Annotated in this window: 96 protein-coding genes, 1 other RNA gene and 3 pseudogenes (2 of these 100 cut by a window edge); 35 read left to right on the plus strand and 65 right to left on the minus strand. The window is 34.1% G+C overall.

What is annotated here, in order from left to right; genetic code table 11:
• The 5 genes from CLV33_RS09400 to typA all read right to left on the minus strand — a co-directional run.
• Positions 1 to 429: the start of an O-antigen translocase gene (locus CLV33_RS09400; protein ID WP_042241870.1), read on the minus strand. 879 nt of this gene lie to the left of the window's left edge; the window shows 429 of its 1,308 coding nt (coding positions 1–429); it begins with the start codon at positions 427 to 429; its stop codon lies off the left edge, out of view.
• A 111-nt stretch (positions 430 to 540) separates the two neighbouring features.
• A complete protein-coding gene (locus CLV33_RS09405) occupies positions 541 to 2,028 on the minus strand; it encodes a hypothetical protein (protein ID WP_105473695.1) in 1,488 nt (495 codons plus the stop codon).
• Complete coding sequence (locus CLV33_RS09410) at positions 2,021 to 3,409, minus strand: nodulation protein NoeA (protein WP_105473696.1); 1,389 nt, start codon at positions 3,407 to 3,409, stop codon at positions 2,021 to 2,023. The genes CLV33_RS09405 and CLV33_RS09410 overlap by 8 nt, the downstream gene beginning before the upstream one ends.
• Positions 3,399 to 3,608: a hypothetical protein gene (locus tag CLV33_RS09415; RefSeq protein WP_042241855.1), complete on the minus strand. Its 210-nt coding sequence runs from the start codon at positions 3,606 to 3,608 to the stop codon at positions 3,399 to 3,401. The genes CLV33_RS09410 and CLV33_RS09415 overlap by 11 nt, the downstream gene beginning before the upstream one ends.
• 321 nt (positions 3,609 to 3,929) lie before the next feature.
• The gene (gene typA / locus CLV33_RS09425; RefSeq protein ID WP_193744434.1) at positions 3,930 to 5,729 is read right to left on the minus strand and encodes a translational GTPase TypA; all 1,800 of its coding nucleotides are present in this window, start codon (positions 5,727 to 5,729) and stop codon (positions 3,930 to 3,932) included.
• A 159-nt stretch (positions 5,730 to 5,888) separates the two neighbouring features.
• On the opposite strand from typA, the gene CLV33_RS09430 reads away from it, so the two are divergent.
• The gene (locus CLV33_RS09430; protein WP_105473697.1) at positions 5,889 to 6,248 is read left to right on the plus strand and encodes a hypothetical protein; all 360 of its coding nucleotides are present in this window, start codon (positions 5,889 to 5,891) and stop codon (positions 6,246 to 6,248) included.
• A 196-nt stretch (positions 6,249 to 6,444) separates the two neighbouring features.
• Positions 6,445 to 7,263: a 3-deoxy-8-phosphooctulonate synthase gene (kdsA, locus tag CLV33_RS09435; RefSeq protein WP_105473698.1), complete on the plus strand. Its 819-nt coding sequence runs from the start codon at positions 6,445 to 6,447 to the stop codon at positions 7,261 to 7,263.
• Here the strand turns inward: kdsA and CLV33_RS09440 are convergent.
• Positions 7,250 to 7,630 (minus strand): DUF1801 domain-containing protein, encoded by a 381-nt coding sequence (locus CLV33_RS09440; RefSeq protein ID WP_105473699.1) that lies wholly within the window; start codon positions 7,628 to 7,630, stop codon positions 7,250 to 7,252. The two genes, kdsA and CLV33_RS09440, sit on opposite strands and share 14 nt — an antisense overlap.
• Before the next feature lie 90 nt (positions 7,631 to 7,720).
• Here CLV33_RS09440 and CLV33_RS09445 point away from each other — a divergent pair, with 90 nt between their 5' ends.
• From CLV33_RS09445 to CLV33_RS09465, 4 genes are all read left to right on the plus strand, one after another.
• Positions 7,721 to 8,332: a hypothetical protein gene (locus tag CLV33_RS09445; protein ID WP_105473700.1), complete on the plus strand. Its 612-nt coding sequence runs from the start codon at positions 7,721 to 7,723 to the stop codon at positions 8,330 to 8,332.
• A 273-nt stretch (positions 8,333 to 8,605) separates the two neighbouring features.
• Complete coding sequence (locus CLV33_RS09450; RefSeq protein ID WP_042241845.1) at positions 8,606 to 8,899, plus strand: winged helix-turn-helix domain-containing protein; 294 nt, start codon at positions 8,606 to 8,608, stop codon at positions 8,897 to 8,899.
• A gap of 54 nt (positions 8,900 to 8,953) precedes the next feature.
• A complete protein-coding gene (gene creD / locus CLV33_RS09455; RefSeq protein WP_105473701.1) occupies positions 8,954 to 10,324 on the plus strand; it encodes a cell envelope integrity protein CreD in 1,371 nt (456 codons plus the stop codon).
• Between the two features lie 494 nt (positions 10,325 to 10,818).
• Positions 10,819 to 11,202 carry a ribosomal maturation YjgA family protein gene (locus CLV33_RS09465; RefSeq protein ID WP_105473703.1) on the plus strand — a complete coding sequence of 128 codons (384 nt, stop codon included), beginning with the start codon at positions 10,819 to 10,821 and terminating at the stop codon, positions 11,200 to 11,202.
• A 163-nt stretch (positions 11,203 to 11,365) separates the two neighbouring features.
• Here CLV33_RS09465 and CLV33_RS09470 read toward each other — a convergent pair whose 3' ends face one another.
• Positions 11,366 to 12,574 carry an NAD(P)-dependent oxidoreductase gene (locus CLV33_RS09470; RefSeq protein ID WP_105473704.1) on the minus strand — a complete coding sequence of 403 codons (1,209 nt, stop codon included), beginning with the start codon at positions 12,572 to 12,574 and terminating at the stop codon, positions 11,366 to 11,368.
• Positions 12,575 to 12,825: 251 nt separating this feature from the next.
• Here CLV33_RS09470 and ssrA point away from each other — a divergent pair.
• Positions 12,826 to 13,221: a transfer-messenger RNA gene (gene ssrA / locus CLV33_RS09475) on the plus strand.
• Between the two features lie 259 nt (positions 13,222 to 13,480).
• Positions 13,481 to 14,719 carry a site-specific integrase gene (locus CLV33_RS09480; protein ID WP_105473705.1) on the plus strand — a complete coding sequence of 413 codons (1,239 nt, stop codon included), beginning with the start codon at positions 13,481 to 13,483 and terminating at the stop codon, positions 14,717 to 14,719.
• A gap of 429 nt (positions 14,720 to 15,148) precedes the next feature.
• On the opposite strand, the gene CLV33_RS09485 is transcribed toward CLV33_RS09480, so the two are convergent.
• The 16 genes from CLV33_RS09485 to CLV33_RS09560 all read right to left on the minus strand — a co-directional run bounded on the left by CLV33_RS09485 (position 15,149) and on the right by CLV33_RS09560 (position 44,649).
• Complete coding sequence (locus tag CLV33_RS09485) at positions 15,149 to 15,604, minus strand: BfmA/BtgA family mobilization protein (protein ID WP_211297555.1); 456 nt, start codon at positions 15,602 to 15,604, stop codon at positions 15,149 to 15,151.
• Between the two features lie 513 nt (positions 15,605 to 16,117).
• Positions 16,118 to 17,902: a T9SS type A sorting domain-containing protein gene (locus CLV33_RS09490; protein WP_105473706.1), complete on the minus strand. Its 1,785-nt coding sequence runs from the start codon at positions 17,900 to 17,902 to the stop codon at positions 16,118 to 16,120.
• 159 nt (positions 17,903 to 18,061) lie between these two features.
• On the minus strand, positions 18,062 to 18,892 hold the full coding sequence (locus CLV33_RS09495; RefSeq protein ID WP_105473707.1) for a T9SS type A sorting domain-containing protein: 831 nt from the start codon (positions 18,890 to 18,892) through the stop codon (positions 18,062 to 18,064).
• A 120-nt stretch (positions 18,893 to 19,012) separates the two neighbouring features.
• Entirely contained in the window at positions 19,013 to 21,808 is a 2,796-nt protein-coding gene (locus tag CLV33_RS09500; RefSeq protein WP_105473708.1) for a sugar-binding domain-containing protein, read from the minus strand.
• A 19-nt stretch (positions 21,809 to 21,827) separates the two neighbouring features.
• Positions 21,828 to 23,717, minus strand: coding sequence for a sulfatase family protein (locus tag CLV33_RS09505; protein WP_105473709.1), 1,890 nt, complete (start codon positions 23,715 to 23,717; stop codon positions 21,828 to 21,830).
• A 15-nt stretch (positions 23,718 to 23,732) separates the two neighbouring features.
• Positions 23,733 to 25,241, minus strand: coding sequence for a sulfatase family protein (locus tag CLV33_RS09510; protein WP_244906413.1), 1,509 nt, complete (start codon positions 25,239 to 25,241; stop codon positions 23,733 to 23,735).
• Between the two features lie 6 nt (positions 25,242 to 25,247).
• Complete coding sequence (locus tag CLV33_RS09515; RefSeq protein WP_105473711.1) at positions 25,248 to 28,553, minus strand: DUF5107 domain-containing protein; 3,306 nt, start codon at positions 28,551 to 28,553, stop codon at positions 25,248 to 25,250.
• Between the two features lie 35 nt (positions 28,554 to 28,588).
• Entirely contained in the window at positions 28,589 to 31,345 is a 2,757-nt protein-coding gene (locus tag CLV33_RS09520; protein ID WP_105473712.1) for a sugar-binding domain-containing protein, read from the minus strand.
• Between the two features lie 97 nt (positions 31,346 to 31,442).
• Complete coding sequence (locus CLV33_RS09525) at positions 31,443 to 32,198, minus strand: SGNH/GDSL hydrolase family protein (RefSeq protein WP_105473713.1); 756 nt, start codon at positions 32,196 to 32,198, stop codon at positions 31,443 to 31,445.
• A 2-nt stretch (positions 32,199 to 32,200) separates the two neighbouring features.
• Positions 32,201 to 33,601 (minus strand): sugar porter family MFS transporter, encoded by a 1,401-nt coding sequence (locus tag CLV33_RS09530; RefSeq protein ID WP_105473714.1) that lies wholly within the window; start codon positions 33,599 to 33,601, stop codon positions 32,201 to 32,203.
• A 32-nt stretch (positions 33,602 to 33,633) separates the two neighbouring features.
• Positions 33,634 to 35,241 carry a sulfatase gene (locus CLV33_RS09535; protein WP_105473715.1) on the minus strand — a complete coding sequence of 536 codons (1,608 nt, stop codon included), beginning with the start codon at positions 35,239 to 35,241 and terminating at the stop codon, positions 33,634 to 33,636.
• Between the two features lie 7 nt (positions 35,242 to 35,248).
• Positions 35,249 to 36,814 carry a glycoside hydrolase gene (locus tag CLV33_RS09540; protein ID WP_105473716.1) on the minus strand — a complete coding sequence of 522 codons (1,566 nt, stop codon included), beginning with the start codon at positions 36,812 to 36,814 and terminating at the stop codon, positions 35,249 to 35,251.
• Between the two features lie 122 nt (positions 36,815 to 36,936).
• On the minus strand, positions 36,937 to 38,571 hold the full coding sequence (locus tag CLV33_RS09545) for a glycoside hydrolase (protein WP_170064001.1): 1,635 nt from the start codon (positions 38,569 to 38,571) through the stop codon (positions 36,937 to 36,939).
• 20 nt (positions 38,572 to 38,591) lie between these two features.
• Positions 38,592 to 40,172, minus strand: a complete 1,581-nt coding sequence (locus CLV33_RS09550; protein WP_105473718.1) for a RagB/SusD family nutrient uptake outer membrane protein — start codon at positions 40,170 to 40,172, stop codon at positions 38,592 to 38,594.
• 6 nt (positions 40,173 to 40,178) lie between these two features.
• Positions 40,179 to 43,199, minus strand: coding sequence for a SusC/RagA family TonB-linked outer membrane protein (locus CLV33_RS09555; RefSeq protein ID WP_105473719.1), 3,021 nt, complete (start codon positions 43,197 to 43,199; stop codon positions 40,179 to 40,181).
• Positions 43,200 to 43,236: 37 nt separating this feature from the next.
• Positions 43,237 to 44,649 carry a hypothetical protein gene (locus CLV33_RS09560; protein WP_105473720.1) on the minus strand — a complete coding sequence of 471 codons (1,413 nt, stop codon included), beginning with the start codon at positions 44,647 to 44,649 and terminating at the stop codon, positions 43,237 to 43,239.
• Positions 44,650 to 45,036: 387 nt separating this feature from the next.
• On the opposite strand from CLV33_RS09560, the gene CLV33_RS09565 reads away from it, so the two are divergent.
• On the plus strand, positions 45,037 to 45,924 hold the full coding sequence (locus tag CLV33_RS09565; protein WP_105473721.1) for an AraC family transcriptional regulator: 888 nt from the start codon (positions 45,037 to 45,039) through the stop codon (positions 45,922 to 45,924).
• Between the two features lie 956 nt (positions 45,925 to 46,880).
• Here the strand turns inward: CLV33_RS09565 and CLV33_RS09570 are convergent.
• Entirely contained in the window at positions 46,881 to 47,474 is a 594-nt protein-coding gene (locus CLV33_RS09570; protein ID WP_394340404.1) for an insulinase family protein, read from the minus strand.
• A gap of 34 nt (positions 47,475 to 47,508) precedes the next feature.
• On the opposite strand from CLV33_RS09570, the pseudogene CLV33_RS09575 reads away from it, so the two are divergent.
• The 4 genes and pseudogenes from CLV33_RS09575 to CLV33_RS09590 all read left to right on the plus strand — a co-directional run.
• Positions 47,509 to 47,742 (plus strand): annotated as a pseudogene (locus CLV33_RS09575) (hypothetical protein); the annotation flags it as partial.
• A gap of 704 nt (positions 47,743 to 48,446) precedes the next feature.
• Positions 48,447 to 48,953, plus strand: a complete 507-nt coding sequence (locus CLV33_RS09580; protein WP_105473722.1) for a lipocalin family protein — start codon at positions 48,447 to 48,449, stop codon at positions 48,951 to 48,953.
• A gap of 24 nt (positions 48,954 to 48,977) precedes the next feature.
• Entirely contained in the window at positions 48,978 to 49,646 is a 669-nt protein-coding gene (locus CLV33_RS09585) for an OmpA family protein (protein ID WP_105473723.1), read from the plus strand.
• Positions 49,647 to 49,825: 179 nt separating this feature from the next.
• A complete protein-coding gene (locus CLV33_RS09590; protein WP_105473724.1) occupies positions 49,826 to 50,629 on the plus strand; it encodes a copper resistance protein NlpE N-terminal domain-containing protein in 804 nt (267 codons plus the stop codon).
• Positions 50,630 to 50,901: 272 nt separating this feature from the next.
• Here CLV33_RS09590 and CLV33_RS09595 read toward each other — a convergent pair whose 3' ends face one another.
• The 3 genes from CLV33_RS09595 to CLV33_RS09605 all read right to left on the minus strand — a co-directional run bounded on the left by CLV33_RS09595 (position 50,902) and on the right by CLV33_RS09605 (position 54,609).
• The gene (locus CLV33_RS09595) at positions 50,902 to 52,626 is read right to left on the minus strand and encodes a hypothetical protein (protein ID WP_105473725.1); all 1,725 of its coding nucleotides are present in this window, start codon (positions 52,624 to 52,626) and stop codon (positions 50,902 to 50,904) included.
• A 177-nt stretch (positions 52,627 to 52,803) separates the two neighbouring features.
• Positions 52,804 to 53,472, minus strand: coding sequence for a bifunctional 4-hydroxy-2-oxoglutarate aldolase/2-dehydro-3-deoxy-phosphogluconate aldolase (locus CLV33_RS09600; RefSeq protein ID WP_105473726.1), 669 nt, complete (start codon positions 53,470 to 53,472; stop codon positions 52,804 to 52,806).
• 90 nt (positions 53,473 to 53,562) lie between these two features.
• On the minus strand, positions 53,563 to 54,609 hold the full coding sequence (locus CLV33_RS09605) for a sugar kinase (protein WP_045371115.1): 1,047 nt from the start codon (positions 54,607 to 54,609) through the stop codon (positions 53,563 to 53,565).
• A 246-nt stretch (positions 54,610 to 54,855) separates the two neighbouring features.
• Here CLV33_RS09605 and CLV33_RS09610 point away from each other — a divergent pair, with 246 nt between their 5' ends.
• Positions 54,856 to 55,902, plus strand: coding sequence for a LacI family DNA-binding transcriptional regulator (locus tag CLV33_RS09610; RefSeq protein WP_105473727.1), 1,047 nt, complete (start codon positions 54,856 to 54,858; stop codon positions 55,900 to 55,902).
• 46 nt (positions 55,903 to 55,948) lie between these two features.
• On the opposite strand, the gene CLV33_RS09615 is transcribed toward CLV33_RS09610, so the two are convergent.
• From CLV33_RS09615 to CLV33_RS09635, 5 genes are all read right to left on the minus strand, one after another.
• Positions 55,949 to 56,278, minus strand: coding sequence for a hypothetical protein (locus CLV33_RS09615; RefSeq protein ID WP_105473728.1), 330 nt, complete (start codon positions 56,276 to 56,278; stop codon positions 55,949 to 55,951).
• 168 nt (positions 56,279 to 56,446) lie between these two features.
• Positions 56,447 to 56,836, minus strand: coding sequence for a rhodanese-like domain-containing protein (locus tag CLV33_RS09620; protein ID WP_105473897.1), 390 nt, complete (start codon positions 56,834 to 56,836; stop codon positions 56,447 to 56,449).
• A 7-nt stretch (positions 56,837 to 56,843) separates the two neighbouring features.
• Entirely contained in the window at positions 56,844 to 57,161 is a 318-nt protein-coding gene (locus tag CLV33_RS09625; protein WP_042241821.1) for a rhodanese-like domain-containing protein, read from the minus strand.
• Positions 57,162 to 57,261: 100 nt separating this feature from the next.
• The gene (locus CLV33_RS09630) at positions 57,262 to 57,879 is read right to left on the minus strand and encodes a thioredoxin family protein (RefSeq protein ID WP_105473729.1); all 618 of its coding nucleotides are present in this window, start codon (positions 57,877 to 57,879) and stop codon (positions 57,262 to 57,264) included.
• Between the two features lie 6 nt (positions 57,880 to 57,885).
• Complete coding sequence (locus tag CLV33_RS09635; protein ID WP_042241815.1) at positions 57,886 to 58,419, minus strand: TlpA family protein disulfide reductase; 534 nt, start codon at positions 58,417 to 58,419, stop codon at positions 57,886 to 57,888.
• A 506-nt stretch (positions 58,420 to 58,925) separates the two neighbouring features.
• On the opposite strand from CLV33_RS09635, the gene CLV33_RS09640 reads away from it, so the two are divergent.
• From CLV33_RS09640 to CLV33_RS09680, 10 genes and pseudogenes are all read left to right on the plus strand, one after another.
• Complete coding sequence (locus CLV33_RS09640; RefSeq protein WP_105473730.1) at positions 58,926 to 59,222, plus strand: GIY-YIG nuclease family protein; 297 nt, start codon at positions 58,926 to 58,928, stop codon at positions 59,220 to 59,222.
• A gap of 43 nt (positions 59,223 to 59,265) precedes the next feature.
• Positions 59,266 to 60,672, plus strand: coding sequence for an anthranilate synthase component I family protein (locus tag CLV33_RS09645; RefSeq protein WP_105473731.1), 1,407 nt, complete (start codon positions 59,266 to 59,268; stop codon positions 60,670 to 60,672).
• Between the two features lie 401 nt (positions 60,673 to 61,073).
• Positions 61,074 to 61,643, plus strand: a complete 570-nt coding sequence (locus CLV33_RS09650; RefSeq protein ID WP_105473732.1) for an anthranilate synthase component II — start codon at positions 61,074 to 61,076, stop codon at positions 61,641 to 61,643.
• 104 nt (positions 61,644 to 61,747) lie between these two features.
• Positions 61,748 to 62,740, plus strand: a complete 993-nt coding sequence (gene trpD, locus CLV33_RS09655) for an anthranilate phosphoribosyltransferase (RefSeq protein ID WP_105473733.1) — start codon at positions 61,748 to 61,750, stop codon at positions 62,738 to 62,740.
• A gap of 55 nt (positions 62,741 to 62,795) precedes the next feature.
• Entirely contained in the window at positions 62,796 to 63,575 is a 780-nt protein-coding gene (gene trpC, locus CLV33_RS09660) for an indole-3-glycerol phosphate synthase TrpC (RefSeq protein ID WP_105473734.1), read from the plus strand.
• Between the two features lie 149 nt (positions 63,576 to 63,724).
• A pseudogene (locus tag CLV33_RS17805) lies at positions 63,725 to 64,312 on the plus strand (phosphoribosylanthranilate isomerase); the annotation flags it as partial.
• A gap of 33 nt (positions 64,313 to 64,345) precedes the next feature.
• A complete protein-coding gene (trpB, locus tag CLV33_RS17810) occupies positions 64,346 to 65,527 on the plus strand; it encodes a tryptophan synthase subunit beta (protein ID WP_045371143.1) in 1,182 nt (393 codons plus the stop codon).
• Between the two features lie 372 nt (positions 65,528 to 65,899).
• Positions 65,900 to 66,664: a tryptophan synthase subunit alpha gene (gene trpA, locus CLV33_RS09670; RefSeq protein WP_105473735.1), complete on the plus strand. Its 765-nt coding sequence runs from the start codon at positions 65,900 to 65,902 to the stop codon at positions 66,662 to 66,664.
• Positions 66,665 to 66,668: 4 nt separating this feature from the next.
• On the plus strand, positions 66,669 to 66,884 hold the full coding sequence (locus CLV33_RS09675) for a hypothetical protein (RefSeq protein ID WP_105473899.1): 216 nt from the start codon (positions 66,669 to 66,671) through the stop codon (positions 66,882 to 66,884).
• 142 nt (positions 66,885 to 67,026) lie between these two features.
• On the plus strand, positions 67,027 to 67,326 hold the full coding sequence (locus CLV33_RS09680) for an EF-hand domain-containing protein (RefSeq protein ID WP_105473736.1): 300 nt from the start codon (positions 67,027 to 67,029) through the stop codon (positions 67,324 to 67,326).
• Between the two features lie 68 nt (positions 67,327 to 67,394).
• Here the strand turns inward: CLV33_RS09680 and CLV33_RS09685 are convergent, their stop codons facing one another.
• From CLV33_RS09685 to CLV33_RS09700, 4 genes and pseudogenes are all read right to left on the minus strand, one after another.
• A complete protein-coding gene (locus CLV33_RS09685) occupies positions 67,395 to 67,622 on the minus strand; it encodes a VF530 family protein (protein WP_211297556.1) in 228 nt (75 codons plus the stop codon).
• Positions 67,622 to 67,837, minus strand: coding sequence for a DUF6500 family protein (locus tag CLV33_RS09690; protein ID WP_105473738.1), 216 nt, complete (start codon positions 67,835 to 67,837; stop codon positions 67,622 to 67,624). Before CLV33_RS09690 ends, CLV33_RS09685 begins: the two co-directional genes overlap by 1 nt.
• A gap of 5 nt (positions 67,838 to 67,842) precedes the next feature.
• Complete coding sequence (locus CLV33_RS09695; protein WP_105473739.1) at positions 67,843 to 69,123, minus strand: DEAD/DEAH box helicase; 1,281 nt, start codon at positions 69,121 to 69,123, stop codon at positions 67,843 to 67,845.
• A 123-nt stretch (positions 69,124 to 69,246) separates the two neighbouring features.
• Positions 69,247 to 69,936 (minus strand): annotated as a pseudogene (locus CLV33_RS09700) (uracil-DNA glycosylase family protein).
• Between the two features lie 92 nt (positions 69,937 to 70,028).
• Between CLV33_RS09700 and CLV33_RS09705 the strand changes: the two are divergent.
• Entirely contained in the window at positions 70,029 to 70,163 is a 135-nt protein-coding gene (locus CLV33_RS09705) for a 30S ribosomal protein THX (RefSeq protein WP_081956190.1), read from the plus strand.
• Here CLV33_RS09705 and CLV33_RS09710 read toward each other — a convergent pair whose 3' ends face one another.
• Positions 70,164 to 70,886, minus strand: a complete 723-nt coding sequence (locus CLV33_RS09710) for a hypothetical protein (RefSeq protein WP_105473740.1) — start codon at positions 70,884 to 70,886, stop codon at positions 70,164 to 70,166. It lies immediately after the preceding gene.
• 182 nt (positions 70,887 to 71,068) lie between these two features.
• Here CLV33_RS09710 and CLV33_RS17530 point away from each other — a divergent pair, with 182 nt between their 5' ends.
• On the plus strand, positions 71,069 to 71,212 hold the full coding sequence (locus tag CLV33_RS17530) for a hypothetical protein (RefSeq protein WP_170064002.1): 144 nt from the start codon (positions 71,069 to 71,071) through the stop codon (positions 71,210 to 71,212).
• A 62-nt stretch (positions 71,213 to 71,274) separates the two neighbouring features.
• Here the strand turns inward: CLV33_RS17530 and CLV33_RS09715 are convergent, their stop codons facing one another.
• Complete coding sequence (locus CLV33_RS09715) at positions 71,275 to 71,892, minus strand: class I SAM-dependent methyltransferase (protein ID WP_105473741.1); 618 nt, start codon at positions 71,890 to 71,892, stop codon at positions 71,275 to 71,277.
• A gap of 22 nt (positions 71,893 to 71,914) precedes the next feature.
• A complete protein-coding gene (gene yaaA / locus CLV33_RS09720) occupies positions 71,915 to 72,673 on the minus strand; it encodes a peroxide stress protein YaaA (protein ID WP_105473742.1) in 759 nt (252 codons plus the stop codon).
• A gap of 167 nt (positions 72,674 to 72,840) precedes the next feature.
• Between yaaA and CLV33_RS09725 the strand changes: the two genes are divergently transcribed.
• Positions 72,841 to 73,458, plus strand: a complete 618-nt coding sequence (locus tag CLV33_RS09725; RefSeq protein ID WP_105473743.1) for a hypothetical protein — start codon at positions 72,841 to 72,843, stop codon at positions 73,456 to 73,458.
• A gap of 168 nt (positions 73,459 to 73,626) precedes the next feature.
• Here the strand turns inward: CLV33_RS09725 and CLV33_RS09730 are convergent, their stop codons facing one another.
• Positions 73,627 to 74,577: a tetratricopeptide repeat protein gene (locus CLV33_RS09730; protein ID WP_105473900.1), complete on the minus strand. Its 951-nt coding sequence runs from the start codon at positions 74,575 to 74,577 to the stop codon at positions 73,627 to 73,629.
• A gap of 212 nt (positions 74,578 to 74,789) precedes the next feature.
• On the opposite strand from CLV33_RS09730, the gene CLV33_RS09735 reads away from it, so the two are divergent.
• The 3 genes from CLV33_RS09735 to CLV33_RS09745 are packed head-to-tail and all read left to right on the plus strand — an operon-like array spanning position 74,790 to position 82,877.
• Positions 74,790 to 80,894, plus strand: coding sequence for an alpha-2-macroglobulin family protein (locus CLV33_RS09735; RefSeq protein ID WP_105473744.1), 6,105 nt, complete (start codon positions 74,790 to 74,792; stop codon positions 80,892 to 80,894).
• Positions 80,895 to 80,943: 49 nt separating this feature from the next.
• A complete protein-coding gene (locus CLV33_RS09740; RefSeq protein WP_105473745.1) occupies positions 80,944 to 81,462 on the plus strand; it encodes a hypothetical protein in 519 nt (172 codons plus the stop codon).
• On the plus strand, positions 81,459 to 82,877 hold the full coding sequence (locus tag CLV33_RS09745; protein ID WP_105473746.1) for a M64 family metallopeptidase: 1,419 nt from the start codon (positions 81,459 to 81,461) through the stop codon (positions 82,875 to 82,877). The genes CLV33_RS09740 and CLV33_RS09745 overlap by 4 nt, the downstream gene beginning before the upstream one ends.
• Positions 82,878 to 83,157: 280 nt before the next feature.
• Here CLV33_RS09745 and CLV33_RS09750 read toward each other — a convergent pair whose 3' ends face one another.
• Positions 83,158 to 83,877, minus strand: coding sequence for an SDR family oxidoreductase (locus tag CLV33_RS09750; protein WP_211297557.1), 720 nt, complete (start codon positions 83,875 to 83,877; stop codon positions 83,158 to 83,160).
• Positions 83,878 to 83,965: 88 nt separating this feature from the next.
• Positions 83,966 to 84,490, minus strand: coding sequence for a DUF4136 domain-containing protein (locus CLV33_RS09755; protein ID WP_105473747.1), 525 nt, complete (start codon positions 84,488 to 84,490; stop codon positions 83,966 to 83,968).
• Between the two features lie 62 nt (positions 84,491 to 84,552).
• Here CLV33_RS09755 and CLV33_RS09760 point away from each other — a divergent pair, with 62 nt between their 5' ends.
• Entirely contained in the window at positions 84,553 to 85,662 is a 1,110-nt protein-coding gene (locus CLV33_RS09760) for an alpha/beta hydrolase family protein (RefSeq protein ID WP_170064003.1), read from the plus strand.
• A 268-nt stretch (positions 85,663 to 85,930) separates the two neighbouring features.
• Here CLV33_RS09760 and queA read toward each other — a convergent pair whose 3' ends face one another.
• The 8 genes from queA to rsgA form a co-directional block, all read right to left on the minus strand.
• Positions 85,931 to 86,980, minus strand: a complete 1,050-nt coding sequence (gene queA, locus CLV33_RS09765) for a tRNA preQ1(34) S-adenosylmethionine ribosyltransferase-isomerase QueA (RefSeq protein ID WP_105473749.1) — start codon at positions 86,978 to 86,980, stop codon at positions 85,931 to 85,933.
• An 80-nt stretch (positions 86,981 to 87,060) separates the two neighbouring features.
• Positions 87,061 to 88,287, minus strand: coding sequence for a 3-phosphoshikimate 1-carboxyvinyltransferase (locus tag CLV33_RS09770; RefSeq protein WP_105473750.1), 1,227 nt, complete (start codon positions 88,285 to 88,287; stop codon positions 87,061 to 87,063).
• A gap of 43 nt (positions 88,288 to 88,330) precedes the next feature.
• Positions 88,331 to 88,657 (minus strand): nucleotide pyrophosphohydrolase, encoded by a 327-nt coding sequence (locus CLV33_RS09775; protein WP_105473751.1) that lies wholly within the window; start codon positions 88,655 to 88,657, stop codon positions 88,331 to 88,333.
• On the minus strand, positions 88,657 to 90,594 hold the full coding sequence (locus CLV33_RS09780; RefSeq protein ID WP_105473752.1) for a DUF3857 and transglutaminase domain-containing protein: 1,938 nt from the start codon (positions 90,592 to 90,594) through the stop codon (positions 88,657 to 88,659). Before CLV33_RS09780 ends, CLV33_RS09775 begins: the two co-directional genes overlap by 1 nt.
• Positions 90,595 to 90,599: 5 nt before the next feature.
• Positions 90,600 to 92,501, minus strand: a complete 1,902-nt coding sequence (locus CLV33_RS09785; RefSeq protein ID WP_105473753.1) for a DUF3857 domain-containing transglutaminase family protein — start codon at positions 92,499 to 92,501, stop codon at positions 90,600 to 90,602.
• 148 nt (positions 92,502 to 92,649) lie between these two features.
• A complete protein-coding gene (locus tag CLV33_RS09790; protein ID WP_105473754.1) occupies positions 92,650 to 93,105 on the minus strand; it encodes a metal-dependent hydrolase in 456 nt (151 codons plus the stop codon).
• Position 93,106: 1 nt separating this feature from the next.
• The gene (gene dtd, locus CLV33_RS09795) at positions 93,107 to 93,559 is read right to left on the minus strand and encodes a D-aminoacyl-tRNA deacylase (protein WP_105473755.1); all 453 of its coding nucleotides are present in this window, start codon (positions 93,557 to 93,559) and stop codon (positions 93,107 to 93,109) included.
• Positions 93,560 to 93,662: 103 nt separating this feature from the next.
• Entirely contained in the window at positions 93,663 to 94,610 is a 948-nt protein-coding gene (gene rsgA, locus CLV33_RS09800) for a ribosome small subunit-dependent GTPase A (RefSeq protein ID WP_042241761.1), read from the minus strand.
• Between the two features lie 234 nt (positions 94,611 to 94,844).
• Between rsgA and CLV33_RS09805 the strand changes: the two genes are divergently transcribed.
• Positions 94,845 to 95,297, plus strand: coding sequence for a hypothetical protein (locus CLV33_RS09805; protein ID WP_042241757.1), 453 nt, complete (start codon positions 94,845 to 94,847; stop codon positions 95,295 to 95,297).
• A 64-nt stretch (positions 95,298 to 95,361) separates the two neighbouring features.
• Here the strand turns inward: CLV33_RS09805 and CLV33_RS09810 are convergent, their stop codons facing one another.
• The 4 genes from CLV33_RS09810 to CLV33_RS09825 all read right to left on the minus strand — a co-directional run bounded on the left by CLV33_RS09810 (position 95,362) and on the right by CLV33_RS09825 (position 99,472).
• On the minus strand, positions 95,362 to 96,444 hold the full coding sequence (locus tag CLV33_RS09810) for a bifunctional 3-deoxy-7-phosphoheptulonate synthase/chorismate mutase type II (RefSeq protein ID WP_042241754.1): 1,083 nt from the start codon (positions 96,442 to 96,444) through the stop codon (positions 95,362 to 95,364).
• A 91-nt stretch (positions 96,445 to 96,535) separates the two neighbouring features.
• Positions 96,536 to 97,387, minus strand: coding sequence for a prephenate dehydrogenase (locus CLV33_RS09815; protein ID WP_042241751.1), 852 nt, complete (start codon positions 97,385 to 97,387; stop codon positions 96,536 to 96,538).
• 115 nt (positions 97,388 to 97,502) lie between these two features.
• The gene (locus tag CLV33_RS09820; protein WP_105473756.1) at positions 97,503 to 98,648 is read right to left on the minus strand and encodes a pyridoxal phosphate-dependent aminotransferase; all 1,146 of its coding nucleotides are present in this window, start codon (positions 98,646 to 98,648) and stop codon (positions 97,503 to 97,505) included.
• Positions 98,645 to 99,472 (minus strand): prephenate dehydratase, encoded by an 828-nt coding sequence (locus tag CLV33_RS09825; RefSeq protein ID WP_042241746.1) that lies wholly within the window; start codon positions 99,470 to 99,472, stop codon positions 98,645 to 98,647. Before CLV33_RS09825 ends, CLV33_RS09820 begins: the two co-directional genes overlap by 4 nt.
• A gap of 281 nt (positions 99,473 to 99,753) precedes the next feature.
• On the opposite strand from CLV33_RS09825, the gene gldA reads away from it, so the two are divergent.
• From gldA to CLV33_RS09840, 3 genes are all read left to right on the plus strand, one after another.
• Complete coding sequence (gene gldA, locus CLV33_RS09830) at positions 99,754 to 100,644, plus strand: gliding motility-associated ABC transporter ATP-binding subunit GldA (protein ID WP_105473757.1); 891 nt, start codon at positions 99,754 to 99,756, stop codon at positions 100,642 to 100,644.
• Between the two features lie 192 nt (positions 100,645 to 100,836).
• Positions 100,837 to 102,927 carry a phosphate acetyltransferase gene (gene pta, locus CLV33_RS09835; RefSeq protein ID WP_105473758.1) on the plus strand — a complete coding sequence of 697 codons (2,091 nt, stop codon included), beginning with the start codon at positions 100,837 to 100,839 and terminating at the stop codon, positions 102,925 to 102,927.
• 1 nt (position 102,928) lies between these two features.
• The gene (locus tag CLV33_RS09840; protein WP_105473759.1) at positions 102,929 to 104,131 is read left to right on the plus strand and encodes an acetate/propionate family kinase; all 1,203 of its coding nucleotides are present in this window, start codon (positions 102,929 to 102,931) and stop codon (positions 104,129 to 104,131) included.
• Here CLV33_RS09840 and CLV33_RS09845 read toward each other — a convergent pair.
• From CLV33_RS09845 to cobA, 11 genes are all read right to left on the minus strand, one after another.
• Positions 104,102 to 104,848: a head GIN domain-containing protein gene (locus CLV33_RS09845; RefSeq protein ID WP_105473760.1), complete on the minus strand. Its 747-nt coding sequence runs from the start codon at positions 104,846 to 104,848 to the stop codon at positions 104,102 to 104,104. The genes CLV33_RS09840 and CLV33_RS09845 overlap by 30 nt on opposite strands.
• Complete coding sequence (locus CLV33_RS09850) at positions 104,845 to 105,942, minus strand: acyloxyacyl hydrolase (protein ID WP_105473761.1); 1,098 nt, start codon at positions 105,940 to 105,942, stop codon at positions 104,845 to 104,847. The genes CLV33_RS09845 and CLV33_RS09850 overlap by 4 nt, the downstream gene beginning before the upstream one ends.
• A gap of 34 nt (positions 105,943 to 105,976) precedes the next feature.
• Complete coding sequence (gene metF, locus CLV33_RS09855) at positions 105,977 to 106,933, minus strand: methylenetetrahydrofolate reductase [NAD(P)H] (protein ID WP_105473762.1); 957 nt, start codon at positions 106,931 to 106,933, stop codon at positions 105,977 to 105,979.
• A 227-nt stretch (positions 106,934 to 107,160) separates the two neighbouring features.
• Positions 107,161 to 109,833 carry a methionine synthase gene (metH, locus tag CLV33_RS09860; protein WP_105473763.1) on the minus strand — a complete coding sequence of 891 codons (2,673 nt, stop codon included), beginning with the start codon at positions 109,831 to 109,833 and terminating at the stop codon, positions 107,161 to 107,163.
• Between the two features lie 52 nt (positions 109,834 to 109,885).
• Positions 109,886 to 110,164 carry an antibiotic biosynthesis monooxygenase family protein gene (locus CLV33_RS09865; RefSeq protein WP_105473764.1) on the minus strand — a complete coding sequence of 93 codons (279 nt, stop codon included), beginning with the start codon at positions 110,162 to 110,164 and terminating at the stop codon, positions 109,886 to 109,888.
• 4 nt (positions 110,165 to 110,168) lie between these two features.
• Positions 110,169 to 111,188, minus strand: coding sequence for a homocysteine S-methyltransferase family protein (locus tag CLV33_RS09870; RefSeq protein WP_105473765.1), 1,020 nt, complete (start codon positions 111,186 to 111,188; stop codon positions 110,169 to 110,171).
• 51 nt (positions 111,189 to 111,239) lie between these two features.
• The gene (gene cysM / locus CLV33_RS09875; protein WP_105473766.1) at positions 111,240 to 112,130 is read right to left on the minus strand and encodes a cysteine synthase CysM; all 891 of its coding nucleotides are present in this window, start codon (positions 112,128 to 112,130) and stop codon (positions 111,240 to 111,242) included.
• Positions 112,114 to 112,857 (minus strand): serine O-acetyltransferase EpsC, encoded by a 744-nt coding sequence (epsC, locus tag CLV33_RS09880; RefSeq protein ID WP_105473767.1) that lies wholly within the window; start codon positions 112,855 to 112,857, stop codon positions 112,114 to 112,116. The genes cysM and epsC overlap by 17 nt, the downstream gene beginning before the upstream one ends.
• Positions 112,858 to 113,213: 356 nt before the next feature.
• Positions 113,214 to 114,266, minus strand: coding sequence for an NAD(P)/FAD-dependent oxidoreductase (locus tag CLV33_RS09885; RefSeq protein WP_105473768.1), 1,053 nt, complete (start codon positions 114,264 to 114,266; stop codon positions 113,214 to 113,216).
• A gap of 1 nt (position 114,267) precedes the next feature.
• Positions 114,268 to 114,909: a precorrin-2 dehydrogenase/sirohydrochlorin ferrochelatase family protein gene (locus tag CLV33_RS09890; protein ID WP_105473769.1), complete on the minus strand. Its 642-nt coding sequence runs from the start codon at positions 114,907 to 114,909 to the stop codon at positions 114,268 to 114,270.
• Positions 114,910 to 114,918: 9 nt separating this feature from the next.
• On the minus strand, positions 114,919 to 115,343 hold the 3' portion of the coding sequence (gene cobA / locus CLV33_RS09895; protein WP_105473770.1) for a uroporphyrinogen-III C-methyltransferase. The gene runs 385 nt beyond the window's last position; the window shows 425 of its 810 coding nt (coding positions 386–810); the start codon falls outside the window, past its right edge; it ends in the stop codon at positions 114,919 to 114,921.

The following is a 115,343-nucleotide window of genomic DNA, read 5'->3' on the forward strand; positions in this document are numbered from 1 at the left end:
GTTTAGCGCATAAAACGGTAGTACAATGGCAAAAATCTTTATAATGTATACGTAATCGTTATAGGTGGGAAAAATAAGTTCGTTAATAACATCTGCTTTAAAGTAACAGATAAACGACACAAGAATTGTTGTTATAAAACCAGCATAATAAACCGTAGATAAGGTTTTACTTAGTTTTACTAAATCGTCTTTAAAATCGTTAACATACCTAACAACGCCTTTGTAAAAACCCAAGGTTGCTAAGGTTTGCGCAGAAGCAACAAAATTTCTTAAATTTCCAACAAGGGCTAACCCTTCGGCGCCAATCATTACTGCAATGGCCTTTGATGTTAACAAGCCAGCAATAACTCTTGTAAAAACAGCTGCGGTTTTTAAAGAAGCAGCCTTTACTAATACTTTACTGTTAATATAACGTATTAATTTTTTCAAAAGTTAAGATTTGTTGCAATTATAAACTAAAAAACTACTTATATAGTATAGTTATTTAGATTTCAAATATACAAAATGATTTATGCCAATATTAATAAACCAAACTTAAGATTATTCAGCATTATACTTATTAAATACTATTTCGCCTTTATCATTTATATATTCGTAAACGCCAATAGGGGCGTTATTTTTTATAATAGCATAACTTTTATCGTCCTGTAGATAATTCAAATATGCTTTATCTTCACTTAAATAAGAAAATAATATTCTAAATAGGTTAACTGGTGTTTTTAATTTAGCATCAAAATATGGTACATCATTAGGCCACCTTATAGCTAAAGCTGAAGTGTAAATAGAGTTAATTAGCGCTTCATCAGTTTGTTTGGTTCTACTTTGCATACTATATTTTAAACCAACGTACCCACCGTGATCAGCCATAATTACAATTAAACTATTTTTATCTTTTTCTTTAATAATAGTAATAACTTCCTTTAAGGTTTTGTTAGCTTTTTCCAGTTCAGACAAATAAAATTCTCGCTCCTTTTTAATGCCCATGGATTGCTCCTCTAGAACAGATACATGACTAGGTCTCATGATACTAATAAAGAAAAAATTTGACGTATTCTTATTTTTGTTTATCGCCACATTTAACTCTTGAACAACGCTTTTTTCAATTTCGAAACCCCTCGCTAAATAAGATATTTCACTAAATTTAATATTGCAGTAGTCGTAATGTAATTTGGGTCTGTTAACCAACAAATAAGGACGCTCTAGTAAGAGAAAACTTTTATAATTATTTTTTTTAATTATAGAAAGCACTGGGTTATCTCCAGCTATTATTTCTCGTGTATTTCGAAGCTCGTTACCATGCAATGAATTGCCATAATAATGATGCTTCATAGCAAATAAAGAGCTATTAGAGCTTAGTGTAGACACATAATTACTTCGAAAATTATTATATAGTTTAAAACCATTTTCTCTTAAAAACGATTCAAATATGTTATTATCAAAATTGTAGGGTGCGCTTTTTAATTTTGAAAAATTAGCATAACCATCTGTCTGAACAATATAAATATTCGGTTTTTTCTTAAACAAAACATTTTCAATACCGTCTGGTTGTTTCATCCATTGAGAAGAGTAAGTTATTTCTTTATAAACATCTGGCACTAATTTCAATAGAACAAAACAAGCCAATAAATATTGAAATACAATTATTTTTTTTATGTGCTTATAAAAAACAATAGCTATTAGAATAGCTATTACAACTGCTATTAGTAAAATATTACTTTTAAAACCATAAGTTGACACAACTATGTAAACACTAAAAGCACCTAAATTAAGGATTGGGATTATATACTTAAGATACTTTTTGTATCTACCACTTTTTTTTAAAAGTGTACTTATTAAGTAAAAAACCACTATAGGCAAAAGGATATAGCAAAATACAAAGAAGCCTAACTGCTCCCAAGAATTCACCAATGTAAAGTTAGAATTATAATAGTATAATAATGGGTACAAACCAGATGCAAGTGCTGCAATTACAGGGTATTCTTTTTCACTCTCAAGAAATGTTAATATTTGAGATCTTATCTTAAACATCAGCTATTCTTTTTAATAAAAACATAACTCTTTCTGTACCTTCTATTTCTTGCTTTTCCAATATTTGAAAGTATGCTGCAAAAGCCATTTCAAAATTCTCTATTGTATAAAAACTAAAATGATCCTTAAATTCTGCTTTTGAATTTAGCAAACGCTGTACCCATGAGTCATTTTTCTTTGGAAATTCAATAATTAAACATTTAGAAAACGACGAAAAAAACTGAGCCGACATAGAAAATGTAACATTTCCAGACAACGTGATATGGTGAATTAAGGCTAAGGCCAATGTAACATCTGGATTAAAAACCTTAATTCGCTCTAGAAAAGAGCTTCGTTCTTTATTATTAAATCCTATCGCTGCCGATGGATTTAATACATCCAAAACGAAAGGTGTTATATGTGTCTCCTTATTTTTCTTTACTTGTAAATAATTATAATCTACCGCATTATTATCCAAATCACAAACTAAACTCTGTTTTAATTCATAACTAATTCCCCTTATAAAAGTGCCATCATTCCCACCAATATCAATAATAGTATCTGGTTTTAATTTGGATATCCATTTATCAATAACATTGGCTTTTAAATCAAAAGCTCTATCAGAGTAGTTTATTTTGTTATAGTAATTACCCCATTCTGTATATTCCTTTAGTTTTAGTTTTTTAATAAAATCATATAAACTCTTTATAATTTTTAACTGACCGCTTTTTGATAATGGTTTTACTTTGGTGTTCCCTTTGTAATCCTCACTATGTCTATCTTCAAATTTTGCAAGTAAATGAACATTTGTGTATATAGTTGGATTTAATTTAGACCTAAAGGGCAACATAGATGATAGCATCTTAATAGGGATACCATCTATATATTCACTCAATAATTTTAGTGATTGTGCTCCATGATATCGTGCTAAGAGCAATGGAGCTAAAAAATGTGAAATAAACTGTTTGTACCCACGCCAAGGGTAATTGTCCTTATAAAAATCGAAAGAAAGTGTATCTATAAAAATAGCTGCACCCTTATAAAATGTAATATTAAATGCAGATGCATCTTTCAACGAATACCCATGCTCTAAACTAAACTTTTGAAGTTTAAGAGTTAATAAAGCCGCCTCTTTATATTGATTAAAACTCCATTCGTATGGATATGTTATAAATGGAATATATTCAGGTTTAACTACAATTTCAGATTCTGAAACAGATAGTTCTTCATGATGTATTAATAGTTTATTTGCAAATAGCTTTTTATAAAACCCAGAATCCCTAAGAGCATAGTACTGCTTAAAATAAACTGGCTTTATAACACGCTTAATACTATTGTTATCTAAAAAAACGTAACCCGAAGGATCCCTAAATGAAGATGGATGAGCTTTTTTAAGAGTCACTAGAGTTTTTATTTTCTAAATCACGATTTTCAATATCTATATCATCAAACACATCATTTTCATCGTTTTTAATCAAACCTAAAAAGGATTTTATTTTAAACATTAAATTTTTTGAAAATAATACTACACCTGCAACTGCTGCAACAATTGCTTGAACAATCATAGCACCAATACTCGGATCGAAATATAACAAATACATGATTAATTGTTTTTAGTAAATATAAGAACTCTATTTTTTCTTACGTACCAAATAATAGAGATTAACAAAAAAAATGGCCATATTAGCAATAATTATGGGTAGCCCTATTCTTAGTGTTGGCATTAAAAAGCCATATATAATAAACAATATACACCCTAGCATATTAAACATTCGCAATGTTTTTATTGTTTTCATTGCAAAAGATACTAGTACCATAAACGATGCAAGATAGCCTATATACTCAGTGAATGTAAGTCCAAATAATTCCATTTTGGGCGAATATTAATCAATAACAAACTAGTTTTAAAACTATATATTAGTTTAAACAGATTTATTACGCTTACGTTCAACCTCTGTTAAATAAATTTTTCTTAGGCGTAGGTTGTTTGGTGTTACTTCTACATATTCATCTTTCTGAATATATTCAAGTGCTTCTTCTAACGAAAATTTTATGGCAGGCACAATTTTAGCTTTATCATCGGCGCCTGCAGAACGTACATTACTTAATTTTTTGGTTTTGGTTACATTCACCGTCATATCATCACCTCTAGAATTCTCACCAATTACTTGTCCTTCGTAAATGTCTTCCCCTGGATCTATAAAAAACTTACCGCGTTCTTGCAATTTATCTATTGAATACGGAATTGCTGTACCATTTTCCATGGATACTAAACTTCCGTTTTGACGTTCTGGTATACCACCCTTTAATGGTTGGTATTCTTTAAAACGGTGTGCCATAATGGCTTCTCCAGCAGTGGCGGTTAACAATTGGTTACGTAAGCCAATAATCCCTCTAGACGGAATGATAAATTCGCATACCATACGCTCGCCCTTAGCTTCCATACTTAGCATTTCTCCTTTTCTCATGGTTACCATTTCTATGGCCTTACCCGAAACGTGTTCTGGTAAATCAATCGTCATTTCTTCAACAGGCTCGCATTTTACACCATCAATTTCTTTAATAATTACCTGAGGTTGACCAATTTGAAGCTCGTACCCTTCGCGACGCATAGTTTCTATTAATACAGATAAATGCAATACACCACGGCCAAATACCATAAATTTATCGGCACTATCGGTTTCTTCAACTCTTAACGCAAGATTTTTTTCTAGCTCTTTGGTTAAACGCTCTTTTATATGTCTAGACGTTACATATTTTCCATCTTTTCCAAAGAAAGGCGAATCGTTAATAGTAAACAACATACTCATTGTGGGCTCATCAATAGCAATAGTTTTAAGGCCTTCGGGGTTTTCCCAATCGGCAACAGTATCACCAATTTCAAAACCTTCTAAACCAACAATGGCACAAATATCGCCAGTTTGTACTTCATCTACCTTTTTACGACCTAACCCTTCAAACGTATGTAATTCCTTAATTCTCGATTTTACTATAGAGCCATCTCTCTTTACTAAAGATATGTTCTGACCAACTTTTAACGTGCCTCTTGTTAATCTTCCAATAGCAATTCGTCCTGTAAACGACGAAAAATCTAACGATGTAATAAGCATTTGTGTTGTTCCTTCTTCAATTTTTGGTGAAGGTATATGCGCTATTACCATATCTAATAAAGGCTCAATGTTTTCTGTTTCGTTTTTCCAATCCTCACTCATCCAATTGTTCTTGGCAGAACCATACACCGTTGGAAAATCTAACTGCCACTCTTCTGCTCCTAATTCAAACATTAAATCGAACACCTTTTCATGTACCTCATCGGGCGTGCAATTTTCTTTATCTACTTTATTTATTACTACACATGGTTTTAAACCCAAATTAATAGCTTTTTGTAATACAAAACGTGTTTGTGGCATTGGCCCCTCAAAGGCATCAACTAATAACAATACGCCATCAGCCATATTTAAAACACGCTCTACTTCTCCCCCAAAATCGGCGTGACCAGGCGTGTCTATTATATTAATTTTTGTGTCCTTGTATATTACAGAAACGTTCTTAGAGGTTATGGTTATACCTCTTTCGCGTTCTAAGTCATTATTATCTAAAATTAAATCACCTGTATTTTCGTTTTCACGAAATAGTTGGCAATGGTACATAATTTTATCAACCAAAGTAGTCTTACCGTGGTCTACGTGAGCAATTATAGCAATGTTTTTTATATTGTTCATAATGAGTGCCTTATTTTAAGCGTGCAAATGTACTGCTTATTTTATTATTAAGTTAAAAATATGTTATAATTAAAAGTCCAAATAATATGGCATATCCCTTTTCGTTATCTTTACTAAGCTATACCATCCCAAACTCTCAAATCCTTAAAATACAGAATTATGTCTCTAATTAGCAAATACTCTAAGTATTTACCCTACCTATACTTTATTGCTATTACAATATATTGGTTTACAAGCGTTAATAAAAGTCAAGGCTTAACTGCATACCCCATTTTACTCTTTGCTATCCCTTTTTTGTGGCAACTCATTAAACCTAATAAAAATTTAAACTTTACTTTGGGCATAACCTTTGTTTGCTTATCGTCGTATATGATTTTAGCTTACATTTCAGAAATGCTAAATTTAATATCTATTTCTAGCGCTACAAAACAGCTAATGCTGTATGGTGGCGTATTCTTTATTCTAAACTTTTTTATGGCACTTTGGATTATAAAGAATAGCCTAAATAAAAGATTTTAAAATTTTGGCGTTCCCACGCTAAGGCGTGGTCAGGCTTTCCGTTACAAGTCCTCGCTCGTCCCTCGCTGTGGGCTTTCCTCTGCAATCCTTAACGCGGGCATGTTTGCAAATAACATAAAACACCTCAAAGGGCAGTGTAAATTTGCAAAAAACATTAAAACTCCTTTTTGTAACTTTACAGCCTAAATTTTTATAAATGCAACTTTCCGAAATTCCTAAAATAAAACACACCAACTCCAACAACTTTTTTTTATTATGTGGCCCTTGCGCCATAGAAGGCGAAGATATGGCTCTTCGCATTGCTGAAAAAGTGGTTTCTATAACTAGTAAATTAGAAATTCCTTATGTGTTTAAAGGCAGTTTTAAAAAGGCCAACCGCAGTAGAATAGACAGTTTTACTGGTATTGGAGACGAAAAAGCTTTAAAAATTCTAAGAAAGGTATCCGAAACTTTTGATGTACCAACAGTAACGGATATTCATGAAGTTTCTGATGCCCAAAAAGCTGCCGAATATGTTGATGTTCTGCAAATTCCAGCTTTTTTAGTAAGACAAACCGATTTGGTAGTTGCTGCAGCCGAAACTGGCAAAGTGGTAAATTTAAAAAAAGGACAATTTATGAGTCCTGAAGCCATGAAACACGCTGTACAAAAAGTTAAAGATGCAGGTAGCGAAAAAGCTTGGATCACCGACAGAGGTACGATGTTTGGTTACCAAGATATGATTGTAGATTTTCGAGGTATCCCAACAATGAGACAATTTGCACCTGTAATATTAGATGTTACACACTCTTTACAACAGCCTAACCAATCGGCAGGGGTTACTGGTGGACGTCCGGATATGATTGAAACTATAGCGCGTGCTGGTGTAGTAAATAATGTTAACGGTTTATTTATTGAAACACATTTCGATCCTGCAAATGCGAAAAGTGATGGTGCAAACATGTTACATTTAGATAATTTGGAAGGCTTGCTAACAAGATTGGTTGCTATTAGAAAATTAGTTACTTCCTTTTAGGTTTTAAAATTAACTTAAACGGATTGGTATTAATTTCCAGCTGTTTTTTAAGAACATATACAACCACCTCATCATTAATATCTTCAACACACTTGTAGCGTAGAGAGCGTATCGATTTTCTATTGGCATCCACAAAATACTCGGTATAGTGTTCCATATGTTCAAAATGCCAAAACGCTAAATCCACATAATCTTTAGATTGATTAAGGAAGCAAATAGGAATACCATTACTGTAAAAAAATGGAATGCGCCATTTATATAGCAATTCACAATCTGGAACAACAGCCTCAATAATAGCCTGCAATTGTAGCAATATAGTTTTATAAGGCTCTTGTTGCTTTAGGATATAAGCTTCCGCAGGATTCATGCTAACATTTTAATTTTTATAAAATTAACAAAAATTTATTCTCACAAATTAAATAAAATTTATTTACTTTGTATTTCAAAGTACTTTTATATGGAATCCAAAGATTATCTAAAAGACATTAGCGAGATTAAAAATATGATGCATAAATCCTCTCGCTTTATTTCATTAAGTGGTTTATCAGGCATTTTAGCTGGAGTTTATGCCTTAATAGGTGCTGCTATAGCTTACGTGCTGGTAACAGATTACAGTTACGGCGTACTAAAACTTGACGGTTACATATTTAGGCTATGCCTGTTTACCTTATTTATGGTAGCACTATTAAGTGTACTTACAGGTATATATTTAACCACGCGCAAAGCAAAAAAACACGGTGCTAAAATTTGGGATGCCACTTCTAAGCGATTGGTTTTTAATTTTTTAATTCCCCTTGTAGTTGGCGGACTTTACATTTTAATCATTTTAAGTCAGGGTAAATACGGGCAATCTGGTGGATTAATGCTTATTTTTTACGGATTAGCATTGGTAAATGCATCAAAATATAGCATAGGCGATATTAGGTATTTGGGTTATATTCAAATCATTCTGGGATTAATTGGCTCTTGGAAACCTGGTTACGGTTTTTGGCTTTGGGTGTTAGGTTTTGGCATTATGCATATTGTATATGGCACTTGGATGCATTTTAAATATGATGTGAAAAAGTAAGCAGCGTTCAGTTGCAGTATTCAGTAATTTTGAATTCAATTAATTTGTCATTTTTTAGTTTGGAAACTATCATATTTTATTTACTTGCAGCTTTATTCTACTTAGTAGTTTTTGGTATTCCATTATTATTAAGTTTTACAATCTATAAACTAATAAAAAACTATGCTTCAAATAGATGGTTTAGATTATTAGCATTAATTCCAATAGCTTGTTTTGGTTATTGGATAATATTTTATAACTAAAAATAGATTCCCGCCTTCGCGGGAATAAAATATGAGTATTATAAACAACATAAATAAACTATTCGATCATCGTATTAGACTGGGCATTATGTCTGTTCTTATGGTAAACGAATATGCCGATTTTAATATGTTGAAAGACCTCTTAGGAGCTACCGATGGCAATTTAGCAAGCCACACCAAAGCCTTGGAAAATGCGGAATATATAAAAGTTGAAAAACAATTTATAGGACGAAAACCCAATACCCGCTACTCTACCACGGCATTGGGTCGCGAAGCATTTAAAAAACATATTGACGCACTTGAAAAATTAATTAACAAAATATAATATTTTTTTATCAATCTACTTTGTTTTTCAAAGTACTTTAAAATCAAATAATGCATGGAAACTCAAAACAACAACGCACCCCAAAACAAATTTGGCAATTGGTTAAAAACCTCAATAACAGCAAGAATGCTCATGGTAGGATTTTTGGTAATCATATTACTCGTTCCGCTATCATTCATTAATAGTTTAATAAACGAGCGAGCCTTTAGGCAACAGGATGTGGTAAACGAAATCAACGAAAAATGGGGAAATGATGTACTGGTTTACGGTCCTGTTTTAAAATTACCTTATAAAACCTATACCGAAACCAAAACATTTAACGAAAAAACCAAAACCTATTTTAAAGAAACCCAAACACACATAAATTATGCTTATGTCTTTCCAGAAGAGTTACACGCTCATGTAGATGTAAACTCTAAAACTTTAAAACGAGGCAATTTTGAATCGGCCGTATTTACAACTCAAATGGATTTTTCGGGACATTACGTTCCAGTTCACCTAACTTCAAAAGGCATTAAAACAGAAGACATTATTTGGGATAAAGCATCCATCATCATAAAAACATCAAACTTAAAAGGCATAAAAAGCGAAGTACAAATTAAACTAAGCGATACAACCTATAGTTTTGAAACTAACTTCAACCAAAACAACAACAGCAGCTTAGACGTTTTAGAATCTAGCTTTATAAACGGTGAAACACTATTTACCGATACACCAACAAACTTTACTTTTTCTATAACGTTTAATGGTAGCCGACAAATAGAACTGATCCCCATAGGAAAAACCACTACAATGCAAATGGCATCAAATTGGGCAGACCCTAGTTTTATGGGCAACTATTTACCCAACGACGAAACCAAACAAATTACGAAAGATGGATTTAAAGCCGACTGGAAAGTACTGCACATTAACAGAGCATTTTCGCAACAACATTTAAAAAGTATTCCAAACTTAAATCAATTTGCATTTGGCACCAAGTTTATGGTCATGGTAGACGAATATCAAAAAAGTGAACGTTCTGCCAAATACGGATTCTTAGTAATAGGACTTACATTTCTAATATTTTTCCTTATTCAAACCCTAAGTAAAATACATATTCACCCATTTCAGTATTTAATGATTGGGTTGGCACTTACCATGTTTTACACACTATTAGTGTCCATTTCAGAGCACAGTAACTTTTTAAAAGCATATTTAATAGCAGGAATATCGGTAATTGTTCTTATCACCTTATACTCAAAATCCATTTTAAAAACTATTAAGTTTCCCTTATTTATCGGGGCCTCGTTAAGCGCATTGTATGCGTTTATCTATGTTATTATACAACTAGAAAATTATGCGCTACTTGTAGGCAGTATAGGTTTGTTCCTCATACTCGCCATCGTCATGTTCGTATCTCGAAAAATAGATTGGAACAATGGTTAATGGTATTGGTTAGTGTTTTTTTCAGGGCGCCTGCCACGCTATAAGCGTGGTTTCCCCCGCCCAAAAGCGGGGGTAGCGCTTTACTCAAAGCTCCTAGTTTATATCAATGAATTCGTGAATATAAATATTTCACTACTCGCTCCCTCCTACGTTAGGGAGCTCAAATCCCTAACGCAAAAGACACCTATGAAAAATTTAATTACAACCAGTAAATCCATTGCATTTATGAGCTTTATAATTGGTACTATATTGTTTACTCTAAAGCTATATAACCCATATTTAAGTAAGCTAACTATAATTGGTGCTTTATTTGTAATAGTAGCACTTGCGATTAATTCAATATTACTTTTTGGTTTGGTATTCAAACTCTGTTTTGGAATGCTATTAAAGACGCTAAACCATGAAACAATAATTCAATTAGCAACAACAATAGGTATCGTTTTGGCAAACATCCCCATAGCAATATTGTATTTCTATATTCTAATTGAATCTCTATGAAACTAAAATTCAACAAAACATACGCATTACTAACACTGCTTTTATTTCTAACAGAAGCATGTATCGCAGTCTACTTAAAATCAGGCTTTATTCGTTACACCGTTGGAGATTTTTTAGTTGTAATACTTATTTATAGTTTTTTTAAAATTTTTATTGAAGACAACCACTTTAAAATAGCCGTTTCCGTTTTAGCATTTGCCTTTATTATAGAGTTTTTACAACTCACCAATTATCTAGAGCTATTCAATTTACAGGATAATTATTACGCTAATTTAATTTTAGGAAGCTCATTTCATATCTCAGATTTAGTGGCTTATACTTTAGGAACTATTACCATAATAGCTTTAGAATACAAAATTTACAAACTATGGTTGTCATAAAACACCTCTTTTTGTCCCAATTTAAAACCATAGCGCTAGTATGCTTTTCCATACTATATTGGAGACATTTTCACCGTCCTTTTTCATCCGTTATAGCATTTAGAAACTTGGTTAGTTACCCTTCTTTTTTTTATATGTTTAAGATTTTTGGGGTTCAACATCCCTACTCTAAACCATCCACATAGTCTTGAAGGTAGCTAAAACGTTCCGTAAGTTTTCCGTTTTCGGTAATTTTTGCACGTTGTAAAACACCATCGTTATCGTTATTAAAGAAAGCAGGTAATACATGTTTTAAAAACATCTCCCCAAAACCTTCGCTAGCATCTTGTGGAAGCTCGCATGGGAGATTATCTACTGCCATCACAGTTATGGCGTTATCGTCTTTATAATCCACTTCAGATTCGGTTTCAGGATCGTAACCATAAATGGGGTCTGCAATGGTTGAAGCTTTTAAAGTTGTAGCTACCGGACCATCTACATCGCAGCTTATATCTGCAACTACTTTAATATTAAAATCCGGTGATTTTACGTCTTCTCTAGTATATAAATACGGTGCACCATCGCCATAAAAATGTCCTGCAATGTAAAAATCGGTTACTTTGGCAAAACGCATAAAGTTAGACTCGTACTGTTCCGGGTGATTGAAAAAATCAAACACATCGGTTACTTGTGTCCCGTCTAATCGCTTGTTATAATCTAGCACATCTATTTTACAATACACGGGTGTATCAAAACTCTTATTCAAGTAGTCCTCAACCGAAACGGATTGAATTTGCATTGCATCCAGCATTTCTTGAGCACCACTAGCTACTTTACCACTTCCAGTGAGTAATATTTTAATGTTTGGAACTTCGATGTTATGCAACTCATTAATTAAAGCAGCTTGATTGGGTAAAGGGCCTGCTTTAGGTAGTTGCCATGTATTGTATTTTAAGCCCCAAGCTCTAAATCCGTTATAGGCGCCAACTATACCTGCGTAACGTCCAAAACCTATTAAACGAAATCCTTTTTCGTTAACTATGGTTTCATGGTCGTACAATTCTATATTTTTTTCTAAAATAGCTTGTAACAACTTGCGATTATAAGGTTGCTTTTTTATGGTATGCGAAAAGAAAAAATATGTTTTATTTGGTATAAGAGCGCTAATTGGCACTTCCTTTACGCCAATAAGTACATCACAATCGGACACATCGGTTGAGACTTCAAAACCTAATGCGGTATATGCAGCATCTGGAAATACACGAATATCTGATGATTCTACCTTAAAACTGGCTTGTGGAAATTGTAGTTTTGCTTCTTTTAATTTTGAAGGAGAAAACACCACACGGCGGTCTGGTGGATTTTTGCGTTCTTTAATGATGGCGAATTTCATGTTTAGGCTTTATTTTATTATGGTTGTGCCAATATGTGACATTTATATTTTTGGAATAATTTTTGTTCTAAATTACTTGGATTTGGCATGATTTGCAAAAGATTTTGGTAAATTTGCCATCCGCGTTAGGGATGGAGGCATTTGTTGAAGCTCTTTTTGTGTTGTTGCACCTATGCAACACAAAAAAGCGACTGCCGAGAGCCCGACCCTTTGGGGAACGCCCTAATGCAGATTACTATTGTATTGATAACGGGGTCGACTGGTTTTGACAGCGAGATTAATTAAACGGTAAGCACGTCGTGTAATGGTTTTGAGACACGTAAAAGGCTAGACCAAACTTTAAACGGCGAGAATAACTACGCTTTAGCTGCATAATCTGAATTATAGTAAGATTCGTGCTAGTTCCTACTAGGTAGGAAGGCTAAATGTCTCCAGAAAGCCTTGGTTAGTGGCGTTCTTTTTAGAGGCATCGTAAAAATTAACTAAGATGTGGTAGCGCTTTGATGCCACATCGAGATTTAAAAGCTAAGTTATAAGTAGGTTGTCTTTAGCCAGCTTATAATCGAAAAAACAAGAAAAGACTAAACGTGTAGAACCCCCTTTGGTTACTTGTTTGGACGAGAGTTCGATTCTCTCCGACTCCACTTTTAGAGTATCAAAACTCTTCAAAAACCCTGTAAATTTATGATTTACTGGGTTTTACATTTTATATAATATCATATAATATCATTTAAAATCATCTCCATCGAGACCAATTCGGTTACCCCTTTTGAATTTTACAAATAGGTCTCGCTAAGCACAATATTTTACTGATTTTCAATAGTTTACAATATTTACAACTTAGGTTATTTAATATTAATTTACTACCTTTTTAGTGAATTAGCGAGACCTAAAAACTATATAATTATGAAAACAGACTTTTCTATCCATTTTCACTTAGTCAATTCTAAGATAAATACTAGAGGCTTAGCACCTATTTATCTTCGGCTTACAGTTGACAATAAGCGCACTGAATACAGCATTAGTAGAAGGATTGAGCCAAAATTTTGGAATACTAAATCCCAGAAAGTTATGGGTACAAATCGTGAGGCTGTCGAAATTAATAACCACATTGATAATTTAAAACATAAGCTATATAAAATTCATCAAAGATGCATGGACGAGAATAATTTGATATCTGCCAAGTCTATGATGAATCTTTTAAAAGGTGGTGGAAAGAAAATTAGATTTATTCTTGAAGTATTCAAAGCACATAATGAAAGAACCGATTTATTGGCAGGAAAAGACATTTCTATAAGTACTGCAAAACGATATTGGACTTGTTATGACCATGTGAAACAATTTATTGAAGAAGAATATAAATTGGAAGATTATAAGCTAAAAGATATTGATTATAAGTTTATTATGAAGTTTGAGTTCTTTTTAAAAACGGTTAGGAAATGTAACCACAATTCGTCTTTAAAATATATTAATAACTTCAAAAAAATCATTCGTATCGCTTTAGCAAACCAATGGATGGATGTAGACCCTTTTTACAACTATAAAGTAAAATTTGAAGCTGTAGAAAGAGAATTTTTGACTGCCGAAGAAATAGAAACTTTATACAATAAAGAATTACATTTTGATAGGCTGAAAGTGGTTAGAGATATGTTTGTGTTTTCTTGTTATACAGGTCTTGCCTATTCCGACGTGGAAAAACTTTCAAAATCAGATATTACCATTGGCATTGATGGTAAGCAATGGATAAATATTAAACGCACCAAAACAAATACGCGAAGTAGTATTCCGTTATTACCCATAGCAAAAGAGATTTTAAGTCGTTATGCTTACGATCCAAAAGTTATAAAAAGTGAGCGTTTAATTCCAGTCTTTAGCAATCAAAAATCTAATGCTTATTTAAAAGAAATAGCGATGCTCTGCGGCATCACAAAACCACTAACTACACATTTAGCGCGACATACTTTTGCAACTACTGTAACCTTGACTAATGGAGTACCTATTGAAACCGTTAGTAAAATGCTTGGTCATAAATCATTAAGAACTACACAACATTATGCAAAAATAGTAGACCGTAAAGTTAGCGATGATATGAATATTCTTGAAGAGAAACTGAAAACCCAAAGAAAAGACCAAAAAGAAAACTAATAATATATTAAATTTTAAACCTCAAATTTATAGTGCTTTATACATTCATTAGTTTTGCTATTAAATGATTCATTTTGCGATTTGATAGGAACATACTCAAAATCGATACAACCTCTGAACAAGTAGTGGACAAGTAGTAAACAAGTACTGGTACGTATATATAAACATTAACAAACAAAAGAAAACATTTATAAACTAAGCTAACAAAAAAATTAAAAATTATTTTTCTTTTTAAAAAAATATAAATTAATTATCTGGGTAAAAATGCAATTCAGAATCAAAAATGAGGCTGTTTACAAATGGTTTAATGAACTATCTCCTCATTCTGGATGAACTATCGTTTTAGGTCTTAAAAAATGATTTTAAAGTCCTTAAAATCAATAAAATAATAGTATTCATAGGCACTCTTAGTATTTAATGCTAATTGATTTAATTTGGTGTTTTCTCTCCGTTATTTAAATCTCTGTTGTCTTTTTTAAACTGAAATTCATTTCTTTCTTGAAGTTTCAGTTTAAACTCTTTATTTATTCTTTCTCGTTCTAACTCTTCAAAACTTTTCTCAATTAATATTTTTGGCTTTGGCTCAACATTCATAAAAAGAGATTGCAACATTGCTAAAGTCGGTTTGGTTTGATTCTTTTCTATATTTTTTATGATAGCTATAACCGCATTAATTCTTTTCTTAATTCGATTTTCAGTTTCCATTAGTCCTGGTTTTAAATCATCTTCTGGAGAAAGTTCATTACGCTCAAAAAATTCTACCATTAAAAGTAAAGTCATTGAGTTTGATTTTGAAATTGATTTGGAATATTTTCTAAATTTCTTCACTACAGAACGCTTTATACTCAAGCTTTCAAAACGCTCTTTTTCATATCCTTTATCCATTTTTCCTTTTCTTTTGGTATTGATTTCTATGTGCTTTAATAATTACTAGGTTTATTTGTAGTAAAATGATATAGATAGCGTTTATTTGAATTTCATTCACTTATTCGTATAGCGTCATCGCCATAATCTTTTCGGCAACTGAAATTAAATTTTGAAAGTGTAAGAACTCATAAAGTGAATGAGCAAAGGGTTTTGCAGTTCGTCTCGAGCAGAATTATAAACTTTTTGTAAAAAATGTTGTGGTATCTTTTAATTTGGTGAACGCTTTCTTTTTTCTGATACTGGGTTCAAGGCAGCTAAGTGAAACGCTTTTCTCATAATCAAACTTTTCGTGAAATGTAGAGGAATGGGGTGGAACGATTTATGAAAATTTAATGTAAATGACCATAAAAATACAATTATTACTTATCCTGATTAAGATTGAAACTGATTCCAATAAATACAAACAGATTCAATTTTAATAAATTTTCGAGGTATATGTAAATATTACTTTTTCTTAAAAATTTACCAATATTAATTTACAACAAGAGCTCCTTTAGAGATAAGCTTATTGTTTTCTGAGAGCTTGTAGAAATAAATACCACTCAATAAATTATTCCTTTTAAGAGCAAACTCGCTCCCAACAATATGTTCTAGCCGTTTCACCTCCTTTCCATTAACATCATAAAGGGTTAATATACCATCGTTGATAAAATTTGAAAGTTGAAATATGGTTTCGCCCGAAAATGGAACTGTGTAAATTTTAAGCACTTGGTTTTTAACTAACCCTTCCTGAGATAAAGCTCCTGCAATATCAATAACAAAAGTAGAGATAGAATATGCTGGTGCATTATATGATATGTTTTTACCGTTTAATATTCCTTTTTCAGTAATTGACACAATGGTTTTCTCTGTGGTATCTTCTCCTAAGCCAGAAACACCCCCTGACGTTCTATAGGTTTTAAAATCATTAATAACTGGAAAATTACTTAAATCAAAATTATAAGTTGTAGCAGTATCATAGGGATTAACCACTACTAAAACCACCTCTCCATCGTCTGGACTTAAAGCTGCCAAAGTATTACCATTGTTTGATCTGATAATTTGATATCCTACTTTTATAAAATTAGTCACATTTTTTCGGCAATAGAAACCTCGCGTTTTATTTAAAATTGGTGTATTGTAGGGATTGTTTTCATTCCAGTTGGTTTGGTGCAGCATACCCCATCCATCATCAATAGACATAAGCTGCCAATCGCACCAAACTGTAGATTTTAAATTGCGCATGTCCTCTATTAAGCGATAAGCCATGTCGTAATGCCTTATCCACCAATCTGTTTTACCAGGTGGTAAATTCCAGCCCAAAGGCCCTGTTTCGGTTTGCCAAACAGGTTTGTTTCCGTTGCTTTTGGCAAACGCTGCTAAATTTGCCTTGTCTTGCCATGTCCCACTATAACTATGAGTATTAATTTTGGCTATACCATTATATTCATTAGGATTATTATTTTTAATATCAGTTAGATTAGATAAAGCCCATGTTACTTTAGAATTGTCAGCAGCCGCTATTTTAATATTAGAAATACCATAAGCATTTTTTCTTTGCCATAAACGCCATAACACTTGAGCCTGTGTAGCTGCGTATATGGCAGAACCCTCTTGATTTCCACCTTTTTTCCAATACCCAGATATGGGTTCATTAAAAGGCTCAATGTATTGGATGTTCCAAGATGGATATGAGGTGTTTAAACCTGAAGCCACAGAAGCCAAATAATCGGCAAAATCATCTACAAATTCTGGCTTAAGGTTTTCTGAGGTTCCACTAACATTACCAGCAGAGCACTCCCCATGGGTCATCCACCAAGGCGGCGAATACGATATTAGTTCTGTAATAATATCGTTTTTAGAAGCTCTTAAGGTTGCCAACTTATCCATAACAATAATTTGTCGTAAATCATTCGATAAATTATAAGTACCCCAACCTTCGTTATTATTTTGAAGATTTCTATACCCAGGCATTTTAGCTCCATCCCTTCTAAAATGATCTCCACTTGTACAATTGGGGTTTTCTCCACCTCCAATATTAAATCTGAATACATTAAAATTTAAATCATTGACCGCATAATCAGCCAATTCATCTATCGTTGATTGAGGCATACCTCCGACAAGATTAGCCCACCAAGCTAATGACACGCCCCAACCTTCAACACTTTGATATTTTGTTTCAGGAAATAAAGTAACCGTAGTTTGCCCGTAAAAATCGGTACAGAAATTCGATAGTGTAAGTGTTAATATAAGCTTGACTTTAATAAGTTTTTTCATGGTTAATTTACTTTTTAAATGTACTTCTTATTTATTGATATTATAATTAAACATCTTTAGTAGTAATCCCACTAAAAAAAACAGAAGCACAAAACTTCTGTTTTTTAACTTTTTTAAAAAAAAGCAGTGTACTTTACTCTAATTCAAACTAGTAGAATACTACTGCTTCATTAGTCGTTTAGTAACTGAATTTCCCTTGTCATCAGTAATTCTTACCATGTATAATCCTGAAGACATATTACTTATATCGTAGGTGTTTCTACTTATTTCATTAGCGCTTTTAACGATTGTTTTTCCTAATAAATCGTAAAAAGAAATGTTTGCTATTTTTGTGTTATTATCAGTTTTTATTTGGAATGTAGATTTTACTGGATTAGGAAAAACCGAAATAGAATTTTCAAATTCAAACTTAGTATTACTAAGTGTTGGTGTGCTACTGCTGCTAAAAGTAAATTCATCTACATAACCAAATAAACTTGTATTGTTTAGCACTAAACCAACAGGATCATTTTGAAATCCAATATCGCCATGCATTAAAATAGCATTAACAGTTAAACCCGAAGCACCACCATCCACCTCAAAAACCATATCCTGCCACTCGCCAAAGTTAGTATAGTCATTAGAAGATCTAACTACCACACTACCGTCATTAGAGCTATCAGTTGCATCAAAACGCACACCAAGATCTGGTTGAGCAGGATAGTTTACCAAAACATGTAAGTATCTTTTTTCTCCTGCTGGAACATTGTAAGGCACGGCAAGATCAAAGGCGATAAGCTCATACCATAGCGAAGTAGTTCTTCCTATTCTACCACAATTTGTAGTAGTGTTACCTGTTGTATTTGGATTAGCAACTACTGAAAAAGTTGTTCCGTAACGAACTACCGTTGCTGGAGCACCAGTTTCAAAATCGTTAATCTCAGTTTGCCCAAAAACCGAACAAACGCTACAGAGTACTGCAAAACATAAAAAAGTAATTTTTTTAATCATAATATCTTATTTTAAAATTAGTTATGATTTAAAGATATTAATTAAAACACCTTTTTAAATAGACGATATTTATGATTACATGGACTATAATACTTTTTTACAAACTGATTTTATAAGCTGTTAATTATAAATATCTTTTGTAGAAAAACCATTTTGTTTTTTGTTAAGCTCCAAATCATTTAAACTTTTGATTTTTAATGTTTTAGACGGTGTAAAATTTGTACCCTCCATATACTGCAACAAACTGTGACGCAATTGTCTAGCCACGGGTCTTTTATCTAAATCTGAAGTGATATCTATGGAAGAAAACACTAAATTTCCTTTGCCACATTTCGCTTCAAAAACATTAGCCAAATGGTGGTTCGTTACAAAGTTATCTATAACGCGAACTATAGGTGTTACTTCTAAAGAATCTGTAATTATTGATTTAGAATTTATACATAAATCCCACCATTGCCAATCGGAATGTGTACTGGTTGGAAAACTATTAAACGCAGGGTGATTATCATCTAGTAAAACGCCCATAGTTGCAGGCTGATTAGGAAAATGTACAGGACTCCAAAATACGGGTACAAAACGACCTTCAATACCACTTAATGTTTTAGGGTCGGGGCTTAGCAATACTTTTTTTCCTTCGTTTAACATTTTTAAAGCTGAATCGAAAGAATTAGTTATCTCTATATCTTTTGCAGTAATGCTTACATTTTTAGGATACACCCAAATATGCCAACTGTTTTTATAAGGTGAATCTTGTAATGCCACTTTTATTGTTAACTTTTTGGCCTCATTAGTTACAATGGGAAAATTTATTGTTCCTAAATTGGTGTTGTGCCCTATTTTAAGATTTACATTTTTAATACTTCCGTTTTTAAGGATATGCCCTGATTCGTCAGCTATTTCCCAATCTAAAACCTGATTTGTTTTTGGTTCAAAAAAATTAGCAATTTCAATAGCAGCTTCAAACGTTTCTTCTGTTTCATATACTGCTTTTTCAAAACGAATTAATGGGACAAGTTCACTATTAAATTGTCTGAATTCTTCAGCAGAAATTACACCTTTAGATTCCCAAAATGCATTTAACAAACCTACCAATGCTGTTCCTTGTCCAGGGAAATCCTGAAGCTGTAATAATTGAAACCCATCAAAACTGGGGGTTTTTAAAGCTCTTTCTATTTCTTCCTTATATAATAAAGCGGCTAATTTTCCTGAATTATAAGTGAATTCTGGAGCTAAATCCAAAAGACCTTTTCTCTCTAAATCCTCTTTTACGGCAATAAAATTAAGTGGTTTTAAAACTCCTGTATATTTTTCGATTTCACTCATATCTGGATATACCGAATACTGGCCAATTTCGTGAGAAATTAAAGGTATTTTAATATGTGCGCTACCAGAAGTAAAGTCGGCATTAAAATGAGGAGGTTTACTATTAAAAACTCCTTGTCCTCGAATCCACCCCTTATCCGTCCATTGCGCTACAAAAAAATCATCTTCGGGCTCTGGTCTTGTTCCCATAGGTTGTTGGAACGAAAATGCCGTTGTAGCATATAAATGCCTGTTGTCTTTAGTTTTTAATTCTGCCACCATGTTATTAAGCACTTCAGCACTACCCTGAAGTTCATTGCCCATAGCCATTAACACAAACGATGGATGATTACCATAATCATTAATAATTTTATGCGCTTCAGATCTTAAAAACTCATTAGTTGCAGTATCCTCTCCCACTTTTAAACTCCAATGTGGCAACTCTACTTGATAATAAAAACCTGCCTCATCCGCAGCCTCAAATGCTGCTTTTGGTGGACACCATGAATGGAATCGTAAATGATTTAAGCCATAATTTTTTGCTTGTGCAATTAATTTTGCCCAAGCTTCCTTTTTCATTGGCGGACGACCTGTTAACGGAAAAATAACACACTCTAAATTTCCTCGAAGAAAAATACGTTTACCATTTAATGATAAATTTGCATTGGTATTATTAATAGTTTTAAAACCAAACCTTGAAACTATTTCCCCAGAATTTGTTTGAATTTCAACGTCATAAAGTGCGGGGTTGAACTCATCCCAATACTCCAAATTTTTAGGCTTTTGTATACTAAAACTTATTTTATTTCCTTGAATTTCAGAATTACTAATAGTTTCACTATACAACAAATCGCCTGATATTGATGTAATCTTACACTGTAAAGCTGTAACATTTGGCGTTTTTTGTTCAAAAGAAATTCTTAGGGATTCCCCACCAGAATTTGGATAAATTTGTAAATTTTTTGGAGCATTATCCTCATGAGCATATAATGCAATATCACCTAAAATACCATTCCATTTTATTTGCGTGTGGTTGGTGTATGCATGTGCCATATCTTGATTCACCTTATCGGGATACTTTGTGCCAGCAACATTAATATTTGGAAATTTATTTGAATTATCTACACAAATGGTTAACAAATGTTTACCTGTTGAAATATATGAGGTTAAATCAAAAACATGATTACCCACAAGACTATTGGAAGTACCAACCAATTTTCCATCTATAAAAACTGAAGACTCCCAAATGATACGTTCGAGATTTAGGGTTATGGTTTTAGATGCCCAATCCTTAGGAATATTTACTTCCTTTTGATACCATGCTTTTCCTATATATTGATGCTTTCTTGTAAGATTAGACATTACATAATTATTAATAGCTGGCTTAAGTTGGTTTGGTTTTCCTATGCCTGCTTCGTCTAATGTTGCAGGTAAAGCTATTTTATTACCCTCTATTTTTTTGGAGGCCCATTTCTGATTAAACCCTACTTCTGCAGAGTCTAATTTAACCGTCCACTCTCCAGATAAATCAAGTTTTGTCTCTGTTGCCTTTTCACAACTATTTAAAAAAACGAGTGTGAATAATGTGAGCCATAAAACACTTAATTGTTTCATATTTTTTATTTTAGTTTTACTAGTTTTCTGTTTTACTGGTATTTTCTACTATGTTTAAAATGCCCAAAAAGTCCATGCATCCAGCCTTAACGTTGTAATTCCTATTAGGCATATCATGTACTTTTTTTATAGTCTCTATAAATGGGGCTTTATCATCAACATAAAGCAAATAATTAATGGTCATAAGCGCCAAGTCCATATTATCGCTTTTACAATATTGCTTTAATAATTGAGTAGATTCTTCAGTTTTAAAATTTTCATGAACAATGGCTGCCACTGTAATAGCTACAGGCGGATATTTATCATGTAATGCGACCATCAATTTGTTTTTAAAAGATTCTAAAGTGGTTTTATTTTGACTCATTAAACCTACGGCAGCCCAATATCTTACAATTTCATTTTTACTTTTTAGAAGTTTGATTTGTTCCTTAGCTGTTTTTTTGCTTTTCAAACCAGATAATGAAGCTACATTATATATATCTTGAAATGGATATTTTGCATCATCTAATCGATACAAATAGGGGGTTTGGTTTTTCGAGATCAAACCAATTTCGTATTCTGGTGCAAAAAGTATATCTCGTGCCTGCAAAACCTTTGTATCTAATTGGTTTCTCATTTTCTTTAAAATGGCATTGTATTCTGAATTATACACCAAATTATTAGTTTCCCAAATATCGTTTTCAACATCATAAAGTACTTCGTGAGGTCGTGTTTTAAAGATCTTTTCCTGTAGGGTATTTAGCTTTTTTAGTTTAAAGTCTGAACGCATGTGTTTGGTAATATCTGCTATTTCAATGTAGCGGATATAGCGCATCTCGGGCATAAAGGGCATAAAATTTCTGGAATAAACAAACCTGCCGTCGGTAATTGTTCGCACCAAGTCTGGCCCATTATCTGCACGATCTGAGGACAGCAATAAGTAATCTTTTGGCTGGGAGCGATTTTCACCTATTAAAATGCGTCCGTTAAGATAATCTGGCACTTTTCCACCAGCTAGACTTATCATTGTTGGTGCTAAATCTTCAAAACTAATCAATTCATCAGTAACCGAACCAGCTTCTCCCCAAGGCGATAAATGTTTATACTTTTCAGGAAACCAAACTATAAAAGGCACACGGTATCCCAAATTTATACCATTAGTTTTTCCCCTAGGCATCCCTTCACCATGGTCAGCATAAAAGAAAATAATCGTATTATCTCTTAAGCCATCTTTGTCCAATTTTTCTAATAATTCGCCAATACGGTTATCTGTTAGTTTAATAGAGTTGTAAACCCTAGCAAATTGCTTTCGCATTTCAGGCGTATCGTTGTAAAATGGTGGCATTTCAAAAGCGTCGTCTGCAATTTTATCATCCTCTGGAAGATAATTCCAAACATTTTTAACGTACCAATCAAAAGACATGCTCATTGTTCGGGATTGGTGTGATTCAGCAAAATTAAACACAGAGAAAAATGGTTGTTCTTTTGAACGCCCTCTCCAACTTGCAGTTCTAGAACTTTCGTTCCAAGCTTCTTTTATAAAATCCTTTTCGTTGGCAATATTGTAATCGGTTTTTACATTGTTAGATGTGTAATAGCCCTGTTGCTGTAAATAATCGGGAAAGCCATGAATAAAATCTGGAATTGGGTAATTACTACGGTGGTTTCCCGTGCCCATTTTAAAAGTGGGCACACCTGTAATAATTGTTGACCTACTAGGCGAACACACTGTACCGGTGGAAAATGCATTGGTAAATCTTATACCCTGTTCAGCTAATTTATCAATAACTGGTGTACTTGCATCCTTATTGCCATAGCAACCTATAAACTGCGGTGAGGTGTCCTCGATAGTAATCCATAGAATATTGGGTTTATCTTGTGCATGAACCACAGTAAAAGTCAATAAAAAAAAATATAAAAGGTTTTTCATAAAATATATATCACTCTATTTTAAAATTTTATTTAATTCTTGTTCCATTTTAGCCACTATTACTGGGTAATCTTTATAGACATTAATGGTTTCTGAGGGATCTATTTCTAAATTAAATAGTTGTGGTTTTTTTCTAAATCCTGGATCAACAAACTTATTTTTTATCCAATTAGGAACAACTTCATCTTTTGGTTTTATATATTTCCAGTTATCCATACGCAGTCCGAAGGTAAACGCCTCTTCAAGCATAAGTGTACGTCCGTTTTGTGTTTTTCCTAACCAAGCATCCAAATGGTTTTCACTATCTGGAGCAGTTTCCTTTTGAATATCATTACCTAACAAACTAGCCAAAGACGCATACAAATCTACTTGTGATAACAATGCAGAACTTGTACCAGGTTTTACCTGCTTAGGCCAATGTACAATTGTTGGCACACGCGTACCAGCCTCGTAAATTGAGTATTTACCACCTCGATAAACCCCTCCTGGATTATGATCTCCAACCAATTCTTTGGCGTAATCCAAATAACCATCATCTAAAATAGGGCCATTATCGCTTGAAAATATAATTAGTGTATCTTCTAGGATTTCAGACTTCTGTAATTGCTCTACAATCTGTCCAACACACCAATCCATTTGCGCTATAACATCTCCACGGGGTCCCATGGTACTACTTTCAACAAATTTTATATTAGCTATTCTAGGTTGATGAATGTCATGTAACGAAAAATATAAAAAGAACCTATTGTTTCTGTTTTCCTTTATAAAAGTATTTGCTTTTTCAGTTAGCATGAAAGGAAAATCCTCATCTACCCATAATGCGTCTTTGCCACCACTCATATAACCTATTCTACTTATACCATTTATAATTGCACCTTGATGATAGGGGTCTGTATGCATTTTTAAAAGTTCTGGGTGTTTAAAACCCCATGGATAACCTTCTATACGAGTACCATAACTCACCATTATAGGATCGTTTGGATTTAATCCTACAACTTTTTGATTTTCAAGAAAAACACATGGCACCCTATCTCCTGTTGCTGGAATTAGAAAACTATAATCGAACCCAACTTCTTTTGGACCTGGCGCTACCCTTTTGTTCCAATCTATCTTTCCGCTTCCCAACCCTAAATGCCACTTGCCTACAACCCCTGTTTTATAACCAGCCGATTGTAGCATGGTAGGTAGCGTTTCTATATTAGGGTCAATAATTAGTGGTGCATCCCCTTCTAAGATTTCAGCGTTATTTCTAAACGCATAACTACCCGTTAATAGTGAATAGCGCGACGGCGTACATGTTGATGCACTACTGTGGGCATCTGTAAAATTCAAACCATTTTTAGCCAATTTATCAATATTTGGCGTTTTTACGCCTATGGCTCCATTAACACCAATATCTCCAAACCCAAGATCATCTACATAAATAATTACAATATTTGGTTTTTTATTTTGTGCAGACACGACAAATCCCATAGCCATAAAAACAGCTAACATTAAATATTTAAAATAGACTTTTGAACTCACAATATATTATTTATTAAAAACCTCAACATGCTTTGTATGAATGTGAGCTGGTATGTGGTACAAGTTAGTAGTTAAAACCTTATCAAAAGCTTCAATGGCCTTAGAGTGATTCCCTTTACCCAACTGTCCTAAACCAATTAAAAAATTACAATGGATTTTGTTGATTACATTCAAGTCTTCTTCCCAAATTAATAAATCGGGGAGGGATATAGCAAAATAATCCAGCTTTACATCATCATTAATATGGGTTTTACCATAATTCAATAAATTGTCAAACCGGGTATTTGCTTCTTCAATTTTACCTAATTTTTGCAATGCCAAACCTTGATAAAAAATCTTATCGGGTTGTTGGTCGTTATAGAAAATAGCTGGACTTGGATCGCTTAGCCCCTTAGACGCTTTTTCAAAATAAAACTTTGCATCTATATCATTTCCTAAACCTTCATGAGCACAACCCAACCAATAATCAATATCATTTTCTACGGTACCGTGAAGTTTTCCTTCACCTAAATTATGAGGATAAATTTTTGCTTGCTCCAATAATTCTATAGCTTCATTGTAGCTGTTTAAGTTGATGTGTTTTTTTGCTAGTTCAATATGGCATGTTAAATATTGAAACGGCACTTTGCCCTCGCCGCCTTCCCACGGGTGAAACTGCCTGTTCACCATCAATTCCTTAGCCTTTTCATACTCTCCCTTAATATTGTACAAAGCAGCTCGTTCCAGGTACAGGTCATCTCTTGAATTGGTTAGACTTATATGCTTTTCTAGCAACTCCAAACGGTCGTCAACGGACACGTTCATTTTTTTGTATAATTGATCTAATTCCATGAGCAAGCGTGCGTCAGTACTATCCAGTGAAAATGCTTTTTCCAGATGTTCTCTTGCCAAATCTTTTTGATTGGTTTTATTGTAATACAGTAATGCCAAATTACGATGTGTAATGGCGTGTGCACCATCCAATTTTACGGCAGTTTCCCAGCAGTTTTGAGCTTCATCATATTGCCTTGAAGCATACCAAAAGTTTCCTAAATAGTAAAATGACCTAGCATCTGTTGGGTTTGCTTTACATGCAGCCTGTAGTGCTAAAACCTCCTCTATCTTATTTGGAAAACAATAATCATCAGGCATTAGTGATGCGCTTTTGTAGCAGTCCAAGGCTTTTTCGGTATCGCCCTTTTGGTCAAAGTACCATCCCATGAAATAATATACCATTGGATATACGTTTTCATTGTCTTCAGCATGCGCTTTTAAAAGTGAAATTGCTTCATCAAATTGGCCTGCCATAGCATAATCCAATGAAAACTCAATATAGTTATGGGCGTAATTACGAAGAATCTCCTTAAAGGCTTTTATATCATCTGGATTATTTGTTAAAACATAACGCTCGTATAGTACACCAAAATTAAATTTATCGATTGCTAACGAATCCTCAACCAGCGCTTTGGCTGCTTTAGCTTTACCCAATTTCCTTAGAATAATAACTTTTAAATGTCGTGCTTTATGATTGTGCCAATTTTTAATTAAAGCGCGATCCACTAAATCTAAAGCTTTTACCAAATCACCTCTAAAACAGTCAATTTGTGCTAAATTAAAATAACCTGCATCTTGCCATTGCGCATTCCAGCAGGATTTGAAGAAACTTGCATACGCCTCATCTTTTTTTCCTAAGAAACTAAGAGCTAAACCTTTATTAAAATAAGGCTCTCCATTGTAAGGGTTTGGATTGTGCCTTGTAAGTGTTTCTATTGCAGTTTCAAAATAAGCCAAAGATTTTTCTAACTGCCCTTTTCTTAAATACCAGAGCCCCATAGCGTTGTTATTACGCACGTCTTTTGGCGACCTTTTTAATGCCTCATTGTAATAATCGGTTGGACTAAACGTAGCATGCCTGTACTGTTCTAAGTGTAACCCTTGAAGATATAAATCCTCTACCGTATCGATATCTTTGGGTGCTTTGGCTGCTTTTGCAGGTTCAGGGATTTCTTGTGACAAATTTTTATCAGGCTCCCAAGCCACCAATATACTGCCTGTTTTATCGGTTACTGAAATATGTAAATCCTCGAATGTATTGGAATCTATATCTATTAGTTGTTCAAACCCTTGTTCAGGAGATAGGTTTACGGTGTCTTGGAATAAAGTTTTATCTTTTCCCTTCAAGGTAATAACACTATCATCATAAACAGAAGTAACGTAAACCTTTACCAAAGCTTTTCCATCTTCCATTTCAAGATTTACCAGAGCTTCTTTTGTTGCATTTTTTACCACACCCACATTGTAATAGGGCATAAAATATTGTTTGAAGCTTTTTTCTTCATAAGGATGCATCCAAGAAAAATCTGGTTGGTTATCAGTATAAACTCCACACATTAATTCTATGTATGGTCCATCTTCATCGGTTAGGTTTCTATCCCAAGCTTTACCAAAATCACCACTGCCCCATGTCCATTGTTTTTTTCCAGGTGACACATTGTGGTCTGCAATATGGAGCAATCCGCCCTTAGAATCATTTTCGTAACCGCCAACAAAATCATATTCTGATGTTATGGCCATATAACTTGTTGGTACAGGAATATTTTTATACCTAGAGATGTCTGTCCCAGGTGAATAATCTACCTTATAATATTCTCCCTTTGCGATAGGGAACTCTGATACGTCTCGTTTTCCATGATCAAACACTGCATGTACATCTGGAGGGAATACTGATTGGTAATGATCGTTTACTGCTACCGCTGGGTTTGCCCACCATAAAAAAGTTTGTGGGTGCGGGGTGCGGTTATATAAATGTGCCTTAATTTCCAAATACGACTTATCTGGATGCAATGTAAAACCTGCCATTCCTTTAGTGCGGAACATACGCTCTAACTCGCTTACCCAAACTGTTTTACTGCCATCTTCATTATCTTCAATGTAAAAATCGGTAGGATCGTAAGTACTTGGTCTATGGTGTTGCGGCCAATTAAACTCTATACCTCCAGAAATCCAAGGTCCTGTTAAGCCTACCAAAGCAGGTTTGATGACATGGTTATAATACACAAAATGACGTTCCCTAATTTTGTCATAAGCCATTTGTATTCTGCCCCCCAAAGCTGGCAATACCATGATTTTTATATATTTATTTTCGATAAATATAGCGTCCCATTCTTTATCTATCTTGGTATCGCTAATTTTTTCAATTACTGGATGCGGATATACAGAACCGCTGCTTGCTTGATATACGCGTTTTTCTAAAAAAACAGGGTATTTCTCTGGAGTTCCAACTTCGTAAGTAGGTATTACTACTTTTTCTTTCCAAGCTTTTACAGTCTTCATAATGTCATATTTTAATCTACTATAATGGCAGATGGTTATTTATAATTTAAAAATGCTTTTATCTGTTTTATATCTAATACGGTTTTTGGATTAAAAGCATCACTAGCCATATAGTTTTTTAAACTATAAAGCAATTGTTGCGCCTCTAACCGTTCTTTTATATTTGTATGCAAATCGATACTGGAAAACAATAGTTTCCCGTTTCCAACCCTAGCTTCAAAAATGAGTGCTGTCTTTCTGTTTTCAAACCAATCGTCAACGATTCTAACAATAGGTTTTAAATCCTTCGGTAAATCGTCTAAAATAATAGCGTTTGAGTTACTCATGGCATCCCACCATTGCCAATTGGAGTGATATTCCGTTGGAAATTTTGCTAATGCAGGATGTTCAGGGTTGCATAAAATACCCAAGGTATGCGGTTTTTGCCCTTTTGTCCACGAGGTATTCCAAAAAATACTTGAAAACCCAACACCAATGTCTCCCCCTTTTTTAGAAACGATATCGCCCTTTGTAATATTTAAAAGTAAATTTCCACCTTTTTTAAGGTATGCTATAGCTGCCTCGTCTAATTTATCAATAACTTTAACGGTCTCTTCGTTTTTTATTTTATCTTGTTTATTAGGATAGACCCAAACATCCCAAGAATTTTCAAAGTTTGATACTTCCACACTTAGTGTTAACTTTTGAGGAGTTTTAATATCCTTTAATGGCACGGTTATTTCTCCTAAATCAATACCATTACCTATTGAAATATCCAAAGTTTTAAAAGTTCCTTCATTGATAATACTATCAGTACTAGATAACACCCACTTAGAGCTTACTTTTTTTAATGGTTTCTCTCCATAATGTGCAACTTCAACAGAAGCACGTAAGGTATCTGTACTCCTGAAAATACGCTTTTCTAAACGAGCTAAAGGCACTGTTTCATTACAAAATCTACTAAATGCTTCTGGCGACACATAGCCCTTTTCGTCCCAAAAAGCATCCAGCACACCTACTAGTGCCGTACCTTGACCTGGAAAATCATGTAAATCCAATAATTGGAATCCAGCAAAATCCTTGGTTCTCAATGCTGCCTCAATATCTGCTTTATAACACAAGGTTTGTAATTTCCCTGAAGCCAACAACAAACTATCTGCTAAATGCCCCAGATTATTATGTTCGAGTGATTCCTTAAAAATTTCAAAATTTTTAGGCTTTAAAACACCAGTATATTTAGACATTTCCTTAAAGTTAGGAAATACACACCATTGTCCAGTTTCGTGACTCACGTAGGGCATGGGTGTTTTTTCTATAATATCGCTATAATCAAAAACAGTTTGCGGTGGTTTACTATTAATAATGCTATTTAGGTTTTGATTCCAACCTTGTATTCTTGGTTTAGAATTATTATAATAGTCCATATTATCTAAATACGGCCAACCCGCAGCACTAGTGTATAGTCTTCGATTGTCATAAGATTTAAAATAATTAATAAACTCTCGTAAATAGGCTTTGTGGTTTTCACCATGGGGTTCGTTTCCATAGGCCATCATCACAAAGGACGGATGATTGCCATAGTTATCAATAATAGCTTCAGCCTCTTTGTAAAGCCATTTATCAACAGGAGCTCCATCTCCAATAGTTGCCCATGCCGAGGCTTCTACTTGAAGGTAAACACCCATTTCATCGGCAGCCTTAAAAGCAGCTTCTGGCGGACACCAAGAATGAAAACGCATGTGGTTAAGTCCATGATTTTTAATGATTTTAAATATGCGCTTCCAAGAGCCCACATCGGTTGGTGGATAGCCCGTTAACGGAAATATGGCACACTCTAAAGTACCTCTTAAAAAAACAGGCCTTTCGTTTACGGTAAATACCGTTCCTTTTGCCTTAAAATCTCGCATACCAAAATCGATTTGCTTAGTATCGGTTCCTAAATCAGACTTTAAGGTAATTTGCATTTGGTAAAGATTTGGGTTAAACTCGTCCCATAATTTAGGGTTGTTACCCATATTATACTTTACCACAATTTCATTAGAGTCGCTACTATCAATATTTCTCTTTAAGGTTTTTAGCTTTGTGCCCGATGCTGATTTTTCTGCAACCTCAATTATTAATTCTCCTTTTTGATTTTTTTCTAAAATGTTTTCAATTTGAATGATTGTTTTTACGAACTTATTAGAAACATCTGGACTAAGTTTAACATTGCCTATTGCCATTTTTGAAGTGGCGCTAAGGTATATATCTCCAACAATACCATTCCAATTGGTTTGTGTATTATCAGAAATACTATGTGCATCTAAACCAACGTTAATATCTTTCACCCGATTATCAACACGAATGCTTATGGTATGTTCACCCGTTGTTAGCACATTATTTAAATTATAATTATGAGGTGTAGCCAAACTGTTTTGCATACCAATTTTTTTGCCATCAACCCAAACGGTAGATTCCCAATGTACACGCTCTAGATATAAATTTATACTTTTATCGCTCCAAGATTCTGGGATAACCACGGTTTTTTGATACCATGCAGCGCCTTTATATTCTTTTACTGGCGTTAACCAAAAAGGTACTTTTACATTTCCATTCTGCCTGTATTTCTTCATTTCAGGATCCTTGTACCACAAACTGTCATTCCACATATTCCCTGTCCAATGCGTATTAACTTTTATGTCGTTACCCTTTCCGTTTTCTGCCATAGAAGCCGGTAAAGTTACAGTTCCACTTAGGTTTGAATTGAACCATTTTTCTTTTATACCTTTATCAGTTGAGTCAATTTTAAAACCCCAATCGCCAGATAAATCCATGTGTAAATGGTTACTGTTTTTGCAAGCATTCAAGCTCAAAACAAAACAGCACAAAAGAGATAATATGAAGGTTTTAATATAATTCACTTTTCAAATTTTAAAGTTTTGAATTAGTTACAAAATATTCGAAAATAGCATCTGCAACAAACTGATGCCCTTTTTGGTTAATATGATTATTTTGAGACATATAGCCTATTAATTCTTCTGTTTCAGCCAATTTTTTAAACAGTGCAAAACTATCCACTAACCCTACATTGTACTTTTTTGCCAATGCTCTAATTTGATTACTATACTTTGCAAGTTCTGCATCTTCAGAAGTTATATCTTCATTCAAGTCTGGCGTTGGAGTTAACAAAATAACTTTTGTGCCATATTCCAATGCTTCCTCAATCATTTGTTCCCAAGCAATTTTTGCCCTTTCCAAACCTATGCTTCTGTCGTTTAGCGCATAATCAATAAATAACACATCGGGCTTATGCATCAACACCTCATCTTTAAAGCGCTTTGCACCTTGTTCTGACTGTTCTCCCCCAATAGATGTTGTGATACTATTAACTACAGAGTATGGATAAAAATCATTAATTTTTTTCAATGTTCTAAAAGGATAAGCATTTAAACGATCTACCACGCCTCTGGTGGTATAGCCAGTTGGTACAGAATGCCCATGAAACACTAAATTAATAGTTCGGTTTTTTGGCCATCTTACCTTTAATTCCAATTTAAGCGAATCTAAATAAGAAGGAGCTATGGCTTCTTTAGAATTTGAAGTATTGCTTTCCTGAGCCAAAACCATATTGAAACCAAACAAAGAAATAATTCCAAAAAATAAATATATTCTAACAATTGATTTCATTACTATTTTTCTTTAGTAAACTCTAATTCTATCTCCTCCAAGCTTTTCCCTTTGGTTTCTGGTAATTTGCGTTTTATGAATAAAAAGCCTGCTACACATATAAAACTGTAAACCCAGAATGTTCCTGAAGCACCAAGCGCATCATTTAATAATGGAAACGTAAATGTTAACACAAAAGATGCCACCCAGAGAGAAAACGTAGCGATAGACATGGCCACACCTCTAATTTTATTAGGAAAAATTTCAGATAAAACTACCCATGTAATTGGTGCTAAAGACATAGCGTAAATAGCTATAGCTGTAATAACTAAAAGTAATACGGGCCAGCCTGTAAACTTAAAAAAGTAAGCACCACCCAATATTAAATAAACTATCCCTAGACCGATTGACCCTAACAACATCAATTTTCTACGCCCCCAACTATCAACAGTTCGCATAGCAATTAAGGTAAATATTAAGTTAACACTACCTGTAATTACAATGTTGAACAGCATATCGCCAACACTGTAGCCAGCTGCGGTAAATATTTCTTCAGCATAATTGAAGATGATATTTATACCACACCATTGCTGAAAAACCGCCAATACAATCCCAATGATTAAAATGGGTTTAATTTTGTGATTCTTAAAATCTGAAACATTTACTTTTGATGTACCACTTTCACTAAGAGTTACCTTAATGCCCTTTAATTCCTCTATAGCATAAGCTTCTCCTCCTATTTTTGCTAATACACTTTTTGCAGCAGAATCATTATTTATTTTCACTAAAAATCTTGGACTTTTAGGTACAATAAACATCAAAACAAAAAATAAAACAGCTGGAATAAGTTCTGCCCAAAACATCCATCGCCATCCTGTTTGTCCGTTCCATGAGCTTAGAATCATTTCTGACGAACTATTACCCGGGATGGCCTCGGCTATAAAATAATTAGCGACTTGTGCCGCCAAAATACCAATTACCAGCGTTAATTGATTGATAGCTACAAACTGACCACGGTATTTTGCTGGTGCAATTTCAGCAATATACATAGGCGACAATGTTGAAGCTAACCCTATACCTAAACCACCTATAAGGCGATATATTATAAAAGGTGTGAAACTATCAACATAACCTGTACCAAAAGCCGATATCGTGAATAAGGCAGCCGCTAAAATTAAAGGCAATTTTCTACCAAATCTATCAGCTACAAAACCAGATATTACAGCACCAAAAATACAACCTATTAAAGCACTACTCATAGCCCAACCTTGAAGTGTAGGCTGCGTGCTAATGTCAAAAAACAGTTCGTAAAACGGTTTTGCACCGCCAATAACCACCCAATCGTAGCCAAATAAAAACCCGCCCATAGCAGACACTAAGGCTAAAAAAAGTAAATATGAAAAATTAAATTTTGTATGTTCCATGGTTTGGTTTGTTTGCTTTTAGTACTGCTCTTTTAGTCTTTAGTTAAACTACTGTTGTACCAGTCTTCATTTGGTCTAAAATTTTTACTTAAAAAGTCCATGCGCTGTTTTTCTAGTCTCGGTAACATATTATTTTTTCTGTTTTCACGGAGTTTTATAGATTTAGCTTCATCAAAATTTGGATTTATCTCAGGTACATTAGCATTTGTATTTACTAAATAGGCATCTAATTCCCTTCGTAATTTTCTAGCTAGTTTTAGGTTATTTTGATAAACATTATTTTGCTCACTTGGGTCTTTTTCTAGGTTATACAATTCATCTACACCATTTTCCCAATAATGAATCAATTTCCAAGCACCTTTTCTTATAATACTAACGGGTTCCCCGCCTTGATTTCCATAATGTGGATAATGCCAAAACAAAGCTCTTGTGCTTAAGCTTCCACCTTTTAGTAAAGGCAACAAACTAACCCCATCTATGGTTTGATTTGGTTTACTTTCTATACCAGCCAAATCCAGTAAAGTTGGATAAAAATCAATACCTGAAACTGGATAGTCGATAGTTTTAGGTGTGTTTTTAAGCATGGGTGCTTTGATTAAGTAAGGCTCTCTTATACCGCCTTCCCATTGGTAACCTTTACCACCCCTTAGAGGAATATTGGTAGTTGAAAACGCATCGCCACTAGCTACCCCACCATTATCGGAGGTAAACACAATGATAGTATTTTCTTCCAACCCAAGTTCTTTCAATGTATGTAACACCACACCGACTGCATCATCCATGGATTCTACCAATCCAGCATATACAGGATTATCCTGTACGGTACGAATAGGCAAGATGCGTTCCATTTCAAAACCAGATTCTGGAACACCTAGGGATATTGCCTTATATCTATACTTTTCCCATTTTTGCTGTGTGGTTTCTATGGGACCGTGTACTGCGTAAAAAGATAGATACGCAAAAAATGGTTCTTTTTGGTTTTTTGTAATGAAACTTGCCGTTTCTTTTGCTAATCGCATTGTAAGGTTTTCACCTGGATATTTATAATCAAGTTTAGGGTTATTCCATGGTGCATAATACCCGCCTTTAGGACTACCAACTTCCCAACCGCCAACATTAATATCAAAACCATTATTTTCAGGCGTATTGGGCTCATCTCCAAGATGCCACTTTCCTGCAAAAAATGTTTTATAACCATTTTGTTTTAATGCTTCAGCTATGGTAGTATGTCCATCAGGAATGGCATGTTTATATTCTGGGGGCATAACTTTGGTGTTATGAGCGTTTGTCCAAGTTTTTCCAGTTGTAGCTCCAATCCAATCGGTAATACCGTGTCGCGCTGTACTTTGCCCAGTTAAAAGGCTCGCCCTTGAAGGGCTGCAAACTTGACAAGCTGCATAACCTTGTGTAAACTCAACCCCTGTTTTAGCCAGAGCATCTATATTTGGGGTCTCGTAATAATTGCTACCAGCATAGCTTAAATCGTGCGCTCCTAGATCGTCGGCAAGTATAAATACAATATTTGGTTTTGTATTTAGATGTGTTGCATGTGCATCTTTGTTTTTACAACCGCCCAACAAAGCGGTTGTAAAACAAAGCACTACAACTAAACTAAACAAATAACTATAACTAACTTTCATTTTTCACTTAATATGTACCTGTAAATGTGTTTACAGACCTCGCTTTAATAAGCATATGTTTTTTATCCTTAATTGATATTTTTTGCAAATTTTCTTCTTTTGAAGTTCTATATTGTGCGTTAATAGAATAATTTGAAAGGTCTATTATTTTATCTTTATCTGCGTAATTAATTGCTACAATTACCATTTTTGATGTTTTGCTATCCTCGTAAGCAGATAGCATTACACTATTGTAACGCTCCTTTACGGACTTGTTTTGATTTAAACTAATTTGAACCCGAACCATTCCTGGCCTAACAAAACGCGCATAATTCCCAAAAGCCCATAATAGTTTTGAATCGTTATAATCTCCATTGGTTTTCATAGCATCCAAATTGAATAAATCATCAGATAAACCAGAATCCAAATAAATAAGACCATCCTTAAAATCGGCATTTGTTAAAGCTGTCCACCATTGCCACGAACTGGCATTGGCTAGGGATAAATCGGCGTGAATTAAACGCGCTACGTATAACGCCGTATTCATTCCTAAATCTCTTTTATGCCCACTTCCTATATCATCAGTTTTCTCAAGGATGCAAAATTCACTTTGCCAATAATCGATATTATGATTCTCTAACTTTTTATTTAGCTTTTGACGGATTGCAATTAAACTATCTACAGGCCAAGTAGTGAAATAACTATGACCAGATATGGTTTTTTTAATATGGTCTAAATCTTTTACCGTGCCATTTTTACCGAAAAAATATTCTATTTGGTTACCACGTTTTGGCTTGTTAAAATTTGAGTACAACCATCGTAAGTCAGCAGCTTCCGCTAAAACTATTTTAGTATCTAAATTGCTCGCTTCAATTTCAGTGTTAAGTAACTGAGTTAATTTTACAATATTTTCATTGGTTGCTGGAGTACCTTCTTGGGTTTTCTTTTCCCATTCCCATTGTGGTTCGTTAATTGGGCTTATATAATCAAAATGTATATTTTGTGATTTAAAATATTCCAATACTCTAACCATAAATGCTGCGTAGTCATCATATTTATCTTCCTTTAGATTTAATTCACCACTAACAATATCATCATTATAGCCTTTCCCATTCAAGGTCCAATGTACTGGAGCAGAAATTGAAAATGCCAATAACTTATCCACACCATAGGATTTTGCTTTGTTTAAAAACCATTGTTGCCCTTTTTGTTTGTTCCAATCGTAATTACCTTTTACATCTATAAACGATTCCGCTCTACGCCATTCATTTTTAATACCAGAACCCTCACCCTGCTCAGATGTACCCGAACCTATGTAAAAACGCCAAATTGAAAGCCCTATACCTTTAGGGCTTCCATTAGCATCAACTTCTTTACTGAATAAAAGCTCAGCTATACGTTCTTTTTTTTCCTCTGGCCAATATTCTCCAACAAATTGGCATCGCCATGCATCAGAGGCCCCAAAACCATCTATTGTTTGATAGGTAATATCTCGATCTATGTTTACCTTAAGAACATCTTGCTTTTGAGCATTACATACTAGAATAACACCTACAAATAAAAAACTGATATGAAGGATTTTTCTTTTTAACATTCTTGAAACACTATTTTTTTCGCTGATTTGTAAAACACAGATACAATAGGGCAATAAAATTTTAAGCTCTGCAATATGAAAACATAATTACAGGGAAATTCCACACAACTATCGATTGATTATTATTTAAGTTTTGCTTTTAAGGTTACTATAGATTTTTCAGGTATTGCCACTGCATCATAAGCTATAGAACTCTTTTTTAAATTACTAGATGATGATGTGGTGTACATATCAAAAGTCCCGTCTTCAATCTCAAAGTCTACAGCATAGTTTTCAAAGGAAATATCCCTTTTATCATTTGTATTGTTTACACATACCAAAACTATTTCATTGGCGGTAGTATCCATAAAACCAGAAATCATAAAGTTTTCTACAGAAGTAGCTTCATTGTAATCAGGATCTACAACTTCAAAACGTACCATACCAGGTCTTACAAATCTGCTATAATTACCGAGTGCCCAAAGTGGTTTAACGTCGGTAAAGGTACCATCTGTATGGGATGGACTATTAGAATTTGGCTGGTATAGGATAAGATTAAACCTAAACGGATGATCTCCAAAAGTAGATTGGTTTAAGGCAGTCCAATAACTCCAACCTGTTGCATCTCCAAACACTAAATCTGTATGAATAATTCTACTTAACCAAAGTGCATAATCAATTTCTTCTAAAGTGGAAACATCACGTCCTTGCTGGTATGCAGTACCTAATAAACTATATTCTGTTTGCCAATAATCTAAACCACTTCCGTTTAGTCTAGTACGCAATGATTTACGTTGCCTTAAAGATTCGCTTGTTGTACCATTGCTGAAATAACTATGTCCTGCGATATGATTAGACAAATTTGGTAAATCACCTATATAATTTGGACTAGTTGCATTAAAGAAATCATTTATCTGATTCGTAGTATTTTGCGAACCTTCAAAAAGATAAGTTAACTGACCAGCTTCAGGAATCATGATTTTAGCATTTACACCTTCATCGGTAAACTTTTGACCGATTATTCGAGTTACTGCTGCCACTTCTGAATTTAACGCTTTTGTACCTGACTGACTGACTTCACCAACACTACCAGACCATTCGTATTGTGTTTCATTAAATGGACAAACCACTTCGAAATTATAGCCTTTATTCTCATAGTTTTTCATCACCTCTGCCAAAAATGATGCATAAGCTTCATAGTTACTTTCTGGACAATTAAATCCATTAGGCAATCCTGGTGTTCTAAAAGTATAACCATTTCTTGTCATAAAGTATGGCGGTGTTGTGGCCCAAGCTGTAAATTTTTGTACGCCATATTCTTTTGCTTTAGATAAAAACCATTGTTCGCCAGCTTGCTTTGTCCAGTCGTAAACACCATTTTCATCTAAATAGCATTCCGTTTCCCTAAACCAAGATCCAGACCTAAACCCACTATCAGCTTGATCTGCGGCACCATCACCAATAATTGTTCGCCACATTGACAGTCCTATACCTTCTGGGTTACCCTGCGCATCTGTCTCGGTACTAAAAAGTAGTTTAGCTACTGGCTCTCTAGATGCATCTGGCCATTGACCAACCCATTGGTCTTGAAACCCTCCTGAAGCACCAAAGTGATCAATAGTTTGGAATTTATTGTTTAAATTTAAAACTATTCCTTGTTCTACAGACCCAAATTTAGGATCATTAGGATCGGTAAAATTATCTGTATCACAACTTAACATCAATCCAAATACAATTGCAGGAATAAATAAAGTTTTTATTTGCTTAATATAATTCATTTCTTTTTTTGTTATAAAAATTAATAACCAGGGTTTTGCACAATATTTCCACGAGATAGTTGAATTTCCTCTGGTGGAATTGGCCATAATAAATGTACGTTAGGATCAAAAAAGATGCCTTTTTCTTGTGGTTCACCTAGGTTTGTAGTTTCAAAAGGATCATCACTTTCCTCAGTATTATACTTTACGAATGAACCGTTTGGCCCCATTATTAATGCAATTCTTGGCACACCATTAATTTTTTGCCTTCTAAGATCAAAAAGTCGGTGTTGCTCTAACGCCAACTCTAATCGTCTTTCTTTCCAAATAGCATCCCTAAGAGCTGTACCAGATAACGACATATTCGTTTCTAATTGACCCCTATCTCTAATACGTTTTAATGATAACTTAGCAGTTCCTTCATCCCCATTAAAATAAGCAGCTTCAGCATGCATTAAAATTACATCTGCTAACCTTAAATGAATATATGGTAATGGAAGTTGCCCTCTTTGATATGGCACAGGACGCTTAGCAACTGGCACATAATATTTCCTATTAGTACGGCCAGATTTGTTTTCACTAGGCTTGCCATCAAATTCTGGCACGTCTGGATCACCGTAAACAGGCTCTCCATGCTTAATGATAGTAGAGCGTAAACGAATATTATCACCCTCACTTAAAAAAGCATTTTCCAAATCGCTTGTTGGTGTTCCCCAACCCCAGCCTTGATCTCCACGACTTCCATTTGTGATTGGAAAGTGGTTACCAATTTCAGAAAAAACAGGGTCGTTTATGTAACCAATCTCAAAAATAGACTCTACGCCATAAGGATTATCTACACTGTAAATATTTTCAAATTCCGGCTCTAAACTATATTCTCCAGATACTATTACGTTGTTAGCCATTGCCTGTGCCATGTCCCACTTTTCTTGAGTTAAATACACTTTTGCCAATAAAGATTGTGCCGCACCTTTTGTGGCTCTTCCTGCATCAGTTGCAGCATATTCACTTTTTAATGGTAGTACATTTATAGCTTTTTGCAAATCTGCCTCAATAAGTTCATATACTTCCTCTACAGTTGCTCGTGTCTTATCGTTTATTGCAGGCTCTAATAGTTCTGTATAAGTAGTAACTATGGGAACACCACCAAAACTACGTACTAAATCGAAATAGAAAAAAGCACGTAAAAAACTGGCTTCTCCTAGCAGCCGTTGCTTTAAATCCTCCTCTATTTCAACATCTGGTATTCTCTCAAGAGATATATTTGCCCTTGTTATACCTATGTAATGATTTTCCCAAAACGAATTAAAATATGTAGATCCCGGAAAAACATTATATGCAGCAATACCCGTTATATCTGGTCTTGGCTGTATAGTATTCCCTGACCAATTATCATCTGTTGCCATTTCATTAATTTGACGTGGAAAATTGGCCTGCCACCAGCTTTCGCCATTTATTTTTTTATAAATACCATTTACAAAACTTTCAGCACTTTCAGGCGATGAGAAAAAATCATCCAATTGCTGTCTTCCTTTTAATGGTTGGTCTAAAAACTCTTCTTTATTACAGCTTACATTAAGCAATGCCGTAAAAATGATTAATAATAAAACTAACTTTTTCATGATTTTTTATAGTGTTAAATTAAGTCCTAGTAAATATGTTTTGGTTATTGGATTTCTTGCGTAATCCACACCAAAATCATTAATAACATTTCCTCCTGCTGCCACTTCTGGATCGAAACCAGAATAATTAGTTATGGTGATAAGGTTTTGTCCTGACACATATAGTCTACATTTTTGAAATCCTTTAATATTAAAATTGTAACCTAACTGAACGTTACGAAGCCTTAGATAAGAACCATCTTCAATGAACAAATCTGAAGGACGCAAATAGTTTCCATTTCTGTCTGTTTGTGTAAGTCTAGGAAAACTAGCTCCAGGATTTTCTGGAGACCAAACTTTATTTAAAGTGCCTGCTGCAACGTTTACGTCCTGTATACCAGAATATAAGAATGTTGTAGGATAGTTAAACACATCGTTACCAAATGTACCATACCATTGCATTGAAAAATCGAATTTCTTATAACTTAGGTTTGCTGTAAGTCCACCATAAAAATCGGCAAAAGGATCTCCCATTATTTGTAAATCCTCATCATTTAATTGCCCGTCTTCATTGGTATCAACAAATCGTATGTCCCCTACTTGGGCATTTGGCTGTATAACAGTTCCATCTTCAGAAGTATGAGAATTTAACTCTGTTTGATTTTGAAAAATTCCATCTGTTTTAAACCCATAAAACAAACCAACAGTTTGTCCCACTTCAGTAATTTTAATAAACCTATTTCCCAAATCTTCTCTTTTTTGCCCTAATAGTTGTTCATTACCAGGCGCCAAAGATTTAGCTTTACTCTCATTAGTAGAAACGTTAAGATTTAAACCTAATGTAAAATCTCCCATTTGTTTATTAAAGCCAACTTGAAAATCAAAACCTTCAGATTCAAAACTTCCAACGTTTTGTGCTACTAGACCAGGAACACCTGTATAATTAGGTAATTCTACATTAAATAATAAATCCTCTGATGTTTTTTTATAGTATTCAACAGAAAAATCTAATGCATTATTGAACATACTCATCTCTAAACCAATATTTTGATCGCGTACTGTCTCCCATTGCAAATTGGTGTTACCAAATCTAGACAAGAAGTTAGTAACGACTCTATCTCCACCAAAAACATAATCGCCAGACCCTACTGAGAAGAATTGTCCCTCTCTACTTATATTCTGATTTCCAACTTCACCTACCCCCACTTTTAAACGCATATTATTGATTTTCTCACTTTTGAAAAATTTCTCAGAATCAATATCCCAAGCAAAAGATACACTAGAAAAAATACCAGTTCTATTATCCTTAGGAAATCTAGAAGACTGATCTACCCTTACAGAACCAGTAACAAAATATTTATTATCAAATCCATAGATAGTTCTAAATATACCTGACAAAATATTGTCTGTTGCCTCGTTGCTATTTACCGAAATCCCTTCACCGACAGCGGCGTCTATGTACCACAAATCTGGATTTTCACTATCTGGAACACCCTCTCTAGAACCATTGATATAATTGAAGTGTTGGGAATCATATAAGATCCCTCCCAATACATTAAGATAATGTTTTTCGTTAATGGTTTTAGTAAAGTTTATTGTATTATTTACAACATAGTCTATGTCCTGTCTCGTATTTCTAAAAACCCTATTTACCTCTCTTTGTTGATTGGGGTTTGTAAAATATTCTGGATTGAAAGCATCTGTTCCAGAATTAGATATGTTGAAACCAAACTGCGACGTAAACGTTAATTCTGGTGTAATTTTAAAATCAAGTTGCGTATTTGAGAAAAAACCAAAGAAAAAAGATTCATTAAAACTACGGGCTATACCACCGACCGGATTTGGCACATTATTATTACTAGCTTCATAAATACTGTAAATATTTCTACCTACACGTTCGCTTTGTGGCAAATATACTTCCGTTAATGGATCTATTCTTAGCAAACTGTACAAAGCACTAGGTGTGTTTTCCCAACGCTCTATTCTTGGACTTAAATCTTGTTTTAATTTTATTTTATCAGATATTTTAAAGTCTACATTAAAACGCCCCGTAACTCTTTGGTACCAGCCTTTCGTGTAGTTAGATTGCTGGTCGAAAAAACTTAAACTTCCTGCATAATTAATTTTTTCCGAACCGCCTGACGCTCTAATATTAGCATTAGTAATTGGTGCATAATCCTCTATTACTTCTTCCCACCAATCCGTATCTGTATTGAAATCATCCGCATTGTAAAGAGGGGCGTTTCCATCGTTAGTTCTTCTTAAATTAGTTACAGCAATATATTCATCTGCACCTGCCATTTGAATTTTTTCTAATTGCTGCATACCATAAGATACATCTACATCTATGGTTGTTTTACCTTCCTTACCTCTTTTTGTCGTAATTAAAACTACGCCATTGGATGCTCTAGAGCCGTAAATTGCAGATGCAGATGCATCTTTAAGTATTTGAAAACTTTCTATATCAGCAGGATTTAAAAAGTTTAAAGATGTTCCGCTAGGAAGCATTACCCCATCAATTACAATTAAGGGTTGACTTCCATTGTTTGTAGTAATACCCCGAACCAGTATTTGAGGTGAAGCACCAGGACTTCCCCCAGAAGAAAGTACTTGCACTCCTGCTGCCTTTCCCTGTAAAGCTTCTGCTGGGTTACTGGCTACCATTTTGGTAAGTTCCTCTCCATCTACAGTAGATATAGAACTTGTAATTTTATCTCTTTTAACCGCCCCATAACCTATAACAACAACTTCATCTAATTGCGCATTATCTGTTTGTAACACCAAAGAAATATTTGTTCTGCCTGCTACTTGTATTTCTTGAGTTTTATAGCCTACGTAACTAAATGCTAAAGTTGCATTTGCACCCACATTGATAGAATAGCCGCCATCAAAATCAGACACAGCACCATTAGTGGTATTTTTCTCCAGAATATTTACTCCAGGAATAGGCTGACCCTCTTCATCAGTTATGGTTCCTGTAACTATATTTTGAGCTATTGTTGTAAAACTAATTAGTAATAAGCTCAGTATTAATATTGAATGTTTCATGTAATATTTCTTTAAGTTTGCTTGTTTGTTTAATGCACTATCTACTAATTGCAGAAATTCTATTCAAATGGGTATCGAAAACAAAAGTGTAATCTTTACCTAAAGCAGAATCTGGAAAAATGTAGTTAGTTCCTCCGTTAGGCACAGTGGACTGAGGAGATGTAGGATCATCAATCCTCCAAAACGGTGACCACCCATCTGGATTCGCATTTAGAATAAAACCATTATTACCATCATTATTTGGCTCATCATCAATAGTAACATCTATAGTCCATAAATACGGGTTGTTGCTATCTTGAGTAAACGGTTTTCCCGATCTAAAGTTCCAACACATTAAGCTACCGTCGATATTAGAAGTACATGTAGACGTATCTCCAACAAATATACCAGTGCCAATAATATACACTTGATCAAAAGCAGTATCGTTAGGAGAATATGGTGTTACAATATAGGTTTGATCCCGTAAATCCATTGTAATTTCATAATAACCCATATTTGGCAAAACTATGGGGCTTACCGTAGCATCTGTACCCAATACTAATTTTCCAGAAACGTTTGGGTCTGCACCAAAGGCATAAGGCTCAAAAGATTCTTTTTGAGGTATAAACCGAACCTCTGTATTTGCAGTTGGAGCATAAAATCTAGCTGTAAATACATACCCGTCTTCACCTATTTCCGAACTAGCGGTTGTAGTATAAGGCACTCCAAAAATATCTGAAACTAAACCAGCATTATCAGCGACATCTGTTACATACATTACATCAAATAGTAGCTCGTTAAGAATATTCACATTAACAGTCTGTGAGGCTTCGTTTCCTGAAACATCAGTAGCTGTAACTTTAAAAGAATAGTTACCTGCCGTATCAACATTTATGCTATTAGTGTAAGTGTAGGAAGTTCCCGTAACAGCAAAAACCTCAGTAAGGATACTACTCTCAATTTTGAATTCTGCTAACTCAGCATCCGTTACCGTTATATTAAAATCGACTTCGTTTCCTGACCCAATTAGTATAGTAGCTCCATTTATTGGACTAGTAATTTGTATTTCTGGACTTGCAATATCCTGATCTAAAGTTATGACCACATTCTCAACAGTTGATTTACCTCCAACATTAGTGAATGTAATAGGTATTGTATGCACACTATTTTCTTGCTCATCTTCTGGGACTTTGAATTTGTAAGATAAATTATAGGATTCTGGAAGAGAATCTTTTACTATGGTTTTATCCAAAAACCATGGCTCGTATTTAATATTTACAGATTGAATACCCGCAGGATCGGACACAACACCCGTAAAAGTAAACGTTTGCCCCGGTAGAGAAGAAATCTCCCTTTCTAATGTTTGAACTTCTGGAATGGAATCCACACTTATGGAATCGTCATTATCACAATTAACTATTAATGCAAACACACTAATAATAAGTAATAATTTTACTTTAATTGTTTTCATCTTATTTAGTTTTTAATTTTTAGTTATTTGAGTTTAAGTTGTTGGTCTTTTTTAAGTTATGTTCAATATTTTTAAGTTTTTTTTGATTAATCAATAACACAGAAACATAGATGATTATTCTGTATTTTTCAAGAGCTAATAGACTAGAATTAAGGCTAATTTTTACATTTTTAACAAAATGTGATAGATATTTTACTAATGATTTAACATTTAAACTGCTTTACTACAAAAATAATAGTATAATTTTGAAATATAAATAGACATAAAAACCTAAAACATGGACAATATTACTTAATAAACGAACTGTTCCAAAACAACCTTAAATCTAGGAACTATGATGAAGATATATTTTATATATTCCTACATAATACAATTAATATTATAAAAATGGACTCAATAACAGTAAAAGAAGGATTTCTTGGTCAAAAAATGATTGCATTCCCCAAATCCATCATTAATGTTATGAAAAATAACGACATCACTAAGAAGTTTTACATAAGTGATTTAGGGTACTACCCAATGGCACACAACCATTATCGTTTCAGAAAAAAAGGTGCTGATGAATATATTTTTATTTATTGCACAAAGGGAAAAGGTGAAATTATTTTAAACGACGCTAAGACTGAAATTACCCCTAATCAACTTTTTATAATCCCTAGAAAAGTGAAACATGAATATAAAGCAGACCTCTTAGACCCATGGAGCATTTATTGGTTTCATTTCAATGGTACAATTGCTCCTGAATTGTACAACAGGTATATCACTACAAAATACAATAATTATAGAGATGTATCTTTTTCAAATGACAAAATTGACTTATTTGAAAAAATATTTAATTTATTCAACAAAAACTATCTAGAAAAACAAATAGAATACGCCAATATACTTAGTTTAGGCCTCATAAGTTCGTTTGTATATCATGATTTTGATTCTAGTGCGCAAACCAACCAACACGACACATTGGTAGACCAAGTAAAAAATTTTTTATTAAATAGCCTGGAAACAAATTTTACTCTAAGTGATATTGCTAATAAATTTAATTATTCTAAATCTTACCTACACACTAAGTTCAAAACAGAAACTGGTTATTCAATAATGGTTTTTTTTAATTTAAAAAAAATACAAAAAGCTTGTGAATACCTAAATTACACTGACTTAAGCATCAAGGAAATAAGCTTTAAAACTGGGTTTGATGACCCTTTATACTTTTCAAGATTGTTTAAAAACTTTATGGGAAAATCCCCTAGAAACTATAGGCAAAGTAAAAGGAAATAACTTATTACCCTGTTAATATATCAACACATCGCCACGTCATTTTACTTTAAAAAACTAACTTCAACTAAAACCATCCTCAATGACAAGTGCTAAAACAGAATTAAAGAGGGAATAATTGTACATAACTAAATTTTGAGAAGCATAACAAGCCATTAAAAATCTTTAAAAGTGAGAATTTGGATAGTTTCACTTTATTAAACTCTTTATTCATTTTTTCAGAAAAAAATCATTGATTTTACCGCCTTATAAGGGTTTTTTCAGAAAAAAATGTTACATATACTAATTCCACAAACACTAATTGACTATAAACCAACAACTTGAAAAATGTAACATCGCGAAGCGTGTTACCCTCTTGCTATACATTTTTTTTCGATACATCTTCAAAAAATCCATACTTGAATTTAAGATAATTTACTAATCGAATCAAACACTAGAATCATAAGAATTTAAAAATCTACAATCCCAACTCTTAAATCACATTAACTTAATCCAACATATGATTGCATTATTGTTAAAATCATTTACTTATTATATCTTGAACGTTTTCCTTTTTCTTCTATCTTATTTAGTAGAATTTTCAAAAGAAAATAAATATTAGGTAAAACCCTAGTAGTTCATTAACTCATTTACTTCCCATAGCGCCCTCACTGTTACCTTTTCCAAATTAATAATCCTGAAATTTGAAGCTCATAAAGATTTATAAAAAGCGTGAGGAACGAGCCTGATTATGCAATCTGTTGAGAAACAAATTTCATAGCTTTTAATGGAAAAGTTAATAAGGAAACAACTAAGATGTTATTTCCCACTTTAATATGAATTAAAAATCAATTTGGTGGTTACTAAAAAGAGAGTCTTTAATTTAAAGTTTAAATTAAGTGCTCTAAAGAATCCGCACAAAAGCCTGTAAACTAAAAATCACAGGCTTTTTTTGGTTAATTTTATTTATAAGAATGATTTTATTGCTTAACAAAACTTTCTGGAACTAATATAAATTCTGCATAGTTGCTCATATCAAAGTAAGTATTCGCAGCATCTTGAAACATTTTTGAGTTGATTTTATTAATATCTGCTTTATAATCTAAAATAGATTCAGGACTTATGCCGTATTGGCAGGCATCTTTTAATTTATACATCCAATAGCCGTTTATTTCTATATACTCTTCGGCATTGGCTAATTCTGCTTCCTTGATTTTATTGAGGTCTTCTTTGGTAGCGCCATTGGCTTTGATTTTATTGATTTCCTCAAAAACCTTGTTTATTAATTTTTCTACGTTATCGGGGTCGCAAGGAAACCTAACATTCAATCGACACCAATTGTAAGGCCTATCGGAAGCAAAGCCAGAAACTCGCACACCATAAACACCTGCCATTTTTTCACGCATCTCTTCAGTTAATTTAATTTTTAACAATTTACCTAATAAGTTGAGTTTCTTTTGTTCTTCAAGAGAGAAATCTAGAGTACCCGTAAAACGCATATCCACCTGACTTTTATCGTCAACGCCCTTTACAATAGTTTCCTTTATTTTTCCGTTGGTATAGCGTAATCCAATATCGCTCCAAGCGCTTTAAAACCTACCACCAAAGTGTAAACAAACATTTTTATTGAGCAAACAAGAACGACTAACAAATATTGAAATTGCTGAGTATTTAAACATATCTATAAAAACTGTTGAAGCGCATATTATTAAAGCATTCTCTATTATCCGTAAAAGAGCAGGTAATAAAACCAACAATATTATATTTTTACTTTTTAGAAAAAACAAAGAAATTTTTTATTTGGGTAACTGGATCATCAATATAAGACTCTTCTCATCCTAAGAATTAATCTATATGGTAAACATATTTTGGTATAGTTTGGAATGTTTTGACCTGACCTAAAAATAAAACTGTTAAAGTTTGTTAAATCGAGACCAATTCGGTGACCACTAAAAACAACACCATTTGGAAGCCCTGTAAACATAAGTAAGATGAAATTATGGTCGTTCTCTCCGACTCCACAATAAATCCCTTGAATTAGTAATAAATTCAAGGGTTTTACTTTTTAGTTGACTAAAAAGTTGACAATTTACAGTGTTTTTCTAAAACATTACTCATCCTTCAAGTTAACCTGAACTTAACGGATGTTTTTCATTTAAACCCCTAAAATACAAGTTCACAATAAATGGGTTCTCGCTACAATTTTAGTTCCTCAAATTCACTCGAACGGGCATATTGACATTTTTCTCATTAAAAATGCACAATACGCAAAACCATATAAATAACTACGCCGCAGCAATACCTGTTATTGTTGGAAGTTTAACGCTTGTTCATGGTATTAAATGTAACACCTTGACATACTTTTGTAACACTCGTGCATATGCTTTTTTCAGCTTCTAATAAACTTTGCCGTAGTAATTAATTTTTACAGCAATACCACCATTAAACATGTTTGCATTTCAGTACTACGAACCACACCACAAACGTGGTTTAAAACCATATAAAATAGTCACTATCTAAAAACTTAAATACTAAAAATAATAATTATGAGATCAATACTATCCATACTTTGCATACTAGTTATATTTTCTTGTTCTGGCGCAAAATCTACAACTACCGCTAATAAACCCAATAAAAGAAACTTAAAAGGCACTTGGGAAGTTACCAATATTCGCTTTGTGGGCGAAGAGGGACTATACAAAGCTATGCTTTTTGATAGTGCCGATTCTGCTTGTTTTAAAAACAGCGAATGGGTATTTATACCCAACAACGCTACCGGTAAATTCACATTGAACCAAACAAGCAATTGTAAAGCCATGACCCAGCGTATTATATGGTCCTTCTTTGAATCTGGAGACAGCACCTACGATTTTCAATTTAAACTTGTAGACGAAAAAAACAAGCCCCTAGCAGATAAAAAAACAGGCTATCGCCTAAAAATCACAGAGCTAACGAACTCTGAAATGGAAACTAGACTAAAAACCACATACCAAGGGCAAGCTTTTGATGTTGTGTTAAAGTTTCAAAAAACATCAGACGACATTAATTTATAAACCCTAACCTTAAAAACAAAAATCATGAAAAAACTAATAAGTATACTTTGTATTTGCTCGGTGTTATCGCTTAACTACAACTGCAAAGCCATACAAAACGCCAACAAATCGCAAAAAGGCACTGGCATTGGTGTTGCTGGTGGCGCATTAATTGGCGGACTAATTGGAGGCAACATAAAAGGCGCATTAATTGGCGCTGCAATTGGTGGCGCAGGTGGCGCTATTATTGGAAGACAAATGGATAAACAAGCACAAAAAATAGAAACGGTATTACCGGGTGCGGAAGTAAAGCGTGTGGGCGAGGGTATTCAAGTTATTTTTGATGATAAAAGCGGGGTTACGTTTGCTTTTAACAGTGCAGACCTTACCACGGCATCCCAACAAAATTTAGATAAAATTGCAGAAATATTTTTAGAGTTTCCTGATACCGAGCTTATGTTAGAAGGGCATACCGATAGTGTTGGTGATGAAAATTATAACATGAAGCTCTCTACCAATCGTGCAAATGCGGTTTCTAAATATTTACAGTCTAAAGGTGTAGCAGCCTCTAGAATGAGCGTAAAAGGTTATGGTGAAACTGCGCCACGATTTGACAATGCAACTAAGGAAGGACAAGCAAAAAACAGACGTGTAGAAATTGGTATAGCTGCCAACGAGGACATGATAAACGATGCTAAAGCTCAAAAAAACTAATAATATTTTGAAATTCAAGTGGTTTGTTTTTACATTACAGGAAACATAATTATTTTAGGCTAAACAAATCAGCTTATTAATACTATAGTATCAGTAGAGTTGAATTCAAAACATCAAAATATAACGATTTTAATAATTGGGTGTGCAATAAACACTTTTCTTAATACAACAACTTAACAATGAAAACAAAAATTTATTTATTATCACTTTTATTTTTAGCGTTTAACTGCAAAGACAAAACCGAAACAAAAGATGCTTCTCCTAGCCCAGAATTACAAAACAGCAGTGAAACGGTACCAGATAGCGCCCATAATAGTAGAAACGCTGTAGATTATAATGGTACTTACGAAGGTATTCTACCCTGTGCCGATTGCGAAGGCATAAAAACTACTGTAACACTTTTAGAGGATGGAACTTTTAGCAGAACCATACAGTATTTAGGTAAAGAAAATGAAGGAACAACCAACGAGGGGAAGTTTACATGGAACGATGAAGGCTCTGTAATTACCTTAACTACAAGCCCTAATGAGACACAAATGTATAAGGTTGGTGAAAATATTCTTTTTCATTTAGATAAAGAAGGCAACCGAATAGAGGGAGATTTAGCAGAACGCTACACCCTGAAAAAAGCCTCAGAAAATGAGGCTATAGAAAATAAAAAATGGGTGCTATTTGAACTTTTAGGGAAAGAAATTAATACCGAAGACACCCCTAAACAAGCTTTTATGCTTTTTAATAGTGAGCAATCTAAAGTTTCGGGCAATAATAGCTGTAATTCATTTAGCGGTAGTTACGAACTAAAGGGCAACGGACAAATAGCTTTGGGCAATATAGCCACAACTAAAATGGCTTGTCTCAATATGGAAATTGCTGCAAGTTTTAACGACGTATTAAATAAGATAGATAATTACACGGTTAAAGATGGTGTGCTGCACTTAAACAAGTCGAAAATGGCAACATTGGCAAAATTTAAACTGCAATAATTAGGCTACATCTTTTAACATACTGTTTGACAAACTCAGGTTATTTTAATCTGAGTTTTTTTTATGATCTACTCAGGTATTTTACACCTTACTTTAAATTGTTGAAAGGCTTAAATATAAACCGTTGAACATTTTTAACCATAAAAATAATATATCTGTTCGCGTAATTTTGAGGTTATCAAAATCAAAATATAGTTTTATTGAAGATTCCGAGCGGAGTTAAAAATTTTATCGAGAATTAATGTATAACTAAAATTAAAGCTTTAAATATATTATTCTACACATTTTAGCTTATCCATGAAAAAGGTGTTGTAAGTAATATTTGTTATTTCTTTAGAGCCTTCTGTTCCCCTAAGTAATATAGATTGTATTGGTGATGTTTCTAAACTAGAAATTTTGGCTTTGTTTAAATTTGCTTTAAACAGGAATTCACCACAGTGAATATCCCAAGAATGGTAAAACGAAACTATTTGTCCATTTTCTAAGGTTATTTTAACACTAGAGCGTTGGTTGGGTAAATAACTAGCACACCCTAAGCTCTCCGATAAATTAAAAAATACATTTGTTTTTAAGCCTTGTTTGTAGAGTTCTACAGTTAAATGTTCTGCTATATTGTAAGCATCGGTTCTTATAGTTCTAATATTATAAAACCTATCATATTCATTAATTTGATAATGACAAGAATCTCTAAATTTAAGTGATGCACTAACATCAGCTTTTTGTTTTTGCAAGACTTCCTGAGCTTTCGATGTCTTAGTGTTTTTGTTAATACTTATATCTTCTTCTTGTTTAGATTCTAACAAGCGTTTACTTGCTTCTAATTTAGCAATAGAATCTTTAATTCGCTTAGCCTTTAATTCTTCAACTTGCTTTCTGGCTAACTCTAATTCTCTTGCTAATTTTTGCTTTTCTGCTTCTTTAGCTTTTGCAATAGAATCTAATTTCTTTTTAGCTTCTAGGGCTTCTTGTTTTTGCTGTTCTAAGGCTTTTTTTAATTCTATTTCGCGTTTTGCTTCGGCTGCTTGTATTTCTGCAATGGAATCTTTTTTTCGCTGTGCCGCTAGTGCTGCTATACGTTGCTGCTCCAACTCCTGCTGTTTAGCCAATGCCTTGGCTTCAGCTGCTTGTATTTCTGCAATGGAATCCTTTTTTCGCTGTGCCGCTAGTGCTGCTATACGTTGCTGCTCCAACTCCTGCTGGCGAGCCAATGCCTTGGCTTCGGCTGCTCGTACTTCTGCAATGGAATCCTTTTTTCGCTGTGCGGCTAGTGCTGCTATACGTTGCTGCTCCAACTCCTGTTGTTTAGCCAATGCCTTGGCTTCAGCTGCTCGTACTTCTGCAATGGAATCCTTTTTTCGCTGTGCGGCTAGTGCTGCTAAACGTTGCTGCTCCAACTCCTGTTGTTTAGCCAATGCCTTGGCTTCGGCCGCTTGTATTTTGGAAATAGAGTCTTGTTTACGTTTTAAAGCCATCTCTTCTAAACGCTTAATTTCCAAAGCCTTTAGTTGTGTTTCCTTTTCTAGTTTCGCTATGGAATCTTGTCTTTGTTTTTCCAGAAGTTCTTTTGCGCGTAGTAGGGCTAATGCTTTTTGACGCTTAGCTTCTTCTAGTTTCGCTATGGAATCGCGTTTACGTTTTTCAGTTTGCTCAACAATATCCTGAATTTTTTTCTTTCTATTTTCTTCCTCCGCTATTAGCTTACGCATTTCTCGTTCTTCGTACTCATAGAACAAATCCATCATATCATCATTAATCTCCAAAAAATTATCGCTAACAAAGCCTACAGCTTCTTCATATTGAATTTTATATATGTTTTGTCCTGAATACTCTAAAACGGTACATTTTTGATTGCTTTTGAATTGAGCGACAACCTTAGAATTAGTGTCAACAGTTTGGTGAATATTGCCATTTTCAATAAACTTGGTCTTCACAAGTTCTTCTTGAGAAAAAGACGTATTTATTAATATTAAGAATAGAAAGATTAAATAGTGTTTCACTTTAAGAAATTTGGGGTTCTTTTTGTATGCAAAAATAGTATTTTTAAGACATTTGAATTCTTAAAATTGCGCCTATAATTTCTGCAAAGTATAAAAGTTTTGGAGTCAATACCAAAAAAAAGCTATTAACCACCTTTTTAGGGCGACTAATAGCTTTTTTGTACATAATAATTATTATTACTTTCTAACCTTTTTAACTATAGCTAGTGCATTTTTAACATCTTGCTCTAGTTTAGCATAATCTTTATTTGCAATAATATCTTTAGAGATGAGTTTAGATCCCATACCTACACAAGTTACACCAGCATCAAACCAACCTTTTAAGTTTTCTTCGGTTGGAGATACACCACCGGTAGGCATAATAGAGGTCCATGGTTGTGGGCCTTTAACGCCTTTAACAAATTGAGGTCCGTAAATATCCCCAGGGAATAATTTAACGATTTCGCAACCTAGTTCTTCCGCTCTCGTAATTTCTGTTAAGGTGCCGCAACCTGGAGACCATAATACTTTTTTACGATTGCAAGCAATTGCTATGTCTTCCCTTAAAACAGGTGTTACTATAAAATTTGCGCCTAAGGACATAAATAATGAAGCTTGTCCTGCATCGGTAACAGAGCCAACGCCCATAATCATTCCCGGTAATTCTGCAACTGCATATTTGGTTAATTCCCCAAATACTTCGTGAGCAAAATCGCCACGGGCAGTGAACTCCATTAAACGAGCGCCACCATCGTAACATGCTTTTAGTACCTTTTTACTTAATTCTATATCTTGATTAAAAAACAAAGGAATCATCCCTGTTTCTTTCATTGCTGCTGCAACTTCTAATCTTGAAAATTGTGCCATTTTTTTTAAATGTTTAATTATTTATTCGTTTAATTATTGAACTGCGAAACGACATTAAACGCTTCAACAGTTCAATATTTAAACATTTTTTTATCTAGCTACTCTACCTGAAGCATCACCACCCATTAATTTTTCCACTTCGGAAACAGTCACTAAGTTGGCATCGCCTTTAATTGTATGCTTTAAGCAGGACGCTGCCACAGCAAAATCTAATGCATTTTGGTCGTCTTCTGGATATTTTAACAATCCGTAGATTAATCCACCCATAAATGAATCGCCACCACCTACACGATCTACAATATCAGTAATTTGGTATTGGCGCGTTTGAAATAATGTTGTGCCATCGTACAATACCCCAGCCCAAGTGTTATGAGATGCAGAAATAGAACCTCTTAAAGTGGTAATTACTTTTTTAGCTCTTGGGAATTTTTTCATCATTTGCTCACATACAGATAAAAATGCCTCTGCTTTAACGTTGTGCCCTTCAGTTTGCACACTAATACCTTCTGGTTTAATTCCAAAGTGCATTTCGGCATCCTCTTCATTACCCAATATAATATCGCAATAAGAAGTTAACTCTGTCATTACTGCCTCTCTGTGTGCATCATCACAATATTTCCAGAGTTTAGCACGGTAGTTTAAATCTGTAGAAATGGTTAATCCTTTTGCACTAGCCGCTTTTAAAGCCTCTAAACAAACATCAGCAGAACCCTGAGAAATTGCAGGTGTAATACCTGTCCAGTGGAACCACTCCGCACCATCAAATACTTGATCCCAATCAATCATCCCAGATTTAATCTCAGACATAGCTGAATGTGCACGGTCGTAAACTACTTTAGAACCTCTAGAAACTGCACCTGTTTCTAAAAAGTAAATCCCTAAACGGTCTCCACCCCAAACAATTTTATCTACGCCAACGCCTCTTTTTCGCATTTCCATCATCGCACATTCACCAATATCGTTTTTTGGTAATCGTGTTACGAAATCTACATCTACACCATAATTTGCTAATGATACCGCTACGTTAGATTCTCCTCCGCCGTAAACAACATCAAAGTTATTTGCTTGAGAAAATCTTAAAAATCCTTGAGGAGCTAATCTTAACATGATTTCTCCGAATGTAACTACTTTTGCCATTGTTTTTATTAATTAAAAAATTGATTATTATTAAAATTTTAGTTTTAAAACCCAAAATCGTTCAAACGTTTGAACTAATTAAAACAAACAAATACTACACTTTATCTTTCCTAAAAATATAATTGTGATTTAGTTTGAAAACTCAAACAAACAAAGGATTTCTTATAAAGTTATAGTTGGTTGTTAGTTAAAATTTGAATAAATACACTATATTTGTTCAAACGTTGGAACAAAAGTATATAAAAATTGGGACATAAAAAAAAAACTACGATAAAAGATATTGCTAATGTCTTAGGAATTACTCCTTCTGCTGTCTCTAAAGCTTTAAATAACCATCCTAGAATAAGCAAGCAAACTAAGGAAGCGGTTATACAAGTTGCTGCAAACTTAAACTACCAACCCAACCACCTAGCCTCTGCTTTAAGAAAGGGAAAAAGTAATTTGGTTGGTGTAATTATACCTAAAGCTAATAGCCACTTTTTTTCTTCTATAATTGAAAAAATTGAAGATATATTGAACGCCAAAGGCTACAACGTTATTATTGCCCAATCTAACGAATCTTATAAAAAAGAATGTAGAACTATTGATGCGCTGCTCTTTACACAGGTAGATGGTATTATTGCATCTATGGCCAATGAAACTGTAAAACTAGATTATTACAACAAGATAAAAGCTAAAGGTATACCGTTAATTTTATTTGATAGAGGCGAAAACGATCTTAATGTTGATTATGTGGGGATTGATGACTATATGAGTAGCCATATAGTAATAGAACATTTGGTTGAGCAGGGGTGCAAACGTATTGCCCATATTGGTGGATTTAGCCATACACGAATTTACAAAAACCGAATAAGAGGGTATATTGATGCGCTTAAAAAACACAATCTCCCTTTTGAAGATAGCTTAATTTACGAATGTAACTTGAGAAAAAACGACGGTAGGGAAGTAATGAAAAAAATACTTGATTTACCAAACAGGCCCGATGGTGTATACATTTCGGGAGATTATGCTGCTTTGGGAGCCCTTGAGGTTATGAAAGAACAAAATATTAAAGTTCCCGAAGATATAGCTTTAGTTGGTTTTAGCAACGAACCCTTTTCGGCCATTGCCACACCCGGTATTTCCTCTGTTGAGCAGCATAGTGAAAAAATTGGTGAACTTGCCGCTAACACGTTTTTAAGACGAATTGCTAATCCGGAAGAGGAAGTAACGCTAAATAAAATGATATTGAACCCTGAATTGATAGTAAGGGCTTCGTCTCTTAGAAAAAGTAAAGGGCACTTAACAAAATAAGTGCCCTTTGGTAATTTTATGGTATTAAAGGATTTAAGAACTTTTTTTAACTAGCAGCTTGTTGCTTTTGCTCTATACGCTCCTTCATTTTTTCAACCTTTTTTTGGTCTTTGGTTGCTCTTTGTAGATTAACTTTTTCTAATCTGTTCAACTCCAACCGTATTTCATCACTGCGCTTTTTAAGTTTAGCTAGCTTTTCTTCTCTAGCTTTTTGTCTTTGTAAACGCTCCTGCTTTTTTATTGCTTCTAAACGCTCTATCTCTTGTTGCTGTTTTTTTAGCCTCATTTTTTCTAGAGCTACTGTTCCGTATGCATAACCGTACATACTTAAAAACAATAATCCTATTAATCCTAATATCAGTAAGCCATTTTCCATAATTCTAAGTTTTGAGGGTAAAATTTCTTAAAATCTCAAACACTTTTAGGGAGTATTTCAAAATTTTAAATAAAACTATAAAAAAGAACTAGTACGTTAAAAATTAAAAGGTGAAGTGCTTAAAAAAAAGTTAAACGCTTTAAAAACATATTTTAAGACGACAAAACACTAATTTGTATTAGCTTTAAAACCTTCACTCCTCCAATTTAACATACCGCCTTCTAATTCATAAATAGAATCGAAACCTACTGCTCTAAATTTCGAAACACTTTTTGCGCTTCGCTTTCCAGAACGGCAATATATATATACTGGCTTTTTAATATCTAATAACTTTAAGCTATCTTCAAAATTTTTAGAATAGTAATTAATGTTTATTGCATTTTCTATGTGGCCCTCGGCATATTCCTTTGGAGTTCTTACATCAATAAGTTGTACGCCCCCTTTATCAATTTTGGCACTGAACGCCTTAGGTTCTAGCAGAATAGCACTCGTATCTGTGTACCAATTACAGTTATAAAGCACTAGGCAACATATAAATGAGGCGAAAAAAATTTTCATAAAAAAATTATTCAAAATCAACAACATCTCCCGTCCATTGCAACATACCACCTTCAAGGTTATAGGCATTTTCAAAACCTAATTCTTCCATAATTTGGCAGGCTTGTCCGCTTCTATTACCAGAACGACAATACACATAATAACTTTTGCTTTTGTCTAAATCTTCTAAAGCATCTATAAATTCTTGTCCTTTATAGATATCTAAATGAACGGCATTGGGTATAATACCTTCAGCTATTTCGGCATCTGTTCTAACATCTAATACAACTGCATTATCATCATTTTTCAATTGCGCTACCCACTCTTCTTGTGTTAAATTTTCCATTTTAATTTTTAAATTTCAACAAAAATAATATTTCTAAAAGTATAGGCGAAAAAAATCCGAAGTATTACACCTCCGGATATATGCTATGCCTATTTTAAAATTAAACCTTAATACTACAACCTATGGCTTTGGTTTTTTTAAGTTCTACTTCTTTTCCTACCAATAAAGCATCAACAGCGTCTTCTAAATATGTTTTAGAAACCGCATCTGGGTTTCTAGAGCTATCATCAATGGCGCCAATGTATTTAACCACCATACCCTTTGGAGTTTTCTCAACCACATAATTATGTGGCGTTTTTGTTGCTCCAAATTTTGGATATATTTTTTGTCCTTCATCTACTAAGTAAGGAAACGTAAATCCTTTCTCTTTGGCTCTTTGTTGCATTTCCTCGTAACTATCTCCTGGTTTTGCATTAGGATTATTAGGATTTATTGCAATTACAGGATAGCCTTTTGGTGCATATTTTTTATCTAATACTATAATTCTATCTTCATAAGCTATAGCATAAGGGCATGTATTACACGTAAAGGTGATGATAAAGCCTTTTGCGTCTTTGTAATCTGACAACGACACCATAGACCCATCGATATTTTTAAGCTTAAAATCTTCTATTACATCACCCACGTCGTAACCTTGATAATTAGTAATAGAGTTTGTAAAAGCACTTGCAAAAATTACTACTGCAAAAACTGAAATTAACTTAAGTATTTTTCTCATCATTTTTTATTTTAATTGTTTTACTTCTGCTTCTAGTTCTTCAAAAGTGAACGATCTTTCAAAAAACTTGCGTTCGTTTTTATTATATATAATTGTAGCTGGTATTGATCCAGACCAAGATGGGTCTATTTCATTAATCCACGTATTTTCATCGTCATCGTTTAATACAATAACCTTACTTTTTAAGTCTTTTTTCTCAATAAAAGGTTTTAGTTTAGAATCGTACATATGCGGAAAATCTAAACTTACCAAAATTACCTCAACACCTTTACTACTGTATTCAGCATTTAATTTTTCAAAATAGGGCAACTCCTTAACACATGGGCCACACCATGTTGCCCAAAAATTAATAACATAGGTTTTATCGTCTTTTTTATTGAGAAAGGTTTTAAGACCTTCAAAATCATAGATTTCTAAATCTACATTAGATTGAAGGGTTTTCTCTTCCTCAACTTCAACATTTTTTAAAACTTTTTCACTCTTATTGTCCTTACAGGATATTGTGAATACTAAAATTAGTAATAAAAGTAAAATTCTCATTTGCTAAATTTAAGTTTAAAATTAAACATTACAACACAAGCAATATACTGTTTAACAAATATTTAAATAAAACTAACTAAAGTTGTTTGTTTTAGCTCTATGTGTTGATGGATACAAAGAAGCAAAATCGAAAGTCCTTCAACTTATAAAGCAACTAACCAACTCATTAAATTATTAGGTAAACTTAGTTTCTAATACAAACCAAACCCCAATAACACCTAGTTATCTTATAAAACTACCATTAAGACATGGCTAATTTTATTTAAAAAAATAAGCAAACAATTGTGTATTTACATTTTCGTTTTTATATTTGACATTCAAAACAAAAAAAATGAAATTTATTTTGAATAATACTTGGTGGTGGTGCTTTCGAAACTAACGTTCGTGAAGTAAAACCCTAGTATATTTAAAACTTAAAATATCCAAAAGGCTTGTCATTCACGACAAGCCTTTTTTGCATATTTTTTTTGTCATTTTCGCGAAGGCGAATATCTCATAATTTATGAATGTTTAATTACGAAACATATTACATATACATCATAACAAAAAAAAAAGATGGTATTTTATATATAGGAATGACAGGAAATATAAAACAAAGAATAACACAATATAAAAAGAAACATACTAGAGGATTTGCTAACAAATACGGGCTAGATATATTGATTTATTATGAAAAATTTAAATCTGCTACAGAAGCGATAAAAAGAGAAAAACAAATAAAGAAATGGAATAGACAATGGAAAATAAATCTTATTAATGATTTAAATCCAGATTGGAATGATTTATCACATTTCTTTATATAATTAAAAAAAATTCCGCCTTCGCGGAAAAGACAGTAACTGATTTATGAAAAAATACAGCCTTTATACGCATCACAAACGTATCTTAACAGATACCATCACGCCTGTTACAGTTTACTATAAGATTCGTGATAAATACCCGAATAGTATCTTATTGGAAAGTGGTGATTATCATAAAAGTCAAAAAAACTTCTCATACATCTGTTTCAACCCCATAGCAACTATAAAGGTTGAAAATGAGGTTATTTCTGAAACATTTCCCGATGGAAGCACTACTTCTATTGAAATAACTGGAGATGTAAATGTAGTTGATGAGATTTACAATTTTACCAAGAAATTTGATACTACATCCGAAGAAAACTTCAAATTCATCAATAATGGTATTTTTGGTTATACGGCCTATGATGCGGTTAGGTATTTTGAAGATATTAAAATAAGTAAGAAAGACGATTCTGTTGTAATTCCAGATATGTATTACGCGGTATACCAAAACATTATCGCCATTAACCATTTTAAAAACGAGGCTTATATTTTTGCCCATTGTTTTGAAGGTGTTGAAAATAATATTGACGAAATAGATAAACTGATTAATGTACAGAATTTTGCGTCTTACAACTTCAAATCTAAAGGAGACATTATATCTAATTTAACTGACGATGAGTTTAGAGCAAATGTAGAAGTGGCCAAAAAACATTGCCAACGAGGTGATGTGTTTCAATTAGTTTTATCGAGACGTTTTTCTCAAGAATTCACAGGAGACGATTTTAACATCTATCGTGCCCTAAGAAGCATAAACCCATCGCCTTACCTTTTCTATTTCGATTATGGGGATTTTAAAATATTTGGAAGCTCACCTGAAGCGCAACTTATTGTAGATGAGGGTTTAGCAGAAATTCATCCAATAGCAGGCACATTTAAGCGCACTGGTAATGATGAACAAGACGAAATTTTAGCTGAAAAACTTAAAAACGATGATAAAGAAAACGCTGAACACGTTATGCTTGTAGACCTGGCAAGAAACGATTTAAGTCGCCATGGTAGCCAAGTAAAAGTAGACACCTATCGCGAAGTTCAGTTCTTTTCGCACGTTATACATCTAGTTAGTAAAGTAACAGGGCAAAAACACAACACTACCTCGACTATGCAAGTTGTAGCAGACACATTTCCTGCAGGTACTTTAAGTGGCGCACCTAAACATATGGCTATGCAACTTATTGATAAATACGAAAAAACAAGCCGAAGTTATTACGGTGGCGCTATTGGTTTTATGGATTTTAATGGCAATTTTAACCATGCTATTATGATTAGAACGTTTTTAAGTAAAGACTATAGATTGTTTTGGCAAGCAGGTGCTGGCTTAGTATCAAAATCTAATAAAGAAGATGAGTTACAAGAAGTATATAATAAGTTAGGCGCATTAACCAAAGCTATTAAATTAGCAGAAGACATATAAGTAGCCCCACCTAGCCTCCCAAAAGGGGAGGGATTTCACTCAATCTCAAAGAGTAGAGAGTAGAGAGTAGAGAAAGTTGAATAAGAGTTTTGATATAAAATATAATTTAATAAAAAACCAACACCCAAATCAATTCGATAGAATTGACCGTCAAGGTGCAGAATAGATGAAGAAAAGCTCCGAGAACAGGAGAACGGTAGTTCGACGCGGAGTTTTCAAATCGGTTTTCTTCTGACAAGAAGAAAAATTCCTCAGCTTGATATGATTTTTTGGTTTTGCTGCGCAATATACTTTCAATTAAAACAGTGTTTTAATTTCAGTAGTGCATCAAGGCAAAATGAAAAGAAATAAAAAAAAGTAGAACTTAAAAATATCCTGAAACAAGTTTAGGATGACAAAAAATGAGCAAAAAAGTATTAGTAATAGACAATTACGACAGTTTTACATACAATCTTGTGCATTATCTAGAAGATTTAAACTGTGATGTTACCGTTGTAAGAAACGATAAATTAGTTTTAGAGGACGTTGAACCGTTTAACAAAATCGTGTTATCACCAGGCCCAGGAATTCCAGACGAAGCTGGTTTATTAAAACCAATTATAGAAACGTATGCTGCTACTAAAAGTATTTTTGGCGTGTGTTTAGGTCAGCAAGCTATAGGCGAAGTATTCGGCGGTTCTTTAGTAAATCTAGACGATGTTTATCACGGTGTTGCCACCAATGTAACCATAACTGTAGATGACGAATATATTTTTAACGATTTAGAAAAACATATAGAAGTAGGCCGCTACCACTCTTGGGTTGTAAACCCGAAATTACCCGAGAGTTTAGAAGCGACTTCTTTTGATACAAACGGACAAGTAATGTCCTTAAGGCATAAAACATACGATGTAAGAGGTGTACAATACCACCCAGAATCGGTATTAACACCCCACGGCAAAAAAATATTAGAAAATTGGGTTAACAATTAGGTCGCAGTTTACAGTTGCAGTAAGCAGTGTTTACTCGACTGAATAAAAAAAATTAAAAGTAACTAACAATCCCCTCTCCTTTGGAGAAGGTTAGGCAGAGGCTTATGAAAGACATTCTTAACAGATTAATAAACCACGAAACCATCTCTACTGAAGAGGCAAAACAAGTTATTGTAAACATATCAAACGATATGTATAACCCCAGCCAAATAGCATGTTTTCTATCGGTTTACATGATGCGCAGCATTACAATAGAAGAGCTTACAGGGTTTAGAAATGCTCTTTTAGAGCTTTGTGTACCAATTAACTTAGTAGATTTTAATGCTGTAGATATTGTAGGTACTGGTGGAGATGGTAAAAATACATTCAACATATCTACCCTATCATCTTTTATAACCGCAGGAGCTGGTGTTAACGTAGCCAAACATGGTAATTATGGCGTATCATCAACATCAGGATCATCAAACGTTATGGAAAAACTAGGGGTGAAATTTTCAAACGATGAAGATTTTTTAAAACGCTGTTTAGATAAAGCTGGCATATGTATTTTACATGCCCCATTATTTCATCCAGCTATGAAAAATGTAGCTCCTATCCGAAGAGAATTAGGCGTTAAAACATTTTTTAATATGTTAGGCCCCATGGTAAACCCATCGTTTCCAAAACATCAAGTATTAGGCGTATTTAATTTAGAATTGTTGCGTTTGTACAGTTTTATTTATCAAAATACAACCACAAATTACAGCATTGTTTATGCGCTAGATGGTTATGACGAGATTTCCTTAACAGGAAACGCTAAAATTGTGTCCAACCATTCTGAAAAACTATTTTCACCAGCAGATTTAGGATTAAAAACCATACAACAAGAAGCGATTTTTGGTGGAAATACTGTTGAAGATGCTGCAAAAATTTTTGTAGATATTATTAGCGGAAAGGGTACAGAAGCACAAAACAATGTGGTTTGTGCCAATGCAGGATTAGCAATTGCTACCAGCAAACAAATATCGCATAAAGAAGGTTTTGAGTTGGCAAAAGCATCGCTATTCTCAGGAAAAGCAAAAGCGAGTTTGGATACGTTAATAGAGTTAAGTAAATAAAAAATTAACAGTCGCAGTCATAGTTTTCAGTTGATGATTGTTGTAAATATAAATTATGGATATCCTAAAAAAAATAGTAGTCGATAAGCGTAAAGAAGTTAATTTTAAAAAAGAATTAATTCCAATTCAAGCATTTGAAATGATGCCCTTTTTTGACAGAAAAACTGTTTCATTATCAAAAAAGCTTAAAAAAAGTAATACGGGGATTATAGCAGAATTTAAAAGAAAATCGCCCTCAAAATCTATGATTAATGAAACTGCAAATATTGAAGACGTAGCTCTTGGGTATGAAGAAGCTGGAGCTAGCGGAATGTCTGTCCTAACAGATGAAAAATATTTTGGTGGAACAATGGACGATTTATTATTAGCAAGAGAAAACTGTAATCTTCCTTTATTGCGTAAGGAATTTATTATCGACGAATATCAAATTATTGAAGCTAAAGCTATTGGTGCCGATGTTATACTTTTGATTGCTGCAATTCTAACTAGAGGTGAGATTAAACAATTTTCAGAATTTGCTAAAAGCTTAAATCTAGATGTGCTTTTAGAAGTACATAACGAAGAAGAATTACAAAAATCTATAATGCCAAGTTTAGATATGCTAGGTGTTAATAATAGAAACTTAAAAACCTTTGAGGTAAGTTTAGAAACTAGTAAAAGTTTAAGCCAAAGCATTCCAAACGATTTTGTAAAAGTATCAGAAAGCGGCATTAGTAATATTGAAGCTATAAAAGAACTAAAACTATACGGCTATCAAGGGTTTTTAATTGGGGAGAACTTTATGAAAACGGATAATCCCGGAGCAAGTGCAAAAGATTTTATAAGCCTCCTCTAACCTGCCTGTCGTTAGGCAGGCTCCTCCAAAGGAAGTGGACGCTTACTTAAATAGAAAAAGAAAATATTATGAAAAGAGATTTACAAAACACAATGCAACAAGCACCCACAGCTATGGAGGGTACTAAGCTTCGGCTTAAAGTTTGTGGTATGAAATACCAAGATAATATTGAAAGTGTTGCAGCACTAAAACCAGATTATCTTGGATTTATTTTTTATGAAAAAACCCCTAGACATTTCGATACTAAAATTCCTAAGATTTCAGATAGCATCAAAAAAACTGGTGTTTTTGTAAATGCAGAAATAGGTACCATTGTTGAAAAAGTTAACGAATTTAAACTTGATGCAGTGCAACTCCATGGCGAAGAGTCGCCATACTTCTGTAGCATATTACGTTCTACAAGTTTATTATCTAGACCCATTGAGATTATTAAAGTATTCTCAATAAAGGACGAATTTAATTTTGAAGTTCTAGAAGCTTATGATAATGTGTGCGACTACTACTTATTTGACACCAAAGGAAAACTCCCAGGAGGCAATGGTTACAAGTTCGATTGGAGCGTACTAAACAATTACCCTTCAACCAAACCCTTCTTTTTAAGTGGCGGTATTGGCTTAGACCAAATAGAAGATATTAAAAAATTCAAGAAAAGTAAAGCGTCAAAATACTGTTATGCTATTGATGTAAATAGTAAATTTGAAACCGAACCTGGATTAAAAAACATTTCAATATTAAGAGAATTCATTAATAAATTGCATAATAAAAAAACGATGAATTATAACGTAGATGAAAATGGATACTATGGTGAATTTGGTGGTGCATTTATCCCCGAAATGCTGTATCCTAATGTAGAAGAGTTACGCCAAAACTACTTAAAAGTTATGGCAGAACCAGATTTTCAAAAGCAATTTGATAAGCTTTTAAAAGATTACGTAGGCAGACCTTCGCCCCTATATTTCGCCAAACGCCTTTCTGAAAAATACAATACTAAAATTTACCTAAAGCGGGAGGATTTAAACCATACTGGTGCGCATAAAATTAACAATACAATTGGCCAGATTTTAATGGCGCAGCGCTTAGGCAAAACCAGAATTATTGCAGAAACTGGCGCAGGACAACATGGTGTGGCTACTGCTACAGTTTGCGCTTTAATGGGTATGGAGTGCATTGTTTACATGGGAGAGATAGACATTGCAAGACAAGCACCAAACGTAGCTAGAATGAAAATGCTGGGTGCTAAAGTAGTACCTGCGTTATCTGGAAGCCGTACACTAAAAGATGCTACAAATGAAGCCATTCGCGATTGGATAAACAATCCCGTAAACACACATTACATTATTGGTTCTGCCATTGGGCCACATCCATATCCAGATATGGTAACGCGTTTTCAAGCGGTAATTTCAGAAGAAATAAAATGGCAATTAAAAGAACAGGAAGGGCGTGAAAACCCAGATTATGTGGTGGCTTGTATTGGTGGCGGTAGTAATGCGGCAGGCACCTATTACCACTATTTACACGAACCAGATGTTGGTATTATTGCCGTAGAAGCTGCTGGTTTGGGTATAGATTCTGGTGAGAGTGCTGCAACATCTGTACTTGGTAAAGAAGGCATTATTCATGGCTGTAAAACGCTATTGATGCAAACCAAAGACGGACAAATTACAGAGCCCTACTCTATTTCGGCAGGTTTAGATTATCCTGGTGTTGGCCCTATGCATGCGCATTTATCTAAAACTGGTCGTGCCGAATTTTTATCAATTACCGATAGTGATGCTATGGAAGCTGGTTTAGAATTATCTAAGCTCGAAGGTATTATTCCTGCTATTGAGACTTCTCATGCCTTTGCTATTTTTAAGCATAAAACTTTTAAACCAAACGATGTTGTGGTCATGAGTTTATCGGGGCGTGGCGATAAGGATTTACAGAATTATATAGATTATTTTAAAATTTAAAATTTGGGCGTTACCCAAAGGGTCGGGCTTTCACGAGTCGCTCTCTGCGAGGAGCTCCAACAATCGCTCAATCCCTAACGCGGGTTGGGATAGTAAAAGAAAATTTGAAGAATATAGTGAGCAGATAACCAACTCCTATTTCAATTCGGTAGAATTGATTGTCAAGACGCAGAATAGATGAAGAAAAGCTCCGAAAACAGGAGAACGAAGTTCGACGCGGAGTTTTCAAATCGGTTTTATTCCGATAATAAATCGGAATAAAAATTCCTCGGCTTGATCTTGATTTTTTGGTTCGTTTTGTATCAAGACAAAATGAACATAATTAAAATATAAGATCCTGAAACAAGTTCAGGATGACAAAACAAAATAAAAATGAACAGAATAAACCTAAAGTTGCAAGAGGAAAAAAAACTATTGTCCATATATTTCACAGCAGGATATCCAAATATCGATGATACCGTTTCCATCATTCAAGACCTAGAAAAAAACGGTGTGGATATGATAGAAATAGGCTTACCTTTTAGCGACCCGCTGGCTGATGGACCAACTATTCAGGACAGTTCTACCGCTGCTTTAAAAAACGGTATGACTACCGAAGTGCTTTTTAAACAACTAGAAGGTATTCGCGAAACGGTTTCCATTCCGTTAATTATTATGGGATATTTTAACCCAATGTTTCAATATGGCGTTGAAGCGTTTTGTAAGAAATGTAAAGACTTGGGCATAGACGGATTGATTATTCCAGATCTTCCTGTGGATGTGTACCATAATGAATACCAAGCCATTTTTGAAAAATACGGCTTAATAAATGTGTTTTTAATTACACCACAAACTAGCGATGAACGTATTCGGTACATAGATTCTGTTTCAAACGGCTTTATTTATATGGTAAGTAGCGCAAGTACTACTGGAGCACAATCTGGCTTTGGGGACGAACAAACCGCTTATTTTGAGCGTATTGGGAAAATGGATTTAAAAAACCCACAAGTTATAGGTTTTGGAATTAGCAATAATGAAACTTTTACACAAGCTACAAAATATGCAAAAGGCGCAATTATAGGGAGTGCTTTTGTGAAGCATGTTACCAAAAAAGGTGTTGATGGTATTGAAGAATTTGTTAATTCAATTCTTAATTAATAAAATGAAATTACTTAACGATTGGAAACTTATTGTGTTACTATGCCTCACATTGGGTTTAGCGCCTTTTTTCCCCGAACCGCACCTTTGGGGTAAACTAAAATGGATTGCTGGCGGCGCTAATAATATGCAACCTATGGATTGGTTTGATACGCTTATGCATGGTTTCCCTTTCTTACTTTTAATACGCTTTGTAATTGTAAAATTTGCAAAAAAATGAACCTTAACCTTATGATGCTGTAACTTAAAATCCTTAATAAGGCAGACATCGTTGTTATAAAAAATATTTAATCTTTCATTTAAACCTTTTTAATTTTTAATAGTCTTATTGGCTATTAATTAACACATTAAAAATTTAAAAAATGAAATTAAATATTGTAAAACTAGGACTGTTAACGCTTGCGTTGTTTGCGTTTTCCTTATCAACTTCTGCTCAAGAAAAAAAGAAACCAAACCCAGAACAAGTTTTTAAACGCTCTGATCTTAATAAGGACGGATCTATAACTTTAGAAGAGTTTAAAAACACAAAGCGTAAAAAAGAAGTTGCAGAAGAAGTGCTTGAAAAAAGATTTAACAGAATGGATGCCGATAAAGACGGTTTAGTAACACTAGACGAGCTTAAAGCTAGTTTTGCTAAAGCTAAAAAGAAAAACAAGGACTAAGTTTTTTTAAAAAACAGAAAACCATTAATAAGCTTTTGTTAATGGTTTTTTTATACCGTAAGATAGTGCTAAGCATTTTTACGTTTTAACATCTTTAAATACATAGTTTCCACCTTGGTTCTTGCCCAAGGTGTACGTCGCAAAAACTTTAAACTAGATTTCACAGAAGGATTATCTGTAAAACACTTAATTTTTACAATATAACCCATGTATTCCCAACCGTAATGCGCTACTAAATCGTTAATAATCTGTTCAAGTTTTACACCATGAAGCGGATTGTTTGGTTGAGATTCCATTATAACTTTTCAACTAAATTTTTAATTTTTAAGGCCTTTTCAAAATGGTCCAGTTTATGGGTTTTAATCCACCAAGTGGCGGCTTCCATAAGTAGTTCTGAATTATCATTTTTATTTTTAAAAAACGCGTAAAAAGACACACCAACATGCGCGCCTTTTGCAGCTATCTTTTTATCGCAAACTTCAATAATTTTTTCTTTTAAAACCTTCTGCATCTATGCTAATTGCGCCTATCACTATTACGCTTAGGACGTCTAGACTTATTGTTTCGGTTAGAGTTTCTATTAGAGTTGCGCGAATTATTTGAATTGCCCCGGCTTCTATTCTGTCGCCCTTGCCCTTGTTTTATTGGGACTGTAGAGGCATTAGGGTCGGGTTCAAAACCTTCAACTACTTCAACAGGCAATTTCATTTCAATTAACTTTTCAATATCCTTTAAAAAAGTTGTTTCGTCTGCACTAACCAACGACAACGCCTCACCACTGGCTCCTGCTCTACCAGTTCTGCCAATTCTATGTACATAATCTTCAGAAATATTAGGCAATTCAAAATTAATAACATGAGGCAATAACGGAATATCCAGTCCGCGAGCTGCAATATCAGTAGCTACTAAAACCCTAATCTTTGCAGTTTTAAAGCCTGCTAAAGCTTTTGTTCTAGCGCCTTGGCTTTTATTACCATGAATAGCTGCCGCTGTTATGCCAGACTTTACCATTTTTTCGCATAACCTATTCGCTCCGTGCTTTGTTCTTGTAAAAACCAAAACCTGTTTCCAATTACCTTCAGAAATTAACTTTATAATTAAATCTGTCTTTTTTGCTTTGGCTACACGATAAACTTTCTGGCTTATAGCTTCAACAGTGGTGTTTTCTGGTGTGGCTTCTACCTGAATAGGATAATTTAAAATTCCATGTGCTAACTTTTTAATATCTTTTGAAAACGTTGCAGAAAACATCAAGTTTTGACGTTTTTCAGGCATCATAGCAATTACCTTTTCAATATCCCTTAAAAAGCCCATATCCAACATTCTGTCTGCTTCATCTAAAACAAAAATCTCTACTCGCTTTAAGGATAGTAACCCTTGATTTTGCAAATCTAACAAACGCCCTGGTGTAGCCACCAAAATATCGATACCTTGGCGAATAGCTGAAGCTTGGGGCTTTTGATTAACACCGCCAAAAATTACAGCACTTCTTAAGTTTAAAAACTCGCTATACTCCTTAACATTGGCGTATACTTGCGCTGCCAATTCTCGTGTTGGCGTTAAAATTAGTGCCCTAATGGGCCTATATTTTTCTTTTGGATTTTCTGATAGCAAATGTAAAAGCGGCAATGTAAAACCTGCGGTTTTGCCTGTTCCTGTTTGTGCCGATGCTAATACATCCTTACCTTCTAAAACCGGGGGAATTGCTTTTTGCTGAATAGGACTTGGGGTAGTGTATCCTTTTTTGCTAACTGCTTTTAGCAAGGCTTCGGACAAGCCTAAAGATTGAAATGACATAAATAGTGTTTAGTAAACCCAATATTGGGCATTAATGAGATTATAAACTGCTATGAATTCAATCTCTATATTATTAAAGCTGCGAAGGTACACCTATTTATCTAGCTAATTTTTAAAATCTGCTTAAAAAAACTTTTGGTATTGCAGCACTCTAAAATCGAACGTAGTGAATTTTGGGTTTTTAGCTTTTAATGTTTTATATAGAGGAATACTTCCTATAGCTCTATTTGCCGAACCTGATGGTGATGTTAAAGACACTGTTTTTATTTTTCATGTTGATTGGGTAGCTAGTTTCGTTTTACTTGCAATAACCGGTAATTTAAATTCGTGCAAACGTGGTATTTCATTATTAAGCAATTTCAATTTTAAATTATATGTTTTTAATTGCTTTCTAAAAAAATATTCTGGTCCGTTTTTACTATTGCCTACTGTAAATAGTAAGGTATTAATATTTGGATATTGTGCTATGTAGCCAATTAAATCTCTAAGTTTAACGTTTTGCATGCCTAAATCGGATGCATCAATTTTTTCGCGTTCGCAACTTGCTACAATATCACAAATACCTATTTTGTGTTGATTTAAAAATTGCTTTCGTTGGGTAATAGCAGCTTTAGAATTATCAAAGCGCAAATTTAAATTGTAAATCTTATCTATAAATAACCACAAGGAATTATGATAACTGCCGTAGCAAAAATCTACATCCAGCTCTAAAAGTGCTCCAGTTGAAAATCGTGGTGGCGGTAAGGTTCCTACAATTAGTTTAGTTGTATTGTAGTTAATATATGGCGGATATGGATGATTATGGATAAACAAATACTTGGCTTTTTGTTTTTAAATGATTATATTATTGGATCTTAAATTTATTAGATTTCTACCTAGGTGGAACTAAAAAATACTATAATTTTATGGGAAAAGGTGATAAAAAAACAAAACGTGGCAAAATTTACAGAGGTACTTTTGGTGTTCGTAGACCAAGAATTAAGAAAAAAGTTAGCGCTGAACAAAAAATAAGCGTTGGCAATAAAGCCAAAGCAAAATAACTATAAGCTCTCTAGTAGCTTTTTTGCGTCTGCTATTGTAGCGCCATATATTTTTTTATTGGGTTTGGTCATGTATTGGCCTTCCGAAATTAAAGACTCTAGTATGCTTTGGGCTTCTACTTTTTTATTAATATTTAATAAAAATTGCGCGTATACCAAGCGCTCGTTATAAAACGAAAAGCGCACATCTATAGCCTTTAAATTTTCTTCGGCTTCTTCTAACTTTCCTTCTCTTTCCAGTGCTAAGCCATATAAAAATTGAGTTCGGGATTTTACAAACTCGGGGTGCGATTTTATATGTTCTGCATGGGTTACCACACTTTTATAATCTTCAATTTTAGTAAAGGCTTCTATCATGTTTTTAATAACATAGAAGTCGTTTTGAAAATTACCTTCTAAAGCATCCTTGTAATGTTTTAAGGCTTTTTCATTATCTCCTATTTCTAAATAAGCATCTGCAAGATTAACTCTGTTTTGGTAAGTTTCTGAAAACTCTAATTTCTTTTCTAAATCCCTTATCTTTTTGGTAGGGTTTATAATATTTGTAATTCCAGAGGTAATTTTGTCTGCATCGCGTTTATTGTATACTTGGGTAAGTATGTAAATAACACTTCCTAGCAGAGGAATGAAGAATATTAGAAATATCCAGTAATACGGATTTCTATGTTTTATAACGTGATAGATACAAAATGCCTGAAGTGCTATAATTAAGTAAAAATACATATAATGTTTGTTATTTAATTATGATGTATAAACATAAGGAAAATTCTTTGTTTTAAAATTTAATAGGTTACTTAAAAAGTACAAAAATTTTAAGGTTTAGCTAAAATACTTTAAGATGATTTTAATAAAATTTAGCGCAATTATTCCTAAATTTTAATATAACATAAAATAAGAAAAAATATATGGGCTTTATTAAGGACAAGAAAAAATTTGAACGCACTAAAACACAAACAAACCCTACAAATCCTACTGGAAACACAAACATTGATACAAACGATTTTGATATTGATGAGAAAACCATAAAAGACCAACAAAGTAAAAATTAGACGAGTTGTCTAATCTATACTTCATATGTACTCGCATCTTAAAAGGTGCGAGTTTTTTTTGCTTAATAATCGGTTTTTTTACCAATAAACCTAATCACATTGGCTAAACCGTTATGGTAATCGCCTTCTTTTAGGACCGTTTCAGTTTGTTCTAAACGTATAATTTCAAAATTCTTAAACGTATGTTGTATTTCTTCTTTTGTAAATAATAGATTTGGGTTTGCAGGCCCTCCAACACTAGGGTGTTTTTCTCTGTATAACAGGTGCTCCTTACTAAAGCCCTCTAAAATAATGTAGCCGTTAGGTTTCACTAATTCTGCAAGTTGCCGATGCAGTTGCAATCTGTCTTTTGGAAAGTGAGCATAAATTAAAGCAATTACATCAAAACTATTGTGTTTAAAATTAAAATGGTGCAACTCACCAATGGTATAACTAATTTTTGTATTGTTTTGGCTGGCCAGCGCTTCTGCTTTATTTTTACCTTCAACACTTATATCAAACGCAGTAACATTAAAACCTTTTTGTGCAGCATAAACAGCATTTCTACCTTCACCTTCGGCTGGTAATAATATAGATCCCTGTAAGTTGTAATTATCTATTGTATCTTTAAAGAATTGGTTTGGCGCCTTTCCATAAGCAAATTTTTTTTCTTTATATCTTGAATTCCAAAACTCCTCCATGGTATTTTTTAATTACAAAAAACTATCGCGTAAAAACTAAGTCGTTACCTTTAGATAGTTCCTCGCTTAAACCGTAATCCATATAGTTAAATCCTTTTAAGTCTTCTATAGTTTGTGCATTGGTATCTACAACATATCTCGCCATAGCACCTCGAGCCTCTTTGGCATAAAACGAAATTACTTTGTATTTACCATTTTTAAAGTCTTTAAAATTTGCTGTTATTACAGGCACTTTTAAGGCTTTTGTATCTATGGCTTTAAAGTATTCGTTGCTGGCTAAATTTAAAAAAACCTCATCGTCACCCAATTCTTTATTTAATGCTTCGGTTATATCTTTTTTCCAAAATTCATATAAATTTTTGTTTGTTCCCACAGGCATTTTTGTTCCCATTTCTAAACGGTAGGGCTGCATTAAATCTAATGGTTTTAAAAGGCCATAAAGACCAGAAAGTATGCGAACAGAGTTCTGCAAAATATCTAGCTTTTCTTCTGGAATGGTATAAGCATCTAAACCCCGATACACATCACCGTTAAACGCATATATTGCAGGCCTTGAATTGTTGGTTGTAAATGGCAATTCCCAAGCTTGGTTACGCTCATAATTTAACTGTCCCAAAGCATCAGAAATACTCATAAGGTTCGATAAATTTTTTGCCGATTTCTTCTTTAAGAGTTTATTTAAGCGTTCAGATTGCTTTAAAAATGTAGGTTCTGTATGTTTTTGGGTTGGTAAAGCCGTTTCAAAATCCAATGATTTGGCTGGGGAAATTACTAACTTCATTTTCTGTATGTTTTAAATTTTGTCGTCCCTTTTAATACCTTCAAAATTACAACTCATTTTTTGTATTTAAAATCTAAGTGTAATATTATTTACAATGAAGTTATAAGTGTAATTGATACTTAGCCCGTTTTATATTAGATTTGCTTATTCACCTAATTAAAACTTAAATGATTGCATTTTTACATACAAATAAAGCACATAAAGAAACGTTTGAAACTTTAGTAAGACAACATAATGCAACTATTGAAATTAAACATTACGTTAATAAAGACATACTGGATAATGCACTTTTAAATGGAAAAACCGATACACATCAATTCAATAAAGACATTGAAGAAATTAGAAAAGATAAGCCTTCCCTTATAATTTGCACATGTTCTACTTATGGTGCCGAAAGCGATAAGCACAACGATGTTTTTAGAATTGATAAACCTGTTATTGAATTTTTAGTAACCAATTACACCAAAATAGGTTTGGTATACACTGCAAATTCTACAAAAACGGTAAGTGAGGATTTAATGCTGCACATTGCGGCTAAAAAGGACACACCCATAGAAGTTGTTTCTTGTGATTGCTCAGAATATTGGTCGTTTTTTGAAGCTGGAGATTTTAAAAATTACGAAAAAGGGATAGCCAAAAACATAAAAGAAATGGCACATTTAGTAGATGTATTTTTTCTAGCACAGGCCTCAATGGCTGGTACCACAAAACATTTAAGCATGCTAGATAAAGAAGTATTTACAAGCCCTGAATTTGGAATTAAAGCGTTGCTAAAAAACATATAGATTGTGCTGAATTTTCCAAAACGTGCACAATGCCATTTTTGTTATTCAGAACAAAGTAAAGAACCTATTAATAAATCAAGATTCCTCGATGCCTCGGAATAACAAAAATATGGTTTTAGGTTTATAACAAATTACAGATATACAATAGATTTTTAACAAAAACGAGTATTAGAGCGCTAAAACCTTTTCTTTTTGATCTCTAAAAGCCTTAATTTTTGGCAGTTGTGAAATGGCAATTTCTATCTGCTCTAGCGCCTCTTTCTTATTATTTTTATGTGTATGAATTTGTGCCAAACGGTAGTGCGCCCAAGCCTTGGGCACACCATCTTCAGGAGCGTAATTGGCAATATAAGTGTGTAAACATTGCTCGCCTTTATCTAATGCGATGTTGTACTCTGCTGCCACTTTACCAATTTGGTAATGCAATGCATTGCGCTGATGTTTTTTGTGGGCTTCCTCTATGGTTTTTATAGCATTTTCTGGCTGGTTTTTCTTTTCGTAAAACTTGGTAAGCTTATCAAAACACGTTAAGGAGCCTCCTTCTTTAATAGCCATTTTATAATACTTTTCGGCAAGTTGGGGTTCATCATCATATTCATAAATATACCCTTTAGCCAAATAACCATCTACTTTAGAAAGCGCCTGTAATTCCTCGGCATATTTAAGCGATTTGCTTTTACTACCACCAAAAATCCCTGGAAGTTGCATGTAAAGTTCAACCAAGGCCCAACGCGCTTCTATGTGTGTTTTATCTAATTCTGCCGCTTTAATAAATGATGATTTAATATCACCTATAAAACCAACTGCTTTTAATTTGTTTTCTAACGCTTTCATACCCAAAACACCACCATATTTGTAATGGTAATTAGCTATGTTGGGTTTAGTATCAACTAATTTTTTATACGCATCTATAGCCTCGTTCCATTTTTTCTGGTGCCCGTATGCATCACCCAAAAGTTCTGTAGCTTTTAAATTTTCTGGATGGGTTTCTAATACCGACTTAATCAATGTTTCGGCCTTTAAAAACTCTTTTTTTTCAAAAAGTGCCTCTACCCCATCTAGAGATTGCTGCGAGAAACACAGCATTGGATATAGTAAAAATAAAAATAGGCGTTTCATAATTTTTTTTTGAGGTAACTGCAACAAAAATAAGGTTTTTAGTATATTTTTAATTTTGATTAAGACAATCTTAAGATTTAGCATTTCTACATTAAGAAGTTTTATCATTTTAAGGCTAAATTGATTAACTTCACTCAACCAACGTTACCATTTACCCAATTATTGTTTTTTGGAATGGCTTTTGACGGTAATTTAGTGACAAAATTCAACACATGAAACAGCCAGTTTTTTTATTTATGATATTATTATTTTCTACTTTTTCACAAGCGCAAAACCCAAATTACGACACGTTATGGCGCGAGGTTGAAAAGTTTGAAACCGATGGTTTGCCACAATCTGCCCTAAAAGTAGTTAAGCAAATTGAAACCCAAGCCCATAAGGACAACAACCAGCCACAGCGCATTAAAACCATGTTATTTAAAAGCAAATTTGCTTTAACTTTAAAGGAAAATGCCCAGTTACATATTATCAACGAATTTAAAACCCAAATTTCTGAAAGTGAATTCCCTACCAAAAACATACTAGAAAGTATTTTGGCGAATCTGTATTGGCAATATTTTCAACAAAACCGATACAAATTTTATAACCGCACCAAAACGTTTAAAAAAGTTGACGCCGAAGATTTTAGAACTTGGGATTTAGAAACGCTTTTTGCAGAAGTACATTTACATTTTCAAAAGTCTTTAGAAAACGGATTGCTTTTACAACAAGAGCCATTAAAAAAATACGATGCGCTGCTTAACGAACAGAAAGACTCTAAAATTTACAGGCCTACTCTGTTCGATTTTTTAAGCCATACCGCATTGGAATTCTATAAAACAAACGAATCCCATATTACCAAACCTTCCTATAAATTTGAAATTGATAATTCTGATTTTATAAAGCATGCCGAAGCGTTTTCAGTTTTAAATATAACTTCTAAAGATACAGCATCATTACAATTGCATGCTTTAAAAATTTATAAAGCCTTAATTCGGTTTCACTTAAAAGACGTTACACCTTTTGCACTAGCCGATGTGAATATTGAGCGTTTAAAGTTTGTACATGAACATGCCAATTTTAATGATAAAGATGAATTATTATTGGCTTCTTTAAGGTTAGAACGCAATCAATTAAAATCTCATGAAGTTTCTGGATTATATGATTTTGAAATTGCATCAATTTACTACGAACAAAGTAAACAATATATTCCCAAGACACAAGAAGAGAATCGCTGGAAAGCTAAGGAAGCTATAGAAATATGCAATTCCGTTATATCAAAATTCCCCAAAAGTAAAGGTGCTGAAAAATGCAGTATTTTAAAATCCCAAATACTAGCGCCACTACTCCAAATTACTGCTGAAGCCTTTTTACCAACTCAAAACATCTCACGAGTATTAGTAAGCTATAAAAATTTAGATAATATTACTTTTAAGGCATACCGAATTTCTGAAAAACAATTTGAAAACTTCAATAAGACTTACAGACAAGATGAACAATGGACATTCATTCAAAAATTAAATGCATCTGAAACATGGAGCGCTACACTTAAAAATGAGCAAGACTACCAACGCCATACAACTGAAGTTTTAATACCTAAGTTAAACAATGGCAGGTATATAATAGTTGCAACAACGCAACAAAACAGCGACAATAATTTTGCGTTTGCACAATTACAGGTAACAAACCTTGCTTTAGCAGAAAGTGAAACCCAAGATTACAAAATATTTCAAATTATTAACAGAAATAATGGAACGCCTGTAGCTGGAGCAAAAGTTGAAATATTCTATTACAAACGCAACAACAAAAATATTCAATTTGAAAACCACACATCAGATGAACTAGGGCAAGTAGAGCTAAAAAAGTTAGGAAGTGGCTGGTATAGAACTATTAACCTAAAAATAAAAAACGGTAGCGAACTTGCCTATTTTGGAGAGTATTACTTGAATCAGCGCTATAAACTTCAAGAGCAAAACACACGATATAAGGCCTTTATTTTTACAGACAGAAGCATTTACAGACCAGGACAAACGGTTTATTTTAAAGCCATTACAATGAAAACAGATGGTAATAAATCTGAAGTTTTGGCAAACGAAACTATAAATGCCACACTTTATAATGTTAATGGTGAAAACATAAAAAAACTAAGCTTTACAACCAACGAATTTGGATCGGTTTCGGGTGAGTTTATCTTGCCTAACAACGGCCTAAACGGTGAATATCGTATTGAATTAAATTCTGAAAAAAGATTTTTCACAAACAATCAAACCTATTTTTCTGTAGAGGAATACAAGCGCCCAAATTTTGAAACTAAATTCAGCCCAATTACTGAAACCTTTAAAATTAATGATTCTATTACTGTAAACGGAACTGCTTTAGCTTACGCTGGCAGCAATATTACAAATGCTGTAGTTGTTTACCGCGTACATAGAAAAGTGCAGTATCCTCGCTGGTATTTTTGGTATCGCCCATACATAAATAGCGAGCCTCAAGAAATTACCTATGGCGAAAGTGTTACTAACGATAAAGGTGAATTTAAAATTACTTTTAAAGCCATACCAGACCAAAGTGTTGATAAAAGCAGCCTACCTATTTTTCAATATGAAGTTACCGCCGATGTTACTGATATAAATGGTGAGACCCGAAGTGCAACTACAATTGTAAACGTTGGCTACCATGCATTAACGGCTAATATAAGTATAGATAACTTAATAGATAAGTCTAAAAAAAACCACAACATAACTATTAATACAAAAAATTTAAATGGTGAATTTATTCCAGCAAAGGGCACTATTAAAATTTACAAATTAAATGCACCAAATTATGTATTGAGACAACGCCCATGGCCAGCTCCAGATTATCAAAAACTATCAAAAGAAGACTTTAAACATCTATTTCCACATGATGCATATACTAATGAAGACGATGCCAACAACTGGAAAAAAGGCCCTTTAGTTTTAGAAAAATCGTTTAATACTGAAACATCTAAAACTATAGAGTTGGGCAGGATAAAAAAATGGGCATCTGGTGCGTATATTATCACATTAGAAACCAAGGATAAATTTGGACAAATAGTTAAAGATGAAGCAAAAACAATGCTGTTTAGTGAGAACGACAAAACACTTCCAGATCATCAGTTATTCAATATCACTACGGACAAATCGTCTTATAATATTGGAGATACTGCACATATCACTATTGCATCTTCAGCTGAAAATATTGCCGTAACCATAACAGTTGAAAAAGACAGAACTATTATAAAAAAGGAAATTATCACGCTTAATAACAACAAAAGAGTGATTAGCGTTCCAGTAACCCAAGATGATTTAGGTGGTTTTGCGGTGAATTATAGTTTTGCAGCATTCAATAGTTTTCAATCTGGTGATGTTGCCATAGCTGTACCCTACCCAAGCACAGATTTATATATTGAAACACTAACCTTTAGAGATAAGCTACAACCGGGAACCAAAGAGACTTGGCAGTTTAAAATTAAAGGTCCTAAAGGTGATAAAGTGAGTGCCGAATTATTAGCAAGTATGTACGACGTATCGCTAGACCAATTTAAATCGCATAACTGGAATTTTAATCCCATTCAAAAGCCAACCTATTATTCGTATAATAACGCGACGGGGCAAAGTAGTTTTGGTACACAATATTTTAGAGTGTATCAAGAACGCTTCTCTCATAGATTTACACCTCAAGGTTATGATAGATTGAATTGGTTTGGGTTATATTTTGGACAAAGTAATTATTTAAGAAAAGCACTATCTGGGAGAGTAGCTGGAGTTCAAATTGTTGAAAATGATGCTATTGAAGAAGAACAAGTGCCTTTTATGGTAGCTAATGAAGAAAGTTTAGAAGAAAAGGTTGTTCTCGGTTATGGCACAAAAAACAAAGCTCCTACAAAACCCAATGCTGAAAAATTAGAAAAAGAAAAACCAAACTTCGACAACATCAAAATCCGTAAAAACCTGCAAGAAACTGCCTTTTTCTTTCCGCAGTTACAAACAGATGCAGAGGGCAATATAAGTTTTAGCTTTACTACCCCGGAATCCTTAACACAATGGAAACTGCAATTATTAGCGCATACCAAAACTTTAGAAAGTGCTACAACACGTTTAACGGCAGTAACGCAAAAAGAATTAATGGTAATACCTAACGCACCACGATTTTTACGTGAGGGCGACAACATCACCATAAGCACGAAAATTGCAAATCTTTCAGATAAAGCACTTTCAGGAGAAGCTAAATTGGTTTTAACTGATGCTATTTCTGGAGAAAATATTACGGAAAATCTTGTTGAGGCTAGCTCAGTCGAAACCTTTTCAGTAGAAAAAGAAAATAACACCCAAGTTTCTTGGAAATTATCCATTCCAGATAATGTACAAGCGGTTCAATATAAAATATTAGCAGCGTCAGGGGACTTTAGTGATGGTGAGCAAAATGCACTTCCTGTACTTTCAAACAGAATGTTGGTTACAGAAACCTTACCTATGTGGGTAAAAAGCAACGAGACGAGAAGCTTTACTTTGGATAAGTTAAAAACAAATACCTCTACAACGCTTAAACATCATAAGCTGACTTTGGAAATGACTTCTAATCCAGCGTGGTATGCGGTACAAGCATTGCCCTACTTGATGGAATATCCGTATGAGTGTAATGAGCAAACCTTTTCAAGGTATTATGCCAATGCTTTAGCGAGCCATATTGCGAATTCAAACCCTAGAATTCAGGAAGTCTTTAATCAATGGCGAAATGCAGACGCACTTATCTCTAATCTTGAAAAGAATGAAGAATTAAAATCGATTTTAATTGAAGAAACCCCTTGGTTACGTGATGCGCAAAGCGAAACCGAACAGAAAAAACGTATTGCGCTTTTATTCGATTTAAATAAAATGAATAATGAATTAGAGTCGGCCATCAACAAATTGAAAAGCAATCAAATGAATTCTGGTGGTTGGTCTTGGTTTAAAGGCGGAAATGAAAACCGATACATCACACAGCATATTATTGCTGGTTTTGGGCATTTAAATAAATTGAATGTCATTTCGACAGAGCGAGGAAAGAGCGACGAGAAATCTTATTTTGAAATGATTTCAAAAGCTATCTATTATTTGGATAACGAATTCATCAAAGCATACAAAGACATTAGAAAATACGATGCAAAAGTAGACTTAAACAAAGACCATTTAAGCCATATACAATTGCATTATTTGTATATGCGAAGCTTTTTTCCAAATGTAAAAGCATCAGAAGAAGTAAAAGACATTATAGCTTATTACCAATCGCAAATTCAAAAGTATTGGTTAAAACGATCGTTATATGCCAAAGGTATGATGGCATTGGTTTCATATAGAAATAATGATATAAAAACAGCTTCAAAAATTTTGAAATCTTTGAAGGAAACTAGTATTACTTCGGATGAATTGGGCATGTATTGGAAATCGAATACCAACTCTTGGTACTGGCACCAAGCGCCTATTGAAACGCAAGCCCTATTAATTGAAGCTTTTGGTGAAGCTGGTTCTGTCATTCATAGTGACACGAAGAATCTTGAAACCATTGACAATTTAAAAATCTGGTTACTTAAAAATAAGCAGACCAATAACTGGAAAACCACTAAAGCCACCACAGAAGCAGTTTACGCCTTGTTACTTCAAGGTAGCGATTGGTTATCAGTAACCAATATGGTTGATGTAGTTTTGGGCGGACAACAAATAGAGCCTTCTAAATTAGAACATGTAAAAGTTGAAGCGGGCACTGGTTATTATAAAACCTCATGGCATTCCTCTGAAATACAGCCAAAAATGGCAGAGGTTGAAATTTCTAAAAAAGGTCAAGGTATCGCTTGGGGTGCTTTATACTGGCAATATTTTGAAGATTTAGATAAAATTACTTCAGCAGAAAAGCCATTAAGTTTGAAGAAGAAATTATTTCTAAAAACCAATACAGATACTGGTGAGGTAATTAAACAAATTACTTCTCACACCAAATTAAAAGTAGGTGATTTAGTTAGAGTTCGTATTGAATTACGAAGCGATAGAAACATGGAATTTTTGCATATGAAAGATATGAGGGCTTCTGGTTTAGAACCTGTAAACGTCCTTTCAAAATACAAATGGCAGGATGGGTTAGGCTATTATGAAAGTACTAAAGACGCCTCAACCAATTTCTTTTTTGATTATTTACCAAAAGGCGTTTATGTGTTTGAATACGATTTACGAGTGAATAATGCAGGAAATATGAGTAATGGCATCACAACAATTCAAAGCATGTATGCTCCAGAATTTAGTAGCCATAGCGAAGGCATAAGGATTTTGATAGAACAGTCTAAATAGATAAACCTTATATTTACACCGCATAAGAGTACTTTAACCTATAAAATGCATGATTTATAGTGGCCCCAAAATTATTGACTTTTTTAAACTGCTTGCAGTATGCTGTTGTACTGTAGTATGCATTAGCTGTATTGCAAACCAAGATATATCCGCTTCTGAGAAAAAATCTGAAATACGGTATAAGCCAAAAATTGTCTTTGTGAGCTACAGTATTAAAAAAAATGAAAACGGAAACAAAACTGTTGCATTTTTAGATTCAAAAAAAGTAGATGGCACACTTAAAAATCAAAAGAAAATACTGGATAAAAAAGGAAATTTAGGCGATTTAGTTTGTGCTCAACTCGATGCATCATCATCAATAGTATCGCAACAATTAGTTGAAAATCCATTAAAAAAAACCATAGAATATGTTGATGAAACCAAAAATTTTAAGGTTGTACAAATAGCGTTAGATAGTGCTAAGTTTACCGTAAGATTGCAATTATACCCAGAAACTAAGTATATTGCTATTAATTTAAATGGTGCTACACAACGTCCCATAGCTTTAACCAAGGTAAGTGAATTATGAAACAATTCTTTACACTTTTAATATGTTTTGTTTGCAGTACAATTAGTTCTGCACAAGTTTTTCAAGTGGAAACCATAAAGCTTGCCGGAGATAACAATAACCGTATTAACATAGTAATACTTAGCGATGGTTATCAAGAAAGTGAACTAGACCAATTTGTTACGGATGCTACTAATTTTTCAACTGAACTGTTTAGTCAATCGCCTTTTTTAGAATACAGTGATTATTTTAATGTGTATGCTATAAAAGTACCTTCGAACGAAAGTGGTGCCGACCATCCTGCAACAGCCACCGATGTTACGGAACCTCTTACGCCTATAAAAACAGTAGACACCTATTTTAATTCTACATTTGATGGTTTTGGGTCTCATAGGTTGTTGTTTTATGGTATAGACTGGCCAAGTTCAAATATTGCCAGATCAAAAATTATTTCTGTTCTAGCGGATAATTTTCCTGCTTACGATTCTGCTTTAATTTTAGTGAATTCAACAGTTTATGGTGGTAGCGGTGGCGAATTCCCTATGTCTTCAATGGCTACAAACGCTAACGAAATTGCTATTCATGAGCTGGGACATTCCCTTTTTGATTTGTTAGATGAATACTATCCAGGAGATGGAAGGTTAAGAGAAGATATTAATGCCACAAAAGAATCAGACCCAAGCGTGATTAAATGGAAAAATTGGCTAGGAGATAACGGTGTTGGCATATACGCTTACGGCACTTCTGGAGAAGCGGCTACTTGGAATAGACCTCACCAAGGCTGTAAAATGCGTTATTTAGGGTTTCCATTCTGCTCGGTTTGTAAAGAAGGTATGGTTGAGAAAATACACGATTTAGTATCGCCTGTTGATGATTTTACTCCCGATAATTCAAGTAATATAGAAAACCCAACGTTTCCTTTGGATTTTGAATTGACTTTGATAAAACCAAACCCCAATACTTTGGAAAGTATCTGGACGTTAAATGGCACTACTATTGGAAATAATGTTGATATCATTTCATTGTTAGCTACAGATTTGATGGAGGGCACAAACACATTAACCTCGATTATTACCGACAATAGCCCAATGCTAAGGGTTGATAATCATGAAACCGTGCATGTTACCACGGTAACGTGGACTATCAATTATTCTGCATTAAGCGTCGATGTTATAAATGCTAAATCGAACAGCTATACTATTTCTTTATATCCAAATCCAACAAACGCTATACTTAATTTCAAGTTTGAAAGTAACACGGATACACCAATTACTGTAAATATTACAAGTTTGGATGGTAAGCAATCAAAATCGCTTATACTCTCCAATTATAAGTCAACCGAAATAAATATTAGCGATTTTAGCGCTGGCATTTATGTTGCCAATTTTTACACTAACAATACACTTATAGCTAGTAGAAAAATAGTTAAAAATTAAAATAGGTTATCATTTTGTGGCGTACTATTATTTTATATAATTCCGTTCTGAGATTTTAAATACTTAGACACATAACGTATTTATAGTCTGTTTTTTATTCAACCCCTAAATATTTCAGAACAATAGGCTTTATTATTTTTTAATACTAATTATAGTATGTTTAGTTACAGCCCTTACCAAGTTTTAAAAAAAACCTGTGAGGGCTGCATATCTTATACTAACCTTATTGCTTAATGCAAGCACTAAATATTAGCAAATTGCTCATAAAAGACGAAACACATTATTTTGAAGGCGGTGTGGTTGGGCGTACTTCAATTTTACTAGGTAACGTTCTGGGATGCATTTCTAAAAGATCTACCACAAGTTTACCTATGTCCTCTATTTGAATTTTCCACGCATCGTTTTCACCTGGCTCATTATTATTAAAATAGGTTGAAACAGACCCTGGCATTATGGTGCTTACTTTTACACCATGCTGCCTTAAATCTAACATTACGGCTTGGGTAAATCCTGTAACACCAAATTTACTGGCATTATAAGCTGCACCACCTGCAAAAAAGTTTGTGCCTGCCAAACTAGAAATAGTTATAAAATAGCCTTTAGATTTTTTTAGCGCTTCCACACCGGCCTTAATGGAATAAAATACGCCTGTAAGGTTTGTATCAATTACATCATGCCAATCTTTAAGCTCTAAATTTTCAATGCTACCAAAACGTCCTAAACCAGCATTGGCAATAATAATATCCAGTTTTCCAAAACGGCTTATAACAGTTTCTATTGCTTTTTCCTGACTTTTAAAATCCCTAACATCTGCCGCAATTCCAATAGCTTTGGCGCCAGTTAACGTATTATCGTTTAAATGTTTAGCAGCTTCGTTGGCAGCATCCTCACTCCTACTTGTTACCGCTACATTTACACCTTTTTGCATTAATGCTTGGGCTACACCATAGCCAATACCTTTGGATCCTCCTGTTATTAAGGCCACTTTATTTTTAATCATGATTCGTAATTTTTTAGTTTACGTAAAACTACAAAACATAAGAAAGAAAGTAGAATTTAAAATGTTAGGATAATTGTAAAATTGAGTACTATTTTGTTTTGGGCGGAAATGTTTTAAATACCTTCTCTACTATTGCTGTAAAGCGTTCTTCTCTTTTTATAGGTTCTGCTTTTGGGTTAAAACTCGCTTCACTATTTGCCTGCCAAAATAACTGCTTATTAGAGGCATCTACAAAATCAAAAATAATTTGTTTGGTCATGTTAGACTGCCCTATTGGCAAACCTATAGAAATACCGCCACCTACGTTACCACCGCCGCCGCCAACGCCTACACCAACAGTTTCACGTTGTTGGTTACGAAATTCTGTAGTTTTAATATCAATTAAAAAATCTGGATTTTCAGAAATTACAAACCCAGTAGCCTGTAATTTTTGGTCTAAGGCATCCAACAATCGCTTGGTATCTAGTTCGCTTAAACCAGTGTCCATATCACCAAAATATTGGTAGGTTTTGTATTTAGAGAAGTTTACCGCTTTATCATAATCGTAGGTTACATAAATGGGCGCACAAGATATTACGAGAAATAAAACAATTATTGATAGAAGTTGTTTCATGGCGTTTGTTTTTTAGATAAATTTAATCAAAAATTATGCCTTTGCGCATATATTCCACAAACATGATGAAAAAACTAGCGTTTTGCCTTACTTTAATTTTATGCTTTTACTTAAATTTAAGTATTGCGCAAAATGAGAGACCTCAAGAACCAAAAATCCCTTTTAACTATAATGTTGAAGATGTCGTTTTTTTTAATAGTAAAGCCGACAGCATTAAATTGGCAGGTACGCTTACATTACCTAAGGCTATAAAAAAACCGCCCGTAGCAATTTTAATAAGCGGTTCTGGTCCGCAAAATAGAGATGCTTACTTAAAACCATTTAATCATAAACCGTTTTTGGTACTAGCAGATTATTTAACAAAACAAGGTATAGCGGTTTTAAGATATGATGACAGAGGTGTTGGCGAATCCCAAGGTAAATTTAAGGATGCAACTTCTTTTGATTTTGCTTTGGATGTTGAAGCTGCAATACACTTTTTAAAAACTCGAAATGATATTGACACCAGTAAAATAGGGCTTATTGGCCATAGTGAAGGCGGGTTAATTGCACCTATTGTGACTTCTAAAAATAAAGATGTTGCTTTTGTAGTGATGTTAGCAGGACCAGGTGTAGACGGTGGAAAAATTCTTGAAACACAATCCAGAAAAATGATGGAATTAAGAGGTGTACAAAAGATGATGATTGATGAGAATGAAAAACTAACCACCATTATTTATGATGTAATAAAGCGTTACAAAAACACCGACACCATAAAATCTAAGATTGCAAAAGGACTAAATAATTTTAAAGCACAAAACCCAATGTCTATAGTTTCTCCCTCAATTACACCCATTTTAATTGAACAGCAATTCAAAATTTTAGAATCGAAATGGTTATTGGAATTTATAAAAATTGATCCTAAAGAGTATTTAGAAAAAACAACCTGCTCCATCTTAGTTTTAAATGGTAGTAAAGATGTACAGGTGTTGCCCGAGGTTAACTTACCAGAAATACAAAAGGCCTTGGCTACTTCGGGGAATACCGATGTTACTATAAAAGAACTAGAAAACTTAAACCACTTATTTCAAACTGCTGAAACCGGTAATTTAGATGAATACAAAACTATTGAGGAGACCTTTGCGCCTTCTGCACTAAAATTAATTGCAGATTGGATTAATGAGCGATTTTAGCAAACAGGCCCGCGTTAGGGATTGAACGGTTTGTATGAAATCCTTTTTAAAGTGAGTTGAAACTTTATGTAATTAGGAAATTAAATGTGTGGATAGCCGCGTTAATAATCTCCTTGCAATGTCGCTTTAAAAAGATTGAGTAGTGAAAGCCCGACTGAAGTGACTCCTGCAAGGTTTCTAAAAAACCTTGTAGGTATGGAACGAAAGTAACGCCCAACTTCTAGAAACATCGCTAAAAAAAATCCCGTTAAAAAACGGGATTTAATAGTTATAAAATTAACATGGCATCGCCATAACTGTAAAACTTGTATTTTTCTTTAATGGCTTCTTGGTAAGCTTCCATTACAAAATCGTGACCTGCGAATGCCGAAATCATCATTAATAATGTAGATTTTGGTGTATGGAAATTTGTTACCATACAATTAGCTATACTAAAATCGTAAGGAGGGAAAATAAACTTGTTAGTCCACCCATCCATTTCGTTTAATAGCCCACTAGAGGACACCGCACTTTCTATAGTACGCATAGCAGTAGTACCCACGGCACAAACGCGTTTTCTGTTTTTAATTCCTGTGTTTATAATATCTACAGCTTCTGGCCCAATTTTAATTTCTTCACTATCCATTTTGTGCTTAGATAAGTCTTCCACCTCAACGGGATTAAATGTACCTAGACCAACGTGTAAGGTTACTTCGGCAAAATTTACACCTTTAATTTCCAAGCGTTTCAACAAATGCTTAGAGAAATGTAATCCTGCTGTTGGTGCTGCTACAGCACCTTCGTTTTTTGCAAAAATAGTTTGGTAACGGTCTTCGTCTTCTGGCTCTACTTCGCGTTTAATGTATTTGGGTAGCGGTGTTTCGCCCAATTCTCTTAACTTTATTCTAAATTCTTGGTAAGAGCCATCGTATAAGAAACGTAAGGTGCGCCCTCTAGAGGTTGTATTGTCTATAACTTCGGCTACTAAACTTTCGTCTTCGCCAAAATATAATTTATTACCTATTCTTATTTTTCTTGCTGGGTCTACCAACACATCCCAAAGGCGTTGTTCTTCGTTAAGTTCCCTTAATAAAAAAACCTCGATTCTAGCACCTGTTTTTTCCTTGTTACCGTATAAACGGGCAGGAAAAACCTTAGTGTTATTCAAAATCATTACATCATCTTCATCAAAATAATTAATGAGATCTTTAAATTGTTTATGCTCTATAGTTTGGTCTTTTCTATTTAAAACCATTAAACGAGATTCATCTCTATTTTCTGAAGGATATTCTGCTAATAACTCTGCTGGCAAATCAAAACCGAAGTTCGATAATTTCATGGATTATGTATTTAAGTAATTTTTACAAAGTTGCAAATATACAATCTGCAGATAGGGGTTGTCAAGTAAATAAGCAATTATTATTGCGATATCTTAAAACCAATACTTTTTAAATCGTTCCAAAAGGTTGGATAGCTTTTAGAAACCACAGCTGCATCCTTAACAATTACATCTTGTTTTAAAGCTACTGGTGCAAAGGCCATAGCCATTCTATGGTCGTTGTAAGTGGCAATTGCCATTAAAGGTTTTATAGCTTTTGAAGGCTTTAAATGCAGCGATTTATCGGTAATTTCTACGCTGCCGCCAAGTTTTTCAATTTCGGTTTTTAGCGCTACCAACCTATCGGTTTCTTTAATTTTTAAAGTGTGAAGCCCTGTTAAATGGCATGAAATACCCAAAGCAAAACAGGTTACAGCTATAGTTTGTGCAATATCTGGTGCATTTTTTAAACTTAATTCTAGCGGTTGTAGTACCACTGCCTCTTTGGTTAGCGTAATGCTATTATTGATAAATTTTGATGTTACTCCAAAATGTTTGTAGATTTCTACCAAACACGAGTCGCCTTGTAAAGAATTTTCTTTGTATGAAGAAAGTGTTATTTGCGTACCAACTTCACTAAGGGCCGCAATACTGAAATAATAGGAAGCTGATGACCAATCTGACTCTACTGTTAGAGTTTTATCTATTCGTTTTTCGGTTGCAGGAAATACGGTAATAACATTATCTTTAAATTGTGTTTCAACCCCAATTTCGTTTAGCAAACGTAACGTCATGTTTATATATGGTACCGAAGTAATATCGCCTTCTAAAGTTAGAACAATACCATTTTTTAATTTTGAAGCAATAAGCAATAAAGCAGAAATATACTGACTACTTACATTGGCCTTTAAGGATACCTGGTTTTTAGTTAATTTTTTACCCTGTATGGCTATTGGGGGAAATCCTTCGTTTTCTATATAACTTATATCTGCGCCTAGTGCCCGCAATGCATCTACTAAAATTTTAATTGGGCGTTCTTTCATGCGCTTAGATCCTGTTAATACAGTTGCCCTACCTTCCTGAACCGCAAAATAAGCAGTTAAAAAGCGCATTGCTGTACCAGCATGATGAATATCTACCAGCTTTTCTTTTGAAGCTAATGCGTTAATCATCAAATTACTATCATCAGAATTTGATATGTTTTTCAACTCAATTTCTGGAAAAAGAGCCTGTAACAATAATAATCTATTAGATTCACTTTTAGAACCAGTAATAGTTATGTTCGATTTACGGTTTGTAAGTTTTGATTTATGAAGGGTAATATCCATTAAAAAACGCTTCTAAAATTAGAAGCGTCAAATATAATTACAATTATTTTAATTTCTGATTATTGTGATGCCTATCGTGGTCTCGTTTGGTTTTTTTATCCATACGCTTATCGAAAGCATCCTGCAAATCAACACCCGTTTGATTTGCTAAACAGAGTACTACAAACAGCACATCGGCCAATTCTTCACCAAGGTCTTTATCTTTATCGCTTTCCTTTTCGCTTTGTTCACCATAGCGACGTGCAATAATTCTCGCTACCTCACCTACCTCTTCGGTAAGTTGCGCCATATTGGTAAGTTCATTAAAATAGCGTACACCGTGTTCGTTAATCCAGTTGTCTACAATTTTTTGTGCGTTTTTTATATCCATTAGGTTTTTGTTAAAACTATTTGTTCGTTTTCCTTAATTATCATTTCGTTAAAAAATTGTTTCAAAAATAAATAGTTTTCTGCACTTACTACTGCTTTGTTTATTTTATAATTTACCATTAATCTTAGCTTTCCGCCAACAAAGCTTGGGTAAAATTTAAACTCGCCTAGGTTATTTGGTATTTTCATGATTATAGGAGATAGCTCTGTTTCTGGGGCATAACCTTCTGGAATATCAATGGACACAATGTACCTGTTAAAAAACGGGTATCCAAAATCTACAGGAAATAATCTTTTTTCTAATTTAAAAGGGTTTTCTTTAATCTTAAGAAACATAAAAGGTTGAACATAAATTTTATCATTAATAATATCGGCTCCCTCTTCTTTATAAAAGTTGAACTTTTCTTCTACATTTCCTTTATATGAGTCTGTGTTTTCTAATGTATATTCAGAGATTTCGATATCGTCAAACCTACCTTCCCTTATCGTTATAAAATCGTCTAAATCTTTGTCTTTAAAGTTTTTTCTAAATTCTAGTGCTTTATGTTTTGAATACTCTGAATTAAAATTGCCTGAAATAGTTCCATCTTCATTTAAATTTGCATTTATGGTGTAATTACTTAAGGCCAAATCTGGTTCTTTTAAATAAATTTCGTCCCATACAGAGTTGGGGTTATCAATTAAAATACCACGCCAGTTGTAATCTTTTACAGGAAGCACATTAATATCGCTAAACTCTTCTGTTGCATCTAGGAAATATTTTTCTTCTCCAATTTTAGTGTAAGCTATTACGTAGTTTAATCTATCAACTGTTGGAAAAAAAGGAATAATATTGTCTTTAGTGCTAATAACTACAGGGTTTGCGTATAAGCCTGCATATCTTAGCATTGCAACCAACGTTAAGTTAATATCTGCTGTATTGCCCTTTTTTTCTTTTAACGCTTTTCTAATACCATGAAAAAACGATTTTCCATCAATACCATTCCACTTTATATGATCTTTTACGTATTTAAAAATCCTGTCCATTTTTTCAATATCGCTTGTAGCACCAACCAATAGTTCGTCTAACTCCTCATCAAAAGAGTTAGATTTATCGAGTTGATTCTTATAATCGTCTGAGCTTCCTATGGTTCTCGCTACCTCTCCCCATGTTTGAGCATAACTGCGATACATTTGTCCTGGAATTTCAATAGATACTAGCTCAAAAACAGCGCCAGCTCTATAGTTGTTAATATTATCTACATAACTCTCTTCTTTTAATGCTGAAACATTATCCAATTTATACTCGTTAACTACCATTGTTTCAAAATTAGGGTCGTGCGCTAAGTGCTGTTTTGGGAAAAATTGCAAATACCCTTTTGATGTGCTTTTAAACCTAAACCACTCTGGTGTTTTAAGAGATGCTTCTATACGTTTTATTGGGATTTCACGTTGTAAAACAAACTCGTCAATATTCCATATGTATGGAGAGGTAATTCTGTATTTTAACTCTATTACCGTTCCTTCTTTTACATTAGGCATTGTAAATTTTACTTGTTTGTAATTATAGCTCACCCTGTCTTTAAAAACTTGGTCTTTGTCTAAACTTGTCTTTACTATTTTGCCACCTTCGAGATTATAGGTATAGGCTCTAATTTTTCCAACAGACTCCCCAGCCCCCCTAGGATCGAAAAGGTCTATAGTTTCAGTAGCACTATCAAACCCTTCCTTGTTATATATTTTTATACGCTTATGTATTTCGGTTTGTAAAGTGGGACCCGATGTATTCATGGAAAAATACGTATTTCTGTATTCATAAAGTACAGCAGCGTTGGCGGTACTATCTACAGAACAGCTTTTTTCTGTTAATTCTTCTTTTGAGACTTTACCAAAGTCGTAATTTTGGCTGGCTAGCGTATTACATAATACTACTAACATAAGAGTGTTGAAATATTTCATTGGGTTTATAGTTTAATCAATGCTATTTTTAAATTATCACTTTTAGCTATAGCTTTATAAAAATCCCTAAAATCCTTGTAGGCTTCTTTGGTAAACTCTCCTGCCTTAGTTTCTAAAACCCTGTTGTAAACCAATGTATTAGCATCCTTTTCATTAATTATTAAACTATATGTACCGAATTGACTTTTTATGTTGATGGTTTCGGGCAATGCTTCTATTTTGTAGCCTTGTGGTAGTTTTATTTCTACTTCATCTACATCTTTATACCCTCTATAAATTTTAACGGGCAATTTTCTATTGCTATACCTGTTGGGTATGTAAGTACTTCTGTTTAATGCATTAACGCATAACAGCATTCTGTTGCCCACTATTTTGCTGTAATTGGCAGCATTAAAACTTATATTTTCCTCGAATTTTATGTTTTGCTTATCGTTTTTAATTTGAAGCTTATCGATAGTGAAATTATTTATATAATTCCAACGGTTTTTATAATGTATATCTAAATCTCGGGGAGTTTCAGATTCTAACCAATATTTATTATTATACTGCACACCTTGGGAGATTACGCTTGTTGTTGCAGTAATTGAGCCATCGGCTAGCAATTGGCAGGTACCTTTTGTAGTTTGTAGGTTTTCGCTACTGTAGTATTTTTTTGTGTGTTTTATTTCTCCGCCTTCTGGTTTTACAACTAGAACATCCCTATCGTCAATAAAACCACCTATAAACGCAAATGGAATTTGTTGGCTAGTACATTCTAACCATAAATCTCCTTTATTTGATGGGATTGTTAAAATAGCATGATTGCCTTGCATGGAGACAAAATCTTTATCAATATCTCTTTGGTTTTTACTTGCGTACAAAACGGTATAATAAGATTCTACACCAACAGCCTTTAACAAGGACATAGTGTAATTTGTAAGACCTTTGCAGTCTCCATACCCTAGCTCATCTACCTCAGAAGCATTAAACGGTTTCCACCCACCAATACCTATTTGTACACTTATGTAGCGTGTTTTATTTTGTACATATTGGTAAATTGCTTTTGCTTTTTCTATATCATTGGGTTTATCTTTTACCAAATTATTTACAAAGGCAACAGTCTCTGGGGATAAATCTGAGGCATCTTTAACCAAATCGTTATAGATCCATTTCCCAAAATCTGCCCAATTATTTGCCTCTGCCTGCTTTCCTTTTAATGCAAATTTATCTGAGGCAAATAATACCCTTGGTATAATTTCATTAAATTCCGGACTATGGTGCTCTGGCTTTAATGCCTTTAAATTAGTAGCTTTATAAACTATTTGTTGAGCAGTTTTATCTGTTTTTAATTCTAAGTTTTCTAAATTTTCTTCTTTTTTCCTTAGCGTAATTTCATCTGAATAATTAAGGATATAAGAACTATTTTCAGTACTAACATAATACCCTTCTAATGGCATAAAAGACTCAATAAAAGCAGTATTGTTAGTTTCGGTTTCGCAAGTAAACTCTACCGTATAAGGATAACTAACTGGTGTGTAACTTAAAAATTTTACTCTTGAATCTGAGTATAATGTACCGCCATCAACGGCGCTTACATCTGTAAAATCGTTTTTTCTTATTTTCTTTATTTGTGTACCATTGGCATCAAAAATTGAAGCGTTAATACTTTTAATCTTTATACTGTTATCGTAGTGCGCAAATGCATTTACGTGTGTATTACCTTCTTTATTTAAAACAGTTATGATGCGGTGTACCTCTACCACCATTTCTGCAGGAGAATTTAATGAAACGCTTACATCATTTTTACGTATTACAGCATTTGCATGCTCGCTTAATGTTTCAGGAATTGTTAAACTAGAATAATATTTGTCTTGGGAAGTACTAAAATAGGAAACAAGAAATAGCGCTAAAAAACAGAGATGCTTCAAACCAATTAATAAAAATTAAAATTTCGGACTATAAATCTATAAGAAATAGACTTATTATTTTATGAGAAATATCATGTTTTATTAATTAATTTCTTATTTTTTTAAATAAAAATCTTACACTAATGATGCTTATGCATGGTATAACCACTTATTTTATCTCACTAAAAATAACTTGAAGTCCCCAATCTGTAAAAAAGCTTTTTATGCTTAAAGGCGACACTAATATTACACGAGTAGGAAAAAAATACCTAGAATTTTCAAACGGTATAAAAAAGCCAACACCTTCGCCTCCAGTGGTTATAGCATCTAAAAGCCCATGAGATATTGTAGTTGTAAAAACAACTAAAAACCATGTTAGTTTATGTTTTCTTCCAATGGTAAACATTAAAAACAAACTCCATAAAACGGCAAATAAAATGGAGTGTGTAAACCCACGATGCCCTAGAGGAGATGCATAAGGAATACCTATTCTATAACCAATAACATCAAAATCTGGTAAAATGGCAGAAAACATAGCTGCCAACATGAGCCACTTTAAATTTTTATTATCTATTACTTTTGAAAGTGTAAACCCAACAATACCATGACCAAAAACTGATGCCATATTATTCTTTTTGTTTAGAATCTATAATGATAGTTACAGGACCATCATTTATTAGTTCTACCTGCATATTGGCTCCAAATTCACCTGTTTTAATGGTTTTACCTAAAACATCTTCTAATGCTTTAATACATGCTTTATATAAGGGTATGGCGACTTCTGGTTTAGCTGCTTTAATGTAACTAGGGCGGTTTCCTTTTTTTGTAGCTGCATGCAGTGTAAACTGACTTACCAGAATTAACTCGCCACCTACATCTTGTAAGGATTTGTTCATCACCCCATTTTCATCTCCAAAAATTCTAAGGTTTACTATTTTGTTACATAACCAATCTATATCGTCCTGAGTATCATCATTAACAATACCTAAAAACACTAATAGCCCTTTACCTATGGAGGCTACTTTTTTAGCTTCAATAGTAACACTAGACTCTAATACGCGTTGAATAACTACTTTCATTATTTTTATACCTAAACCTATTTGAAGAAGGCGTGGGAATACTCAAAAGTATTTTACTTAATTTGTTTTAATAATGCCATGGCCGCTTTCTAATAAATATTTACTATTCGTCCCAGTTATCGGTTCTGTAATTTTCATCTTCTCCTTCTAAAATTTGAACATAGCTTCTGTAGCGGGAATAAGCAATCTCATCGTTCTCTAAGGCCTCTTTAACAGCACATTTGGGCTCTTGCAAATGCAAACAATTATTAAACTTACAGTTTTGTTTTAGTGCAAAAATTTCTGGAAAATAATCGCCCACCTCTTCTTTATCCATATCTACAACACCAAAACCTTTTATACCTGGGGTATCAATTATTTTTCCTCCAAAACTGGTATCGAACATTTCAGCAAAGGTAGTAGTGTGTTGTCCTTGGCTATGTTGTGTAGAAATTTCTTTAGTTTTTAAATTTAATGAAGGCTCTATGGCATTAACCAATGTAGATTTCCCTACTCCAGAATGGCCAGCAAATACGCTTACCTTATCCCGCATTATACCTTTTACTTTATCTATATTTTTTCCTGTTTTAGCCGAAATACCAATACATTCATAGCCTATTTTTCTGTATATATGAGCTAGATATTTTACTTCAAGTAAAGTTTCTTCATCATAAACATCTATTTTATTAAACAGTAAAATTGTTTTAATGGAATAGGCTTCGGCAGTTACCAAAAACCTGTCTATAAAACTAGTAAGTGTTGGCGGATTATCTATGGTTATCATTAAAAACACCTGATCGATATTAGCCGAAATAATGTGTGTTTGTTTAGATAGGTTTACCGACTTACGAACAATATAATTTGTTCTATCGTGAATGTTATGAATTATTCCCGATACAGTATCGTTATTGGTTTCTAACTCAAAATCTACAATATCGCCCACCGCAATTGGGTTTGTGCTTTTTATGCCCTTTATACGAAATTTACCTTTTATACGGCATTGATATACCTCTCCCAACTGTGTTTTAACAGTATACCAACTCCCTGTAGATTTATAAACGCGTCCTGTCATGCAATAGATTATATCACAAAATAACAATTTTTAAATTGAATTTTTATGAATTGGCCAACCTTTTTAGTACGGTTTTCGCTCTAAAAAAAATAGTAACACAAAAACTAAAATTTATGTAACACATACACTTATAAATAGTCTTAATTGAAAATACTTTAATAAAACATATCATATTTATGTAAGTGTATTTTTATATTAGCCATTTTTTAACCATAAATTTTAAAATTCAACAACATGAAAAAATTAGTATTAGTCTTAGCAATTTGTGCCTTTAGTTTTATTGAAACACAAGCACAAGTAGAGTATAAAGTAATTACGAGTGTAGAATCTATAGTACCCAGTGGATTGGGACGTTCTAGATTAATATCTGCAACTACTGAAAGAGATTACGAAGATTTTACGTCAGAACAGACCGAAGAAGATAACACAAGGAATAAATCTAAAAGAAAAGATATTCGTGTAAAAGATTTTGAGGAAACCAAACTCTTAAATTTCTACAATATTGCCGGTATACGCTTTCAAAATATTGCCTCTAACGATGTACTTATTGGCTCAAAAATAAATACCATGATTGAAGAAGGTTGGGAACTGGCATTTGTAACCAGCGCTGTTGAAAGCGATAGCGGAAAAGATGATGGGCAAGGTATTTTTATTACACGTTATATTTTTAAAAGAAACAAACAATAGTCTTTTAAAAGCCAAAAAAAATGCCTCGCTAAATCGAGGCATTTTTTATTATGGCAAACAAGATCTATCCGTTAATAATTTTCTCTTGGTGATTTATAGATTCTTGGTGAATAGCCTTAAACATTTTTAAAATAAACTCTTCGCTTAATCCATGCTCTTTTCCTTCTAGTACCATACGGCCTAAAATTTCATTCCAACGTTTACTTTGTAATACAGCAACGTTCTTTTGCTTTTTAAGTTCACCTATACCATCTGAAGCTTTCATACGTGTGCCTAACAACTCTATAATTTGATTGTCTACCACATCAATTTTAGCTCTTAATTTATCTAAAGCCATATTGTACTCAGACTCAGCATCGGTTTCTTTTCTAATTTTTAAGTCTTTCATAATTTGAACCAAAGTTGATGGTGTTACTTGTTGCGCAGCATCACTCCATGCATTATCTGGATCGGTATGTGTTTCAATCATTAACCCATCAAAATTCAAATCTAAAGCGGTTTGAGACACATCAAAAATCATATCTCGTTTACCTGTAATATGCGAAGGATCGTTGATTATTGGTAAATCTGGAAATTTAGTTTGTAACTCAATTGCCAATTGCCACTTTGGTTTATTTCTATATTTGGTTTTTTCGTAGGTAGAAAATCCTCTGTGGATTACTCCTAATTTTTGAATGTTCGATGCGTATAAACGCTCTATAGCACCTAACCATAGCGGTAAATCTGGGTTTACTGGGTTTTTTACTAACACTATTTTATCTGTACCTTCTAAGGCATCGGCAATTTCTTGAACTATAAACGGGCTTACTGTAGAGCGCGCCCCAATCCATAATAAATCTATATCATGCGCTAAAGCTAATTTTACATGGTTTGCATTGGCTACTTCAGTTGCGGTTTTCATCCCCGTTTCTGCCTTAACCTTTTGTAACCATTTTAGGCCTAAATGCCCTACGCCTTCAAAGTTCCCTGGGCGAGTTCTTGGTTTCCAAATTCCAGCTCTAAAATAGTTTACGTCGGTATCTTTTAGCTCGTGCGCTATTTTTAAAACTTGCTCTTCGGTTTCAGCACTACAAGGGCCTGCGATTACTAACGGATGATCTAACTGTAAATCATCTAACCAAGCTCTCATTTCTTTCTTGTTTTCCATAATTGTAATAAAATTTCAAAATTCAAATTCCAAATTCCAAGGGTTTAATTTTTAATTGGAATTTGATATTTATATTTCTTTGTGTTTAGTTTTAATGTATTCCGTTTAATATATCTTTAATATGATTGGTGTTTTTCATCTCATTAAATATGGCTTCGAAATTATCGTCTTTCATCAGCTCTTTAAAATGATTAAGGTTATTAATATATTCCTCTAGCGTTTCTATAACGTTGGTTTTGTTCTGCTCAAAAATTGGTGTCCACATTTCTGGTGAACTTTTGGCTAATCGCACAGTTGAAGCAAAACCACTTCCAGCCATATCAAAAATATCGCGTTCGTTTCGTTCTTTGTCTATCACCGTTTTACCCAACATAAATGCACTTATATGAGACAAATGCGATACGTAGGCAATATGTCTATCATGTTCCACAGGATTCATGTAGCGCATACGCATACCAATATCTGAAAATAACTTTAATGCTTTTTCTTGTAGTTTGAAGGTGGTCTTTTCAACCTCGCAAACAATATTGGTTTTACCTATAAACAAACCTTCAACTGCTGCTGTTGGTCCAGAATGTTCGGTTCCTGCAATAGGATGCATTGCTAAAAAGTTTCTACGTTTAGGATGGTTTTCTACTGCCTTACAAATAGCTTCTTTTGTTGAGCCTGCATCTACCACCAACCCTTTATCTGATATTTTATCTAAAATAGTTGGCAATAGTTTTACTGTAGCATCAACAGGAATGGAAACAATTACTAAATCGGCATTAACTATATCGTCTAAAGTTGCTTTTCTATCTATTAGCCCAAGCTCTAATGCGGTATTAAGCGTGGTGTCTTTTCTACTTATACCATGAATAACAACTTCTGGGTTGTGCTTCTTGATATCTTTTGCAAGACTACCTCCTATTAAACCTACTCCTATGGCATATATATGTTTCATCAAGGCCTTTCCCTAACCCTCTCTAAAGGAGAGGGAACTGTTACGGGTTTTTTTATTCTTTATATTTATACTTTTCAAATTTCATTTAAACTACAACAAACTGTAACTGCATACTCTACTTCACTCTTGCTATGGCTTCTTCTAAAATTTCGGTTGAAGCGCATAAAGAGAACCGTATGTAACCTTCGCCTTGACTCCCAAAAATGGTTCCTGGCGTTATAAATATGTGATTCTCTTTCAATACTACATCTATAAACTCTTCAGATTTTAAATATGCTGGTAATTTTGCCCACACAAACATTCCTGTTGCATTTTTATCGTAGGTACAGTTTAAAGCTTCGGCTAATTGCCACACCAAATCGCGTCTCCTTTTATAAACACTATTTAGGGTTACAAACCACATTTTAGAGCATTTTAAGGCTTCTACGGCGCCTTTTTGTATGCCATAAAACATACCAGAGTCCATATTACTTTTTACCTTTAATATATTGCTAATGTGCCCGCTATTTCCTAAAACCATACCCACGCGCCATCCTGCCATATTAAAGGTTTTGCTTAAGGAATTTAGTTCTAAACACACCTCTTTGGCACCATCAACACTCAAAATACTTTTGGGGTTATCGTTTAAAACAAAACTGTAAGGATTATCGTTAACAATTAAAATATTATGGCGTTTCCCAAAGGCCACCAACTCTTTAAAAATGGTTTCAGTTGGTGTTGCTCCCGTAGGCATGTGTGGATAATTTACCCACATAAGTTTTACATTACTTAAGTCTTGCTTTTCTAGGACTTCAAGATTTGGCATCCAGTTGTTAGCAGCATCTAAATTATACAACACACCTTTTGCACCTACTAATTTTGTTACAGATTGGTATGTTGGATAACCAGGGTTTGGAATTAACACCTCATCACCTTCATTTAAATATGCCATAGAGATATGCATAATGCCTTCCTTACTCCCCATTAGCGGCAATATCTCGTTAGCAGCATTAACACTAACAGAAAAATGATTTTTGTAAAAGGCAGACATTGCTTCGCGTAATTCTGGCAGTCCTTGGTAGCTTTGATATTTATGTGCTACCGGATTGTTAAAACTTGCAGTTATGGCATCTACAACTTTTTGGGGCGGTTGTAAATCTGGACTACCAATACCTAAATTTATAATAGGCTTGCCGCTAGCTATAAGTAGGCCAACTTCTCTTAATTTTTTTGAGAAATAGTACTCTTCTACCGTATGTAATCGTTTTGCTACCTCAATCATATCTTGGCATTTTTATATTCTCCTAACAATTTAAAATTTTGCCCCATAATCTCAATAATGGACTTTGCCTTTAAGAAATCTGCGTAAGCCTCGAAAGTTACATCTACAAAAAAGGCGTATTTCCAGGGTGTTTTAATAATTGGCAACGATTGAATTTTAGTTAAATTCAATTTACAATCGCTCATCACATTTAAAATAGTAGCTAAACTGCCTCTTTTATGGTCGGCTTCAAACTTAATTGATGCTTTATTAATTTCGTTTTCTGGCACTTCAGAGTTAGTTCGCTTTACCACAGCAAACCGGGTTTCGTTATGTTTTATGGTTTGAATACTATGTGCCAAAATATCCAAATTAAAAATATCGGCGGCCAAAACACTAGCAATAGCACCAATATTTTTAAGTCCTTTAGCGTTTATACGTTCTGCAACTTCGGCAGTATCCTTATCTTCTACCAGTTTTATATTGGGGTAATCCTTAAAAAAGTCTTTACACTGCAACAATGCCATAGGGTGCGAGTATACCTCTTTAATATCTTCGATATTTTGATTTGGCAATGCCATTAAATTATGCTGAATATCTAAGTAATGCTCTCCAACAATGTGTAATTGGTAATCATCAATTAATGCGTAATTTGGTATTATAGACCCTGCAATAGAATTCTCTAAGGCCATAATAGCTGCATCGCACTCTTGGTTAATAAGGGCTTCCACTACCCTATCAAAGGTCATGCACTCAATAATATCTACAGGTTCACTAAAAAACTCCTGCGATACTATGTGGTGAAAACTACCTCTTATTCCTTGTATGGCTACTGTATTTATCATAAAAAAAAGTCTCGATTTTCATCGAGACTTGTATTAAGATATATTGTTATAAACTATACACACAACGTCTCGATTTCTTTGCAAAAAAAGAAATAAAAAAAGTTGAAATATGTATAATACGTTGTTGTTCTCATAATTACGTTGGCTAAAGTAAATAATATTTTAAGAAATCAAAATACTATAAAACCTTTTTTCTGGTTTTATTAAAAGTTTTAAAGAATTTACAACAAAATTTAGATTACATTACATAATCACTATTTTTGACAAAACAATTTAGAAATATGTCTATTGAAGTTAATAACGTTTCAAAATTATACGGTAGCCAAAAAGCCTTAAATAATATATCATTTAACATATCGCAACCAGAAATTGTTGGTTTTCTTGGGCCTAATGGCGCAGGTAAGTCTACTATGATGAAAATTTTAACCACCTACATCAAACCCTCTTCTGGAGCTATTAAAGTGAATACTCACGGCATACAACAGCTTCAAAACATTCAAAAAAGTGTTGGTTACCTGCCAGAACACAATCCTTTATATCTTGATATGTATATAAAAGAGTACTTAGGGTTCAACGCGCAAATATATAAGGTTAACAAAAGCAGAATTAATACCGTAATTGAAATGACAGGGCTAACTCCAGAAGTTCATAAAAAAATTGGTGAGCTCTCTAAGGGCTACCGCCAACGCGTTGGTTTGGCTACAGCACTATTACACGATCCAGAAGTTTTAATTCTAGATGAACCTACAACAGGCTTAGATCCAAATCAGTTAGTAGACATTCGTAACCTTATAAAATCTATAGGCAAAACAAAAACGGTATTTCTCTCCACACACATTATGCAAGAAGTTGAAGCCATGTGCGACAGGGTTATTATTATTAATAAAGGAGAAATTGTAGCCGATAAAAAACTTAAAGACCTAAGAAACGAAAAAGAACAAATAGTTATTGTAGAATTTGATTATAGGGTTGAAGATGCATTTTTACTTAAACTCCCTAAAGTTGAAAACGTGGTGAACACTTATGGGTTTATATACGAAATTACCTTTAAAACAACAGAAGACATGCGCTCTCATGTTTTTGATTTTGCACACGACAATAAATTAAAAATTTTACAACTAAACCAAAAAAATGCAAGTTTAGAATCGCTTTTTAGAGATTTAACGCAGTAATTAAAGCAGCTACATTTTAGGAAAGCTAATTAAAAAAATTAAATTTGCAAAACTGGTTAACCAATTTGCTTTTATGACAAATATCATCTTTGGGCTAAAGCTAAGGTGCTATTTTTGTACGCGAATTTAAAAACTTAATATAAACAGCTATAAAGTTGGGTAACACTAAAACGTTGTAGCAATACTAAAATTATGAGCAAAGGAATTTACGTAGCTACCATCGAGCCAAACAGCGGCAAATCTGTTGTAGTACTAGGCTTAATGCGTATGCTACTGGGAAAAACTGCAAAAGTAGGTTATTTTAGACCAATAATTGAAGACACTAAAAACGGGGAACCAGATAACCATATTAATACCGTAGTGTCGTATTTTGAACTGGATATTAACTACAAAAAAACGTTTGCATACAAAAGAAGTGAAGTTTTAGAATTATATAACAAAGGGAAATCTGGTGATGTAATAGATCATGTAATTAAAAGATACAAATATCTAGAAGAACGTTTTGATATTGTATTGGTAGAAGGCACCGATTTTTCTCATGAAAATTCCAGTTTAGAGTTAGACATTAATATGCTAATTTCTAAAAACCTTGGTTTGCCTGTTATTATTGTTTCTAGAGGAGACGGACTTAATGTTTCTGAAATTGCCGATAACGTTCAAATCGCCCATGATACCTTTAAAGAAGAAGTAGATGTACTTTCTATAATGACTAATAAGGTAAAGCCTGAAGACACATTAAAATTAAAAGCTTTACTACAAACTAGAATTACTTCGGGAACCGATATTACGGTAATACCAAAAGTTAAAAGCTTAGCGAGCCCAACCATAAAAGAAATTGTAAAAAAGCTTGAAGGTAATATTCTATTTGGGGAAGATTTAATTAACAACCAATCTGAAAACTTTAGTGTTGGCGCTATGCAACTGCGCAATTACCTAACACATTTAAAGGAAAACGCCTTAGTTATTACACCTGGCGATAGAGCCGATATTATTTTAGGCGCTTTACAGGCAAATATTTCTAAAAACTACCCTAAAATTTCTGGTATTGTTTTAACAGGCGGACTTATCCCAGAAGACCCAATTTTAAAATTAATAGAAGGTTTATCTAGCGTTGTTCCTATTATAAGCGTAAAACAAGGCACTTTTGCAGTTACCAATATTATTGGCAAAATTCGCTCTAAGATTTATGCTGAAAATACTGAAAAAATTGAAACCTCTATTGCTACTTTTGAAAAGCATGTAGATACCGATAAATTATCCGATGACTTAATTACATTCCAGTCTGATATTTTCACCCCAAGAATGTTTCAATATAACTTATTGCAACGTGCATTAAGCAACAAAAAACACATTGTACTTCCAGAAGGCACTGATGAACGCGTATTAAGAGCTGCAGCAAGATTAATAGATGCCCAAGTTGTAGACTTAACCCTAATTGGAGATGAAACTATAATTAAGGAGCAAATTGAAAAATTAGATATTCCGTTAGATACTACACATATAAACATTGTATCACCTTTAAAATCACCTCATTTTGAAGATTACGCCAATACATTTTATGAGTTAAGAAAACATAAAAATGTAAACCTAGACATGGCTAAAGATGCAATGGCAGACGTATCGTATTTTGCCACAATGATGATTTATAAAGGGCATGCAGACGGAATGGTATCGGGTGCGGTTCACACAACAGCCCACACCCTACGTCCTGCGTTACAGTTTATAAAAACAAAACCAGGAGTTAACATTGTCTCTTCTGTATTCTTTATGTGTTTAGAAGATCGTGTTTCAGTTTTTGGTGATTGTGCCATAAATCCAAACCCAAATGCGGAACAATTGGCAGAAATTGCAATTTCATCAGCAAAAACTGCAAGAGATTTTGGCATAGAGCCTAAAGTGGCCATGTTATCCTACTCTTCTGGAGCTTCAGGAAAAGGTGAAGATGTTGATAAAGTGAGAAAAGCTACCGAAATAGCCAAAGCTCAAGAACCCGAATTAAAAATAGAAGGCCCTATTCAATACGATGCTGCTGTAGACATGCGCATTGGTAAGAGCAAATTACCAAATTCTGAAGTTGCAGGACAAGCTAGCGTATTAATTTTCCCAGATTTAAACACAGGAAACAACACCTATAAAGCCGTACAACGTGAAACTGGAGCATTAGCTATTGGCCCAATGCTGCAAGGACTTAATAAACCGGTTAACGATTTAAGCAGAGGCTGTACTGCTGATGATATTTACAGCACCGTAATTATAACTGCCATACAAGCGCAAGACCTTTAATATGCAAGTACTAGTTTTAAACTCAGGGAGTTCATCGTTAAAATTTCAATTATTTTTAATGCCAGAAGCTAAAATTTTATGCTCTGGTATTATAGAACGTATTGGTTTTGAAGATGCTAAATTTAAATTTAAAACCGAAAAAAACACCATTGAAATAGTTACCCCTATTCCAAATCATAAAGTAGGCCTAGAGCTTGTTTCTAAACAATTATTAGATACAGAAACAGGAATTATTAAATCTACTGATGATATTGATATTGTTGGGCATCGTGTAGTGCATGGTGGCAAATATTTTAGTAATACCACCGAAATTACTGAAACGGTTAAAGAAAAAATAAAAGCTTTATCATCTTTAGCGCCATTGCACAACCCGCCAAACCTTGAAGGTATAGAGGTTGCAGAAACTATTTTTCCTAATGCAAAACAGGTTGCTGTTTTCGATACGGCATTTCATCAAAGTATCCCTGAATATGCGTATAAATATGCCATTCCTAATAAATATTCTGAAGAAGATAGTATTAGGTTATACGGATTTCATGGTACAAGCCACAAATATGTGTCTGAAAAAGCTATTGAATACTTAGGGAAAGACCATTCTAAAATCATTACCATACACTTAGGTAATGGTTGTAGCATGACTGCGGTTAAGGATGGCAAAAGTATAGACCATTCTTTAGGGTTTTCTCCTGTAAACGGATTGATAATGGGTACACGCTCTGGAGATATCGATCAATCTATCATTTTTCATTTAGCAAAAAAATACAACTACACTTTAGAAGAGATAAATACCATGCTTCAAAAAAAGAGTGGCATGATAGGCTTAACAGGATTTAGCGATTTAAGAGATATTCTTTCTGAAGCAGAAAAAGGGAATAAAGACTGCAAGTTAGCATTAGAAATGAGTGCTTACCGCATAAAAAAATACATAGGTAGTTATGCTGCCATTTTGAACGGACTAGATGCTATTGTATTTACAGCTGGTATTGGAGAAAACTCTCCACCAATGCGAAAACTTGTTTGTACGGATTTAGACTATTTAGGAATAGCCATTGATGACGACAAGAACCAAATAAGATCTGATGCGTTGAATGATATAAGTGCTGAAACAGCGAAAGTTAAAGTATTGGTAATTCCAACTAACGAAGAATTGGAAATTGCTAAACAGTCTGTTAGCTTATTCAAAAACGAGTCGTCCTTTATATAGTTCATCAACGTCAACAACAGGAGGTCTGCTAACACAAATAACATTACCGGTACCAGAAATTGTACCGGTAATTTCTTGTTGTGCATTTACTATCATATCGTTTGAGCTTCTGTTCCATAACCTAACTTTTTGAGCAACTAAATTATGTCCTTCAAAACGCGAAGTACCTGCTGCGAAAGTAATATTCAAATTATCGGTTTTTCCGCTTATAAAAGCATTCGATAAATTGTTAAATACAATTCGTAAATCACTATTATCAATTTCTAAATTAAAGTTAGCGCTGGTAAAAGTATCTGGCGCGCCAAAATCTTCAGATAAAATGGTTAAGCTTGGGTATGTTAAAACACCATAAGAACTTATATTGTATTGTGTAGAACTTCTAATTTCCGTAATGTTGGGCGAAGTAACATATACTTTTGTAATGCCGTAATTCCGCACATAGTTACATGTGTTATTATCTGTTAAAACCAATCTGTTTTCAATAACTTCAACAGTAATATCATTTATTAAATTTTCACCAGTCTCTACAACTACGGTTTGAATTGCCCCCTGTTTTACAATCAACTCAATATCCCTATTTACCAATATTTTATCAAACGCTGAAACAGAGACTTCTTGTTGCACTATTTGTCCAGCTTTCTGAAAACAATCCCCAGCATTTTCACTATCGCATGCAAACACTAAAAATAAAACTGCTATGTATTTTAATAACTTCATAATCTAATACCTACTCCCAATGCAACAGCCTCAGCCTTTGCTCCGTGAGATTTTAAAGTTAGCGCTCCAAACCAATTTTTAGTAAAATATCGTTTTAAACCAATACGTAAATAGGTACGTCCTTCAAAATCAAAGGGGTAATATACGTAATACCCAAACTGGGTGACCAACGACATTTTATTTATAAATAATTCATGACCTGCAAAAACACCAACGCGCTTATAATCTTCCTCTCCCGAAACGTTCTCCTCTGGAAAAGACACACTTTTAAAATGAATAAGTTCCTTTAAAAAATTTGAAAAAAACACATCTGCACCAAACTGTAATGCACTTTTGCGGTTAATACGTTTATCTGCATATGTGGAAACTACATAAAACGGAAACTGCCCACTGCCAACAATATCGCTCTCATTAATACCACTTCTAAATACCAAATTGTATCGTATTGGTTCCTTGAATTTTCTGTCAGAATCATCTAAAGTGTATTGATATTCGGGATCCTCGTCATCCAAACTGTATGTAAGCCCTAAATTTAACGCAAGAGTATTGGTACTTGCATTTGGTGCTTTAACATTAGCATTAGAGTAATGAATTAAAGAGAAACCTGCTTGCACACCAAACCTATCAAAAATACGTTCCTTCTTATAGCTTAGCATCACAATCGTGCTGCTCATTATCCGTGTACCGTAAGCTATATTTCTAAAATTAGTATCTTTATTGTAAGCCTCCTCAGCATATGCCAAACCTTGACCAATTCTAAACATAAGGTTACGCTTAAAAAAATAAAAATTATAATGTGCGTATAGAGAAGAGACCGAACCCAAAACTGGATTTTTCATGTTTTGATAAGCATATGTTACACCATAATCTGGATAATTATAGCGTTGCTCCCAATCTTTAAACCCAAATGTTTTTTTATTCCAACTTAAAATATAACCTTCTGGATGGCCTTGTATTAAATGTAAAATATCGCTATTGTGCAGAGCAATATTTCCTTTAAAATAATTAAAGTCTAAATAAGAGGTATTAGTTTTATCTTGTGCTAAGGTAAATGCACAAATAAAACAAAATACACTGGTGTAGATAAACTTCATTCTGGGGTTTTACACAACAAATGTAATAGAATATTTAAAACAATGCTTCGGCAACTGCCTTTATATTATCGCTTTTCCCCATAGAATAGTAATGCAATACAGGAACACCAAAATCCAACAACTCCTTAGACTGTTGTATGGCAAACTCTATCCCAACCTGTCTCACTGCTTTATTATCCTTACACGCCTCTACAGCATCAATTAAATCCTGTGGTAAATCTATTTTAAATACTTGTGGCAACAACTGTAAATGCCGTTTTACAGCAATAGGCTTAATACCCGGTATAATAGGCACATCAATCCCTATCTCCCTTGCTTTCTTAACAAACTCAAAATACTTACTATTATCAAAAAACATTTGTGTTACCACATAGTCTGCGCCAGCATCAACCTTGGCTTTTAAACGTTTTAAATCTGTTATTAAAGAAGGGGCTTCCATATGTTTTTCTGGGTAACCCGCTACGCCTATACAAAAATCAGAATTACTTTCTACCACAACATCGTCGTGCAAATACTTACCCCTGTTTAGTTTTGCTATTTGCGCCACCAGTTCGCTAGCATAGGCATGCCCACCTTCACAAGGTTTAAAATACGCTTCTTCTTTCATAGAGTCGCCACGAAGCGCCATAACATTATCCAACCCTAAATAATGGCAATCTACCAGCACATATTCCGTTTCCTCTTTGGTAAAACCACCACATAACAAATGGGGTATTGCATCCACATTATATTTATGCATAATAGACGCACAAATACCCACCGTGCCTGGGCGCATGCGTGTAATACGTTTATCCAAAAGCCCGTTGCCCCTATCTATATATACATATTCCTCACGTGAGGTAGTAACATCAATAAAAGGTGGCTTAAATTCCATTAGCGGATCTATATTGTTGTATAAATCCTGAATATTCTTTCCCTTCTTAGGTGGTATAACCTCAAACGAAAACAATGTTTTTCCGTTGGCATTTTTTATGTGATCTGTTACTTTCATTCCCTAAACCCCCAAAAGGGGACTTTTAATTAGTTAATATTATTATTATTTTTTGGACGTTACCCTACGCTCATACCTACAAGGTAAAAAAACCTTGCAGGATCGCTTCGGGTCGGGCTATCCGTTACAAGTCCTCGCTGCGCTGTGGGCTTTCCACTACTATCCCTAACGCGCCACTCAAACGCTAGCCTCTCCTATCCCGATAACTATCGGGAAGGAGGAGCTACCTACTCCGCCAAATTAGGATGCAACCACTTTCTGGCTTTTTCTTTAGAAATACCTTTTCTAACAGCATAATCGGTTAATTGGTCGTCTGTTATTTTACCCAAACCAAAATACTTCGCCTCGGGATTTGCAAAATAATACCCCGAAACTGCTGCCGCTGGCCACATGGCTAAACTTTCGGTTAGCGTTACACCTATTAATTTTTCAACCTCTAGTAAATCCCAAATCGTTTCCTTTTCTAAATGATCAGGACATGCAGGATATCCTGGTGCAGGACGTATGCCCTTGTAACTTTCCTTAATTAAATCGGCATTACTTAAATCCTCATTTTCGGCATAGCCCCAATGTTTTGTTCGTACATCTTTATGCAAATATTCCGCAAAAGCCTCCGCAAATCTATCGGCTATGGCTTGCACCATAATGGCATTGTAATCATCTTCCTTTTCCCTATAACTATCTGCTAACTCTTGAGCTCCAAAAACACCTACGCAAAACGCACCTACATAATCGGTTTTACCAGAATGTTTTGGTGCTATAAAATCTGCCAAAGCAATATTAGGAATACCTTCGCGTTTTTTTAATTGCTGGCGTAAGGTTCTAAACACTGCTATTTCTTCCCCTTTTTTCTGAACAGAAATATCATCATCATTTATGGTATTAGCTTCAAATAATCCAAATACCGCTTTTGGTTTTAACAGTTGTTTAGCTATAATATGCTGCACCATCTCTTGGGCATCATTAAAAAGTTGTACTGCTTGTTCCCCTACAACATCATCCTTTAAAATATCAGGATATTTGCCATGTAAATCCCAACTTCTAAAAAACGGACTCCAATCTATAAATGGTAACAGTTCCTTTAAACTTAATTGTTTTAAAACCTGTACTCCCATTGCCTTGGGTTTTACAATCTCAGAAGTGTCCCAATCTATTGTGTACTTTCTTTGGCGCGCTTCATGAATTGAAATATACGATTTCTCTTTACCGCGTTTTAAAAACTTAGTTCTAAATTCGTCATAATTCTTTTTCAATTCTGCAACATAGGCGCTAGACGATTTTTTATTCAATAAATCACCAACTACAGTTACTGCCCTAGACGCATCATTTACATGAACTACAGCATTTTTATATTGCGTATCTATCTTAACCGCTGTGTGAGCTTTTGATGTTGTTGCACCACCAATAAGCAACGGCAATTCAAAATTCTGGCGTTGCATTTCCTTTGCCAAATACACCATTTCATCAAGTGATGGTGTAATTAAGCCCGATAACCCAATGGCATCTACACGTTCGCTTATAGCCGTTTCAATAATTTTTTCAGGGGGCACCATAACGCCTAAATCTACAATCTCGTAATTATTACAAGCTAAAACTACACTCACAATATTTTTACCAATATCGTGCACATCTCCTTTTACGGTTGCCATTAGTATTTTACCAACAGGCTCCGATTTATCGGTTTTTTCAGCTTCAATAAACGGATTTAAGTAGGCCACTGCCTTTTTCATTACTCGGGCAGATTTTACAACCTGAGGCAGGAACATTTTACCAGCTCCAAACAAATCGCCTACCACATTCATGCCTATCATTAAATGGCCTTCAATAACATCAATAGGTTTTTCGGCCTCTTGTCGCGCTTGCTCTATATCTTCTATAATAAACGCATCAATTCCTTTAACCAGGGCATGTGTAATTCTATCTTGCAAGGCATTTTCGCGCCACGATAAATCCACCGTTTTTTCGGCTTTAGAGCCTTTTACGGTTTCGGCAAATTCTAATAAGCGCTCTGTAGCATCATCGCGTCTGTCTAGTATTACATCCTCTACATGTTCTAATAAATCCTTCGGAATATCATCATATACTTCCAACATTGTAGGGTTTACAATACCCATATTCATTCCATTTTGAATGGCATGGTATAAAAATACGGAGTGCATCGCTTCACGAACACCATTATTTCCTCTAAACGAAAAAGACACGTTACTTACACCTCCACTTACAGAAACATTCTCTAGATTTTCGCGAACCCAACGTGTGGCTTCTATAAAATCTATGGCATTTCTGCGGTGTTCTTCCATACCTGTAGCCACAGGAAATATATTTAAATCGAAAATAATATCCTCGGAAGGAAAGCCTACTTTGTTTACTAAAATATCGTAAGAGCGTTTTGCAATCTCAATACGCCTTTCGTAATTATCGGCTTGCCCAATCTCATCAAAAGCCATCACAATTACCGCAGCACCATATCTCTTAATTTGAGTGGCTTCCCAGATAAACTTGTCTTCACCTTCTTTTAAAGAGATAGAATTCACTACACATTTACCTTGCACCACTTGAAGACCAGCTTCAATAATTTCCCATTTGGAAGAATCTATCATGATGGGTACGCGACAAATATCAGGTTCGGCAGCAATAAGGTTTAAAAACTTCACCATAGCCTCTTTCCCGTCTATAAGTCCGTCATCAAAATTAATATCGATTATTTGCGCACCACCGTCTACCTGATGGCGTGCAATATCTAGAGCTTCATCAAATTTCTCTTCTTTAATTAATCGTAAAAATTTTCGAGAACCTGCTACGTTAGTACGCTCTCCTACATTTATAAAATTGCTGTTTTCATTTAAAACCAAAGGTTCTAAACCAGACAATTTCATGTATTTCGTTTGTTTTATTTTCATAAGCCTCTCCCAATCCCGCCTTGGGCGGGACTAATGCAGATTTATCTTTTATTTATAATGCTTTAACTGCTGAAAACGGGTCATTAAAATGGTGCAGTAATGCTTTCCATTCTTGATATTCACCTGTCTTCCGAAATCCAATTTCATGGTCTTCAATTGTTTCCCAGTTTACTAATAATATATGTTTATTTTCTTTCTCTATACACTTTTTCAGTTGATGCAAAATGTAACCTTTTATTGAAGATATGATCTTTTTAGCCTTTTGAAAATTGATTTCAAATTCATCAGAAAGACCTGCTTTGATATTTAATATGGTTACTTCTAGAATCATAACTTCAATTTATGAGATTCTTCACTTCGTTCTGAATGACAGTACGTGGTTTATATTTTGCTGCAATATTTGCTATTACACGAATATGCTCCGGACTTGTGCCACAACAACCACCAATAATATTAATTAAATTTTTCTTTAGATATTCTTCTATTTGCTCACCCATTTCCTCAGGGGATTCATCGTACTCTCCAAAGGCATTTGGTAAACCTGCATTGGGGTGTGCTGAAATACCAAACTCTGTTTTATTAGCTATCGCCTCTAAATGTGGCTGCAATAAATTGGCGCCCAAAGCACAATTAAAACCAATGGTTAATAATGGAATATGGGATACCGAAATTAAAAAGGCTTCGGCGGTTTGTCCAGATAATGTGCGTCCAGAAGCATCTGTAATGGTGCCGCTTAACATAATTGGAATATCTATACCGCGCTCTTCTTTTACCTGCTCTATGGCAAATAATGCTGCTTTTGCGTTTAAGGTATCAAACACTGTTTCAACCAATAATATATCTACACCACCATCAACTAGAGCTTCTGCCTGTTGTTTGTAAGCAATTCGTAATTCATCAAATGTTACGGCACGATAACCAGGGTCGTTTACATCAGGCGACATACTTGCTGTACGGTTTGTTGGCCCCATAGAACCCGCAACAAATCTTGGTTTGTGTGGTTCTTTTGCTGTAAACTCATCAGCCACTTCTTTAGCTATTTTAGCAGATTGGTAGTTTAATTCATAAACCAGATCTTCCATTTGGTAATCTGCCATGGCTATGGTAGTACCCGAAAACGTATTGGTTTCCACAATATCAGCTCCAGCTTCAAAATACTTTCCGTGAATGGTTTTTATGGCTTCTGGCTGAGTGATAGACAATAAATCGTTATTACCCTGTAATGGTGTTGGATAATCTTTAAAGCGTTCGCCCCTAAAATCCTCCTCTGTGAATTTATAAGCCTGTAGCATGGTACCCATGGCACCATCTAAAACTAAAATTCGCTCCTTTAAAACTTCTCTTATATCTGACATTTTTAAATTTTTAATACCTACAAGGTTTTTGAAACCTTGTAGGAGTCTTATTTACTCAAATAAAGTAGACGACAAATACCTATCGCCCCTATCGCAAATAATTGCAACAATAACGCCTTCATCAATTTGTTCGGCTGTTTTTAAAGCACAATACATAGAACCTCCACTACTCATGCCTGCAAAAATGCCTTCTTCCTTAGCTAATTTTATGGTTGTTTCTTTGGCATCTTGTTCCGATACATCTATAACAACATCTACCCTAGAACGTTCAAAAAACTTTGGCACATATTCTGGCGACCATTTTCTAATACCGGGAATTTTAGCACCATCGGCAGGTTGTGCCCCTACTATAGTAATGTCTGGATTTTGTTCTTTCAAAAAACGAGACGTTCCCATAATGGTGCCCGTTGTACCCATTGTGGCTACAAAATGTGTAATCTTACCTTCGGTATCGCGCCAAATTTCTGGTCCTGTGGTTTTATAATGTGCTTTCCAATTATCATCATTTTCAAACTGATTTAAAAGTACATATCCTTTTTCATCCCTAAGTTTAAAAGCCAAGTCCCTAGAGCCTTCAATACCAATATCGGCAGGTGTTAAAATAACCTCAGCACCATAAGCCCGCATGGTTTTAACGCGTTCTTCAGTAGAATTTTCAGGCATAATCAATACCATATTCAATCCTAAAAGTTTAGCTATAAATGCCAAGGCAATTCCTGTATTGCCGCTGGTGGCTTCAACTAAAGTGCCGCCTTTTTTTACATCGCCACGCTTTAATGCTTCATTAATCATGTTAAAAGCTGGCCTATCTTTTACACTGCCACCAGGGTTATTACCTTCTAACTTTAAAAACAATCTCACACCTTTTTTATTAATAAGATGTGTTGCTTCTACAAGTGGTGTGTTACCTATTTGACCAATAATACTATTTTCGAATTCCATTTTTCTTTGGTCTTATTTTTATTTCTGTTTGATAGGTTACTAACGATTCTTCTGGAACAGATTCTGTAATCCAAACGTTAGCACCAATAATGCTGTTTGCGCCAATTACGATATCGCCACCTAAAATTGTAGCGTTGGCATAAATGCATACGCCATCTTCTATAGTTGGGTGTCGTTTAGTTTTTGCTAAACTTTTTGATACTGATATACCGCCTAACGTAACGCCTTGATAAATCTTTACATGATGACCAATAATAGAGGTCTCGCCAATTACAATACCGGTACCGTGATCTATATAAAACGATTCGCCAATGGTTGCTCCAGGGTGAATATCTATACCTGTAATGCCATGAATATACTCCGTCATCATTCGTGGAAGTATATGAACATTTAATTTATATAACGCATGACTCAACCTGTAGATTGAAATAGCATGAAACCCCGGGTAGGCCAAATAAATTTCTTCTAAACAATGAGAAGCTGGATCGTTTTTTTCAAAGGCTATGGCATCTAAATCAAGCTTTTTTCTAATCTCGGGCAGTTCTTCCTTAAAATTTTTCCAAATGTGGCCTCCATTATCAATATCTAAAGCCGTAAGAATTTTAAGAAACGTTTCTTCAAGGTAATCGCCATGCACTTCCTCTTGTTCACAATCGAACAAAGAATAGAACAACCTTTTGGTGAATATCTTTACTGTATCTTTTAAGCAAACGTTATAACTTTTCATGCAGTTATTTGTTTAAAATTTCAGTCCATAAAAGTAAAACTTATCCTTGTAAATACCGCTTTTATGAAACATTAAATCCTACAAGGCTTTTAAACCTTGCAGGATTATCTATTTATTGTATGGTTTATGGCATTCCCCTATCGGGTCGGGCTTTCCATTATATCTTTTTTAGTTTGTTCTCGATATAAATTTGCTCATGCTTCACAAATTTACTCGAACTGGCACTAAAAAAGGATGTCATTTCAATCCCTAATGCACCTATCTGTATAAGTCATTTATTAAACCTCTACTTAAGCCAATTTGTGTACTCCATACCTCACAGGGTTTTAGCAACATATAAAATTTACAATAATATGCTAGTTAATAGCCTGTACAACCGCCTTTGGTGCTTCTTTACGAGACCCATCAAAACCATCAATACCACTTACAGTTGTGTATTTTAACACATATTTTTTACCCGGGTTTATAATTCTGTAAGCTGCTTGACACATTAAAGTAGCCTCGTGGAAACCACATAAAATTAATTTTAATTTTTCTGGATAAGTATTTACGTCGCCAATGGCAAAAATCCCAGGGATGTTAGTTTGATAATTTAACGAATTATCAACCTTTATGGCATTTTTTTCAATCTCTAAGCCCCAATTTGCAATTGGCCCTAATTTTGGGGACAACCCAAATAAAGGTATAAAATGGTCGGTTTCTATTTTAGTAGCTTCTCCTTCCCTTACATAAGTTACTGCTTCAATTTTACCCTCACCGTGCAACTCTGTTACTTCGGCAGGCGTTACCAGCTTAATTTTGCCTTCTTGGGTAAGCTCTCTTACCTTTTCAACAGAATCTAAAGCACCCCTAAATTCGTTTCTTCTATGAATTAAAGTTACATCAGAAGCTACATCGGCTAAAAAGATACTCCAATCTAAAGCAGAATCGCCACCTCCAGAAATTACAACTTTTTTGCCTCTGTAAAATTCTGGATCTTTAATAATATACTCCACACCATTATCTTCATAATCGGCAATACCTTCAATAGCTGGTTTTCTAGGTTCAAAAGAGCCCAAACCACCGGCAATGGCAACTACTGGCGCATGGTGTTTTGTACCTTTATTGGTTGTTACAACAAAAGAACCATCGTCTTGTTTTTCTATAGTTTCGGCACGTTCGCCTAAGGTAAAACCAGGCTCGAATTGTTTGCCTTGTTCTAATAGATTTCTGGTTAAATCTCCAGCTAAAATTTCTGGAAACCCCGGAATATCATAAATTGGTTTTTTCGGATAAATCTCCGAGCATTGTCCACCTGGTTGTGGCAATGCATCAATTAAATGGCATTTTAATTTTAATAATCCTGCTTCAAATACTGTAAATAAACCTGTTGGTCCTGCGCCTATGATAAGTATGTCGGTCTTAATCATGTTATGATTCTCTTTTTTGTATTAATCCTTTTGTGAACTCGTTAAGTGTTTCCACTTTTTCTTCGAAATCACCTTTTATTGTTTTTCTATATTCATTTAAATTTTTAACCAAATCGTCTACATTTTCTGGAATAACATCCTCAAAAAACTGGCGTAAACGTTTTGCTGTTGTTGGCGATTTTCCATTGGTACTAATAGCCACTTTAACATTGCCTTTTGTTACAATACCACCCATATAAAAATCGCAATATGGCGGATTATCGGCTACATTTACTAATTTTGCTTCTGCACGACAATCTTTCCAAATCTGAACATTTACGTCTGGTTTATCTGTCGTAGCCACAACCATATGCTTGCCAATTAAATATTTTTTTTTGTAAACATCTTCAACTAATGTTACACAACCTTTTTCGGCTAACGTTTTAGTGCCTTCCCTAAACATAGGCGATACCATGGTAACATGCGCATCTGGACTAGATTTTAATAAGAACGTTAATTTTTCTTCAGCTACATTTCCACCTCCAACTATCAATACATTTAAGCTTTTAGCTTTCAAAAAAATAGGGTACAAATTATTACGTTCAGCCCCCTTAGCCCCCAAAGGGGGAACTTGACTATTGAAACGCTCCTTTTTATAATCCATCTTAATTATTTATTCTGAACGTGTAACTTCACTATAAATTGAACTTAATACTGCTCTTTCCTTAACCACATCACCTATGATAATAATTGCTGGGTTTGCTAATTGTTTTTCGCTAACTATTTTTTCAATTGTACTAATTGTACCTATACCAACATTTTCATTATCTCTTGTTCCATTCTGAATGATTGCAATAGCTGTATCTTGCTTGTTTTCTTTTGAAAAAGTTTGAACGATTTCAGCCAATTTACCCATCCCCATTAAAATAACAACCGTTGCTGTAGATTTTGCAGCCAATGCCACATCATTTGATAGTTGATGCTGCTTTGTGGTACCTGTAATTACCCAAAAACTTTCTGACGCCCCACGTTTTGTTAGTGGAATGCCTTGGTACGCAGGTACTGCTATAGCCGATGAGATACCTGGCACCACGAAGG

It is taken from the genome of Jejuia pallidilutea, from assembly GCF_002973595.1.
In the GTDB taxonomy this organism is placed as follows: domain Bacteria; phylum Bacteroidota; class Bacteroidia; order Flavobacteriales; family Flavobacteriaceae; genus Jejuia; species Jejuia pallidilutea.

Coding starts and splice junctions, on each gene's coding strand:
- CLV33_RS09760 (WP_170064003.1), top strand. CDS start 84,553: ATGATGAAAAAACTAGCGTTTTGCCTTACTTTAATTTTATGCTTTTAC.
- trpC (WP_105473734.1), top strand. CDS start 62,796: ATGGATATCCTAAAAAAAATAGTAGTCGATAAGCGTAAAGAAGTTAAT.
- queA (WP_105473749.1), bottom strand. CDS start 86,980: ATGAAATTATCGAACTTCGGTTTTGATTTGCCAGCAGAGTTATTAGCA.
- CLV33_RS09415 (WP_042241855.1), bottom strand. CDS start 3,608: ATGTATTTGTTATATTTCGATCCGAGTATTGGTGCTATGATTGTTCAA.
- kdsA (WP_105473698.1), top strand. CDS start 6,445: ATGCAACTTTCCGAAATTCCTAAAATAAAACACACCAACTCCAACAAC.
- CLV33_RS09740 (WP_105473745.1), top strand. CDS start 80,944: ATGATTTATAGTGGCCCCAAAATTATTGACTTTTTTAAACTGCTTGCA.
- CLV33_RS09555 (WP_105473719.1), bottom strand. CDS start 43,199: ATGAAACATTCAATATTAATACTGAGCTTATTACTAATTAGTTTTACA.
- CLV33_RS09710 (WP_105473740.1), bottom strand. CDS start 70,886: ATGTATTTTTACTTAATTATAGCACTTCAGGCATTTTGTATCTATCAC.
- CLV33_RS09515 (WP_105473711.1), bottom strand. CDS start 28,553: ATGAAGACTGTAAAAGCTTGGAAAGAAAAAGTAGTAATACCTACTTAC.
- CLV33_RS09685 (WP_211297556.1), bottom strand. CDS start 67,622: ATGGAATCTCAACCAAACAATCCGCTTCATGGTGTAAAACTTGAACAG.
- CLV33_RS09730 (WP_105473900.1), bottom strand. CDS start 74,577: ATGAAACGCCTATTTTTATTTTTACTATATCCAATGCTGTGTTTCTCG.
- CLV33_RS09630 (WP_105473729.1), bottom strand. CDS start 57,879: ATGAGAAAAATACTTAAGTTAATTTCAGTTTTTGCAGTAGTAATTTTT.
- CLV33_RS09650 (WP_105473732.1), top strand. CDS start 61,074: ATGAGCAAAAAAGTATTAGTAATAGACAATTACGACAGTTTTACATAC.
- CLV33_RS09890 (WP_105473769.1), bottom strand. CDS start 114,909: ATGGATTATAAAAAGGAGCGTTTCAATAGTCAAGTTCCCCCTTTGGGG.
- trpB (WP_045371143.1), top strand. CDS start 64,346: ATGAATTATAACGTAGATGAAAATGGATACTATGGTGAATTTGGTGGT.
- CLV33_RS09550 (WP_105473718.1), bottom strand. CDS start 40,172: ATGAAAAAGTTAGTTTTATTATTAATCATTTTTACGGCATTGCTTAAT.
- CLV33_RS09560 (WP_105473720.1), bottom strand. CDS start 44,649: ATGAAAACAATTAAAGTAAAATTATTACTTATTATTAGTGTGTTTGCA.
- CLV33_RS09530 (WP_105473714.1), bottom strand. CDS start 33,601: ATGGAACATACAAAATTTAATTTTTCATATTTACTTTTTTTAGCCTTA.
- CLV33_RS09445 (WP_105473700.1), top strand. CDS start 7,721: ATGGAATCCAAAGATTATCTAAAAGACATTAGCGAGATTAAAAATATG.
- metF (WP_105473762.1), bottom strand. CDS start 106,933: ATGAAAGTAACAGATCACATAAAAAATGCCAACGGAAAAACATTGTTT.
- CLV33_RS09885 (WP_105473768.1), bottom strand. CDS start 114,266: ATGATTAAGACCGACATACTTATCATAGGCGCAGGACCAACAGGTTTA.
- CLV33_RS09805 (WP_042241757.1), top strand. CDS start 94,845: ATGAAAAAATTAGTATTAGTCTTAGCAATTTGTGCCTTTAGTTTTATT.
- CLV33_RS09405 (WP_105473695.1), bottom strand. CDS start 2,028: ATGTTTAAGATAAGATCTCAAATATTAACATTTCTTGAGAGTGAAAAA.
- CLV33_RS09810 (WP_042241754.1), bottom strand. CDS start 96,444: ATGGAAAACAAGAAAGAAATGAGAGCTTGGTTAGATGATTTACAGTTA.
- CLV33_RS09535 (WP_105473715.1), bottom strand. CDS start 35,241: ATGAAAGTTAGTTATAGTTATTTGTTTAGTTTAGTTGTAGTGCTTTGT.
- pta (WP_105473758.1), top strand. CDS start 100,837: ATGAGCAAAGGAATTTACGTAGCTACCATCGAGCCAAACAGCGGCAAA.
- CLV33_RS09495 (WP_105473707.1), bottom strand. CDS start 18,892: ATGATTAAAAAAATTACTTTTTTATGTTTTGCAGTACTCTGTAGCGTT.
- cysM (WP_105473766.1), bottom strand. CDS start 112,130: ATGGAATTCGAAAATAGTATTATTGGTCAAATAGGTAACACACCACTT.
- dtd (WP_105473755.1), bottom strand. CDS start 93,559: ATGAAAGTAGTTATTCAACGCGTATTAGAGTCTAGTGTTACTATTGAA.
- CLV33_RS17530 (WP_170064002.1), top strand. CDS start 71,069: ATGGGCTTTATTAAGGACAAGAAAAAATTTGAACGCACTAAAACACAA.
- CLV33_RS09600 (WP_105473726.1), bottom strand. CDS start 53,472: ATGGCACAATTTTCAAGATTAGAAGTTGCAGCAGCAATGAAAGAAACA.
- CLV33_RS09725 (WP_105473743.1), top strand. CDS start 72,841: ATGATTGCATTTTTACATACAAATAAAGCACATAAAGAAACGTTTGAA.
- CLV33_RS09440 (WP_105473699.1), bottom strand. CDS start 7,630: ATGAATCCTGCGGAAGCTTATATCCTAAAGCAACAAGAGCCTTATAAA.
- CLV33_RS09580 (WP_105473722.1), top strand. CDS start 48,447: ATGAGATCAATACTATCCATACTTTGCATACTAGTTATATTTTCTTGT.
- CLV33_RS09715 (WP_105473741.1), bottom strand. CDS start 71,892: ATGGAGGAGTTTTGGAATTCAAGATATAAAGAAAAAAAATTTGCTTAT.
- CLV33_RS09645 (WP_105473731.1), top strand. CDS start 59,266: ATGAAAAAATACAGCCTTTATACGCATCACAAACGTATCTTAACAGAT.
- creD (WP_105473701.1), top strand. CDS start 8,954: ATGGAAACTCAAAACAACAACGCACCCCAAAACAAATTTGGCAATTGG.
- CLV33_RS09705 (WP_081956190.1), top strand. CDS start 70,029: ATGGGAAAAGGTGATAAAAAAACAAAACGTGGCAAAATTTACAGAGGT.
- CLV33_RS09780 (WP_105473752.1), bottom strand. CDS start 90,594: ATGAAATATTTCAACACTCTTATGTTAGTAGTATTATGTAATACGCTA.
- CLV33_RS09845 (WP_105473760.1), bottom strand. CDS start 104,848: ATGAAGTTATTAAAATACATAGCAGTTTTATTTTTAGTGTTTGCATGC.
- CLV33_RS09450 (WP_042241845.1), top strand. CDS start 8,606: ATGAGTATTATAAACAACATAAATAAACTATTCGATCATCGTATTAGA.
- CLV33_RS09770 (WP_105473750.1), bottom strand. CDS start 88,287: ATGGATATTACCCTTCATAAATCAAAACTTACAAACCGTAAATCGAAC.
- CLV33_RS09695 (WP_105473739.1), bottom strand. CDS start 69,123: ATGTCATTTCAATCTTTAGGCTTGTCCGAAGCCTTGCTAAAAGCAGTT.
- CLV33_RS09870 (WP_105473765.1), bottom strand. CDS start 111,188: ATGTCAGATATAAGAGAAGTTTTAAAGGAGCGAATTTTAGTTTTAGAT.
- CLV33_RS09545 (WP_170064001.1), bottom strand. CDS start 38,571: ATGAATTATATTAAGCAAATAAAAACTTTATTTATTCCTGCAATTGTA.
- yaaA (WP_105473742.1), bottom strand. CDS start 72,673: ATGAAGTTAGTAATTTCCCCAGCCAAATCATTGGATTTTGAAACGGCT.
- epsC (WP_105473767.1), bottom strand. CDS start 112,857: ATGAAAAGTTATAACGTTTGCTTAAAAGATACAGTAAAGATATTCACC.
- typA (WP_193744434.1), bottom strand. CDS start 5,729: ATGAACAATATAAAAAACATTGCTATAATTGCTCACGTAGACCACGGT.
- CLV33_RS09775 (WP_105473751.1), bottom strand. CDS start 88,657: ATGGATATAAAAAACGCACAAAAAATTGTAGACAACTGGATTAACGAA.
- CLV33_RS09465 (WP_105473703.1), top strand. CDS start 10,819: ATGAAACTAAAATTCAACAAAACATACGCATTACTAACACTGCTTTTA.
- CLV33_RS09820 (WP_105473756.1), bottom strand. CDS start 98,648: ATGATTGAGGTAGCAAAACGATTACATACGGTAGAAGAGTACTATTTC.
- CLV33_RS09640 (WP_105473730.1), top strand. CDS start 58,926: ATGTTTAATTACGAAACATATTACATATACATCATAACAAAAAAAAAA.
- CLV33_RS09470 (WP_105473704.1), bottom strand. CDS start 12,574: ATGAAATTCGCCATCATTAAAGAACGCAAAAATCCACCAGACCGCCGT.
- CLV33_RS09825 (WP_042241746.1), bottom strand. CDS start 99,472: ATGATAAATACAGTAGCCATACAAGGAATAAGAGGTAGTTTTCACCAC.
- rsgA (WP_042241761.1), bottom strand. CDS start 94,610: ATGACAGGACGCGTTTATAAATCTACAGGGAGTTGGTATACTGTTAAA.
- CLV33_RS09505 (WP_105473709.1), bottom strand. CDS start 23,717: ATGAAAAACCTTTTATATTTTTTTTTATTGACTTTTACTGTGGTTCAT.
- CLV33_RS09690 (WP_105473738.1), bottom strand. CDS start 67,837: ATGCAGAAGGTTTTAAAAGAAAAAATTATTGAAGTTTGCGATAAAAAG.
- CLV33_RS09520 (WP_105473712.1), bottom strand. CDS start 31,345: ATGGATTTATCTGGCGATTGGGGTTTTAAAATTGACTCAACTGATAAA.
- CLV33_RS09840 (WP_105473759.1), top strand. CDS start 102,929: ATGCAAGTACTAGTTTTAAACTCAGGGAGTTCATCGTTAAAATTTCAA.
- CLV33_RS09480 (WP_105473705.1), top strand. CDS start 13,481: ATGAAAACAGACTTTTCTATCCATTTTCACTTAGTCAATTCTAAGATA.
- CLV33_RS09755 (WP_105473747.1), bottom strand. CDS start 84,490: ATGAAACAACTTCTATCAATAATTGTTTTATTTCTCGTAATATCTTGT.
- trpA (WP_105473735.1), top strand. CDS start 65,900: ATGAACAGAATAAACCTAAAGTTGCAAGAGGAAAAAAAACTATTGTCC.
- CLV33_RS09620 (WP_105473897.1), bottom strand. CDS start 56,836: ATGAAAATTTTTTTCGCCTCATTTATATGTTGCCTAGTGCTTTATAAC.
- CLV33_RS09625 (WP_042241821.1), bottom strand. CDS start 57,161: ATGGAAAATTTAACACAAGAAGAGTGGGTAGCGCAATTGAAAAATGAT.
- CLV33_RS09540 (WP_105473716.1), bottom strand. CDS start 36,814: ATGTTAAAAAGAAAAATCCTTCATATCAGTTTTTTATTTGTAGGTGTT.
- CLV33_RS09815 (WP_042241751.1), bottom strand. CDS start 97,387: ATGAAACATATATATGCCATAGGAGTAGGTTTAATAGGAGGTAGTCTT.
- CLV33_RS09615 (WP_105473728.1), bottom strand. CDS start 56,278: ATGGAAAATGGCTTACTGATATTAGGATTAATAGGATTATTGTTTTTA.
- CLV33_RS09585 (WP_105473723.1), top strand. CDS start 48,978: ATGAAAAAACTAATAAGTATACTTTGTATTTGCTCGGTGTTATCGCTT.
- CLV33_RS09490 (WP_105473706.1), bottom strand. CDS start 17,902: ATGAAAAAACTTATTAAAGTCAAGCTTATATTAACACTTACACTATCG.
- gldA (WP_105473757.1), top strand. CDS start 99,754: ATGTCTATTGAAGTTAATAACGTTTCAAAATTATACGGTAGCCAAAAA.
- CLV33_RS09850 (WP_105473761.1), bottom strand. CDS start 105,942: ATGAAGTTTATCTACACCAGTGTATTTTGTTTTATTTGTGCATTTACC.
- CLV33_RS09590 (WP_105473724.1), top strand. CDS start 49,826: ATGAAAACAAAAATTTATTTATTATCACTTTTATTTTTAGCGTTTAAC.
- CLV33_RS09565 (WP_105473721.1), top strand. CDS start 45,037: ATGGACTCAATAACAGTAAAAGAAGGATTTCTTGGTCAAAAAATGATT.
- CLV33_RS09745 (WP_105473746.1), top strand. CDS start 81,459: ATGAAACAATTCTTTACACTTTTAATATGTTTTGTTTGCAGTACAATT.
- CLV33_RS09485 (WP_211297555.1), bottom strand. CDS start 15,604: ATGGATAAAGGATATGAAAAAGAGCGTTTTGAAAGCTTGAGTATAAAG.
- CLV33_RS09680 (WP_105473736.1), top strand. CDS start 67,027: ATGAAATTAAATATTGTAAAACTAGGACTGTTAACGCTTGCGTTGTTT.
- CLV33_RS09865 (WP_105473764.1), bottom strand. CDS start 110,164: ATGATTCTAGAAGTAACCATATTAAATATCAAAGCAGGTCTTTCTGAT.
- CLV33_RS09605 (WP_045371115.1), bottom strand. CDS start 54,609: ATGGCAAAAGTAGTTACATTCGGAGAAATCATGTTAAGATTAGCTCCT.
- metH (WP_105473763.1), bottom strand. CDS start 109,833: ATGAAAATAAAACAAACGAAATACATGAAATTGTCTGGTTTAGAACCT.
- CLV33_RS09790 (WP_105473754.1), bottom strand. CDS start 93,105: ATGGCATCAGTTTTTGGTCATGGTATTGTTGGGTTTACACTTTCAAAA.
- CLV33_RS09750 (WP_211297557.1), bottom strand. CDS start 83,877: ATGATTAAAAATAAAGTGGCCTTAATAACAGGAGGATCCAAAGGTATT.
- CLV33_RS09735 (WP_105473744.1), top strand. CDS start 74,790: ATGAAACAGCCAGTTTTTTTATTTATGATATTATTATTTTCTACTTTT.
- trpD (WP_105473733.1), top strand. CDS start 61,748: ATGAAAGACATTCTTAACAGATTAATAAACCACGAAACCATCTCTACT.
- CLV33_RS09500 (WP_105473708.1), bottom strand. CDS start 21,808: ATGAAACAATTAAGTGTTTTATGGCTCACATTATTCACACTCGTTTTT.
- CLV33_RS09675 (WP_105473899.1), top strand. CDS start 66,669: ATGAAATTACTTAACGATTGGAAACTTATTGTGTTACTATGCCTCACA.
- CLV33_RS09525 (WP_105473713.1), bottom strand. CDS start 32,198: ATGAAATCAATTGTTAGAATATATTTATTTTTTGGAATTATTTCTTTG.
- CLV33_RS09635 (WP_042241815.1), bottom strand. CDS start 58,419: ATGAGAATTTTACTTTTATTACTAATTTTAGTATTCACAATATCCTGT.
- CLV33_RS09430 (WP_105473697.1), top strand. CDS start 5,889: ATGTCTCTAATTAGCAAATACTCTAAGTATTTACCCTACCTATACTTT.